Raw genomic sequence first — 114,444 nt, 5'->3', positions numbered from 1 at the left:
GGGCGACAACTGGCTGGTGCCATCGATGGCGGGAAAGTCGCGGCGCTCCTGGTACCAGGCCATGCGTTCCTCGGCGAAGTCGGCCAGGCGCCGCAGGGCCGCGTCCTCGCCCGCGGGCCAGAGCTCGCGCAGGGCCGGCGCGGGCGTGGCGAAGCCGTCCACTGCCAGCGGCAGCGGGTCGCTGGCGACGGGCAGCGCGGCCTGTGGCTGCGGCGTCGGCACCAGCGGCGGGATGGCGGTGTGCAGGTTGCGGTAGCAGGCCTTGCGGAACTGGCTGTAGACCTGAAAGTAGTTGCCGGCCTGGGTCAGCACGCTGCCGGGGGCGAAGAACAGCTGGTCCAGGCAGGACCGCAGATTCACGCCCTGCTGGCGCAGGTGCTGCTGCACGGCGCGGTCGCGCGCCTGCTCGTTGATGCCGTATTCCTCGTTGACCCACACGCAATCGATCGCCTGTTCGCGGCACAGCGCCCCGAGCACCTGCGGCGCGTCGCGCCAGTGCGGCGCCTGGCGCACCAGCAGCGGCACGTTGAGTGCGGCCAGCTGGGTGTGCAGGGCGGCCAGGTTGCGCAGCCAGAAGTCGACCTTGCATGCCGCATCGTCGTGCTCGCGCCACTGTTCGGGGCTGATCAGGTACACCGCCAGGGTCGGACCGGCAGCCATGGCGGCGCTCAGGGCGGTGTTGTCATGCAGGCGCAGGTCGCTGCGCAGCCAGATCAGCTGGCGCATGGGGCATCCTCCAGCAGGTCCAGTTCGCGCAGGCGCTGTTCGGCCTGCAGCGGATCGGCGGCAAGGTTGAGGCCCTGCAGCAGCTGGAGTTCATCGTGATGAATGGTGGCGGCGGGGCCGGCCAGCAGTAGCGGCACGGCGCAGGCTTCGGCCAGGCGCGGCAGCTGGTGGCGCAGCGGCGCGGCCAGGGCCTGCCCGGAGTACAGCAGCAGCGCGCGCGGCGCGATGTGGTCGACGGCCTGCACCAGCTCGCTGGGCGGCACCGTCCAGTCCAGCACCTGCACCGGGCAGCCGGCGCCGTTGAGCAGCCAGGCGCACAGCCAGAGGCCCGGTTCGAAGTGGCTGTCCGACAGGTTGACCAGCAGCAGCGGCGCGGCGCCACGCTGGCGATTGTCGTGATAGAGGCGGGCGCCGAGCTTGCTGCGCAGCCAGGAATGGCAGAACACCTGCTCCAGCTGCGCGCCGAACGGCAGGTCGTGCCAGCGCCGGTCCAGCTCGGCCAGCAGCGGCAGCAGCAGCTGGGCACAGAGCACGCCGGGCGGGTAGAGCGACTGGGCGCGGTTGAAGGCTTCATCCAGGCTGCGCTCGGCCTGGTGCGTGATGCTGTGCAGCATGGCCTGGCGCAGTTCGTCCCAGATACCGCTGACGATCATCTCGGGCGGCTCGTTCTGCTCCAGCAGCTCGCGTACCTGGCCGACGGCCACGCCACGGTTGAGCCAGGTCAGCACCTGGTGGATGCGCTCGATCTGCTCGGGCGCATACAGGCGATGACCCTTGGCCGTGCGGTAGGGCACCACCAGGCCATAGCGCCGCTCCCAGGCGCGCAGGGTGACCGGGTTGACCCCGGTGCCGCGCGCCACTTCACGGATCGGCAGGTAGCCCTGGGCCAGCGCCTGCTGGTAGTCGAGGGCCGCGCTCAAATCGAATTCCTCAGGCTGAGCGCGTCCGGATAGGGGCGCAGGTAGTCCTGGCGTGCGATGTAGGCGTCGGGGTGGCGGTTGAAGTGATGGCGCAGCAGGGTCAGCGGCACCACCAGTGGGATCACGCCGCCGCGGTACTGGGTGATCAGGTGCTGCAGTTCGGCGCGCTCGGCACTGCCCAGGTGCTGTTTCAGGTAGCCGCTCAGGTGCTGCAGCACATTGCTGTGGGTGCCGCGGGTGGCCGGGCGGCTCAGGGCGCTCATCAGCTCACGGAAATAGCGGGTGGCCAGCTCGTGCAGGTCCTGCTGGCCGAGGTGGCTCAGCAGACGACCAAGGGCCTTCTGCTGCTGCGGGTGGGTGGCCATCAGCAGGTATTTGTGGCGGGCGTGGAAGTCGATCAGCCCCTGACGGCTGATGCCATCGGCCAGCAGGCGCTGCCAGCGGGCGTGGACGAACACGCGGTTGAGGAAGTTTTCACGCAGCACCGGGTCGTGCAGGCGGCCTTCCTCTTCCAGCGGCAGCTCCGGGTAGCGGGCATGCAGGGCGGCGGCGAAGATGCCGCGGCTGCCTTTTTCGGCCAGATGACCGTTATCTCTGTACAGTTTTACCCGGTGCAGGCCGCAGGACGGTGATTTCTGCATCAGCACGAAGCCGCTGAGACCGGCCGGTACGCGATCGACCTGGGCACGCAGCGCCTCGCTGACGTCGCGATCCTGCTCCTGGGGCATCAGTGCGCGCGGCGCTTCCGGCTCGCCGACCAGGCGGATGGTCGGGCGCGGCGTGCCAAGACCCATGCCCATCTCCGGGCAGAGCGGAACCAGCTCGAAATGTTCGGCGAGCACCTCGGTGCACAGAGTCGAGCGCTTGTGTCCGCCGTTGTAGCGCACCGGCGCTCCGAGCAGGCAGGCGCTGATGCCGATTCTGATTTTGGCTTCGTTCATGGCAAGTTGTACAAGTGGTGGTTGATGTACAACTTATCTTGAATGATTTCTTGTACAAGTCAAATTTCTTGTACAGATATTTCCGGCGAACAGAATCGACGTACAGATTCGCCGTCAGGGGTAGCCGAGCAGCGCCTTGATCTGGGCCAGATGCGCCGCCACCCAGGCACGGTCGATCGGGCCCCAGTCGCGGATTTCATAGTGCCCGGCGTTGTTGCGCTCGCCATCGTGCTGGATGAAGTCGCAGTGGATATCCAGTTCGGCCAGCGCCGCCAGGGTGTCCTGGGCGGTGCGCCGCGGCATGCCGGTGGCGGCCATCAGCGCCGGCACGCTGCTGGCGCTGCCGCTGTCGATCAGCCAGGCGACGTAGAGGCGGCGGTAGAAGCTGGTGCGGGTCTTGCTGACTTCCATGGGCGCTCCTGATGTGTTCCCTGGGGCTTCCAGGCTGCTCCGAGTGGCCTGCGGCAGGGCGGGCGAGGGGGTAAAAGCACGAGGCCCGCGTTTAGCGGGCCTCGGCTTCAACTTACAGATTGGCGATCTTCTCGCGCTGCTCGACCAGCTTGGCCAGTGCCGCTTCGGCTTCGGCCAGCTTGGCGCGCTCCTTGTCGAGCACTTCGGCCGGGGCCTTGGCGACGAAGCCTTCGTTGCTCAGCTTGCCGCCGACGCGCTGGACTTCGCCTTGCAGGCGCTGGATTTCCTTGTCCAGGCGCGCCAGTTCGGCGTCCTTGTCGATCAGCCCGGCCATCGGCACCAGTACCTGCATCTCGCCGACCAGGGCGGTGGCGGACATCGGCGCTTCCTCGCCAGCGGCCAGCACGCGTACCGACTCCAGCTTGGCCAGCTTGTTCAGCAGCGGCTCGAAGTCGGCCAGGCGGCGCAGGTCTTCGGCATTGGCGTTCTGCACGATGATGTCGATGCGCTTGGCCATGGAGATCTTCATCTCGCCACGGATCTGCCGCACGCCGAGCATCAGTTGCTTGACCCACTCGATGTCGCCTTCGGCAGCGGCGTCGATACGCTCCTCGGCTGCTACCGGCCAGGGTTGCAGCATAAGGGTGGCGCCGTCCTTGCCGGCCTGGGCCTTGATGCGCTGCCAGATTTCTTCGGTGATGAAGGGCATGAACGGGTGGGCCAGGCGCAGGATCACTTCCAGCACGCGCACCAGGGTGCGGCGGGTGCCGCGCTGGCGCTCGATCGGGGCGTTTTCGTCCCACAGCACCGGCTTGACCAGTTCGAGGTACCAGGCGCAGTACTCGTCCCAGATGAACTCGTAGAGGGCCTGGGCGGCCATGTCGAAGCGGAAGGCATCGAGGTGGCGGGTCACGTCCTGTTCGCAGCGCTGCAGCGCGGAGATGATCCAGCGGTCGACCGGTGACAGGTCGACGGCCTCACCATTGATGCCGGTGTCCTGGTTATCGGTGTTCTCGATGACGAAGTTGGCAGCGTTCCACAGCTTGTTGCAGAAGTTGCGGTAGCCCTCGACGCGGCCCATGTCGAACTTGATATCACGACCGGTGGAAGCCAGCGCCAGGTTGGTGAAGCGCAGGGCGTCGGTGCCGTAGGCGGCGATGCCTTCGGGGAACTCGGCGCGGGTCTGTTTGGCGATCTTCTCGGCCAGCTTGGGCTGCATCATGCCGCTGGTGCGCTTGGCCACCAGGGCTTCCAGATCGATGCCGTCGACGATGTCCAGCGGGTCGAGCACGTTGCCCTTGGACTTGGACATCTTCTGGCCCTGGCCGTCGCGCACCAGACCGTGCACGTACACGGTCTTGAACGGGATCTGCCCGGTCAGGTGGGTGGACAGCATGATCATCCGGGCGACCCAGAAGAAGATGATGTCGAAGCCGGTGACCAGCACGTCGGTGGGATGGAAGGTCTTGAGGAAGTCGGTCTGCTGCGGCCAGCCGAGGGTGGAGAAGGTCCACAGGCCGGAGCTGAACCAGGTGTCCAGCACGTCTTCGTCCTGACGCAGGGCGATGTCACCCAGGTTGTGCTTGGCGCGGACTTCCGCCTCGTCGCGGCCGACATAGACGTTGCCGGCCTCGTCGTACCAGGCCGGGATGCGGTGGCCCCACCACAGCTGACGGCTGATGCACCAGTCCTGGATGTCGCGCATCCAGCTGAAGTACATGTTCTCGTACTGCTTGGGCACGAACTGAATCTCGCCGCTCTCGACCACGGCGATGGCTTTTTCTGCCAGCGGCTTGGTGGAGACGTACCACTGGTCGGTCAGCCACGGCTCGATGACGGTGCCGGAGCGGTCACCCTTCGGCACTTTCAGGGCGTGGTCTTCGATCTTCTCCAGCAGGCCGGCGGCCTCGAAGGCGGCGACGATCTGCTTGCGCGCGACGAAGCGGTCGAGGCCGGCGTATTCGGCCGGCAGGCTGCCGTCGATCTCGGCGTTGACGCTGCCGTCGATGTTGAACACCTGGGCCTTGGCGAGCACCTGGGCGTCCTTGTCGAAGATGTTGATCAGCGGCAGGTTGTGGCGCTTGCCGACTTCATAGTCGTTGAAGTCGTGGGCCGGGGTGATCTTCACGCAGCCGGTGCCGAACTCGGGGTCGCAGTAGTCGTCGGCGATGATCGGGATGCGGCGGCCCACCAGCGGCAGCTCGATGTAGCTGCCGATCAGGGTCTTGTAGCGCTCGTCTTCCGGGTGCACGGCCACGGCGGAGTCGCCGAGCATGGTTTCCGGGCGGGTGGTGGCGACGATCAGGTAGTCCAGGCCCTCGGCGGTCTTCTTGCCGTCGGCCAGCGGGTAGCGCAGGTTCCACAGGTGGCCCTTCTCGTCGTGGTTTTCCACTTCGAGGTCGGAAATCGCGGTGTGGAACTTGGTGTCCCAGTTGACCAGGCGCTTGCCGCGGTAGATCAGGCCGTCCTGGTGCAGGCGCACGAAGGCTTCCTTCACGGCTTCGGACAGTCCCTCGTCCATGGTGAAGCGTTCGCGCGACCAGTCCACCGAGGAGCCCAGGCGACGGATCTGCCGGGTGATGGTGCCGCCGGACTGTTCCTTCCACTCCCAGACCTTCTCCAGGAACTTCTCGCGGCCCAGGTCGTGGCGGCCGATGCCCTCGGCGGCCAGCTGGCGCTCGACCACCATCTGCGTGGCGATGCCCGCGTGGTCGGTGCCCGGCTGCCACAGGGTGTTGCGGCCCTGCATGCGGCGGAAGCGCACCAGGCAGTCCATGATCGAGTTGTTGAAACCGTGGCCCATGTGCAGGCTGCCGGTGACGTTCGGCGGCGGGATCATGATGGTATAGGGCTCGCCGGAACCTTGCGGGGCGAAGTAGTTGTTCGCCTCCCAGTTCTGGTACAGGGCGGTTTCGATGGCGTGGGGCTGGTAGGTCTTGTCCATGAGTCGGCGGGACCGTATTGGCAACTGAGCGGGAAGCCGCCGAGTATAACGGCTGGCGCCACCCGTGGGCCACTGGCCGCCGTATGGCTAGGCTTTGGGCTGCTTGAGCAGGCGGTCCAGGCGGGCGTCCAGGCGACGCTTGAGCTCGGCCTCGATCTGCGGCACGAAGTCGTCGATCACATCCTGCAGGATCAGCTGGGCGGCGGCGCGCAGCTCGGCGTCCAGTTTGCCCTGGGCCGCCAGGCTCTGCTGCACGGTGCTGCCGATGCTCGCGGCGCTGGGGGTTGCCGGCACAGGGCGCGTGGGCTGCGGCTGGGGCGGTGCGACGGCGGGTTGCACCGGATAGGACAGGGTGACCGCGGCCAGCGGCGCGGTGGCCGGTGCGTCCGGGCCCGGTTCGATGATTTCCGACAGCACGGGAATCTGCAGGTCATCGTCCAGTGTTTCGGTCAGCAGCGGCGGTTCCAGTTGCTCTTTCTCCAGCAGCTGGCGGATGGCTTCCAGGTCATCCAGCAGGAGATCGGGCTTTGGTGGTTTGGAGCTGTCCATAGGCATTGCAGGCTGGGAAGGTGGCCGAGGCGGCCGATTCTACGCTCTGTGGCGGGCTATTTCGAGAATGCGCTGCATTTCACAGCTCGACGCGCTGCGGGTCGTGACCCAGCTGGCGATACTGGCGGAAATTCTCGCGACACTGGGCCAGCAGCGCCGGCTCCTGGTTGACGATCTCGATCACCCGATTGAACCGGGCCAGGTGCGGCGACAACTGCGGGTGCAGGTTGAGCAGCACGCCGCCGGCCTGCGCCGGCTCCTGGTCCAGGCCGATCACCACCGGTGCCTGCGCATCGTCCTCGTGCAGGCCGTGGGGGATGAAGGATTCCGGGCGGAAGCTCCACAGCAGCCGGTCCAGCTCCTCGCACTGCGCCTGGTCGGCGCCGCGCAGGAACACCGGCAGGCCGGCCTTCCAGGCCTTGGCGGCGAGCTGGCAGGCCGCGCGCAGGCGGCCTTCCGGCGTGGCGCTGGAGAGCACGTAGAATTCGACGCGCATGGGCCGGGTCAGGCCTGGGCGCGGTCGAGCAGGTACTGGGTCAGTAGGGGTACCGGGCGGCCGGTGGCACCCTTGTCCTTGCCGCCGCTGACCCAGGCGGTACCGGCGATGTCCAGGTGCGCCCAGTGGTAGTTCTTGGCGAAGCGCGACAGGAAGCAGCCAGCGGTGATGCTGCCGGCCTTCGGTCCGCCGATGTTGGCGATGTCGGCGAAGGGGCTGTCGAGCTGTTCCTGGTACTCGTCGTGCAGTGGCAGCTGCCAGGCGCGGTCGTCGGCGTGCTCGCCGGCCTTGAGGATCTGTTTCACCAGGGCGTCGTTGTTACCCATCAGACCCGACACCACCGAGCCCAGGGCCACCACGCAGGCGCCGGTGAGGGTGGCGACGTCGATCACTGCCTGCGGCTTGAAGCGCTCGGCATAGGTCAGGGTGTCGCACAGCACCAGGCGGCCTTCGGCGTCGGTGTTGAGGATTTCCACGGTCTGCCCGCTCATGGTGGTGACGATGTCACCGGGGCGGGTGGCGCGGCCGCTGGGCATGTTCTCGGCGCAGGCCAGCAGGCATACCAGGTTGATCGGCAGTTGCAGCTCCAGCACGGCGCGCAGGGTGCCGAGCACGCTGGCGGCGCCGCACATGTCGTATTTCATCTCGTCCATGCCGGCGGCCGGCTTGATGCTGATGCCGCCGGTGTCGAAGGTGATGCCCTTGCCGACCAGGGCGAAGGGTTTTTCGTCCTTCTTGCCGCCCTGGTAGTGGAGCACGATCATCCGCGGCGGCTGCTCGCTGCCCTGGGCCACGGCGAGGAAGGCGCCGGCGCCCAGCTCCTTGAGCTTCTTCTCGTCGAGGATGTCGACCTTGAGGTTCTTGTGCGCCTTGGCCAGGGCCTTGGCCTCTTCGGCCAGGTGGCTGGGGTGGCAGAGGTTCGGCGGCAGGTTGCCGAGGTCCTTGGTAAAGGCCATGCCGGTGGCGATGGCGCGGGCGTGCAGGCTGCCGCGCTCGACATCGGCCAGTTCGGCCTTGTCGACGACCAGGGTGATCTTCTTCAGCGTCTTCGGCTCGGCCTTCTTGCTCTTGAACTGGTCGAACAGATAGCCGCCATCGGCCAGGGTTTCCACCAGCAGGCGGGCCTTGCCGTAGGCATCGCGGCCCTTGACCTTGAGTTCGCCGAGGGCTAGCACCGCGTCGCCACCGCCGAGGTTCTTCAGTACGCCATGGGCGGCTGCAACCAATTTGCGGAACTGGCGGTCGGAGAGTTCGCCCTTGCCGCTGCCGAGCAGCAGCACACGCTCGGCCTTGAGGCCCGGCAGGCTGTGCAGCAGCAGGGTCTGGCCCTGCTTGCCGGCGATGTCGCCGCGCTTGAGCACGGCCGAGATGGCGCCGCCGCTGGCATCATCCAGCGCCTTGGCGGCGGTGCCGAGCTTGCGGCCCTCGCCGAGGGCGACGACCAGGGTGGCGGTCTTCAGGGTTTCCGGGCGGGTGCTTTTGACGAGGAATTCCATGGTGAGCTGTCCCCAAGACAAAGAGTCGGGTTTGCAGGATAATGCCGGCTATTTTTTCGAGGTCCGCCGTGGCGGGCCGTGCAACCGAGTGCGGCTAGTGTGAGCGTTGCCGCCTGAGCCTGACAACCCTGGAGCGTCCGGTTTGATCGTCTTCCGTTATCTGTCCCGCGAAGTGCTGGTGACCCTCAGTGCAGTGAGCGCCGTGCTGCTGGTGATCATCATGAGTGGGCGTTTCATCAAGTATCTGGCCCAGGCCGCACAGGGAGTGCTGGACCCGAGCGTGCTGTTCCTGATCATGGGCTACCGCATGCCCGGCTTCCTCCAGCTGATCCTGCCGCTGGGCCTGTTCCTCGGCATCCTGCTGGCCTACGGGCGCCTGTACCTGGACAGCGAGATGACCGTGCTGTCCGCTACCGGCATGAGCAACCGCCGCCTGCTCGGCTACAGCATGGCGCCGGCCGCCATCGTCGCCGTGATAGTCGCCTGGCTGAGCCTGGGCCTGGCGCCGCAGGGCGTGGCCGAAGTGGCGAAGATCTTCAACCAGCAGGACGCCATGACCGAGTTCGACACCCTGGTGCCGGGGCGTTTCCAGGCGATGAAGGATGGCTCGCGGGTGACCTATACCGAGGGCCTGTCCGACGACCGCGGCCAGCTGGCCGGCGTGTTCATCAGCGAGAAGCGCATGCAGCGCCAGGTCGAGGGTGAGAAGCCGAAGCAGAGCGGCATCACCGTGCTGGTGGCCGAGAAGGGGCGGCAGGTGATCCAGGCGGACGGCAGCCGCTACCTGATCCTGGAGAACGGTTACCGCTACGACGGCAATCCTGGCCAGGCCGACTATCGTGCCACCCAGTACGAGACCCACGGCGTGCTGCTGCCCAAGCCCAGCGTCAGCGCCGAGATCGGCGAGCGCGAAGCGGTGCCCACCCGCGAGCTGATCGGCAGCGACGAACCGCGCTACCAGGCCGAGCTGCAGTGGCGCCTGTCCATTCCGCTGCTGGTGTTCATCGTCACCCTGCTGGCGGTGCCGCTGGCACGGGTCAATCCGCGCCAGGGCCGCTTCCTCAAGCTGTTGCCGGCAATCCTCCTGTATATGGCCTACCTGGCGCTGCTGATCGGCGCGCGCGGCCAGCTGGACAAGGGCAAGATTCCCATGGAGCTGGGCCTGTGGTGGGTGCACGCATTGTTCCTGCTGATTGGCGCCGCACTGTTCCTCTGGCAACCGATGAAACTCAAGCTGGCCAGTCGCCGTGCAGTCAAGGAGATGGCCCATGCATAAGCTCGACCGCTATATCGGTACCAGTGTCTTCCTGGCCATCCTCTCGGTGCTCGGCATCATCGTCGGCCTGGCCCTGTTGTTTGCCTTCATCGACGAGCTGGGCGACCTCAGCGACAGCTACGGCACTCTGGAGGCACTGATCTACGTGGTGCTGACCCTGCCGCGGCGCGCCTACGAGATGCTGCCGATGGCCGCGCTGATCGGCTGCCTGATCGGCCTCGGCAGCCTGGCCAGCAACAGCGAGCTGACCATCATGCGCGCTGCCGGCGTGTCGGTCGGGCGCATCGTCTGGGCGGTGATGAAGCCCATGCTGGTGCTGATGCTGGTCGGCGTGCTGATCGGCGAGTACCTGGCGCCCTGGAGCGAGAACCAGGCCCAGGCCCATCGTTCGCTGGCCCAGGGCGGCGGCGAGGCACAGAGTTCCAAACATGGCCTGTGGCATCGCCAGGGCCAGGAGTACGTGCACATCAACGCCGTGCAGCCGGGCGGCAAGCTGATCGGCGTGACCCGCTACCAGTTCGACGAACAGCGCAAGCTGCAAGCCGCCAGCTTTGCCCGTCGCGCCCAGTACCAGGGCGACCACTGGCAGCTGGAAGAGGTGAAGACCACGCTGTTCCATGACAGGCGCACCGAGGTGCAGCAGGCCGACCGCCAGCGCTGGGACATCGAGCTCACGCCGCAGTTGCTCGGCACCGTGGTGCTGGCGCCGGATGCCCTGTCGATCAGCGGCCTGTGGCGCTATATCCATTACCTGGGCGAGCAGGGGCTGAGCAATGGCAGCTACTGGCTGGCGTTCTGGACCAAGGTGCTGCAGCCGCTGGTGACCGCCGCGCTGGTGCTGATGGCGATCTCCTTCATCTTCGGCCCGCTGCGCTCGGTAACGCTCGGCCAGCGCGTGTTCACCGGCGTGCTGGTGGGTTTCGTGTTCCGCATCGCCCAGGACCTGCTGGGGCCGTCCAGCCTGGTGTTCGGCTTCTCGCCGCTGCTGGCCGTGGTGGTGCCGGCGGGGATCTGTGCCCTGGCCGGCTTCTTCCTGTTGCGCCGCGCCGCCTGATTAGGCTGTGCCAATAAAAAGGCCGGGCATTTGCCCGGCCTTTTTTGTTGCACGAACCCTGTCGTAGCCCGGATGCAATCCGGGACGCAGGCAGTACCGCCCCCCGGATTGCCTCCGGGCTACTTCGGGGCGGCTCTGGCGCACGGCTTCACTGCTGGTCCAGCTGCTCCTGCAGGCGTTGCTGGCTCTGGGCATTGACCTGATCGATCTGCTGCTTGAGCTGCTCCATCTGCTGCTGGGCCTGCTGCGCCTTGTCGGCTTGCAGCTTGGCGGTGGTGGCAGTGGCCGCGCCGCCGTCGCAGGCGGCGAGGGCGAGCAGGCTGGCGAGAAGCAGGGCATTGCGCATGGCGATCTCCGTAAGTGGGCGAAGGCTAACCCTAGCGCACCCGGCGCTGGCATTCAGCAGCCGGGCGCGCCAACGGCTCAGCCGTAACGACGCGCGGCTTCGATGGCCAGGCCGCTGCCGATGCTGCCGAAGCTGTTGCCCTCGGTGGCGCGGGCATTGGGCAACAGGGCGGCGACGCTTTGGCGCAGGGCCGGTACGCTGCTGGAGCCGCCGGTGAAGAAGATCGTGTCGACCTCGGCATGGCGCACGCCGGCGCGGTTCAGCAGTTCGTCGACGCCGGCGCGAATGCGCTGCAGCAGGCCGTCGATGGCCTGATCGAACAGCGGCCGGTCGAGCAGCACCTGCAGGTCATCCTCGATGCGTGCCAGGTCAATGCGGTGGCTGTCCTGCTCGGTCAGGGCGATCTTCGCCTCTTCCACCTGCATCGCCAGCCAGTGGCCGGCACGCTGCTCGGTGAGGCGCAGCAGGCGGTCGACGCCGGTCGGATCGACGATGTCGTAGCGCATGTTCTTCAGCGCCAGCTGGGCTTTCTGCGCGTACACCGCGTTGATGGTGTGCCAGGTGGCCAGGTTGAGGTGGTGGCTGGTGGGCATCAGCGCGTCGCTCTTCATCCGGCTGCCGTAGCCGAACAGCGGCATCACCCCGTCCAGGCTCAGCTGCTTGTCGAAGTCGGTACCGCCGATGTGCACGCCGCCGGTGGCGAGGATGTCGTCCTGGCGCTCATTCAGCTCGCGACGCTGCGGTGCCAGGCGCACCAGGGAGAAGTCCGAGGTACCGCCGCCGATGTCGACGATCAGCACCAGCTCCTCGCGCTGGATCGTGCGCTCGTAGTCGAAGGCCGCGGCAATCGGCTCGAACTGGAAGGACACGTCCTTGAAGCCGAGTTTGTGCGCCACCGCCAGCAGGGTGTTGGCGGCCTCGGCATCGGCGAGCGGGTCGTCGTCGACGAAGAACACCGGGCGGCCCAGCACCACTTGGTCGAATTCGCGCTCGGCCTGGCTCTCGGCGCGCTTTTTCAGCTCGCCGATAAAGAAGCCGAGCAGGTCGCGAAAGGGCAGGGCGCTGCCCAGCACGGTGGTTTCGCTTTTCAGCAGCTTGGAGCCGAGCAGGCTTTTCAGCGCACGCATCAGGCGCCCTTCGTAGCCATCGAGGTACTCGCTCAGGGCCTGGCGACCATAGACCGGGCGGCGCTCTTCGGTGTTGAAGAAGATCACCGAAGGCAGGGTGATCTTGCCGTCTTCCAGTTCCAGTAGCGGCTCCATGCCCGGCCGCCACCAGCCGACGGTGGAGTTGGAGGTACCGAAGTCGATACCCAGGGCATTGGCGGGGGAGGCTTGATTCATGGTGCGGTGGTTCCGGAAAAACGGCCGCGCATTCTATGCGAGACTCTTGCCTTGTGCGCGGGCAGATGGTCTGTAGTTCGGGAACCTGTGGTCGCGGCTGCTAAACTCTCAAGGTCGCCGACCGCCAGGAACAGGCTGAGTCAATGAAGTACAAGCTCAAGAACTGCTGGTTGTGCTGCTGGCTGCTGCTCAGTTCGGCGGCGGTCGCCCAGGAACGCTGCATCAGCCTGGTCACCAGCGCTGGCGGGCAGTCGTTCTGGGGTCAGGTGCGCCAGGCTGCGCAAGCCACTGCCGCCGAGATGCAACTGCCCTTGCACGCGCGCGGCCCCGCCCGCGATGGCGATACCCAGACCCAGCTGGAGCTGATCGAGCGGATGCTCAAGTTCAACTGTCGCGTGCTGATCGTCGCGCCCAGCGGCCCCGAGGTCGGTGTACGCATGGCTCAGCTCAGAGCGCAGGGCGTGACGGGCCTGTACATCGACCGTGATCTGGACGATGGCGCCGTGCTTGCCTCCATTGCAACCGACAATTACGGTGCCGGCCGCCAGGCCGGGCGCGAGATGGCGCGGGCGCTCGGCGGGCAGGGCAGTGTGGCGCTGCTGCGGCTGAGCCCCCAAGTGGCCTCGACCAGCAGCCGCGAGCGTGGTTTTCACGATGGCGCGCGCGACGCCGGGCTACGGATTGCCGTCGATCGGTATCTGCCCCTGTCCGACTCCCAGGCAATGTTCGCCCTCGGCGAAGAATTGCGCGCGGTGGATGGCCTGTTCACCCCCAGCGAGGCGACTACCCTGGAGATGCTCGCCACGCTGCGGCGGCTGGGGCTGGCTGGCAAGCGGGCGCACATAGGGTTTGATGCGAGCCCCATCCTGGTCGACGCACTGGAGCGCGGAGAGCTCGTCGGGTTGATGGTGCAGCAGCCCAGTCAAATTGGGGTGGAGAGTGTCATCCGGGCGCATCGGGTGCTCGATGGTGATCTCGAAGGGCCGCGGCAGGTCCGTTTGCCTGCCGTCTATGTGAACAAAGACAATTTCGATGACGAGACGGTGCGGCGATTGCTGATGCCTTGATCGTGTGGGAGGTAGGTATGCCCTCATGGGGTGCCGGCTTGCTGCTACTGCTGCTGTTGCAGCCCATGGTGTGCCTCGCCGAGTTGCGCCTGCTGACCGAGGAAGCGCCGCCGACCAGCTTCCTGCGTGATGGCCAGCCCGAGGGTTATGCGGTGGAGGTGGTGCGCGAGCTGATCCGCCGTACCGGCAACCAGGCCCGTATCGAACTGATGCCCTGGACCCGTGCCTACTTCCTGGCCAAGAGCGAGGCCGACACCGGCCTGTTCTCGGTGGTGCGCACCACCGAGCGCGAGGCGCTGTTCCAGTGGGTCGGGCCGATCCTGCAGGGGGCGACGCGCTTCTATTCGCTGAAGAGCAGCAAGCTGCGCATCGACACCCTGGAGGACGCGGCCCGCGCCGGCACCCTGGCCCTGCCCAAGCAGTGGTACACCTACGAGACGCTACAGCGCATGGGCTTCACCAACCTGTATGGCGTGCCCAGCTCCCGGCAGATGGTGACCATGCTCAAGCATGGCCGGGTCAAGCTGATCGCCACCGAAGACCTGACCCTGCGCGAGGAGCTGGCCAGCGGCGGGCTGACGCCTGTCCAGGTCCAGCCGCACCTGGCATTCATGCGTTCCGACTACTACATCGTCTTCTCGCCGCAGACGGCGCCGGCCCTGGTCGAGCGCTGGCGCGGCGAGCTCGATGGCATGCGCCGCGATGGCAGCCTGGAGGGCATTCTGCAGCGCTGGCTGCCCGCCGCACGGGGGCGCTGAGCCCGCGCCTACTCGTGATGGGCCTGGCCGAGGAAGGTCAGCGAGCTGAACAGGCCCAGTTCTTCGATATCCGGGTTGCCCTTGACCGGCAGGTACAGCTCGGCCGCGATGATGTTCAGGCCTTCGTTGCGCACCACGACTTCGGCGTAGCCCTGGGCGTCGGTGGTGGCGCTGACTTCATGGGGCATGCCGCGGTAGTCGCCGATCAGCTTCACCTCCCTGGCCGGCTTGCCATCCACCAGCACCTGCACGCGCAGCGGCTTGCCGGGGCCGACGGCGAGCGGATCGCTCTGCGGCACGATGGCCAGGCGCAGCTTGCTCAGGTCCGGCAGTTTGGCGCCGGGGGCGAGCAGCGCCAGGCTGTATTTGTAGGTGTGCAGCGAGTGGGTGGAGTTCGGCACCTGGCGGCGGCCCTGGTTGATCCACTGTTTGTCCGGCGTCTGCGACCAGGCGCCGTTATCTAGGGCTACCGCCAGCACGGCCGGTGCGCGCAGCGGCTGCAGGCGGGCATGGTCGTGCAGGCGCTGCACGGTCACCGGAACCATCTTGCCGGTGCCGTCATGGGCCCAGGCGCCACTGATCTTGTCGGCCTTGAAGGCATCGTCCTCGGCACCGTGGCCGTAGATGACTTCATGGTTGCCGCGGCGCTGTTCGGTCCACAGGCCGTGGGCGGCGGCCTGGCCGCAGAGGAGAAGGCCGGCGAGCAGCAGGGGAAGAGTACGCATCGAGAAAGTCCTTAGAGCGCCAGGCTCAGGTTGAAGTTGAGGTTGCGCGGCTCGCCGGGCAGGACCCAGACGCTGTTGTAGCTGCGCTCGTAATACTTGCGGTCGAAGACATTGTTGAGGTTCACGCCCAGGGTGACGTCCGGGCTGACCTTGTAGTGGGCCAGCAGGTCCAGCGTTTCGTAGGCGTCGAGGCGGAAGTCGCTACCGGCCTCGCCAGCGCGGTCGCCGACGTAGGTAATTGCCGCACCAATGTCCGAGCCCTGCAGGGCGCCGCCCTGGAACTCGTACACCGCCATCAGGCTGCCGCTGTGCTGTGCCACGCCCAGCAGGTCGCTGCCGGTGGGGATGGCGGCGTCACCCTGGGTCACTTCCGCATCGATATAGGCGTAGGCGCCGATGACTCGCACGGCGTCGCTCAGCTGGCCGCTGAACTGCATGTCCAGGCCCTGGCTGCGCGCCTCGCCGGCCGCCACGCTCTCACCGAGGGCGTCGGTGGTGATGACGTTTTCCTTGTCGATATGGAATAGGGCGATGGTACCGCCCAGGCGGCCGTCGAGCAGATCGAGCTTGAGGCCACTTTCGTAGCCGATGCCTTGCTCCGGTTGGTACACCTGGCCCTGGCTGCCCAGGGCGTTGGGGCGGAAGGACGTCGAGGCGTTGGCGAATACGCCGACCTGCGGGGTGAGCTGGTACAGCGCGCCGATACGCGGCGTGGCGACGTCTTTGTCCTGGTGGGTCCAGATGCCGCTGGTGCGGTTCAAGGCATGCTGTTCGATCCGCTCCAGGCGCACGCCGAGCAGGCCGCGCAGGCGCTCGCTGAAGGTGATCTGGTCCTGCAGGTTGAGCGCATAGCTCTCGGTCTGCTCGAAGAAGTCGTTGGCGCTGGTGATCGTCGGCTTGGGCGCGCCGTACACCGGGTGGTAGATGTTCTGCCCGTAGCCGAGCGACAGGCCGCTCTGCGGGTACTTCTGGCTGTTGCGGTAGTTCTCGTACTCCACGCCGGCGAGCAGCTGGTGCTTCCAGCCGAGGCCCTCGACCTGGCCGTGCAGTTCGGCCTGGGTGATGCTGTCGTTCCACTCGAAATCGCGCTGGCGCAGGCGGCGGGTGACGCTGTCGCCAACCAGCGCGCCCGGTTCGCTGGAGTCGCCCTGCATATGGCCCTGGGTGTAGTGGTTGGCCAGGCGCAGCTTCCAGTCGTCGTTCAGGTAGCGCTCCAGCGCCAGGTCGAGGGTCTGGTTGTCGTTGCGAATGTGGCCGTCGTTCGGCTCGCCGAGGAAGGTCGAGCGCGACACTGCGCCCATCTCGCCGTTCACCGCCGGGATGCCGCGGTCGAACACCGACTCGGTGCGGGACAACTCGGCGTCCAGCTGCAGCGTGGTGTCCGGGTCGAGCTGCCAGGTCAGCGAGGGGGTGACGATCTGGCGACGGTTATCCACATGGTCGCGGAAGCTGCCGTTGTCCTCGACCGCCAGGTTGATGCGCGACAGCAGGCTGCCGTCGCCGCGCAGCGGCGTGTTGCTGTCCAGGCTGGTGCGGTAGCGGTCCCAGCTGCCGGCGCTGAGATCGAGCCGGGTGAAGGCTTCGTCCTGCGGGCGCTTGCTGACGATATTGACCAGGCCGCCGGGATCGCCGCGCCCATACAGGCTGGCGGAAGGGCCCTTGAGCACCTCGATGCGCTCGATGGCGCCGGTGTCCGGCGCGCTGTAGCTGCCGCGGTTGATGGCGAAGCCGTTGCGGTACAGCTCGCCGGTGGTGAAACCGCGCACGCTGTAGTTGTAGAAGGTCAGGCCACCGAAGTTGTTCTGTCGCGACACGCCACTGGCGAAGTCCAGGGCGCGGTCGATGCGCGTGCTGCCGAGGTCCTGCAGTACCTGGGCGGGAATCACCTCGATGGTCTGCGGGGTGTCGCGGATATCGGTGTCGGTGCGGGTCGCGGTGGCGGAGCGGGTGGCGCGGTAGCCCTCGACCGGGCTGGAGGCGCTTTCCAGGTGGCTGTCACTGATCGACAGGCTCTCCAGCTGCAGGGGCTCTTCGGCCCAGGCGGAGAGCTGAAGCAGCAGTGAATATATTCCAATCACTCCAGTTATTTTTTGGTTATTCATGCAGATTCCTTATATAGATGAAATAACATAACAAAATACGAAAGGATTAATCCAGCACCGCGCCATGGGGCTAGGCTGGAAGATGAAGGCGCGCGCTGCTGAAAGCGGGGCGCAAGGCAGGTCTGCAACGCTGTGCAGCGAATGCCTGGCTGGTTTTGTAGTTTTACTACATAATTGGCTGACCCAACGCGAACATAGCCAGCCGTAGTGCATCCCATGCAAAGAGCCTCCCACCACGATCTACGCGCGCAGTTTCGCGCGCTACTGGCCTCCAGTGCCTGTTACCACACGGCATCGGTATTCGATCCGATGTCCGCCCGGATTGCCGCCGATCTCGGATTTGAGGTCGGCATCCTGGGCGGTTCTGTAGCTTCACTACAAGTTCTGGCAGCGCCCGACTTCGCCCTGATCACCCTCAGCGAGTTCGTCGAGCAGGCCACCCGCATCGGCCGGGTAGCGCGCCTGCCGGTGATTGCCGACGCCGACCACGGCTACGGCAATGCGCTCAACGTGATGCGCACCGTGGTCGAGCTGGAGCGCGCCGGCGTGGCGGCGCTGACGCTCGAAGACACCCTGCTGCCTGCCCAGTTTGGCCGCAAGTCCACCGACCTGATCGGCGTCGACGAGGGTGTCGGCAAGATCCGCGCGGCACTGGAAGCGCGGGTCGACCCGGACTTGGCGATCATCGCCCGCACCCACGCCGGGGTGCTCGAGGTGGACGAGGTGATCCGCCGCACCCAGGCCTACCAGGAGGCGGGCGCCGATGGCATCTGCATGGTGGGCGTGCGCGACTTCGAGCATCTGGAGGTGATCGCGCAGAACCTCAGCGTGCCGCTGATGCTGGTCAGCTACGGCAATCCGTCGCTGCGCGACGACGCGCGCCTGGCCAGCCTCGGCGTGCGCATCGTGGTCGATGGCCATGCCGCATACTTCGCCGCGATCAAGGCCACCTACGACTGCCTGCGCGAGCAACGCGGCATTGCCGCCAGCGACCTCAACGCCACCGAGCTGACGCACAAGTACACCCAGCCCGAGGACTACATCGTCTGGGCTCGCGAGTACATGAACGTCAAGGAGTAGCGATCGCCTGCTCGATCAGGCGCTGCAGCGAACCGTCCTGGCGCATCTCCGCGAGGGTCCGGTCGAAGCGCTGCAGCAGCTCCTGCTGACCTGCCGCCCGGGCGAACACCAGATAGGTCGGATTGATGCTCAGCGGCTGCGGCAGTGGCTCCAGCTGCTCCAGGCCGGCGTGTGTGAGCAGGCGCTGTCCGGCCAGTTCGATGGCAATCACCGCGTCCAGGCGGCCTGAGGCCAGCTTGCGCAGGTTGGCTTCGTCCGAACTGCCCTCCTGGGCATCGATCTGCCCGGTGCGTGCCGCCTGGTCGAACTCTTCCGTGTAGCTCCAGCCGCGAATGACGCCGATGCGTTTGCCGTGCAGATCCTCGATGCCGCGAAACGGCAGGGGCCTCTCGCGGTGCACGTAGAGCAGCAGGCGCTCCTCGAAGATCGGCGCCGAGTAATCGAAGACCTGCAGGCGCTCGGCATTCTGGTAGATGCCCGCAATCCCCACCTCACCTGCGGCGCCTCGTAGTAACGCACGCTTCCAAGGCATGGCCTGGATGCTCAGGGGTTCGCCGAGGCGGGCAAATACCGCCTGCACTATCAGCGGGTAGAGCCCCATGGGCTGGTTGTCCTGCTGGTACATGAACGGCGGGTTGGCGTTGTCGATGGCGACCCAGGTCTCGGCTCGCGCCGGCAGGGCGCTGCAGCACAGCATGAGAATCGCCAGCAGGCGCAAGCGTGACATCGGCAGAATTCCTCCGTGACTCCCTCAAGCATAGCCGCCGCTGCACTTGCATTCGCGGACCGGTGGGCGCATATCTGCGCCAGAGCGCAATCCCCGGAGGTGCACATGGCTGGAGGCTGGACCAACGACAGCGCCGTGCAAGAACAGATCGACAGCAGCATCGAAGATGCCGTCGCCCGCGCCCGCAGCCAGCTGCCGCGGGGTGAGAGCCTGAGCCGCTGTGAGGAGTGCGATGTGCCGATCCCCGAGGCGCGCCGCCAGGCCGTGCCCGGCGTGCGTCTGTGCGTGAACTGCCAGGCCGCCCACGATCGCGAACAGGCTGCCTTCAGCGGCTACAACCGACGTGGCAGCAAGGACAGCCAGCTGCGCTGATCAGGGGCTGAGCGAGTAGCCGCGGGCGCTCATGCAGTTGATATAGGCCTGGCTGGAGCCGCTCTGCGCGGCCTGCTCGTTGCGCCTGTCCGCGCGTCGCTCGCGGCGCTGGCGCGAGCCGCCGACCACCACGCCGGCGGCGGCTGCCTCGCGCGCCTGGTTCTGCCGGTATTGCTGCTTCACATCGTCATCGATGCGGTCATACACCTCGTCGTGGCGCTGGCCACGCACTTCGGCGGCCGCTGCTCCTGCTGCCGCGCCCACGGCGGCGCCACGCAGACGCTCGCCGCCGATACCCGAGGAGGACGTGGCGGAGCTGCCGGCGGTCTTGCTCTGGCAGGCGGCGATGTCGTTCTGAATCTGCTGCTGGCTCTGGCCGTTGAGCGGGATCAGCGTTTCGCCGCTGACTGCGCCGCAGCACAGCAGGGCGCAGGTCAGCAGCATGGGACGAGGGGAGACGGGCATGGTGCTCTCCTGGAGCGGAGTGGTGGATTTACTCTAGCCCCGAAAAATCTGTCTGATCCGCTGGCTGGATAGCCGGTGCTGGTCGCCCGAGCCGCTATTTGGCAAAATTGTTAGCTGGCTCATTATTAGGTTGTTTTGATCTTGTCCGAGCGTTCCCGTCCTGGCCTGGCCATTCTGCTGATTCTTGCGGCCGGCCTGCTGCTGTCCAGTCAGGATGCCCTGGCCAAGACCCTGACCCTTTCCTATCCGCTGTTGCTGGTGGTGTGCCTGCGCTACCTGGCGCAGAGCCTGCTCATGCTGTTGGTGTTCGCCCCGCGCCTGGGGCTGGACCTGCTGCGTACCCGGCGGCCGCTGCTGCAGCTGGCGCGGGGCCTCAGCCTGGTGGGTGTGACCCTGCTGTTCTACGGTGGCCTGCGCTACATCCCACTGGGCGAAGCGACGGCGGTGATCTTCCTGGCGCCGCTGGTGGTGGTGGCGCTCTCGGTGCTGTGGCTGAAGGAGCGGGTCGGGCGCGGCGTGTGGCTGTCCATCGGTGGCAGCATGCTTGGCGTGCTGCTGATCGTCCGGCCCGGCAGCGCGCTGTTCACGCCGGCCATCCTGTTGCCGCTGGGCGCGGCCTGCTGCTTCGGCCTGTACCAGCTGCTCACCCGCCGGCTCAGCGCGAGCGATCACCCGGCCACCAGCAATTTCATCACTGCGCTGGTCGGCACCCTGGGAACCGGCCTGCTGTTGCCCTGGACCTGGCAGCTGCCGCAGTGGCACGACCTGCTGCTGATGGCCGCGCTCGGGGCGCTGGCGATGAGCGGCCACATGCTGCTGACGCATGCCTACCGCTACGGCAGCGCCGCCAGCCTGGCGCCCTTCACCTATGGGCAGATCCTCACTGCCACGCTGATCGGCGCCCTGGCATTCGATCACCTGCCGGACACCTGGGCGGTACTCGGCATGGCGGTGATCATGCTCAGCGGCGCCGCGCTGGCCTGGAGTCAGAACAGGAAGTAGCGCTGCGCCATTGGCAGCACCTCGGCCGGTTCGCACCAGAGCAGTTGGCCGTCGGCCTTGACCTGGTAGTTCTGCGGATCGACCTCGATGCTCGGCAGGTAGCCGTTGTGGATCAGGTCGGTCTTCTGCACCTCGCGGCAGCCCCGGACCACACCGATCTTCTTCTTCAGCCCCAGCTGCTCGGGCACGCCGGCGTCGAAGGCCGCCTGGCTGATGAAGGTGATGCTGGTGGCATGGCGGCTGCCGGCGTAGCTGGCGAACATCGGCCGGTAGTGCACCGGCTGCGGCGTCGGGATGGAGGCGTTGGCGTCGCCCATCAGGCTGGCGGCGATCGCCCCGCCCTTGAGGATCAGCGTCGGCTTCACGCCGAAGAAGGCCGGGCGCCACAGCACCAGATCGGCCCATTTGCCCACTTCCACCGAGCCCACTTCATGGCTGATGCCGTGGGTGATCGCCGGGTTGATGGTGTACTTGGCGATGTAGCGCTTGGCGCGGAAGTTGTCGTTGCCCGGCGCGTCCTCGGGCAGCGGGCCGCGCTGCTGCTTCATCTTGTCGGCGGTCTGCCAGGTGCGGGTGATCACCTCGCCGACGCGGCCCATGGCCTGGCTGTCGGAGCTGATCATGCTGAAAGCGCCGAGGTCATGCAGGATGTCCTCGGCGGCGATGGTCTCGCGGCGGATGCGGCTTTCGGCAAACGCGACGTCCTCGGCGATGCTCGGGTCCAGGTGGTGGCAGACCATCAGCATGTCCAGGTGCTCGTCGATGGTATTGCGGGTGAACGGCCGGGTCGGGTTGGTCGAGCTGGGCAGCACATTCGGGAACCCACACGCCTTGATGATATCCGGCGCATGGCCGCCGCCGGCGCCTTCGGTGTGGTAGGTGTGGATGGTGCGGCCCTTGAACGCGCCCAGCGTCGTCTCGACGAAGCCGGACTCGTTCAGCGTGTCGGTGTGGATGGCCACCTGCACGTCGTACTGGTCGGCGACCGACAGGCAGTTGTCGATCGCCGCCGGGGTGGTGCCCCAGTCCTCGTGCAGCTTGAGGCCGATAGCACCGGCTTTCACCTGCTCGATCAAGGGCTCCGGCAGCGAGGCGTTGCCCTTGCCGGTGAAGCCCAGGTTCATCGGGAAGGCATCGGCGGCCTGCAGCATGCGCGCCATGTGCCAGGGCCCGGAGGTGCAGGTGGTGGCGTTGGTGCCGGTGGCCGGCCCGGTGCCGCCACCGATCATGGTGGTGACGCCACTCATCAGCGCCTCTTCGATCTGCTGCGGGCAGATGAAGTGGATATGGGTATCGATGCCGCCGGCGGTGAGGATCATGCCTTCTCCTGCGATCACTTCGGTGCCGGCGCCGATCGCGATGGTCACGTCGGGCTGGATATCCGGGTTGCCGGCCTTGCCGATGGCGTGGATGCGCCCGTCCTTGAGGCCGACGTCGGCCTTGACGATGCCCCAGTGGTCGATGATCAGTGCATTGGTGATCAGCGTATCGACCACATCTTTGGCGCACAGCTGGCCCTGGCCCATGCCGTCGCGGATCACCTTGCCGCCGCCGAACTTCACTTCCTCGCCGTAGCTGGTGAAGTCCTTCTCCACCTCGATCCACAGGTTGGTGTCGGCCAGGCGCACCTTGTCGCCGACGGTGGGGCCGAACATGTCGGCATAGGCTTGGCGGCTGATCTTCATCACATGTTCCTTGTCGGTTGTCCGCTCTCGTACAGCGCAGGTGCTCGAACAGTTCCCTCTCCCATTGATGGGATAGGGCCAGGGAGAGGAGCTTGATCTGCTCGCCCGCTCCCCCGGCCCCTCTCCCGCAAGCAGGAGAGGGGAGGTATTACAGGTCGCCCATCACCCGGCCGGCGAAGCCGAACACCCGGCGTGCGCCGGCCAGTTCCACCAGCTCGACCTCGCGGCTCTGCCCCGGCTCGAAGCGCACCGCGGTGCCGGCCGGGATATTCAGGCGCATGCCTCGCGTGAGCGCTCGATCAAACGCCAGCGCATCGTTGGTCTCGAAGAAGTGGTAGTGCGAGCCGACCTGGATCGGCCGGTCGCCGCTGTTGGCCACGCTGAGCTTGAGGGTGCGGCGGCCGGCGTTGAGTTCGATCTCGCCGTCCTGGATCTGGTATTCGCCGGGGATCATGGTGCGCTGCGCTCCGGGGTAAGGATCAGTTGCATGAAGGTCAGGTCCAGCCAACGCCCGAACTTGCGACCCACCTGGGGCATCTGCCCGGTGATGGCGAAGCCGAGGCGCTGGTGCAGGCCGATCGAGGCGGCGTTTCCACTCTCGATGGCGGCAACCATCACGTGCTTGTCGCAGGCCTTGGCGCGCTCGATCAACGCGGTCAGCAGTTGCGGGCCGAGGCCTTTGCCGCGCTGGTCGACGCGGATGTATACCGAATGCTCGATCGTGTGGCAGAAGCCGTCGAAGGGGCGCCAGTCGCCGAACGAGGCGTAGCCGACCACCTCGCCGTCGGCGTTCTCGGCCACCAGGATCGGGTAGCCCTGCTGGGCGCGGGCGGCGAACCAGGCCTGGCGGTTGGCCAGGTCAACGACGTTGTCCATCCAGATCGCGGTGGTATTGAGCACTGCGTCATTGAAGATGTCGCGCAGGGCCGGCAGGTCGGTTTCCAGGGCGTCGCGGATCAGCATGCGGGCGGCCTCAGGCGATCGGCTGGTGGACAGTCACCAGTTTGGTGCCATCGGGGAAGGTGGCTTCGATCTGGATCTCCGGAATCATCTCCGGCACACCTTCCATCACCTGCTCGCGGCTCAGCAGGGTGGTGCCGTAGTGCATCAGCTCGGCCACCGTGCGGCCGTCGCGGGCGCCTTCCAGCAGGGCGGCGGAGATCAGCGCCATGGCTTCCGGGTAGTTGAGCTTGAGGCCGCGGGCCAGGCGCCGCTCGGCCACCAGGCCGGCGGTGAAGATCAGCAGCTTGTCCTTCTCGCGGGGCGAAAGATCCATCAGGTACTCCAGATTCTTGGGGGCACGGCCGCGCGGCCGAGCAGGGCAGGGCGCAACAGGCGCCAGAGTTCGATCAGCCAGGCGCGCGCATGCAGCGCCTCGCCGGCCAGGCAGCGGGCCACCAGCAGGTCCGGCAATTGGGTCAGGTCGCCGCGTACCGGACCGCCCAGTTCGCGGCAGCGCTGCAGCAGCTCGGCATCGATCTCGCCGCTGGCCAGCAGGGTGGCGAATACCGGCTGGCCGTCCAGGCCGATGGGCGAGTCGAGCAGGCCGTCGCCACCGACCACACGCTGGCGCTCGTGCCACAGCAGCAGGCCGTCGCGGCGGATATCCAGAGCGCTCTGGAAATGTCCGCAGTCGAAGCGCTCGCCGGCGGCCGGGCGGCCGAGGGCGACCATGTCCCAGTAAAACAGGCGGGCGTCGCCTTCCAGCTCGATGCGGGTGCTCAGCTCGGCCTGGGCGCCTGAGTAGACGATGGTTTCCTGCGGCAGCCATTCCAGGGTGGCTCCGGATCGCACGCGCAGCGTCACGCACTGACGCGCGCTGCCAGCGGCGCGGTACCACTTGGCCGCGCCCGGGCTGGTGAGCTGGGTCCAGGCCCGCTCGCCGACGTCCACGGCGATATCCAGGCTGTCGCCGCCGGCAATGCCGCCGGGCGGGTGCACGATGATGTGCTGGCACACCTCGGGGCCTTCGGCGTGCAGGTGTTTCTGCACCCGCAGCGGGCCCAGATGGCGGCGCAGCACCGGGCGCGTCCAGTCCTGCTGGCGGGCGTAGGCCAATTCCAGCTCGGCGTGCCAGGCGGGGGTGAAGAGTGCGGGTTGGGCAACCGTCATTCAGGGGCATCCAGCCGAATTGGGTGAGGCGGCAGTGTAGCGTGGCGGCATGGGCTCAGGCCGTGCTCATCTGCAGCCATTGCCGCGGGCTGGCGTCGAACCAGCGGCGGAAGGCGCGGGAGAAGGCGCTGGTCTCGGAGTAGCCGAGCAGCGGCGCCAGCTCGCTGACCGGCAGGCGCCGGCGCAGGTAGTGCAGGGCCAGCTCGCGGCGCACCTGGTCGATCAGCGTGGAAAAACTCAGGTTCTGTTCGCGCAGGCGCCGTTGCAGGGCGGCCGGGGTCAGGCCGAGGCCGGCGGCGACTCGTTCCAGCGAGGGCTCGCCCAGCGGCAGGGCGTCGCGCACCAGGCCGCGGGCCTGGTCGACCAGGCACTGTGGCGATTGCTGGCCGCCGAGGCGGACGATGGCGTCCTGCACCAGCATCAGCAGCACCGGGTCGCGCTCGGGCATCAGCTTGCCGGCGATGTCGCGCTTGGGAATCAGCAGGGCATTGCACGGCTGGTCGAACAGCACGGGGGCGTCGAATACCGTCTGGTGCTCGCGCCAGCCCTCCGGTCGCGCGTGCTCGAACAGCACGGCGCGCGGTGCCCAGTCCGGCCCCAGCGCATGGCGCACCAGGTTCAGCGCCATGCCCATGGTCAGCTCGGCGTCCTGGCGGCGGTCGAGGATGGCCGGGTGATGTACCTGGTAGTCGAAGCGGTAGCACTCGCCGATATCCACCAGACGGATCAGAGTGTCGTGCTGGTGGTAGGGAAAGGCGCGGGCGAAATTCTGCAGGGCCTGCTCCAGGCTGTGCGAACAGAGCCCGACATAGCCGAGCAGGCCGAGGGCGCGCGGCAGGAACTGCTGGCCGTAGCGCAGGCCGAAGTTGTCGCAGCCGGACTGGCTGGCCGCCTCCTCCAACACCCTGCAGTAGTTGTTCAGGCTGAGGCTGAGGGTCGGGTGCAGCAGCAGGTCAGGGTCGATGCCGGCGATGCCGAACACCCGGTCTACATCGCCGCCCTGCTGGGCGATGAACGCGTCCAGGCCGCAGGCAGCCGCCGACAGCACGCCGAGGTTGCTCGGCGAGTCGGCGCTGGCCAGTGGGTGGGCGAAGTTCAGGGACATGGGCGACCTGCCACGACAGTGTTGCCAGATATTTAGCAATAGTCGTGCCCCGTCACCGAGGTACGCGGGCATAAGTCTCAGCGTGCTCGCTCAGGCGATGTTTGCATCGCCTTGGGGCGGTGCCGCACCGCTATGCACCGGCATGGCGCAAAGGCCCGTGGCAGAGGGCTTTGCGCCCTCCTGAGCGACTTGACTCTGCAGCTGTGCGCGGACTTTGCAAGGTCAAGTCTCGGCCGGGGTTGGCTGGATATCCTCGCCTGGCGTTCGACGCCCACATCGAGGAACTGGCAATGACAACAACGACACTCAAACCGACGCTCGGCACCCTGCACCTCTGGGGCATCGCCGTGGGTCTGGTGATTTCCGGGGAGTATTTCGGCTGGAGCTATGGCTGGGGCGTGGCAGGCACGCTCGGCTTTCTGGTCACCACGCTGATGGTGGCGGCGATGTACAGCTGCTTCATCTTCAGCTTTACCGAACTGACCACCGCCATCCCGCACGCCGGTGGGCCCTTCGCCTATAGCCGCCGTGCCTTCGGCCCCGCCGGCGGAATGATTGCCGGCATGGCCACCCTGATCGAATTCGTCTTCGCCCCGCCGGCCATCGCCATGGCCATTGGCGCCTACCTCAACGTGCAGTTCCCCGGGCTCGACCCGAAACTGGCGGCGGTCGGTGCCTACCTGATCTTCATGACCCTCAATATCCTCGGTGTCAGCATCGCCGCCACCTTCGAGCTGGTGGTCACCGTGCTGGCGGTGGTCGAGTTGCTGGTGTTCATGGGCGTGGTGGCGCCGGGCTTCAGCTTCAGCAACTTCGTCATCGATGGCTGGGCCGGCAGCAACGTGTTCGGCTTGCCGGCAATTGCCGGGATTTTCGCCGCCATTCCGTTCGCCATCTGGTTCTTCCTCGCCATCGAGGGCGCTGCCATGGCCGCCGAGGAAGCCAAGGACCCGAAACGCACCATCCCGCGTGCCTATGTCGGCGGCATCCTGACCCTGGTGTTCCTGGCCCTGGGTGTGATGGTGATGGCCGGTGGCGTGGGCGACTGGAAAGCCCTGTCCGGCATCAACGATCCGTTGCCGCAGGCGATGAAGGCAGTGGTCGGCGAGAACTCCGGCTGGCTGCACATGCTGGTGTGGATCGGCCTGTTCGGCCTGGTCGCCAGCTTCCACGGCATCATCCTCGGCTACTCGCGGCAGTTCTTCGCCCTGGCTCGCGCCGGCTACCTGCCGCCGGCCCTGGCCAAGCTGTCGCGCTTCCACACCCCGCACCGCGCCATCATCGCCGGTGGCCTGGTGGGCATCGGCGCGATCTTCAGCGACGGCCTGATCAACCTGCAGGGCATGAGCCTGACTGCCGCGATGATCACCATGAGCGTGTTCGGCGCCATCGTCATGTACATCATGAGCATGCTCAGCCTGTTCCGGCTGCGTAAGACCGAGCCGAACCTGGAGCGCACCTTCAAGGCCCCGGGTTATCCGCTGGTGCCGGGCATTGCCCTGGGCCTGGCGCTGGTGTGCCTGGCGGCGATGATCTGGTTCAACGGCACCATCGCGCTGTTGTTCCTCGGTCTGATGAGCATCGGCATGGTCTACTTCCTGCTGACCGGCGCCCAGCGCGACGCCGTGCCGGCCGATGCCCTGCTGCAACCGTAATTGTGATGCGCCCGCCGGCAACGGCGGGCTTTTGTTTCAGGAGAGAACGATGGCCAGTTTCAGCCATACCGTCGGCCACCAGACCTGGCGCTTCGACAGCCTGCGCGAGGTCATGGCCAAGGCCGGGCCGGCGCGCTCCGGCGACTACCTGGCCGGTGTGGCCGCCAGCAGCGATGCCGAGCGCGTCGCCGCGCAGATGGCGTTGGCCAATATCCCGTTGCGGCACTTCCTCGACGAGGCACTGATTCCCTACGAAGACGACGAGATCACCCGGCTGATCATCGACAGCCACGACGCGGCGGCCTTCGCCCCGGTCGCCCATCTCACCGTCGGCGGTTTCCGTGACTGGCTGCTCGGCGAGCACGCCGACGAGGCCAGCCTGCGCGCCCTGGCGCCGGGGCTGACGCCGGAAATGGCGGCGGCGGTGTCGAAGATCATGCGCGTGCAGGACCTGATCCTGGTGGCGCAGAAGATTCGCGTGGTCACCCGTTTTCGCAACACCATGGGCCTGCGCGGACGCATGTCCACGCGCCTGCAGCCCAACCATCCGACCGACGATCCATCCGGCATCGCCGCCAGCATTCTCGACGGCCTGCTCTACGGCAACGGCGACGCCATGTTCGGCATCAACCCGGCCACCGACAGCCTGGGCGCGCTGACCGATCTGCTGAAGATGCTCGACGCGATCATCCAGCGTTACGAGATTCCTACCCAGGCCTGCGTGCTGACCCACGTTACCAGCTCCATCGCCGCCATCGAGCGCGGCGCGCCGGTCGACCTGGTGTTCCAGTCCATTGCCGGCACCGAGGCGGCCAACGCCGGCTTCGGCATCACCCTGCAGGTGCTGCAGGAGGGTTACGAGGCCGGGCTGTCGCAGAAGCGCGGCACGCTGGGCGACAACCTGATGTACTTCGAGACCGGCCAGGGCAGCGCGCTGTCGGCCAACGCCCACCATGGCGTCGACCAGCAGACCTGCGAGGTGCGCGCCTATGCGGTGGCACGCCACTACAAGCCGTTTCTGGTCAATACCGTGGTCGGCTTTATCGGCCCCGAATATCTCTATAACGGCAAGCAAATCATCCGCGCCGGTCTGGAAGACCACTTCTGCGGCAAGCTGCTCGGCGTGCCGATGGGCTGCGACATCTGTTACACCAACCATGCCGAGGCCGACCAGGACGACATGGACACCCTGCTGACCCTGCTCGGCACGGCCGGCATCAACTTCATCATGGGCATCCCCGGCTCCGACGACGTGATGCTCAACTACCAGACCACCTCGTTCCACGACGCGCTGTACGCCCGCCAGGTGCTCGGCTTGCGCCCGGCACCGGAGTTCGAGGCGTGGCTGGAACGCATGGAAATCCTCTCCCAGCGCGACGGCCAGGTACGCCTCGGCGGCGGCTTGCCGCCGGCCTTCCGCCAGGCACTGGCGCAACTGGGCTAGAACAGCTCGCGGGTTGCACCCGCCCTACACGTCGTAGTGCGGGTGCAACCCGCGGGAGCGACACAAGGAAACAAGCGGTGAAAGACGACAAGCCACTGAGTGGTGCCATCGACAACCCCTGGCAGGAACTGCGCCGCCTGACCCCGGCGCGCATCGCTCTGGGCCGTGCCGGCACCAGCCTGCCCACGGCGGCGCAGCTGGATTTCCAGTTCGCCCATGCCCAGGCGCGCGACGCCGTGCACCTGCCGTTGCATGCCGAGGCGCTGGCCGAGGGCCTGGCCAGCCAGGGGCTGCCAGTGCTGCAGCTGCACAGCGCGGCCGGCGACCGGCATACCTACCTGCAGCGCCCGGACCTGGGGCGACGCCTGGACGCTGCTTCGGCGCAACGCCTGCGTGACCACCGCGCCGAGCATCCGCAGGGCTACGACCTGGCCATAGTCATCGCCGACGGCCTGTCGGCCCTGGCCATCGAGCGACATGCCGCGCCTTTCCTCGCCCGCCTGCGCGAGCAGATGGGCGGCGATGGCTGGTCGCTGGCGCCGCTCTGCGTGGTGCGCCAGGGGCGGGTGGCAGTCGCCGACGAGGTGGCCGAGCTGCTCGGCGCGAAGATGGTGGTGATCCTGATCGGCGAGCGTCCGGGGCTGAGTTCGCCGGACAGCCTCGGCCTGTACTTCACCTACGCGCCCAGGGTTGGCCTGACCGACGCCTTCCGCAACTGCATCTCCAACGTACGCCTGGAGGGGATGAGCTACGGTGTGGCCGCGCACAAGCTGCTATACCTGATGCGTGAGGCCTGTCGGCGCCAGCTGTCCGGCGTCAGCCTCAAGGACGAGGCCGAGCTGCCCGGCCTGGAAGGCGAGCAGCCGGCGCGGCTGAATTTTCTGGTGGATTCGTTGCAGTAGCGCGGGAAAGTGTTGCGAGGCAGCTCTACCCGGCGGCCCGTTCGGCGCGCTTGTGCAGCCAGGCGGCGAGGCTGGAGTACAGGCTCAATACCAGCAGGGCGGCGCACACCAGCAGCCACCACTGCAGGTGCAGGCCGTAGTGCGGCGGCGAATGCAGCACGCCGGTTAGCCAGAACAGCGCCAGCGGTATTGCCAGCAGGGTGGCGCACCAGGCACGGCCCCAGGAGCGGCAATACGACCAAGGCCGCAGCACGGCCAGCAGCAAGCTGCATTCGGCCAGCACGATGGCGCAGAACAGCAACACCCACTGCAGTGGATAAGCCGGCTCCATGCCCTCTGGCATGGAGCGACGCAGCCAGTAGTCCGGCAGGCTGCCGCCATAGATGACCATGGCGCAGCCAAGCAGGGCGCACAGGGGGAGCAGCAGGTGGCGCAGCAGGTGGCGCAGTGCGGTCATCGGTGCCGGCATCCAACGGGAAGAGGCACCGATTATGCGCAGAGCACGAGCCGGGCGTCGCCGTTCAGATCGCCACCAGCCCGCGCACGCCATCGGCCTCCATGGTCTCGCCACGGCCCTGCTGAACGATCTCGCCACGGCTCATCACCAGGTACTGGTCGGCCAGTTCGGCGGCGAAGTCGTAGAACTGCTCGACCAGCAGGATGGCCATATCGCCGCGTTCCGCGAGTTTTCTGATGACCACGCCGATCTCCTTGATCACCGAGGGCTGGATGCCTTCGGTGGGTTCGTCGAGGATCAGCAGGCGCGGCTGGCTGGCCAGTGCGCGGCCGATGGCCAGCTGTTGCTGCTGACCGCCAGAGAGGTCACCGCCACGGCGCTGCTTCATCTCGCGCAGCACCGGGAACAGCTCGTAGATGAACTCGGGGACGGTCTTGGCTTCGCTGGCGCTGAAACGGGACAGGCCCATCAGCAGGTTTTCCTCGACCGTGAGCCTGGGGAAAATTTCTCTACCCTGCGGCACATAGGCGATGCCGGCATGCACGCGCTGGTGCGGCTTGTGGCCATTGATGGCCTGGCCTTCCCAGGCGATCGTGCCTTCCTTGGCCGGGATCAGGCCCATCAGGCATTTGAGCAATGTGGTCTTGCCCACGCCGTTGCGGCCGAGCAGGCAGGTGACTTCGCCGATCTTCGCCTCGAAGGACAGGCCGCGCAGGATGTGGCTGCCGCCGTAGTACTGGTGAAGCTGTTGGACTTGCAGCATGTGTTCGCCTCTTGAGTCCTACTTGTCTGCTTCCCTCTCCCCCGCCCCTCTCCCGCCGGCGGGAGAGGGGAGCAAGTGCGCAGTGTCGGACCTTGGCTCCGCGCAAGTTCCCTCTCCCATTTATGGGAGAGGGTTAGGGAGAGGGTGGTTGTTCAGCGGCCGAGATAGACTTCGATCACCCGCTCGTTGGCCTGCACGTCCTCCAGCGAACCTTCGGCCAGCACGCTGCCCTGGTGCAGCACGGTGACGTGGTCGGCGATGGTGCCAACGAAGCCCATATCGTGCTCGACCACCATCAGCGAGTGCTTGCGTGCCAGCGACTTGAACAGCTCGGCGGTGAACTCGGTCTCGGCGTCGGTCATGCCGGCCACCGGCTCGTCGAGCAGCAGCAGTTGCGGGTCCTGCACCAGCAGCATGCCGATCTCGAGGAACTGCTTCTGGCCGTGGGACAGCAGCCCGGCCGGGCGATGCCGCGAGCTCTCCAGGCGGATGGTGGTCAGCACTTCCTCGATGCGATCTTTCTGTGCGCCGGAGAGGCGGGCGCGCAGGCTGGCCCACACCGACTTGTCGGTCTTCAGCGCCAGTTCCAGGTTTTCGAACACGCTGAGCGCCTCGAACACCGTGGGCTTCTGGAACTTGCGGCCGATGCCGGCCTGGGCGATCTCGACCTCGCTCATCTGGGTCAGGTCGAGGGTGTCGCCGAAGTAGGCGACGCCGTTGTTCGGACGGGTCTTGCCGGTGATCACGTCCATCATGGTGGTCTTGCCGGCGCCGTTGGGGCCGATGATGCAACGCAGTTCGCCGACGCCGATGTACAGGTTGAGGTCGGTGATGGCGCGGAAACCGTCGAAGCTGACATTGATGCCTTCCAGGGTGAGGATGGTGCCGTGGCGCACATCCAGGCCCTTGGCCGCAGCGCTGCCGAGACCGACCGCGTCGCGGCCGCTGCCGGCTGGGTCGAAGGCGGGTTCGAGCATGAATTCGGGTACTGGAGCGGCTCTCATTGGTCCTTCTCCTTGCGCAGCAGTCCTATGACCCCTTTGGGCAGGAACAGGGTGATGACGATAAACAGCGCGCCGAGGGCGAACAGCCAGTATTCGGGGAAGGCCACGGTGAACCAGCTCTTCATGCCGTTGACCAGGCCGGCGCCGAGCAGCGGGCCGATCAGCGTGCCGCGCCCGCCGAGGGCGACCCAGATGGCCGCCTCGATGGAGTTGGTCGGCGACATCTCGCTGGGGTTGATGATGCCCACCTGCGGCACGTACAGCGCGCCGGCCAGGCCGCACAGCACGGCGGAGAGCACCCAGATAAACAGCTTGTAGCCGCGCGGGTCGTAGCCGCAGAACATCAGGCGGTTCTCCGCGTCACGCAGGGCGGTGAGCACCCGGCCGAACTTGCTGCGCGCCAGGGCGAAGCCCAGGGCCAGGCTGCCGACCAGCAGCAGCACGGTGCAGAAGAACAGGAAGGCGCGGGTGCCCGGGGCGGTGATGTCGAAGCCCAGGATCGTCCTGAAATTGGTGAAGCCGTTATTTCCGCCGAAGCCGGTCTCGTTGCGGAAGAACAGCAGCATGCCGGCGAAGGTCAGGGCCTGGGTCATGATCGAGAAATACACGCCCTTGATCCGCGAGCGGAAGGCGAAGAAGCCGAACACCAGGGCCAGCAAACCGGGCGCCAGCACCACCAGGCACAGGGCCCAGAGGAAGTTGCTGGTGCCGTACCAGTACCAGGGCAGCTCGCTCCAGGCGAGGAAGCTCATGAAGGCGGGCAAGCCATCCCCCGCGCTTTGACGCATCAGGTACATGCCCATGGCATAGCCGCCGAGGGCGAAGAACAGGCCGTGGCCGAGCGACAGCAGGCCGGCGTAGCCCCAGACCAGGTCCAGCGCCAGGGCGACGATGGCGTAGCAGAGGATCTTGCCGACCAGGGTCAGGCCGTAGGCCGAGACGTGCAGGGCGTTGTCCGCCGGTAGCAGGTGCAGCAGCGGCATGGCCAGCAGTACAGCCAGTATCAGCAGGCCGAGAGCGAGGGACGCCTGCGGCCCCAGTTTCGCCGTGGCTCGCGCCAGCAGCGTTTGATTGAGTGCTTGAGTCATCAGTCGATCACCCGTCCCTTGAGAGCGAAGAGGCCTTGCGGACGTTTCTGGATAAACAGAATGATCAGCGCGAGGATCAGGATCTTGCCGAGCACGGCGCCGATCTGCGGCTCCAGCAGCTTGTTGGCGATGCCCAGGCCGAAGGCGGCCATGACGCTGCCGGCCAGCTGGCCGACGCCGCCGAGCACCACCACCAGGAAGGAGTCGATGATGTAGCTCTGGCCTAGGTCCGGGCCGACGTTGCCGATCTGCGACAGGGCCACACCACCGAGGCCGGCGATGCCGGAACCCAAACCGAAGGCGAGCATGTCCACCCGGCCGGTCGGCACGCCGCAGCAGGCGGCCATATTTCGATTCTGGGTGACGGCGCGGACGTTGAGGCCGAGGCGGGTCTTGTTCAGCAGCAGCCAGGTCAGCAGGACCACGAACAGGGCGAAGCCGATGATCACCAGGCGGCTGTAGGGCAGCACCAGGTTGGGCAGCACCTGCACGCCGCCGGACAGCCACTGCGGGTTGGCCACCTCGACGTTCTGCGCGCCGAAGATCACCCGCACGGCCTGGATCAGGATCAGGCTGATGCCCCAGGTGGCCAGCAGGGTTTCCAGCGGGCGGCCGTAGAGGTGGCGGATCACCGTGCGCTCCAGCGCCATGCCGATGGCGGCGGTGACGAAGAAGGCCACCGGCAGGGCGGCCAGCGGGTAGAGGGCGAGGTATTCCGGTGCCAGGCGCTGGAAGCCCAGCTGCACCATATAGGTGGTGTAGGCGCCGAGCATCAGCATCTCGCCGTGGGCCATGTTGATCACGCCGAGCAGGCCGAAGGTGATGGCCAGACCCAGGGCGGCGAGCAGCAGGATCGAGCCGAGGCTCAGGCCGCTAAAGGCCTGGCCGAGCAGCTCGCCGACCAGCAGGCGGCGCTTGACCTGGGCCAGGCTGGTTTCGGCGGCGGTGCGGACTGCGGCGTCGGTTTCCACGCCCTCGGCCAGCAGGCCTTCCAGGCGGGTGCGGGCCAGCGGATCGCCGCTCTCGCCGAGCAGGCGCACGGCCTTCAGGCGGATCGCCGGATCGGGATCGACCAGCTGCAGGTTGGCCAGGGCCAGGGCCAGGGCGGCGCGCACGCCGTCATCCTGTTCGCTGGCGACGCGGGCGTTGAGTAGTTCCAGCTGCGCTGGCTTGGCGCTCTTCTGCAGCTGTTGGGCGGCGGCCAGGCGCGTGGCCGGCTCTGCGGCGAGCAGTTGCTGGCTGGCCTGCACGTTGGCCAGCAGGCCGCGCAGGCGGTTGTTCAGGCGCAGCTTCTTCGGCGTGCCGTCGGCGGTCGCAGCTGCTTCGGCGGCTTGCCAGGCGCCGTCGACCTCATAGAAGGCGGTCTTGCTGGCATCGACGCCGACGCGGCCCTGCTGCAGGGCATCGAGTAGCGGCTGGCGGGCGGGATCGGGGTGGGCGGCCCAGCTTTCGAGAAGCTTGGCCTGCTTGGCCGGGTTGGCGGCGACAAAATCATTGGCGTCGCCGGCATGGGCGGTCAGTGGCAGCAGCAGCGCCAGTGACAGCAGGATTCGGTAAAGGGCAGTGGGCATACGAAGGATCCTTGGGGTACGCCGGAATATTCCCTCTCCCATTGATGGGAGAGGGTTAGGGAGAGGGGCGTGGTCTGGCTAGCCCTCTCCCCCGGCCCCTCTCCCGCAAGCGGGAGAGGGGAGGCAGGCCGCAGCCCGGAGGGCAATCCAGGAACGGCCTAGCGGACTACTTAGGGCTTAGTTGGACTTCACCGCGTAGTCCGGCTTCTTGTCGTTGCCGGGGATGAAGGGGCTCCACGGCTGGGCGCGCAGCGGGCCTTCGGTCTGCCAGACGATGGAGAACTGACCGTCTTCCTGGACTTCGCCGATCATCACCGGCTTGTGCAGGTGGTGGTTGGTCTTGTCCATGGTCAGGGTGTAGCCACTCGGTGCGGCGAAGGTCTGGCCGGCCAGGGCTTCGCGGACCTTGTCGACATCGGTGGTGCCGGCTTTCTCGACGGCCTGGGCCCACATGTTGATGCCGACGTAGGTGGCTTCCATCGGGTCGTTGGTTACCGCGGTCTGATAGTTCGGCAGGTTCTTGGCCTTGGCGTAGGCCTTCCACTTGTTGACGAACTCGGTGTTGACCGGGTTATCCACGGACTGGAAGTAGTTCCAGGCGGCCAGCTGGCCAACCAGGGGCTTGGTGTCGATGCCGCGCAGTTCTTCCTCGCCGACCGAGAAGGCCACTACCGGGATGTCGGTGGCTTCGATGCCCTGGTTGGCCAGTTCCTTGTAGAACGGCACGTTGGAGTCGCCGTTGACGGTGGAGATCACCGCGGTCTTGCCGCCGGCGGAGAACTTCTTGATGTTGGCGACGATGGTTTGATAGTCGCTATGACCGAAGGGGGTGTAGACCTCTTCGATATCCTTGTCGGCCACGCCCTTGCTGTGCAGGAAGGCGCGCAGGATCTTGTTGGTGGTGCGCGGGTAGACGTAGTCGGTACCCAGCAGGAAGAAGCGCTTGGCCTCGCCGCCGTCCTCGCTCATCAGGTATTCCACTGCCGGGATGGCCTGCTGGTTCGGTGCCGCGCCGGTGTAGAAGACGTTCGGCGACATCTCTTCGCCTTCGTACTGCACCGGATAGAACAGCAGGCCGTTGAGTTCCTCGAACACCGGCAGTACGGACTTGCGCGACACCGAGGTCCAGCAGCCGAAGACCACGTCGACCTTGTCCTGGGTCAGCAGCTGGCGTGCCTTCTCGGCGAACAGCGGCCAGTTGGAGGCCGGGTCGACCACCACCGGTTCGAGTTGCTTGCCATTCACCCCGCCCTTGGCGTTGATCTCATCGATGGTCATCAGCGCCATGTCTTTCAGCGAGGTTTCGGAGATCGCCATGGTGCCGGACAGCGAGTGGAGGATGCCGACCTTGATGGTTTCGGCGGCCTGCACGGTCCAGGTCATGCCCATGGCGGCGATGGATGCGGAAAGGGTGAAGGCCTTGATCAGGCTGCGACGTTGCATGGTGCGATCTCCATTCACGAACTTGAGTGTTGAACTGCTGGTTTGTTGTTATCTGTTGTGGCAGTGGAACCAAGGTCATCGCGCTCACTCCGCGTCGCCGGCGCCTTCTGTCGGGCACTGTGCAACATGTGCAGGGTGATCGTGCGCACTTCCGCCTTGCTCTCCTCGATATGGGTCCTGAGCAATAGCTGTGCCTCTTCACAATGGCGCGCGAGGATCGCGCCAAGAATTCGTCCATGTTCGTCGTAGGTGGCGGTAATCCGTGGCCGCTGGGTGAAGTCCAGGCGCCTCAGAATGCGGATCTGCTCGGTCACCTGCTGGTGCACGCGGGCCATCTCGCGATTGCGGCCGGCCTCGACCAGCAGGCAGTGAAACTGCTCATCAAGCAGGGAAACCGCCTTGCCGTCGTGCAGGCGCTGCTCGGGTTGCACCAGCCAGGTGCGACCGAGCTGCAGCAGGGTCGGGTGCTGCTCGAACTCGGGGCGCAGGCACAGGCGCCGCACCGCCTCCAGCTCCAGCACGGTGCGCAGGTCGTAGAGTTCCTCGAAACGTTCGAAGTCCAGCGGGCTGACCTGCCAGCCGCTGCGAAAGTGCACCTGCACCTGACCCTCGCGCTGCAGGCGATACAGCGCCTGGCGCACCGGCGTGCGGCTGGCCGCCATGCGCTCGGCGACGTCGCCCTCGCTGAAGCGATCGCCCGGCAGCAGGCGGAATTCGAAGATGTCCTCCTTGAGCTGCCGGTAGATGGCATCGGCCAGGCTCGGCGGCGCGACACGACGGGGCATGGGATTCAGCCCTGCTGACTGGCAATGAAGGCGCGCCAGCCACCGAAGCCGGTGATGTCGCGTGCCCCTTCAAGCGCGTACGGCTCGCAGATGAAGCCCTTGACCCAGCGGCCGTCGGCCAGCTGCAGATTGCCGATGCCGAGCGGTGGCGGGATCTCGGCGACGAACTCGCCGAAGCGCGCCTGCGGCACGTCCCACAGCTCGACGATGATCTCGGCGCCATCCTCGGCCACCCGCGCCAGGCCCGGCTTGGGCGGCACGGTACCGGGCAGGGCGTAGAGGCGGTAATGGGCAGAACTGGTGGTCTGCTCGACCAGTACGGCGTCGCGGCGGGTGAGCTGGAAGTTCAGCGGCATGCCGGTGAGGTGCGCGCCGACTACGGCCACCCGCACGCTGCCTGGTGCCTGGGCCGGCGCTCCCTGCGGCGGCAGTGCGCGGCCGGTGGCGCCCAGCGGCAGGGCGAGGAAGTCCTGCCAGCGCCGGCCGAGGGCGGCCAGTGCCTGGTCGTGCCAGGCCGGGGCGAGCAGAGTGATGCCGGCCGGCAGGCCATCGGCGCGCAAGCCGGCAGGCACGGCCAGGGCGCAGAGGTCGGCGAGGTTGGTGAAGTTGGTGTAGGTACCGAACTGGCTGTTGAACAGCACCGGTTCGGCGGCCATTTCGGCCAGGGTGCGAATGGTCGGCGAGGTCGGTACTACCAGGGCGTCGAAGCCGACCAGGGCGTCGTTGATCCTGCGGCTCAGCTCGGCGCGGATGTACTCGGCCTTGTAGGCGTCGCAGGCGCTGTATTGCTCACCGCCCGCCACGATGCCGCGTACCACCGGGTTGATATGCGCGGGATCGACGTGCTCCAGGGCCACCGTGCGTTCGGCGACCCAGGAACCGTAATAAAGCTGTTCGGCCAGTTCGCGGAAGGGCGCGAAGTCGATCTCCACCAGCTCGGCGCCCAGCTCACGCAGCTGGCCCAGGGCCTGTTCGAACACGGCCTGGTTCTGCGCGTCGCCGAAGAACTCGGGGGCAGCCGGTACCGCCAGGCGTGGTTTGGCCGGCATGCCGACCTTGGCGCTGTTGGGGTTTTCCCTACTGTAGGGATCGGCGGCATCGAAGCCGCCGGCGATAGTGGCCACGGCCTGGGCGTCGGCCACGGTCAGGGCGAACACCGAGATGCAGTCGAGGGTACGGCAGGCGGGCAGCAGGCCGCGGGTGGACAGCCAGCCCTTGGTCGGCTTGAGCCCGACGATGTTGTTGAAGCCGGCCGGCACACGGCCGGAGCCGGCGGTATCGGTGCCCAGCGCAAAGGGCAGCAGGCCGCGCGCGACCACGCTGGCCGAGCCGGAACTGGAGCCGCCGCTGACGTAGGTGGGATCGAAGCTGTTGGGCACCGCACCATAGGGCGAGCGGGTGCCGACCAGACCGGTGGCGAACTGGTCGAGGTTGGTCTTGCCGATGACGATGGCGCCGGCGGCGCGCAGGCGGGCGACCACGCAGGCGTCGGCTGCGGCGGTGTAGGCGAATTCGGGGCAGGCTGCGGTGGTGGGCCAGCCAGCGACATCGATGTTGTCCTTGATGGCGAAGGGCACGCCATACAGCGGCAGTTTGGCCAGGTCGCCAGCGACGTCGGCCAGGCGCTCGGCCAGTTCGTCGAGCTGGACCTGCAGCTGCTGCGCAGAGGCGAGGCTGATCCAGGCGGGATCGCTGTCGTTCAGTTCGGCCAGCAGCTCGGCCAGCACAGCCGGTTGCAGGTGCTGGTTGCGATAGGCCTGTTGCCAGTCGTTCAGGGTCCAGCCGCGGGTGCTCTGCGACATTGCTGCGGATTCCTTCTTGTATCCAAGTTGGTATCCGCAAAGCAGAAGCTATGCCAGTCTGTTAACTGGCTGATTTATATGGTTTTTATCGTGATTGATGGCGCGCATGGGCGCAGCGGTTGCCCTCTTTGGGGGCCGCGCGCCCGGCGCTGGTGCGTGCGGGCGATCAGGGGGCTAGGTAGCCCTTGACCCCGGTGAAGATGATCTGCGCGGCCAGGGCGCAGACGAACAGGCCCATCAGCCGGCTGAGGATCTGCAGGCCCTGCTGGCCGAGCAGGCGCTCGACCTTGTCGGACAGATAGAGCACCAGGCCTACCGTGACGCTGGCAATGGCGATGGCGGCGATGGCGATCAGCTTGTCGTCCCATTCCGGCTGGCTGATGCCCATCACCAGCAGCGCACCGATGGTGCCGGGGCCGACGGTAAGCGGGATGGTCAGCGGCACGATGGTGACGTCCTGATTGACGTTGTCGGCCTGCACCGCCGATTTGCCCTGGGCCATGCCCAGCGCCGAGATAAACAGTACCGAGCCAGCGCCGATGCGGAAGGCATCGGCGGTGATGCCGAAGATCTCGAAGATGGTCTGGCCAAACAGGTACAGCAGCACGCTGGCGATCAGGGTGCCCAGCGCGACCTTCCAGGCCAGCCGCTTGCGCTCTCTGGTGCTGTAGCCCGGCGTCAGGCCGATGAAGCAGGACAGCACGAAGAACGGGCTGTAGAGAACCAGCATCTTCAGGTAAATGGTGAACAGCAAGGACAGCATGGGAACGGCTCGCCAGTGGAAGTGCAGCACAGCATAGAGGGCGACGGCCGGAGGCCGCTACCCGGGTTCAGGAGGGCAGGGCGTCGCGCTGGCGGCGTTCGCGTTCGCCGACCCAGTGGGCGATCAGCTCGCGCAGCTGCGACATTTCCACCGGCTTGGACATGTGCCCGTCCATGCCGACCTGGCGCGCGCGTTCCTTGTGCTCGGACAGGATATGCGCGGTCAGGGCCACCACCGGAGTGCGCTCGCGGCGCTCGCGGTGCTCCCACTCGCGCAGGCGCTCGGTGGCGGAGAAACCGTCGAGGACCGGCATCTCGCAATCCATCAGCACCAGATCGTACTGGCGTTCCTGCATGGCGCGCAGGGCTTCCTCGCCGTTGCTGGCGGTATCCGGGTTGAGGTTGAGCTTGCTCAGCATGCCGCGGATGACCTTGGTGGAGATGCTGTTGTCCTCGGCTACCAGGATGCGGAAGTCCTGCGGTACCTGCAGCGTGCCGGTTTCGGCTGGCAGCGGTTGCGCAGCGCCCGCCTGGCGCTGGGCGAGTTCGTCGGCCAGCACGGTCTTGAGGGTATAGCCGGCCACCGGCTTGGCCAGGATGCGTTTGATCCCGGCATTGCGCGCGATGATCTTGCTCGGCGCATTGCTGATGCCGGTCAGCATGATCAGCAGGATGTCGTGGTTGAGGTTGGGGTCTTCCTTGATCTTGGCGGCCAGCTGCATGCCGGTCATGCCGGGCATCTCCTGGTCCAGCAGCACGGCATCGAAGTATTCGCGCAGATGCGCCTTGGTGCGCAGCAGGGCCAGGGCTTCCTTGCCGGACGCCACGGCACTGACCTGCAGGCCCCAGGCGCTGCATTGCTGCTGCAGCACCTTGCGGCAGGTCTCGTTGTCGTCGACCACCAGCAGGCGTGCACCCTGCAGCGGACCGTCGAGGTCGGCGGTGGGTTGTTCCAGGCGCTGCGGGTCGAGGGGCAGGGTCAGCCACAGGGTGCTGCCGGTACCGGTACCGCTCTGTACGCCGAACTGGCCGTCCATCAGGCGCGCCAGCTGGCGGGCGATGATCAGGCCGAGGCGACCGCCGAGTTTGCTGGCGCTGAGGAAGTCGCTGCTGTGCAGCTGGGTATTGAGCAGGGCATCACGCTCGCCGGCTTCCAGCGGGCGACCGCTGTCCTGTACGGCGATGCGCAGGCTGGGCGTCTTGCCTTCGGTATCCAGGGCCACCACCAGCAGAATCTCGCCCTCGTCGGTCTGGCGGAAGGCGTTGTCCAGCAGGCTCAGCAGAATCTGGCGCAGGCGAGTGGGGTCGCCACTGATGACCCGCGGCACCTGCGGCTGGGTGAAGTTGATCAGTTCGACCTTCTGTTGTTCGGCCTTGGCGCGGAAGATGTCCAGGCAGTCGTCGATCAGCGCATTGAGGTCGAACTGCACGTCGTCCAGTTCGATCTGCCCCGACTCCAGCTTGGAAATGTCGAGAATTTCGTTGATCAGGGTGAGCAGCTCGTTGCCCGAGCTGTGGATGGTCTGTACGTAGTCGCGCTGCTTGGCTGACAGCGGGGTGCCGAGCAGCAGTTCGGTCATGCCCAGCACGCCGTTCATCGGGGTGCGGATCTCGTGGCTGATCTTGGCCAGGAACTCGGCCTTGGCCTTCAGCTCGGCGCTGGTGGCGGCCTCGCTGGTGCGCTGGAACAGGGTCTCGCTCTGGATCTGCCGCTGTCGCTCGGAGAGAGCGATGCTCAGCACCAGGCCGGCGATCATGGCCACGCTGAACAGGCTGAGCACCAGCCAGCCGGGGTTGAGCTGGTCGAAGCCGAACAGCACGGGGCCGAGCGTGGCGAAGCCCAGGTCGAAGATCAGCATGCCGGCGAGAATCAGGCGAGCCGGGCGGTAGCCATTGCGCCAATGGACGAAGGCGATGGCCGGTACGGTCAGTGCCACCAGCACCACCAGGCCATAGACCAGCCAGCTGTGCCAGAACAGCCCGGTGAAGCCGATCATGGCGGCTGCCGCGGCGATCAGGGCGAATTCCAGGTGCAGCAGGTGGCGCAGCGGGCTGTGTTCCGCCGGGCTGCCGCTGAAGAAGAAACGGGTATAGCCGAGGATGCACAGGGCGGCGGTCAGGGCTGACAGGTCGGCGATCAGCGACTGGTTGTAGCTCTGTTCCGGCAGCAGCACGGCCAGCAGGCCGATGTTGGCGGTGGCGCACAGGGCCAGGGCAACGTGCATGCCGGCCAGCCACAGGTTGCTGGCGGTGGGCGAGTAGGCCATGCGCAGCAGGTTGAACAGGGCCAGCAGCATCAGGCCGCCGAGCAGTGCACCGAACAGGTAGGCGGGCTTCTCCTGGGCTACCAGCTGCGGCTCGTCGATGACCTTGAACCACATCATCAGGGCGTGGTTGGAGGTCATGCGCAGGTAGGCGGTGCGCGGCTGGTCATCGTTGGGCAGGCTGAACAGGTAGGCCCGCGACGGCAACGGGCGCGAGCTCAGGGTCAGGGCTTCGCCGGTACGCAGCTGCTGTTCCAGCACGCCGTCCCGGACCAGATAGAAGTCCAGATGCTGCACGCGCGGCGCGAACAGCCAGAGCCAGTGCGGGGTGCTGAGGGCGCGGGTTTCGACTTTCAGCCAGATGGCCTGGGGGGAAGCGGGTAGGGTGAAGGCGAGGCGGTCCAGCGGCTGAAAGCGCGAGCTCTGCGCCTGCACCTCGGCGAAACTCAGCTGCGCGGACTTGTCCAGCAGGATCGACCAGTTCTCCTCGGCGATCTGCTGCGGCGCAGCCGACACCTGCAGACCCAGGAGCAGGCTGACGATGAATCCGGTGGCGATCCAGAGCCGGCGCACAGTGGAGTCCCTTCTATGAGTGATGCCCCGATTATAGCTACGGCTTATGCGCAAAAGGCAGCCATGCCGGCTGCCTTTCTGGGGAGTTTACCGCATCTTTACTATGCGGCCGGTCGCGAATCGGCGTGACCGGCCTGCCGGATCAGCTTTCTCCCTGCTCGCGGGCGATGGCGCGGTAGCCGATGTCGGTGCGGTAGAAGCTGCCGTTCCAGCGGATCTGCTCGGCCAGGCGGTAGGCCTGCTGCTGGGCGGACGACACGCTCGGGCCAATGGCGGTGGCGCACAGCACGCGGCCGCCGGCGGTGACGACCTTGCCGTCCTTCAGCGCGGTACCGGCGTGGAACACCTTGCCGTCGATCTTGGCGGCGGCGTCCAGGCCCTCGATCACGTCACCCTTGGCGTAGTCGCCCGGATAGCCACCGGCGGCGATCACCACACCCACGGTCGGGCGCGGGTCCCAGGTCGCCTCGACCTTGTCCAGCGCCTTGGCCAGCGCGGCCTCGACCAGCAGCACCAGGGAGGATTCCAGGCGCAGCATGACCGGCTGGGTCTCCGGGTCGCCGAAGCGGCAGTTGAACTCGATGACCTTGGGCTTGCCGGCCTTGTCGATCATCAGACCGGCATAGAGGAAGCCGGTGTAGACGTTGCCTTCGGCGGCCATGCCGCGCACGGTAGGGTAGATCACTTCGTCCATCACGCGCTGGTGCACGTCCGGAGTGACCACCGGAGCCGGCGAGTAGGCGCCCATACCACCGGTGTTCGGGCCGCTGTCGCCGTCGCCGACGCGCTTGTGGTCCTGACTGGTGGCCATCGGCAGCACGTTCTCGCCGTCGACCATGACGATGAACGACGCTTCCTCGCCGTCGAGGAACTCCTCGATCACCACGCGCGCGCCGGCGTCACCGAAGGCGTTGCCCGACAGCATGTCACGCACGGCTTCTTCGGCTTCGGCCAGGGTCATGGCGACGATCACGCCCTTGCCGGCGGCCAGGCCGTCGGCCTTGACCACGATGGGGGCGCCTTTCTCGCGCAGGTAGGCCAGGGCCGGCTCGACTTCGGTGAAGTTCTGGTAGTCGGCAGTCGGAATCTTGTGGCGGGCCAGGAAGTCTTTGGTAAAGGCCTTGGAGCCTTCCAGCTGGGCGGCGGCGGCGGTGGGGCCGAAGATGTCCAGGCCGCGCGAACGGAACAGGTCGACCACGCCCTTCACCAGCGGCGCCTCAGGGCCGACGATGGTCAGCTGCACGTTCTTCTCGGCGAAGTCGGCCAGCTGCTCGATGGCCAGCACGTCGATGGCCACGTTCTCGCACTTGGCCTCGGTGGCGGTGCCGGCGTTGCCTGGGGCGACGAAGACCTTCTCGACGCGCTTGTCCTGCGCCACTTTCCAGGCCAGGGCGTGCTCGCGGCCGCCGCTGCCGATGATCAGTACGTTCATGTCTCTCTCCTTGTGGAGGCGGGCCGGTGGCCCGTTCGGTGGACAGCTTCGGCTGTCCACCCTACGAAAATCTTGCTTCTAGCGCTCTATCGGGCCGTGATGGAGCGTCTGGCTGCTAGGCGGAGGTCGGTTCGACGAGCGCAGTTGCCTAGTGGCAATGAGCATCGGCGAATCGGCCTCCAACAACGCAGACGGGCGCTTCAGCGCGGCCGTGCCACGGTTAGTGGCGGAAGTGGCGCATGCCGGTGAACACCATCGCGATTCCCGCTTCATCAGCGGCCGCGATGACTTCGGCATCTCGCATCGAACCACCCGGCTGGATCACTGCAGTGATGCCGACCTTGGCGGCATTGTCGATGCCGTCGCGGAACGGGAAGAAGGCGTCCGAGGCCATTACCGCGCCGGCAACCTGCAGGCCGGCGTGTTCGGCCTTGATGGCGGCGATGCGCGCGGAGTTGACGCGCGACATCTGGCCGGCACCGACGCCGATGGTCTGGCGGCCCTTGGCGTAGACGATGGCGTTGGATTTGACGAATTTGGCCACTTTCCAGGCGAACACCAGATCGTGGATTTCCTGTTCGGTCGGGGCGCGCTTGGTCACCACTTTCAGGTCGGCGGCGGTGATCATGCCGATATCACGGCTCTGTACCAGCAGGCCGCCGTTGACGCGTTTGAAGTCCCAGCCGGCGGCACGTTCGGCCGGCCACTCGCCGCACTCCAGCAGACGCACGTTGGCTTTGGCAGCGACCACGTCGCGGGCAGCCTGGGAGACTTTCGGCGCGATGATCACTTCGACGAACTGACGCTCGACGATGGCCTTGGCGGTTTCACCGTCCAGCTCACGGTTGAAGGCGATGATGCCGCCAAACGCGGATTCCGTATCGGTGGCATAGGCCAGGTCGTAGGCCTTGCGGATGCCGCCTTCTTCATCGGTGGCCACGGCCACGCCGCACGGGTTGGCGTGCTTGACGATGACGCAGGCCGGCTTGACGAAGCTCTTCACGCATTCCAGCGCGGCGTCGGTGTCGGCCACGTTGTTGAACGACAGTTCCTTGCCCTGCAGCTGGATGGCGGTAGCGACGCTGGCCTCGCCTTTCTGCGCTTCCACATAGAACGCCGCGCTCTGGTGCGGGTTCTCGCCGTAGCGCATTTCCTGGGCCTTGATGAACTGGCTGTTGAAGGTGCGCGGGAAGGCGCCGCGTTCTTCGGTGGACAGGGTGTCGCGGCTCTGGTCGATGGTGCCCAGGTAGTTGGCGATCATGCCGTCGTAGGCGGCGGTGTGCTCGAAGGCCTTCAGCGCCAGATCGAAGCGCTGGGCGTAGCTCAGGCCGCCGGCTTTCAGGCTGTCGACGATGCCGGCGTAGTCGCTGGCGTTGACCACGATGGCCACGTCTTTGTGGTTCTTGGCGGCGGAGCGGACCATGGTCGGACCGCCGATGTCGATGTTCTCGATGGCGTCGGCCAGGTCACAGCCGGGCTTGGCCACGGTGGCGGCGAAGGGGTAGAGGTTGACCGCGACCAGGTCGATCGGCTTGATGCCGTGCTGCTCCATCACGTCGCCGTCGAGGGCGCGACGGCCGAGGATGCCACCGTGGATCTTCGGGTGCAGGGTCTTCACGCGACCGTCCATCATCTCCGGGAAGCCGGTGTAGTCGGCGACTTCCACCGCGGCCACGCCGTTGTCCTTGAGCAGCTTGTAGGTGCCGCCGGTGGAGAGGATTTCCACGCCGAGGGCCTCGAGTTCGCGGGCGAATTCGAGGATGCCGGTCTTGTCGGAAACGCTGATCAGGGCGCAGCGAACGGGGAGGCGGGTGGTCTGGTCGGTCATTGCAAAGTCCATCGGAGCTGAGGAATTCAGTAAAAAAGGGCGGCTTGTGCGGGCCGCCCTTTTCCAGGCATTCGGGTGATTACAGCAGATCGTATTGCTTGAGCTTCTTGCGCAGGGTGCCGCGGTTCAGACCGAGCAGTTCGGAGGCCTTGGTCTGGTTACCCTTGACGTGGTTCATCACGGTTTCCAGCAGCGGCGCTTCGACCTCGGTCAGTACCAGGTTGTAGACGTCGGTGACGTCCGCTCCCTCGAGATGGGCAAAGTAGTTGTGCAGGGCCTTCTCCACACTGTCGCGCAGGGTCTGGCCCTGTTCGAACGGCGTGTTCAGGTGCTGCTTCAGGTTGGCGTTGTCGCTCACGGGTACTGCCCCATCAAAAACTGATTGCTCAAAAAAAGGCTCGGTCATCCTCGTCATGCGGCCACCTCATTTCCCTTATTGTTCTGCTCGGCGAAGAACTGCCGAACTGCGGTGTACTGCGCGTCCGTACTTTCCAGACGATTGAACTCGGCGCGAAACTCGCGGGCGCCGGGTAGAGTTGCCAGGTACCAGCCGACATGCTTGCGGGCGATGCGTACGCCCATCAGCTCGCCATAGAAGGCGTGCAAGGCGGCCAGGTGTTCCAGCAGGATCCGTTCTACTTCGTATAGTGTCGGCGCCGGCAGCTCCTTGCCGGTTGCCAGGAAATGGGCGATCTCGCGGAAGATCCACGGCCGCCCTTGCGCCGCACGACCGATCAGCAGGGCGTCGGCACCGGTGGCGTCGAGTACCTGCTGGGCCTTGTGCGGCGAATCGATGTCGCCATTGGCAAACACCGGAATGGAGATCGCCTGCTTGATCGCGGCGATGGTGTCGTACTCGGCGGAGCCGGTGTACAGGTCGGCGCGGGTCCGGCCGTGCACGGCCAGGGCGCTGATGCCGGCCTGTTCGGCGATCTTCGCCACGGTGATGCCGTTCTTGTTCGCGCGATCCCAGCCGGTGCGGATCTTCAGGGTCACCGGCACATCGACCGCTTTGACCACCGCATTGAGGATGGCCGTCACCAGCTCTTCATCTTTCATCAAGGCCGAGCCGGCGGCCTTGTTGCAGACCTTCTTGGCTGGGCAGCCCATGTTGATGTCGATGATCTGCGCGCCCAGCTCGACATTGCGACGGGCGGCCTCGGCCAGCATCTCGGGATCGCCGCCGGCGATCTGTACCGAGCGCGGCTCGGGATCGCCCTCGTGCACCAGACGCAGGCGCGACTTGCGGCTGTTCCACAGGCGTACGTCGCTGGTGACCATCTCGGAGACCACCATGCCGGCGCCAAGGCGCCGGCACAGCTGCCGGAACGGCTGATCGGTGACGCCCGCCATGGGGGCGAGGATCAGCTGGTTGGGCAGTGTGTAAGGGCCGATGCGTACCACCGACATGGTCATCCCTGTTGTCTCGAAGGTCGTTTCGGGCAATGGCGTAGCCTGCCAGAGAGCGAAACGGCGATCGGGGGAGTGCGAAAAAGGGAGGGCATGATACCCGCTCTCGATGACCGGATAAAGGCTGTTTTGAACAAATTATGAGCAGCCATCGGGTTATCGCCGTTGGCTGGGTGACAAGGCTGGAGCGCCGGAAATCCGGCGTCTGCGGCCTATTCGGGGGAGTGGAAGCTGAGGCTGTAGTTGACCGCTTTGGCGCCCGGGTCCTTGATCTCCAGGGAGATGTGGATGGGCGTCTGCGGCGGCATCTCGTCCTGGCCGGCCAGCTCGCCGCTGAGGTACTCGCTGGGGCGGAAACGGCTGCTGGCGATCAGCTGGCCGTTGAGGTCGGCGAAGCGCAGTTCCAGCAGCGGGAAAGGCTGGGCGAACTGGGCGCGGTTGTAGAGGATGGCGTCGACCATCAGCGCGTCCATGTATTGCGGGTGGCTGCGCACCACCAGGTTGGTGCTGCGGATCTGCGCGATATCGACCTTGGACGGCAGGGTGCAGCCGATTTCCGGGCAGATCGCCTCGAACCAGGGGCGATACTGGTCCTGACGCGCCAGTTCCTCGAAGTGATACACCGTGTACTGGGTGGCCAGCGCGCCGGCGGCAATGAGGTTCAGCAGGCCCCAGCCGATCCAGCGGCCCCAGGGCTTCTTCGGCTGCTGCCAGTCGAGGTGGAGCGGGTCTTCGCTGAGTTCCAGCAGGCTGTCGTCGCGCAATGCCGGTTCGCTGCGCACCGATTTGGCGGGCTGTGCCGGAGTCGACGTCGGCTCGGCGGCGATGCGGTAGTCGCCATCGGCGATCTCCTCGGCATCCTCCTCGTCGGCGGCGGACAGGTTGCCCAGCGGCGGCTCATCGCGCTCTGCCGGTGGTTCCTCGACGGGCTTGGCGCGAACCTGGGGTTCGGCGCGCAGCGGCTCGGGCGCGGGTTCCGGGCGCGGCCGCACCGGGGCCATGGTCGCGGTCTTGCGCGGCGGCTCGTCCTTGATCAGGGATTCGGCCCAGCTCTCGTCGTGGCGACTGTCTTCCTCGTCGGCATGCAGCAGCTGTGTGCCCGGCTTGGGCGCGCTGTCGATCGCCAGGAACTCGCGGGACAGCTGCATTTCCTGTTCTTCCAGCTTGGCCAGCTCCTCGTCGAGGTCGAGGCTGTCCAGGTCCAGATCGTCGTGAATCCACAGGGTATCGACGGATTTCTTCTCGGCCGCTGCCGGTTGGGCCGGTTTGGCCGGTACCGGAGCCGTCGCCGGTTGCGCAGCGACCGGTTGGGCCGGAGCGCTGGGCGCGGGCACTGCTGCTGCGGCTGGAGCAGGGCGGGGCGCAGGCGCAGGTGCTGCCGGGGCCGCGGGGCGCGCGGCTGTCGGTGCTGTGGCCGGTTTGCTGACCCGGTTCTGATCCACCAGCAGTTGCTGGGCGGCATTGAACACGCGCATGCAGGCCCCGCAGCGCACGGCGCCATGGGCTGCGCCCAGCTGCGCGCGACTGATGCGGAAGCTGGTACGGCAGTGGGGGCATTGGGTGACGAAGCTGTCGGTCATGCGGCGGTCCGTGCGAAACAGGGCGTTAGTTTACCCAAGCCGGGGCCTGGGTCGACAAGCTCTAGGCGCGTTTGACGCCGCTGATGCGTACCCAGCCGTCCTTGATCGCGGTCGGATCGAGGTCGAAGGCGTCTGCATAAGCCGCGCGAACTTCCTCGGCCTGCTCGGCGAGGATGCCGGACAGCGCCAGGCGGCCGCCGGCCTTGACCAGGGCGGTGATCTGCGGGGCCAGCGAGACCAGCGGGCCGGCCAGGATATTGGCCACCACCACTTCGGCCGGCTGTTGTGGCATGTCGGCGGGCAGGTAGACCGGGAAGCGCGCCGGGTCGATGCCGTTGCGCCCGGCATTGTCGCGCGAGGCCTCCAGCGCCTGCGGGTCGATGTCGGTACCGATGGCCTGCGGTGCGCCGAGCAGTAGGGCGGCAATCGCGAGGATGCCGGAGCCGCAGCCGAAGTCGATCACCGTGCAGTCATTCAGGTCCTGGCCGTCCAGCCATTCCAGGCACAGCGCGGTGGTCGGGTGGGTGCCGGTACCGAAAGCCAGGCCCGGGTCGAGCAGCAGGTTGACTGCCTCCGGCTCAGGCGCGGCGTGCCAGCTCGGCACGATCCACAGGCGCTGGCCGAAGCGCATGGGCTGGAAGTTGTCCATCCAGCTGCGTTCCCAGTCCTGGTCTTCGATGTGCTCGATCTCGTGGGCCGGCAGCTCGCCGCCGGTGAGCAGCTGCAGGTGCGCGACCAGGTTGGTCGGGTCGGTATCGGCCTCGAACAGCGCCAGCAGATGGGTGTTGGACCACAGCGGAGTGGTGCCCAGGTCCGGCTCGAAGATCGGCTGGTCTTCGGCGTCCATGAAGGTTACCGACACGGCGCCGACGCCGAGCAGGGCGTCCTCGTAGGTCTCCGCCTGTTCCGGGGTGATGGCGAGACGGACTTGTAACCAGGGCATGGGAAACCTCGTGAACGATGCGACGCTAGGTGCAATTGGCCGCGCAGCTTACTTGAGGGAGGGCTCGGCTGCCACCGCAGGCGCTGGCCGGAAACGACAAGGGCCGCCCGTGGGCGACCCTTGTGCGTGTAGGGCAGGTGAAACCCGCGCGGGTTGCTCCCGTCCTACGAACTCGCGTCAGTGCTTATCCATGCCCAGCTTCTTCTCAAGGTAGTGGATATTCACACCACCTTTATTGAAGCCCTTGTCGACCACCAGGTCGCGGTGCAGCGGGATATTGGTCTTGATGCCGTCGACCACGATCTCGTCCAGGGCGTTGCGCATGCGCGCCATGGCTTCGTCGCGGGTGCGACCGTAGCTGATCAGCTTGCCGATCAGCGAGTCGTAGTTCGGCGGTACCGAGTAGCCGCTGTACAGGTGCGAGTCGACGCGGATGCCGTTGCCGCCCGGGGCGTGGAAGTGCTTGACCTTGCCGGGGCAGGGCATGAAGTTGTCCGGGTCTTCGGCGTTGATCCGGCATTCCAGGGCGTGGCCGAGGATCTTCACGTCTTCCTGCTTGATCGACAGCTTGTTGCCGGCGGCGATGCTGAGCATCTCCTTGACGATGTCGATGCCGGTGACCATTTCGGTGACCGGATGCTCAACCTGCACGCGGGTGTTCATCTCGATGAAGTAGAAGCGACCGTCTTCATAGAGGAACTCGAAGGTGCCGGCGCCACGGTAGCCGATCTCCACGCAGGCATCGACGCAGCGCTTGAGCACTTCGGCGCGGGCCTTCTCGTCGATCAGCGGAGCGGGGGCTTCTTCCAGCACCTTCTGGTGACGGCGTTGCAGCGAGCAGTCGCGGTCATACAGGTGGATGGCGTTGCCCTGGCCGTCGGACAGCACCTGGACTTCCACGTGGCGCGGATTGCCGAGGAACTTCTCCAGGTAGACCATCGGGTTGCCGAACGCGGCACCGGCTTCGGTGCGGGTCAGCTTGGCCGACTTGATCAGGTCTTCTTCCTTGTGCACCACGCGCATGCCGCGACCACCGCCGCCGCCGGCGGCCTTAATGATCACCGGGTAGCCCACTTCACGGGCGATGCGCAGGGCTTCTTCCTCGTCTTCCGGCAGCGGGCCTTCGGAGCCCGGGACCACCGGCACGCCGGACTTGATCATGGCTTCCTTGGCCGAGACCTTGTCGCCCATCAGGCGGATCACGTCGCCGGTCGGGCCGATGAAGGCGAAGCCGGACTTCTCGACGCGCTCGGCGAAGTCGGCGTTCTCGGCCAGGAAGCCGTAGCCCGGGTGGATGGCGGTGGCGCCAGTGACTTCGGCGGCGCTGATGATGGCCGGAATGCTCAGATAGGACTGCGCGCCCGGCGCCGGGCCGATGCACACGGTCTCGTCGGCCAGACCCAGGTGCATCAGGTCACGGTCGGCGGTGGAGTAGACGGCCACCGTCTTGATGCCCATTTCCTTGCAGGCGCGCAGGATGCGCAGGGCGATTTCGCCACGGTTGGCGATCAGGACTTTCTCCAGCTTCTGCATCGCAGGTTCCCCGCGCATCAAACGATGGTGAACAGGGGCTGGTCGTACTCAACCGGCTGGCCGTTCTCGACGAGGATCGACTCGATCACGCCGCTGGCCTCGGCCTCGATGTGGTTCATCATCTTCATGGCTTCGACGATGCACAGGATGTCGCCTTTCTTCACGGTCTGGCCGATTTCGGCGAAGTTGCCGGAGGTCGGCGAGGCGGCGCGGTAGAAGGTGCCGACCATCGGCGAGCGCACCACATGGCCGTTCAGCTTGGCGGCGGCCGGTGCGGCGTCGGCCGCCGGGGCTGCAGCGGCGACCGGGGCAACCGGCGCGGCGACCGGGGCCGGGGCGGCGGCGTAGATCGGCTGGGCGGCCATGGCCTTGTTGCTATGGCGGCTGATGCGCACGGACTCTTCGCCCTCGCGGATTTCCAGCTCGTCGATACCGGACTCTTCCAGCAGCTCGATCAGTTTTTTGACTTTACGGATATCCATAGTTTTGCAACTCCCAAGGGTGAGGTCAGGGGCGTTCTAATTGTTCCAGGGCAGCCTCCAAAGCCAGGCGGTAGCCGCTGGCGCCGAGGCCGCAGATCACTCCCACCGCTACGTCGGAGAAGTAGGAGTGATGGCGGAATGGTTCGCGCTTGTGCACGTTGGACAGGTGCACTTCGATGAATGGGATGCTCACCGCCAGCAACGCGTCACGTAATGCGACGCTGGTGTGAGTGAAAGCGGCCGGATTGATGACGATGAAGTCGACTCCTTCACCTTTCGCCGCATGAATGCGCTCGATCAGCTCGTACTCGGCATTGCTCTGCAGGTACAGCAGATGATGGCCGGCGGCGCGGGCGCGCTGCTCCAGATCCTGATTGATCTCGGCTAGGGTAGTGGCGCCGTATTTGTCGGGTTCGCGGGTACCCAGCAGGTTGAGGTTGGGGCCGTGCAGCACCAGTAGGGTGGCCATGGGCGCTTCCTTGTTGTTCTGACCGTGGATTGGCCGGGACTATGCCGAAAGCGCTGCGGGCTGTCCAGTTGCCGGGAGTAGTCGGCAAGATGGGCGAAATTTGCGGCAGAAATATGACGTCGTCAGTTCTGGCGTGCGGCGGCGCGGGTCAGGCGTTCGGCGAAGTCGGCGGCGCTGATTTCACCTACGACACGCAGATCGGCCCATTCGTCACCCTTCGGCCCGAAGAACAGGATCGCCGGCGGGCCGAACAGCTGATAGCGGTCGAGCAGGGCGCGCTGGTCTTCGCGGCTTTCGGTGATGTCGAAGCGGATCAGCCGGTAGCCGCCCAGCTGCGCGGTCACGGTCGGCGCCGTGAGTACCTCGCGCTCGATCACCTTGCAGCTGATGCACCAGTCGGCGTACCAGTCCAGCAGCAGCGGCTGGCCGGCGCTTTTTGCCTCGGCCAGCGCGGCATCCAGTTCGGCCGGGGTGGTCACGGTCTGCCATTCGCTCTGCTGCGCGCTGGGTGCTGCGACGGCTGCGCCGACCTGGGCATGCCCCAGCGGACGCAGCGGGTCGCTCTCGCCCTGCAGGGCGCCAACCCAGGCGACCAGCGCGTAGACCAGCAGCGGCAGGCCGAGCAGCTGCGCCAGTTTCTGGTGGTGGGTCTTGGGCGTCAGCTCCAGCACGCCCAGCCACAGGGCGATACCGGCGGCCAGCAGGCCCCACAGCGCCAGTGCGAGCGGACCGGGCACCACGCGTTCGAGCAGCCACACTGCCACCGCCATCAGCAGGGCACCGAAGGCGTTGCGCACGGTGACCATCCAGGGGCCGGACTTCGGTAGCAGGGCGCCACCGCCGACGGCGAACAGCACCAGCGGCGCACCCATGCCCAGGCCCAGGGCGAGCAGCTTGAGGCCGCCGCCGAGGGCGTCGCCGCTGCTGCTGATATACAGCAGGGCACCGGCCAGCGGCGCCGACACGCAGGGCGATACCAGCAGGCTGGACAGTACGCCGAGAGCGGCGGCGCTGAAGATGGTGCCGCCGTGCAGACGCTGACTCAGACGCTGCAGGCGCCCGTCGATGGCGGCCGGCAGGCGCAGTTCGAGGAAGCCCAGGCTGGCGGCGCCGAACAGGGCGAAGAAGATGGCGAAGGGTACCAGCACCCAGGGCGACTGCAGGCGTGCCTGCAGGTTGAGTTCGGCGCCGAACAGGCCCATCAGCGCGCCGAGGATGGCGAAACTGAGTGCCATCGGCAGTACGTAGGCCAGCGACAGCACCAGGCCGCGAGTGCCGCCGGGCTGGCCGCGCAGCACCACGCCGGTGAGGATCGGCAGCATCGGCAGCACGCAGGGGGTGAAGGTCAGGGCCAGGCCGCCGAGGAAGAACAGCGCCAGTTCCTTCCAGGTCCAGCCGGCCTGCGCCGGTGCGCTGGGCGCCGTGCCGGCTGCGGGCGCGGTCGGGGCCGCGCCCTGGCCGTCGACTTCGACGCGTTCGTTTTCCGGTGGGTAGCACAGGCCCTTGTCGGCACAGCCCTGGTAGGACACGTGCACGGTGAAGGGCAGGTCGATGGGGTTGTCCAGCGGCAGCTCGACGTCGGTGATGCCGTAGTACACCTCGACATCGCCGAAGTACTGGTCGTGCTTGGGCTTGCCCGCCGGCAGCCGCGCCTCGCCCTTGGCCAGGTCGCTGGGCTCGATGCGGAACTTGAACTGGTGGCGATAAAGGTAATAGCCCTCGGCCGCCACGAAGCGCAGCTTCACCGACTGGGCATCGCTGCTAACCAGGCTGAGGCGAAAAGCCTCGCGCACCGGCAGGAAGTCGCTGCTGTTGTTCAGCGGGGCATCATCGATCACGCCGCGCGGGGCCGGGTCGTCGAACAGACCGGCGAGGGCGGGCAGGGTGAACAGCAGCAGGAACAGAGGGAGCAGACGGCGCATGACGGGCTCGCACGACGGACTTGGCGGGCATCATACCCAAGTCCGGCGGCGGACCCCAGGCGACCGGGTGGCGCAGAGCGTAAGCGGATGTTGGCGGCCGACGCGTGGTGCCGCTAGGCCACGCGAAACGCCTGCACCGCCGTGTGCAGCTGGCTGCCCAGCTGCAGCAGTTGTTCACCCTGGACGCGACCTTCACCGATGCGGGTCAGGTTGTCGCCGCCCAGGTGGTGGATGCGTTCGCTGCGGTCGCGGATTTCGCTGGCGGCGCCACCCTGCTGGGCGGTGGCCTCGGCGGTGCGCTCGGCCATGCTGGCGATGGTACGGATGGCGCCGACCACCTGGTCCAGCGCGCCATCGGCCTGTTCGGCCTGCTCGGCGGTGGCTTCGGCATGTTCTACCTGGGCGCGCATCGCCGCTACCGATTGCTGGGCGGCCTGCTGCAGGCGGGCGATCAATTGCTGGATCTCCTCGGTGGCGCCGCTGGTGCGCTGGGCCAGCGAGCGCACTTCCTCGGCCACCACGGCGAAGCCGCGGCCCATCTCGCCGGCGCGTGCCGCCTCGATGGCGGCGTTGAGGGCGAGCAGGTTGGTCTGTTCGGCCACGCCGCGGATCACCGTGAGCACCTGGCCGATGGTGGCGGTCTCGGTGGCCAATTGTTCGATCGACTGGGCATTGCCCTGCACCTCGCCGACCAGATCATGCAGGCCCTTGAGGCTCTGCTCGATTACCCGCTGGCCCTGTTCCACCGCGCGGCTGGCGGCGCGGCTGGCGTCGGCGGCCTGGCTGGCGTCGCCGGCCACGCTGGCAATGGTGTGTTCGAGTTCGCCGAGGGCGTCGCGGATCTGCGCGGTATCGGCCAGCTGGCGCTCGGCGCCGCCGTGCAGGCCCTGGCTCAGCTCGGCCAGGGTGCGGCTGCTGCCGGCCACTTCGCCGGCGTGCTGGTGGATGGTGCCGACCAGCTCGACCAGATAGCGGCGCAGGCGGTTGAGCGAGTCCTCGATGTCGCGCATCTCGCGGGTGCGCGCCTGCAGCTGGATGTCGGCGGCGAAGTCGCCGGCCGCCCAGGTCGACAGGGCCGGGGCCAGACGCGTGAGGACATGGCTCATGCGCCGCTGGATCTGGTCGAGGAACAGCGCGATCAGCAGGATCAGGCCGATCGCCAGGCCCTGCACCAGGCGCACTTCAGCCTGGATGCGCGCATGCTCGGCGCGCACCTCCGGCTCCAGCGCGGCCAGGGCCTGCTGCAGGTCGTCGACCCGCCTGGCGCTGGCACTGGCCAGTTCGGCGCGCTGGCGGACCAGCGCCTGGGTGCGCTGCAGTTCGGCCGGATAGCGCTTGAGCAGGCTGCTCAGCTCGCGCTTGAGGGCGATGCCCTGATCCTCGGCCTGCTCGTCTTCGGCGCCACTGTCCAGGCCGAGCATGGCGGCAAAGCTGTCACCCGCGTCGCTGCTCTCGGTGACACCGAGCAGCGGCAGGTTCTGCAATTCGCTGGCGCGCAGGCTGAGTGCCGCCAGTTCGCGTTCGACATCGCCAGCCAGTTCGCTGCGGCCACTGCTGACCAGCTTGCCGCGGGCATGGGCCAGGCGTGCCAGGTGCTGAGCGGCCTGGAACAGGGGGAGTTGGTAGGTGCCGGCCTGACTGTTACCGCTGGCCGAAGCGTATTGCTGCAGCTGCTCCAGGGTGCCGCCGATCTCGCGCTCGGCCTGCAGCAGCAGGCCCTGCGGGTCGCCGGCCAGCTTGCCGGCAGCGAGCAGGTCGCCGGCGACGAACTGGCTGAGCTCTTCCAGGCTCGGGCGTAGGCTGTCGGCCAGCTGCGGCGGCAGTTCGCCGAGTTGCGTGGCCAGTGTCTCGATGGCCTGCTGGGCCTGCTTGTGGCGCAGGGCGTCGCCGCTGCCCAGGTAGGCCTGCACGTTGTCCGCGACCTGCTGCTGGAACTGTTGTGACAGGGCCAGGTAGCGCTGCATCAGCAGGTAAGGGCGCTCCAGCGCGGTCTCGGACCACCAGAGGGTGCCGCCGAGGGCGACGCAGGCGGTGACCAGCAGGGCGGTGGAGAGGTTGGTGAGCTGCTTGAGACGCATGATCGGGCACCGGAGAAGCTACGGAGGTGATGCCCGGGAGGTTATTGCGGTTTGGTTACGGCTTTATGACGGCGTGACCTGGGTCACGCTTCGTCGAGGTAGATCTCGACCCGGTTACGGCCGCCGCGCTTGGCCACGTAGAGCGCTTCGTCGGCCTGTTTCGACAGGGCGTTGCCGTCCATGTCGTCACGCAGTTCGGCGATGCCGCAACTGAAGGTGCAGGACAGGTCATGCGGCTGCGCCGGGTAGTGGATCTCGGCGAAGCGCCGGCGGATCTCGTCGAGCACCTTGGCCGCGGTCACCGCGTCGGTGTCCGGCAGCACCACGGCGAATTCCTCGCCACCGTAGCGGCCGATATGGTCGGTCTTGCGCAGACGCTGCTTGAGGAACAGCGCCAGGCTCTTGATCACCCGGTCGCCCATGGGGTGGCCGTAGGTGTCGTTGACCTTCTTGAAGTGGTCGATGTCGATCATCGCGAAGGTCAGCGGCTGGCCGTCGCGACGGGCGCGGAAGCGCGCGTCTTCCAGCAGCTGCAGGGTGTGGGTGTGGTTGAACAGCCCGGTGAGGCTGTCGCGCACCATGCGTGCCTTGAGGTTGCGCGCCCGGGCCGCGCGGTTGCGCACGGTGGCGATCAGGTGGCGCGGCTTGATCGGCTTGGTCAGGAAGTCGTCGCCGCCCTCGCTCATGGCGTCGAGCTGCTTGTCCAGGTCGTCCTCGGCGGACAGGTAGATGATCGGCACGCTGACGTAGCGGTCGTTGTGGCGAATCACCTTGGCCAGCTCGGTGCCGTTGCACTCGGGCATGTACATGTCGAGGATGATCAGGTCGGGCTGGAATTCGGCCAGCTCGGCCATCGCCTGGATCGGCTCGGTAAGGGTGCGGGTGACGATGCCGGCGCTGTTCAGCACGCGCTCGGTGTGGGTGGCCTGGGCCCGCGAGTCGTCGACGATCAGCACCTTGTAGGGGTCGTAGTGGACCACGTTGGTGAGGATCTCGATGCGCTCGATCAGGCCGGAGGCGTCCAGGCTGCCGGTGAAGAACTCCTGGCCACCGGCGCGCACGGCGGCCAGGCGGGTCGGGGTATCGACGTCGTCATGACTGAAGAACAGCAGCGGCAGCTTCTGCTCCAGGCCTTGCTGCGCCTCGGCGGCCAGCTGCAGGCCGAGGCCCGGGCCGGCGAAATCCACTTCCATCAGAATGGCGGCCGGATGGCGCTCGGCCATGGCGGCGCGGAAGGCCGCGGCGCTGCCGAAGTGCTGGGCACTCAGGCCGAAGAACTCCAGCTGCTGGGCCAGGCGCTGGGCGCGCTCCTGATCCTGCAGGGCCAGGTACACCGGTTTGCGCAGCGGCGGCAGGAAGGTCTGCTCGTACTGGTCGCCATGGCGCAGGCCGGTGCGCGACAGGCGCTGCATGAGCTGGTTGAGTTCGGTGATCAGCTGGCTGTTGAGACGGCCGCGATTGCCTTCCACGGTCTCCAGGCACTGACCGATGCCGCGGGCCAGCTGGATATGCAGATCCTGCTCGAAGCGTTCGGCATAGCGCAGCAAACCGAGGTTGGTCTCCGCCAGCTCGGCCATGACGCTCGCGCCCCATTCCTCCTGCTGCAGGCGCTGCCACACTTCCAGCACCTGGCGGGCCTGGTGGATCACGCGCTTGGCGAAGTGTTGCTTGAGGCGGTCGCGACTGGGATCTTCGTGCTCGTTCATGACTAACATCTGATGGTAATCCAGCCAGTGGCCGGGTGATGGCATGATGCTACCACTGGTAACATGCCCTAGGGCGGCCGTCGGTCATTTGGCGTCAACCCGCCAGCATTTGGCCGATTTGCCACCTTACCAGGCATTCCGACACTGCTTGTGCGCTGCGCTTCACTTATAGTGCGGGACAATGGTCCGCCGCGGAAAGGGGCGGATCGGGCGAGACGAGCAATCAAGGACCAAGATCATGCTGGACTGGAAGAAAGGTACGGATGAGTTGCGCGGCAACGTCAGCGACTCGGTGGACAACGCACGCAGCTACTTCGGCGGCCTGTGGCTGAGCCGCACCCTGGGCACCCTGCTCGGGCTCTACCTGCTGGCCGCCCTGCTGGTGGGCTGGTACTGGAGCCAGGAGCCCGAGCTGTTTCCTGTGCAGCAGCAGGCCCAGGCCGCGGCCGAGCAGGCGCAGCGCAAGCTGGTCAACGGCTACACCACGGTGGAGACCCTCAAGCGGGTCTCCGGCACCCTGCTGAGCAAGCCCGGCGGCTACCTGTCCAACGACATCGCTCCGCCCGGCCTGTGGCTGGACAACATGCCGGCCTGGGAGTACGGCGTGCTGGTGCAGGTGCGCGATATGTCGCGTGCGCTGCGCAAGGACTTCGCCCGCTCGCAGTCGCAGTCCACCGAAGACACCCGCCTGATCAAGGCCGAGCAGCGCTTCAACTTCGACAACAAGAGCTGGGCCCTGCCGGCGTCCGAGGATGAGTACGCCGCCGGTCTCAAGTCGCTGGACAGCTACCTGGCGGCCCTGGCCGATCCGAGCCAGCCCTCGGCGCAGTTCTATGCCCGCGCCGACAACCTCAACAGCTGGCTGGGCGATGTCGCCACCCGTCTCGGTTCGCTGTCCCAGCGCCTGTCCGCCAGCGTCGGCCGGGTGCGCCTGAACACCGACCTGGCCGACGGCAAGAGCACCGCCGAGGGCGAAAGCGTCCCGGTGCGCGAGGAGGAGGTGAAGACCCCCTGGCTGCAGATCGACAACGTGTTCTACGAAGCCCGCGGCCAGGCCTGGGCGCTGTCGCATCTGCTGCGCGCCATCGAGGTGGACTTCGCCGACGTGCTGGCGAAGAAGAACGCCACCGTCAGCGTGCGCCAGATCATCCGCGAGCTGGAGGCGGCCCAGGAGCCGCTGTGGAGCCCCATGGTGCTCAATGGCAGCGGTTACGGCGTGCTGGCCAACCACTCGCTGGTGATGGCCAACTACATCTCGCGCGCCAACGCCGCGATCATCGACCTGCGCACCCTGCTGAGCCAGGGCTGATGGACATCTCGGCACGCGAGGCGGCGCACCGCGCCGCCTCCGACCTGGAGCGGGTTGCCTGGGTCGACGAGCAGGATCGCCTGCTCGGCGGCCTGCAGCGGGCCGAGCTGCGCCAGCGCGGATTGATTGGCCGCGGCACCTTCATCCTGCTGTTCAACACGCGCGGCGAGCTGTGCGTGCACCGGCGCACCCTGAGCAAGGCGATCTATCCCGGCTACTGGGACGTGGCCGCCGGCGGCATGGTCGGCGAGGGCGAGAGCTACGCCGAGTCCGCCGCCCGCGAGCTGCATGAGGAGCTGGGCATCGCCGGTGTGCCGCTGCGCGAGCACGGCCGCTTTCATTTCGCCGAGCCGGGCAACCGCCTGTGGGGCGCAGTGTTCTCCGCCGTTTCTGACGCACCGCTGCTGCTGCAGCCGGAGGAGGTGCTGGAGGCGCGCTTCATCGCTCCGCAGCAGGCACTGGCAGAAGCGCAGGCCAAACCCTACTGCCCGGACTCGCTGCAGGCACTGCGCCTGTACCTGGCGAGCTGATCGGCAACCCGCGCCAGGCGCGGCTTTGTGCAGTATTTCCGGGCATGCCGTGCGTGATGCCGCACAAGGTCGCCAATCCGTCGATCAATGGCGCAATTTCGCACTTAGCATCGCGGTCTTTTGCCCTTACACTGCGCCACCTTCAATGCCAGGCGCCATGCCTGGTTGCGCTGCCCCTGCCTGAGTGGGGCCTCGCGGTCGGCCTCCCCGCCGGCCAGTCGCTATCCTGACCCCTACGAGGAAAAGCCGGTGGTCAAGAAAGCTGCTTCGTTCTCCGCCCTCGGCGGTCTCGTCTATTCCACCGATGCCGGTCGGCACTGCCCCGACTGTGGCCAGCCCGTGGCCGCCTGCATCTGCAAGCAGAGCCAGATCCCCGAAGGCGACGGCATCGCCCGCGTGCGTCGCGAGACCAAGGGCCGTGGCGGCAAGACCGTCACCACCGTGACCGGCGTGCCGCTGGCCGAGGCCGAGCTGAAGGAGCTGGCCAGCACACTGAAGAAGCGCTGCGGTTGCGGCGGCGGGCTCAAGGACGGCGTGATCGAAATCCAGGGCGACATGGTCGAGCTGCTCCTCGAAGAGCTGACCAAACGTGGTTTCAAGGCCAAGAAGTCCGGCGGCTGAACCGCCACTTCCTAAACTTCTCTGCGGCAGGGGCGGTCCACACTCCTGCAACCTTCATCTGATGCATTACCCGTGCTGCCCGGCGGCAGCCCTTTCTCGCCTACAGGAGACCTCGATGGCCGCAAGACGCACCCGCAAAGACGATGGCAGCCAATGGACAGTCGCGGACAGCCGCAGCGTATATGGCATTCGCCACTGGGGCGCCGGCTTCTTCTCGATCAATGATGCCGGTCGGGTGGAAGTGCGCCCGAACGGCCCGGACAGCGCGCCCATCGACCTCTACGCGCAGCTCGACGACCTGCGCGGCAGCGGCCTGTCGCTGCCGCTGCTGGTGCGCTTCCCGGAGATCCTGCAGTACCGCGTGCGCCAGCTGACCAGCGCCTTCGACGCGGCCATCGAGCGCCTCGAATACGGCAGCCGCTACACCGCCCTGTACCCGATCAAGGTCAACCAGCAGGAGGCGGTGGTGGAGAACATCATCGCCACCCAGGACGTTTCCATCGGCCTGGAAGCCGGCTCCAAGCCCGAGCTGATGGCCGTGCTGGCGCTGGCGCCGAAGGGCGGCACCATCGTCTGCAACGGCTACAAGGATCGCGAGTTCATCCGCCTGGCGCTGATGGGGCAGAAGCTCGGTCACAACGTGTTCATCGTGATCGAGAAGGAATCCGAGGTGCAGTTCGTCATCGAGGAGGCGGCCAAGCTCAAGGTCACCCCGCAGGTGGGCCTGCGCGTGCGCCTGTCCTCGCTGGCGTCCTCCAAGTGGGCCGACACCGGCGGCGAAAAGTCCAAGTTCGGTCTGTCCGCCGCGCAGATCCTCGCCGTGGTCGAGCGCTTCAAGGCGGCCAAGCTGGACCAGGGCATCCGCCTGCTGCACTTCCACATGGGCTCACAGATCGCCAACATCGCCGACTACCGCAAGGGCTTCCGCGAAGCCATTCGCTACTACGGTGAGCTGCGCGGCCTGGGCCTGCCGGTCGACCACATCGACGTCGGCGGCGGCCTCGGCGTGGACTACGACGGCACGCACTCGCGCAATGCTAGCTCGATCAACTACGACATGGAGGACTACGCCTCCACCGTGGTCGACATGCTCAAGGAATTCTGCGACCGCCAGGACATCCCGCATCCGCACATCTTCTCCGAGAGCGGCCGGGCGATGACCGCGCACCACGCCGTGCTGGTGGTGCAGGTGACCGACGTCGAGCGGCACAACGACGATATGCCGCAGATCGACCCGAGCGTCGAGCAGCCGGAAGTGCTGCAGAACCTCATCGACCTGCTTGCCGACAGCGACCCGGAAATGGTCGCCGAGAGCTACTGGCGCGCCACTCACTACATCGAGGAAGTGGCCGCGCAGTACTCCGCCGGCAAGCTCAACCTGACCGAGAAGGCGATGGCCGAGCAATGCTACTTCGCCATCTGCCGGCGCCTGCACAATCAGCTCAAGGCGCGTCAGCGTTCGCACCGCGCGGTGCTCGACGAGCTCAACGACAAGCTGGCGGACAAGTACATCTGCAACTTCTCGGTGTTCCAGAGCCTGCCGGACACCTGGGCCATCGGCCAGATCCTGCCGATCCTGCCGCTGAACCGCCTGGACGAGGAGCCGCTGCGCCGTGCCGTGCTGCAGGACCTGACCTGCGACTCCGACGGCAAGATCCGTCAGTACGTCGACGAGCAGTCGATCGAGACCAGCCTGCCGGTGCACGAGGTGCGCGAAGGCGAGGACTACGTGCTCGGCGTGTTCCTGGTCGGCGCCTATCAGGAGATCCTCGGCGACATGCACAACCTGTTCGGCGACACCGACTCGGTGAACATCTACCAGCGCCCGGATGGCAGCGTGGTGCACACCGGCATCGAGACCCACGACACCATCGAGGACATGCTGCGCTACGTGCACCTGTCGCCCGAGGAACTGATGACCTACTACCGCGACAAGGTGGCCGGCGCCAAGCTCTCGGCCGCCGAGCGCGCCCAGTACCTGGATGCGCTGCGCCTTGGCCTGACCCGCTCGTCCTACCTGGCGACCTGAGACGCTGGGAGAGGGGCTCGCAGGCAGTGCGCGGCCGCTCCTCCACCGGGTCCAGGCAACAAAAAAGCCCGGCAATCGCCGGGCTTTTTCATGTGAGCTCGTAGCCTGGATGCAATCCGGGGAGGCCGTTTCCGGATTGCATCCGGGCTACCTGCTACTCAGCTGGAGTAACCCACCCCGCGCGCCATCAGGCTGGCCAGGAACGGCAGGCAGACCAGCAGGAGCAGCTCGAGGCGGATCACCCAGATGGTGCGCCGGGCCGTGGCCGGGCTGATGTCCGGTGCCTGGCCGGCCAGCAGCGCGTTGCGCCAGTTGAAGAAGGTCAGGGTCGGCACGATCGACAGCAGGCCGATCAGCAGGAACAGGCCGACCTTGGCGTGGAACAGCCCGTTGTGCAGGTAGTAGTCCAGGCCCTTGCCATACCAGATCACCCGCACCGCGCCGGTCACCAGCACCAGCCCTGCGGTGATGCCGTAGGCGATGTCGATGCGCAGCAGACGTTTTGCCGTGGCGTGGTCGAGGTCGGCACGGAACAGGATGTGCTCGCAGGTGAGCAGGGCGAACAGCACGAAGATGGACAGGTAATGCAGGCTGGCGGCGATGGCGTCGGCCATGGTGGCTCCCGGGCTCAGAGGTTGTCGGTGGCGTGCAGGGTGCGGTTGCGGCCCTGGCTCTTGGCCTGGTAGAGCGCCGCGTCGGCGCGCTCCAGCAGGTCCGCCTGGCTTTCGCCGGGCAGGGCCAGGGCGGTGCCCAGGCTGGTGGTCATGGGGTGCAGCTGGTTGCCGATGTTCATCGGCTCGTCGCAGATGGCATGGCGGATGCGCTCGGCGACCTGGCGCAGCTCCGCGGCATCGTGCACGGCCAGCAGGGCGACGAACTCCTCGCCACCCAGGCGTATCAGCAGGTCATCCGGGCGTAGTGCCGTGCCCATGCGCCGGGCACTTTGCCAGAGAACCTGGTCGCCGCCGCCATGGCCGAACTGGTCATTGACCTGCTTGAAGTGGTCGAGGTCGATGTAGATGGCGCCCAGGCGCAGGCCGGCATCCTGCGCGCGGGCCATCTCGCGCTCGAAGAACTGGTTGAGGGCGGCGCGGTTCCACAGCTGGGTCAGCGGGTCGATCAGCGCCTTGCGCTGCTCGCGATCCACCGCCTGGCGCAGCGTGTGGGCCTGCTGGCCCATGCTGCGCATGTGCAGATAGCCTTCCACCAGGATGCCAAGGTCGTGCAGGCGCGAGTGTTCGCTCGGGCTGAAGGCGCGGGCTTCGGGGTGGATCAGGCATAGCGTGCCGATCGGCTGGTGGTCGCGGCTGTAGATCGGCTGGCCGGCGTAGAAGCGCACATAGGGTGGCCCGGTGACCACCGGGTTGTCGGCGAAGCGCGGATCGCTCAGGGCGTTCTCCACCACCAGGGGCTGGCGGGCCGCCACGGCGTGGCCGCAGAACGAGGTATCGCGGGGCGCCGAGTCGCCGTCCAGGCCGATGCGGGCCTTGAACCACTGGCGATCACGGTCGACCAGGCTGATCAGTACGCTCTCCACTTCGAACAGCTCGCGGGTCAGGTGCACCAGGGTATCCAGGTACAGCTCGGCCGGCGTGTCGAGCAGTTCCATGTCGTCCAGGGCGCGTTGGCGCAGGGCTTCATCGGCGGGAATGGGGGCAGGCAGCATATCCGTCTCCACTCAGTGGCTCGTCGCGAGCCAGGCATCTTGGCGTTGCAGGCGCCAGCCGAGGATGGCCAGGCTGAGGCCTCGCGTCAGCATAAAGCATAGGAGAGCCAGCCACAGGCCGTGATTGCCCAGATCCTGCAGCAGTGCACCGAAAACCAGCCCCAGGGCGACGCTGACCAGCATGGCGTCGCGCATCTCCCGGGCTCGCGTGGCGCCGATGAACAGGCCGTCGAGCAGGTAGCTCCATACCGCGATCAGTGGCAGCAACGCTAGATAGGGCAGGTAGGGGTAGGCGGCGTTGCGCACCTCCAGGATGTCGCTCTGCAGTTCGATGAACAGCCGCCCGCCGAGCAGGAACAGCAGGGCGAACAGCAGGCTGCCGAGCAACGACCAGCCCCCGGCGACCAGCAGGGCGCGGCGCAGTGCCAGGCGGTCGCGGGCGCCGATGGCATGGCCGCACAGGGCCTCCACCGCATGGGCCAGGCCGTCCAGGGCGAAAGCGGCGACCAGCAGGCCATTGAGCAGCAGGGCATTGGCCGCCACCGTGGCATCGCCCAGGCGGGTGCCCTGCACGGTGATCAGGAAGAACACCAGGTGCAGGGCCAGGGTGCGGATCAGGATGTCGCGGTTGACTGCCAGCAGCGCGCGCCAGCTGTGCCACTGGCGCAGCGCCGCGCGGTCGACCTGCCCGGGGTGGCGGCCGAGGGTGCGCCAGGCGAGTAACAGGCCGAGCAGGGCGCCGCTCCATTCGGCGAGCACCGAGGCGCGGGCCGAGCCGAGCACGCCCCAGTCGAGGCCGAGGACGAACCACAGGTTGAGGGCGATGTTCAGCAGGTTGGTGGTCAACATCACCGCCAGTGCGCCACGGGCATTCTGCGTGCCGAGCAGCCAGCCGATCAGCGCGGCCACCGCCAGGGTCGCCGGCAGGCCGAACAGGCGCGCCTGGAAGAACTCGCGGGTCAGCGCCTCGAGTTGCGCCGAGGGCTGCATCAGCTGCAGGGCCACGCCGCTCAGCGGAATCGCCAGCAGGCCGACCAGCAGGGCGATCAGCGCTGCCAGCACCAGGCTTTGCAGCAGCACCTGGCGCAGCGCGCCGCCATCGCCACGGCCCACGGCCTGGGCGGCGAAGCCGGTGGCACTCATGCGCAGGATACCGAAGACGCCCACCAGCATGGCGTACAGGCTGCCGCCGACCACCACGGCACCGAGCTGCTGGGTGTGCGGCAGATGGCCGATGACGGCGGTATCCACCAGCGTCACCAGGGGTACCGAGAGGTTGGACAGGATCATCGGGGCGGCCAGGGCCCAGACCTTGCGATGGGTCGGGGTGTGGCGCCAGGCGTCGAGCAATACGGACATGGGCCGCAGTATAACGCCCCCTCAGTGCCTGCTCAGGTGGGTGGCGGCTGCCCGCCAACGCGGCGGTGAACTGCGTGGTCGTTCCTCGAAGAGCACAAGGGCCTCGGCTATAGTGCCGAGTCTCTGCCGTCACGCTTCCGAGAGTTCGCCATGTCGTACAAAGGATTGTTTCTGGCCGCCGCGCTCGTTCTGCTGAGTGCCTGCGATTCCTCCACTCCCGAGACGCCCGCCGCCCCCTCCGGCAAGCCGGCCGCGCAGCAGGATGCGGCCCGCCCGGCGCTGGACAAGGCCGAGCTGGCCAAGCGCTATGCCGGCCGTGAACTGACCGTGGCGGATGCCTCGGAAGTGCAGCTGGATGGCGCCAGCACCCTGTCGGTGAGCTTCAGCGTGCCGCTGGACCCGGAGCAGGATTTCGCCGCCAGGTTGCACCTGGTGGACAAGAAGACTGGCAAGGTCGACGGCGCCTGGGAACTCTCCGACAACCTGATGGAGCTGCGTCTGCGCCATCTGGAGCCGCGGCGCAGTCTGGTGCTGTCCATCGACCCTGGCCTGCGGGCGATCAACGGCAGCGAACTGGCCGCCGAGTACAACACCAGCCTCGATACCCGCGACCTGCAGCCCAGCGTCGGTTTCGCCAGCCGCGGCTCGCTGTTGCCGACCCGCCTGGCCGAGGGCCTGCCGGTGATCGCGCTGAACGTCGACAAGGTCAACGTCGAGTTCTTCCGCATCAAGCAGGAGTCGCTACCCAATTTCCTCGCCCAGTGGGGCCGCAGTTCCAACCTCGATACCTGGCAGTCGCGTGAGCTGCTGCCGATGGCTGAACTGGCCTACAGCGGCCGCTTCGACCTCAACCCGGCGCGCAACACCCGCGAGACCCTGCTGCTGCCGATCGCCGGCCTGGCGCCGTTCAAGCAGCCCGGCGTGTACCTGGCGGTGATGCGCCAGGCCGGCACCTACAACTATTCGCAGCCGGCGACCCTGTTCACCTTGAGCGACATCGGCCTGTCGGTGCACCGCTACCACGGTCGCCTGGACGCCTTCGCCCAGGCCCTGGAAGGCGGCAAGGCGCTGGAGGGCGTGGAGATCGAACTGCTCGGCGGCAACGGCCAGGTGCTGGCCAGCGCCAAGACCGACGGCGCCGGCCACGCCGAGCTGCCGCTGCCGGACAAGGCCGCCGTGGTGCTGGCCCGCCAGGGCGAGCAGACCAGCCTGCTCAACCTCGGCAGCCCGGCCCTGGACCTGGCCGAGTTCGACATCGCCGGCCCGGTGGCCAACCCGCTGCAGTTATTCGTGTTCGGCCCGCGCGACCTCTATCGCCCGGGCGAGCGAGTGCTGCTCAACGCCCTGCTGCGCGATTCCGATGGTCGCGCGGTGCAGCCGCAGCCGGTCAACGTCGAAGTGCGCCGGCCGGACGAGCAGGTCAGCCGCAAGTTCGTCTGGCAGCCCGGTGACAACGGTCTGTACCAGTACCAGCTGCAACTGGCCGGCGAGGCGCCGACCGGGCGCTGGCAACTGCTGTTCGACTTCGGCGGCGGTCGCCAGCAGGTCCATGAATTCCTCGTCGAGGATTTCCTCCCCGAGCGCCTGGCCCTGGAGCTGAAAGGCAGCGACAACCCGATCAAGCCGAGCGACGCCGCGCGCTTCCAGGTCGAAGGCCGCTACCTCTATGGCGCGCCGGCTTCCGGCAATCGCCTCACCGGCCAGGTCTACGTCCGTCCGCTGCGCGAAGCGGTCAAGGCGCTGCCCGGCTACCAGTTCGGCTCGGTCACCGAGGAGGAACTGAGCCAGGACCTGGAACTGGAAGAAACCACCCTGGACGCCCAGGGCAAGGCTACGGTCGGCGTGGAAAACCGCTGGGCTGAGGCCAAGTCGCCGCTGCAACTGATCCTCCAGGCCAGCCTGCAGGAATCCGGCGGGCGTCCGATCACCCGGCGCCTGGTGCAGCCGGTGTGGCCGGCCGAGCGCCTGCCGGGCCTGCGCGGCCTGTTCGACGGCGACAATGTGGATGGCGACGGCCTGGCCGAATTCGAAGTGCTGCTGGCCGACCCGGCCGGCAACAAACTGGCCAGCGACAACCTGCAGGTACGCCTGATCCGCGAGCGCCGCGACTACTACTGGAGCTTCTCGGAGAGCGAGGGCTGGAACTACCACTACAACGAGAAGTTCCTCAACCTGGGCGAGGAGGGCATCAAGGTCGCCGCCGGCGGTACCGCCAAGGTCAGCTTCCCGGTGGAGTGGGGCCCCTATCGCGTCGAAGTGACCGATCCCGATACCGGCCTCACCAGCAGCCTGCGCTTCTGGGCCGGCTACTCCTGGCAGGACAACACCGAAGGCGGCGCGGTGCGCCCGGACCAGGTCAAGCTGGCGCTGGACAGGCCCGCCTATGCTGCCGGCGACACAGCCCAGGTCACCGTCACCCCGCCGTCCGGTGGCAGCGGCTACCTGATGGTCGAGTCCAGCGACGGCCCGCTGTGGTGGCAGGAGATCGAGGTGCCTGCCGAGGGCAAGAGCTTCGATATCCCCCTGGCCAAGGAGTGGGCGCGGCATGACCTGTACGTCAGCGCCCTGGTCATCCGTCCCGGCGAGCGCAAGGCGGGTGCCACACCCAAGCGCGCCGTGGGCCTGCTGCACCTGCCGTTCGACCGCGCGCCACGCCAGCTGCAGGTCAGCCTGACCGCGCCGGAGAAGATGCGCCCGCAGCAGCCGCTGAAGGTCAAGGTGCAGGCGAAGAACGCCGATGGCAGCGCGGCGCAGAAGGTCAATGTGCTGGTGGCGGCGGTGGATGTCGGCATCCTCAACATCACCGAATACCAGACGCCTGACCCGTTCGCCGAGCTGTTCGGCCGCAAGGCCTACGGCGTCGATCAGCTCGATGTTTACGGCCAACTGATCGAGGCCAGCCAGGGGCGCCTGGCCAAGCTGGCCTTCGGAGGCGACGCGGCGCTGGCCAAGGGCGGCAAGCGCCCGGACACCAGCGTCACCATCGTCGCGTTGCAGAGCGTGCCGATTGAGCTTAACGCCCAGGGCGAAGGCGACGTCAGCCTGGACATCCCCGACTTCAACGGCGAACTGCGCCTGATGGCCCAGGCCTGGACCGACGAGCGCTATGGCATGGGCGAGGGCAAGACGGTGGTGGCCGCGCCGCTGGTGGCCGAGCTGTCGGCGCCGCGCTTCCTCGCCGGTGGCGACGAGACCAGCGTGGCCCTGGACCTGACCAACCTGTCCGGCGCCGCGCAGCAGCTTGAGGTGCAGATCGAGGCCGAAGGCCAGCTGAGCCTGGCGGACCCTTCTGGCCACAGCGCGCCATTGACCCTCGACCAGGCCCAGCGCCAGACCCTGCGCATTCCGGTGCGTGCGGTGGGCGGCTATGGCACCGGCGTGCTGCGGGTCAAGGTCAACGGCCTGAGCCTGCCGGGCGAGAACCTGCCGGCCTTCAGCCGCGAGTGGCGCATCGGTGTGCGTTCGGCCTGGCCGGCGCAGCAGAAGCATCTGCGCAGCGTGCTGCAGGGCGACAGCTGGCAACTGCCGGCCGGCACCCTGGCGGCCTTCGAGCCGGCCGGACGCGAGGCGCTGCTCAGCGTCTCCAGCCGCCCGCCGCTGAACCTGGCCGAGCAGATCCAGGCGCTCAAAGCCTACCCCTACGGCTGTCTGGAGCAGACCACCAGCGGCCTGTACCCGTCGCTCTACGCGGACGCGGCGACGCTGCAGAAGCTCGGCCTGGAAGGCGAGCCGGAGGAGCAGCGGCGCAACTCCATCGAGATCGGCATCGAGCGTCTGCTGAGCATGCAGCGCTACAACGGCAGCTTCGGCCTGTGGGGCTCGGACAGCGAGGAAGAATATTGGCTGACCGCCTACGTCACCGACTTCCTCCTGCGCGCCCGCGAGCAGGGCTTCGCCGTGCCGCCGGAGGCGCTGGAGAAGGCCAGTGAACGCCTGCTGCGCTACTTACAGGATCGCCAGCTGGTCGACGTTGGCTACAGCGACAACCTCGACCACACCCGCTTCGCCGTGCAGGCCTACGCCGGCCTGGTGCTGGCGCGCAGTCAGCAGGCGCCGCTGGGCAGCCTGCGCGCACTGTACGACCGCCGTGGCGACGCCAAGTCCGGCCTGCCGCTGGTGCAGCTGGCCGTGGCCCTGCAAAAGATGGGCGACAAGCCGCGCGCCGACGAGGCCCTAGCCCTCGGTCTGGGGCTCGGTCGCCAGCGCCAGGAGTGGCTGGCCGACTACGGCAGCCCGCTGCGCGACCAGGCGCTGATCTACGCCCTGCTGGAGGAGAACGACCTGGCCGCCAGCAGCCGTGACCAACTGCTGTTCAGCCTGGCCGAGGAGCGTGCCCTGCAGACGTACCTGTCGACCCAGGAGCGCAACGCGCTGTTCCTCGCCGGCCGTGGCCTGATCAAGACTCCGGAGAAGAGCTGGAACGCCGTGCTCGAAGCTGGCGGCCAGGTACGCGAGCTGAGTAACGGCCAGCCGGCGCTCAAGCTGGAAGGCGCTAGCCTGAGCGAGCCGCTGAACCTGAGCACCGGCTTCGCCGACAAGCTCTACCAGCAGCTGACCCTCTCCGGTTACCCGACCGCCGCCCCGGCGGCGCGCGGCAATAACCTCAGCATCGAGCGCGGCTTCTACGGCCTGGACGGTCGCCCGCTGGACATCGGCAACCTGGCCAGCGGCCAGCTGGTGCTGGTGCACCTGGCGGTGAGTGCCGAGGAGCGGGTGCCTGATGCTCTGGTGGTGGACATGCTGCCGGCCGGCCTGGAGCTGGAGAACCAGAACCTGGCGCAGAGCGCCGCCAGCCTGGACGACGCCAGCAGCGCGGTGAAGGAATGGCAGAAGTCGATGCAGAACGCGGCGATCAAGCACCAGGAGTTCCGCGACGACCGTCTCGTCGCGGCCCTGGACGTGAACGGCTACGACACCACCCACCTGCTGTACCTGGCCCGCGCCGTCACACCCGGCACCTACCGGGTGCCGCCGCCGCAGGTGGAGTCGATGTATCGCCCGGCGTGGAATGCGGTGGGAGCGGCGCCGGCGCAACTGGTGGTGAGGGAGCGCTGAGTGGGTTTGCGTAGCCCGGATGTAATCCGGGGACGGAGCCGCCTGGTTCCCGGATTGTATCCGGGCTACGGCCGGGGCACTCTGAAAAATACCGGACAAGGAGGTCTGGTCGATGGTCAATTACCGGCGTGCTCGGATCGAGGGCGCCTGTTATTTTCTGACGCTGGCTCTGCAGGATCGAACCCAGGACTGGTTGATACGGCATAGCGATGAACTTCGCGATGCAATAAGGCAGACCATTTGCGAGCGGCCGTTTCAGATACCTGCAGCGGTGATATTGCCCGATCACCTGCATCTGCTGATGCAGCTGCCTGAGGGCGATGCCGATTTTTCCTGCAGAGTCCGCCGACTCAAATCGTTATTCGTTCGAGCCCTACGCGACAAGGGTTTTCCGGTGGTGCTTAACGAGAAAGGCGAGGCAAATATCTGGCAGCGCCGTTTCTGGGAGCACTTGATACGCGATGAGGCGGATTTCGTCGCGCACGTCGATTACATCCATGTCAATCCGCTCAAGCATGGCCTGGTCGGTCGAGTATGCGACTGGCCGTTGTCCAGCTTTCACCGCTATGTGGCGCGCGGATTGTTACCCGTTGATTGGTGCGGGAGCGACGGCCTGATAGATCGCACGGGGGAGTGAGTTATCGCGCAGGCTGCCTAGGTCGTAGCCCGGATGAAATCCGGGAGCGGAGTTGCCTGCTTCCCCGGATTGCATCCGGGCTACAGGGCCTTGAGTGCTGCTCAACTCACAATCAAACTCAACAACCACAACCCCAGCAACCCATAGATCACCATGCGCACAAAGGCCTTGCGCATGCCGGCGCGGACGGCGGCGTAGAGCAGCAACAGGCCGCAGACCATGGCGACGATGCTGAGTAGGCCGACGTCGGTGCCTAGCGCCGAGGCCATGCCGTCGAGGAAGCTGCGGCCGATGTCGGCGAAGAGACCGAAGAAGCCGCTGAGGGCTTCGACGATGAAGCGGATCAGGGTGCCGAGGGCATGGCCCAACCATTCGAAGAAGTCTTGGATCAAGGTATGAACACCCGTAGTGCCGCTAAGAGTTGCCGAGCAGCATGCCATAGCCGGTGCCCCGTGCGCAGCGAGGGCCGGCGATGAAGCGTTGGCGGCGCAGGCTGTTGCTGGTTGGTCTGTCGCTGGCCCTGCTGTGGCTGGCCGACCGTCTTTTTCCGCTGCCGCTGCCGGAGGATGGTCTGGCCCGTGTGGTGCTGGCCGAGGACGGTACGCCGCTGTGGCGCTTCGCCGATGCCGAAGGCGTGTGGCGCTATCCGGTGGCCACGGACGCGGTCTCGCCCTACTACCTCGAGGCACTGCTGACCTACGAGGACCGCTGGTTCTACCAGCACCCCGGGGTCAACCCGCTGGCCCTGGGCCGCGCCGCCTGGCAGAACCTGTCCGGCGGGCGCGTGCTGTCTGGTGGTAGCACCCTGTCGATGCAGGTGGCGCGCCTGCTCGACCCACACGAGCGCAGCCTCGCCGGCAAGTTCAAGCAGCTGTGGCGCACCCTGCAGCTGGAGTGGCACCTGTCCAAGGACGAGATCCTCGCCCTCTACCTCAACCGCGCGCCCTTCGGCGGCACCCTGCAGGGCGTGGCGGCGGCCAGCTGGGCCTACCTGGGCAAGCCGCCAAGCCAGCTGACCCGCGCCGAGGCTGCGCTGCTTGCGGTGCTGCCGCAGGCGCCCAGTCGGCTACGTCCGGACCGCCACCCTGAGCGTGCCCAGGCCGCCCGCGACAAGGTGCTGCGGCGCCTGGCGCAGTTCCAGCAATGGCCACGGTCGGCGGTGGACGAGGCGCTGCAGGAGCCGGTGCTGCTGGCGCCGCGCCAGGAGCCCAACCTAGCGCCGCTGCTGGCACGACGGCTGAACGTGGCGGGCAGCCCGCCGCTGATCCGCACCACGCTCGATGCCAATCTACAGCGGCGCCTGGAAGACCTGCTGCTGGGCTGGCGCGCGCGCCTGCCGGAGCGCACTTCGGCGGCCATCCTTGTGGTCGACAGCGAGAGCATGGCGGTGCGCGCCTACCTCGGTTCGCTGGATGTCGGCGACGACAAGCGCTACGGCCATGTCGACATGATCCGCGCCCAGCGCTCGCCCGGCTCCACCCTCAAGCCGTTCCTCTACGGCCTGGCCATGGACGCCGGGTTGATCCATTCCGAGTCGCTGCTGCAGGACGTGCCGCGGCGCTACGGCGACTACCGGCCGGGCAACTTTGCCGCCGGCTTTATCGGCCCAGTGTCGGCCAGTGAGGCCCTGGCCACCTCGCTCAACCTACCCGCCGTGCAGTTGCTGGAAGCCTACGGACCCAAGCGCTTCGCCGGCGAGCTGCGCGGTGCCGGCGTGCCGCTGGCGCTGCCGGCTGGCGCAGAGCCGAACCTGGCGCTGATCCTCGGCGGCGCCGGCAGCCGCCTGGAGGAACTGGTGGCCGGCTACAGCGCCTTCGCCCGTGGCGGTGTGGCCGCGCGGCCACGGCTGCAACCGCAGGACGCCCTGCACGAGCGGCGCCTGCTCTCGCCGGGCGCGGCCTGGGTGGTGCGGCGCATTCTCGCCGGGCAGGCGCGACCGGATCGCGACCCGCGCGCCGAGCTGGTGCAGCGTCCCGTATTGGCCTGGAAGACCGGCACCAGCTACGGCTTCCGCGATGCCTGGGCGATCGGCGTCGGTCCGCGCCACCTGATCGGGGTGTGGATCGGCCGCCCGGACGGCACCCCGGTGCCCGGCCAGTTCGGCCTGGCCTCGGCCGCACCATTGCTGCTGCAGGTGCACGACCTATTGGTCAACCGCGACCGCCAGCGCGGCCTGGTGCCGCCGCCACAGGAGGTGCCGGCGAGCATCGGCGTGGCGGCGATCTGCTGGCCGCTGGGCCAGGCGCTGGCCCGCGACGACCCCAACTGCCGGCGCCAGCGTTTTGCCTGGACCCTCGATGGCACGGTTCCGCCGACCCTGCAGGCGGCCGACCAGCCGCTGGGCCTGGGCTTGAGTCAGCGCGTCTGGCTGGATGCGTATGGCCGGCAGGTGGCGGCCAGTTGCGAAGGCGCGCGGGAAGCCCAGATCGCCCTGTGGCCGGCGCCGCTGGAGCCTTGGCTGCCACGCCGCGAGCGGCGTGCCGCGCGGTTGCCGGCGGCCTCGGCCGAGTGCCCGCCGGCACTGCCGCTACCGGCGGCGCCGCTGTCCATCGTCGGGGTGCGCGAGGGCGATCGCCTACGGCGTCCGGCCAGCAGCGCCGGGCCCCTGCAACTCAAGCTTTCGGCCCTGGGGGGCAGCGGCACGCGCTGGTGGTTCCTCAATGGCATGCCGGTGGCCGAGAGCCAGCCCGGCGAGAGCATCGAGCAGAAGCTCACGGCGAGCGGGCTGTATCAGCTCAGTCTGCTGGACCAGAGTGGGGCAACGGCGCGGGTCGAGTTCCAGCTCGGCGACTAGCGCCGGCTCAGGCCTCGGCCAGGGCCAGGCGGTCGCGCCCCTCGGCCTTGGCGCGGTACAGGGCATCGTCGACGCGCTTGAAGAAGGCTTCGGCGCTCTCGTCCTGGGCCGGGTCGAAGCCGCCGACCCCCAGGCTGGTGGTCAGCGGCAGGCGCTGGCCGTGCAACACGAAGCCCTGCTCGGCCAGCTCGGCGCGGAAGCGCTCGGCCACCTCGCAGGCTTCCTTGAGCGGCGTGCCGGGCATCAGCACACCGAATTCCTCGCCGCCCAGGCGCAGCAGGGCGTCGCTGTCACGGCGGAACACTCGGCGCATGCGCTCGGCGAAGTCGCTGAGGCAGGCGTCGCCGCTGCTATGGCCGTATTCGTCGTTGATCCGCTTGAAGAAGTCGATATCCAGCAGCACCAGGCTCAGCGGGTTGTCCTGGCGCCGGGCGCTGGCCACCATGGCTGGAAACAGGCCGTTGAACTGCAGGCGGTTGCCCAGCTGGGTCAGGCTATCGGTGCGGCTGAGCTGCTCGTAGCGCTCGCGCTGCTCGACCAGTTGCTGCTCCATGGCCAGGGTGCCGTGGTACTCGCGATGGCTGCGGTTCAGCGCCAGCAGCAGGTAGCTGAGGTAGAACGCCAGGGTTACCGCCAGGGCTTCCTGATGCGGCCATTGCCAGGCCAGCACGGCCAGGCCCGGCAGGTACAGCAGCAGGATGGCCAGCACGCAGCGCTGTTTGCGCATGGGGAAGTTGAAGGCCATGGCGGTGCTGAAGGCGACGGTGCTGAGGGTGGCGATCAGCCGCGAGGGCTCGAACTCCGGGCGCAGCAGCGCCCAGGCATGGGCCAGGCCCCAGCCCAGGCTGTTGATCAGAATCAGCAGCCAGTGGCGGTCGATCCATTGCTGCAGGCAAGCCTGGTTCTGCTGGCTGGGCAGCTGGTGCAGCCAGCGCAGCGCTAGGGTCAGGGTGAAGAACAGGGTGCCGATACCAGCGAGCAGCGGCATGGCGGTTGGCGCGGCGGAGAAGCCCCAGGTCAGCAGCCAGGCGAGCAGGTAGTAGATGCCACCCAGGCGGGTGCGCACGCGAGCATCCTGCGCTTCCCTGAGGAGGGGGAACGCGGCGCTGTGGGGGAACTGCGGATTGGAGGCCATGTGTTGTGATCACAAATGCGGCATATCAGCAGCATAGCGTCGCAACGGAGCCAAGGAAAGCAAAGTGCCAGCATTCCGTCGTCAGCCGCGACGAATGAGCCAGACTCCGCCGATGATCAGGGCCAGACCGGCGGCCTTGCCCAGGGTGATCGGCGCCTCGCGAAAGCCCGCCCAGCCGTTGTGGTCGAGCAGCAAAGCCATGCCCAGCTGACCGGCCAGCACCAGCACCATGAACAGCAGGGCGCCGATGCGCGGCCCGGCGAAGGCGGCCGTGGCGATGAAGAAGGCGCCCAGCAGGCCGCCACTCCAGTGCCACCAGGTCAGGCCCTTGAAGGCGGATAGCCCGGCAACCTCGCGCTGGGACAGCACGATGATCAGCAGCGCCAGGGTGCCGACCAGGAAGGACACCAGGGCGGCGGCCATCACGCTGGACAGGTGCTTGGCCAGCTGGCCGTTGATGCCGGCCTGCAGCGGCATCACGGCACCGGCGAGCAGGGGCAGGACGAGTAGCCACCAGTTGGGCATGGCGGTCTCCGGGTAACAGGGGGCAACTATTATGCGCTTTGCTGTCCTGGTGGTCAGCTTACGAGCTCTTTGGCGAACTGCACCAGGGCCACGCGGTGCTGGCCGCGCTGGCGCTCGACCAGGCCGCTCAGGCGATAGCCCAGGCGCGCATAGAGCAGCAGGCCGGCGCTGTTGTCGTTGAAGCAGGAGACGCGCAACTCGCGGGCGGCGAAATCGCGCCGGGCCAGTTGTTCCATCACTCCGACCAGGTATTGCGCCACGCCCTGGCCGCGTGCCCAGGGCGCGATCATCAGGTTGCCCAGGGCGCAGTACTCCCCGGCCACGCTCTGGTAGAAATTGGCGAAGCCGGCGGGGCGGCGGTCGAGCAATGCCAGGGTGCTGCCCTGGCGTTCGGCGCAGGCGGCGGCCAGCTGCTCGCGGCTCAGCGGCCAGTGCGCACGTGGAAAGGCATAGAAGAGTTCATCGGCGTTGCGCACGAAGTGCGTCACGGCGTCGAGGTCGTCGTCCGTGGCAGGACGATGGGTCAGCAGCTGGTCGCTCATCGGGGGCTCAGTGTGGAGGGTAGTGGGCCAGGACCTGGGCGACGGTGTCGCGGATCGCCGCTTCGCGTTGCGCCGGGCTCTGCGCCGAGGCGCGCATCACCTGTTCGGCACTGCCCCGCCAGACCAGCTTGCCGTCGCGGCCGTCGAGCAGGTCGATCTGCACCGTCGCCACCTGGTAGTCGACGGTGCGGGTCTCGCTGTAGGCCGGGCCGCCCCAGCCGCCATCCCAGTATCCGCCCCAGTAGCCGCCGTAGTGGCTGCTGACCTGTTCCTGGCGCTGGTCGACGATCAGCCAGGCCTGTACCCGCAGGTCGCTCGGTTTGCCGGGCTGGGCCGGGCGCAGGCCGCGCTGCTCAAGTTGCTGCTCGATGGCGCTGCGGATGCGCTGCTCGGTCAGGTCACTGCGCAGCCGCGGATCGTCCGGGCGATATTGCAGGGCCGGCTCCTGCCAACTCCAGCTGCTGTAGGCGGCGAAATCGCGGCTGGTGTCGAAGTCGCGCTCGATGCGCGGGCTCTGGCAGGCGCCGAGGAGCAGCAGGATCGAGACCAGTAACAGGCGCGGGAACATGGCGGTAACCTCCGTGCTAGGGCCTCTATCCAACTGCAAGCGGGACTCTTCGGCAAGCGCCATTTCACTCCGGCGGATAGGCGCCCAGGGTGTCGGCGACGGCTCGGCGCAGGGCGTCTGCGCGTTCGCTCTGGCTGCCTTCGCTGCGCGCCTCGCCAATGCCGCTCCACACCGGCTGGCCGTCGCGTCCGTCGTAGAGCTCGATGCGCACCACTGCCACTTCCACCTCGTAGGTGCGCACCAGCGGCACGCTGCCATACATGCCGTAGTGGTCGCCGTAGGGACCGTGACCGTAGTAGCTGCCGTAGTCGTCGCGCACCTGATACTGGCGCCGCTCCAGGCTGACCGCGGCGCTTACCTGCAGGTCGGCCGCCTTGTTGCCCTGGGCCGGGCGCAGGCCGCGCTGGTCCAGGCCGCCCGCGACCGCCTCGGCGACCAGCGCGCCTTCGGCCCAGGCGCTGCCGGTCGGCAGCTCGCGCCAGGCCCAGTCGCGGTAGCGGCCATAGTCGCGCGGTGTGGCCGGGTAGGCGCTGCGGTCGAAATGGCTGGCGGCGCCGGGCGGCGCGGGCGGTAGTGGCTTGCCGTCGGCCTGGTAGGGGTTGGAGCTCTGGCAGGCAGTGAGCAGCAGGAGCAGCGGCAGAGTGAAGGCTTTCATGATGGCTCCGGGATCATGCGGAGGTTGGCTCAGCGTAGCCCGGATGTAATCCGGGGGCAGGCGAATCCTTCCCGGATTTCATCCGGGCTACAAGGGCCGGCAGACCCAGTGCAGGTAGCGGCCGAGACCGGCGAAACTCGGATGGCGGCGGTAGGCCAGCTCCATTTCCAGCAGGTCGGCCAGTTCGGCCTTGGCCTGGAACTCGGCCGGCATGTAGTCATGGAATACCCGCACCCCGCTGCGGCTTTCGACCCGCCAGAGGGCGTCGAGTTGCGTGGCCAGTTCACGCGGGTCGAGCGGCTGCTGCGGGGTCAGGCTCTGCCCCTCGCCGGCGAAGCGCTCCTTGCGCAGCTTGCGGAAATGCCCCTTGAGCAGGTTGCGGTAGACCAGCGCATCCTTGTTGTAGAAGGCCAGCGACAGCCAGCCCTCGGCGGCGGTCAGCTGGTGCAGCACGGGCAGGATGGCGTGCGGCTCGGCCAGCCATTCCAGCACTGCGTGGCACAGCACCAGGTCATAGGGTTGGGTGAGTTGTCCGAGCAGGTCCTGCCAGGGCGCCTGGATGAAGGTGGCCGCGACGCCGGCTTCGGCGAAGCGCTGGCGTGCCCCCTCCAGCATTGGCGCGGCGGGTTCGGCCAGGGTCACCTGGTGGCCGCGCTGGGCCAGCCACAGGCTCATGTGGCCGAGGCCGGCGCCGACGTCGAGCACCCGTAGCGGGCGTTCCGGCAGGGCTTCCTTGAGGTCGGCCTGCAGCACGGCCAGGCGGATGGCGCCCTTGGCGCCGCCGTAGATCTTCTCGGCGAAGCGGGTGGCCAGTTCGTCGAAATGGCGGTCGCTCATGCGAAGCGCCTCTCGCTGTCGGCCAGCTTGGCGCGCACCGCCTGCTCCAGATCGATGCCCAGCTCGCTGCACAGCAGCAACAGATAGAGCACGATATCGCCGACTTCCTGGCCGGCATGCTCCAGCTGCTCGGCCGGCAGCTGGCGCGATTCGTCTTCGGACAGCCACTGGAAGATTTCCACCAGCTCGGCCATCTCTACGCTGGCGGCCATGGCCAGGTTCTTCGGGCTGTGGAAACGGCGCCAGGCGTTGTGGTCGCGAATGGCATGCAGGCGGCGGGTGAGTTCGGCGGTGTCCATGGGCTCTCCTTCGGGCCGCATAGCTTCGGCCCGGCAGAGGATTGTCGCAAGTATGGAGCTGACTCCCTCTCCCAGGGGGAGAGGGGATCATCAGTCACCCAGGGTGGCGCCTTCCTGGTCCAGCAGCGCCTGTTTGCGCGGCACGCCCCAGCGGTAGCCGGTGAGCGCGCCCTTGGCGCCGACCACCCGGTGGCAGGGCACCAGCAGGCCCAGCGGATTGCTGGCACAGGCTCGGGCCACTGCGCGGGCGTGGCTGCCGAGCTGCTCGGCCAGTTCGCCGTAGCGCCGCGTCTGCCCCGGCGGAATCTCGCGCAGAGCCTGCCAGACCCGCTGCTGGAAGGCGCTGCCGCGCAGGTCCAGCGGCAGCCTGGCGGCGCGCTGCGGTTCCTGCACCTGCTGGAGCACTTCGCGCAGCCAGTCGCGCAGGCCGCGCTGGTCACGTTGGAGTTCGGCGGCGGCGAAGCGCTGCTGCAGTTCGGCCTCCAGTTCGCTCTCGTCGTCGCCAAACAGCAGGGCGCAGACGCCCTTGTCGCTGGTGGCGAGCAGCAGCAGGCCCAGCGGGCAGTCGCTGATGGCGTAGCGCAGCACCTCGCCGGCGCCCTGCTGGCGCCGCTGCGCCGGGCTCAGTGCGGCAGGCTCTTCATAGAGTGCACGGGTGCCGGAGTAGCCGGCCTCCAGCGCCGCCTGCAGCACCGAACCGGCCTGCGGCAGGCTGGCTTCCAGGCGCTGGCGTCGTTGCGCGGCCAGCCAGGCGCGCGGGGTCATCCCGGTGCGCGCCTTGAAGGCCCGCGCCAGGTGCGAGGCGGACAGGCCGATGCGCGCCGCTAGCTGATCCAGAGTCGGCGCCTGCTCGCTGCTTTCCAGCAGGCGGCAGGCAGCCACCACCAGCGCGTCGAGCTGTTCGGCCGGGCTCTTGCCGTGCGGCGAGCAGCGCTTGCACGGACGGTAGCCGGCGGCCTCGGCGCTGGCCGCATCGGCATGAAAGCTGACGTTGTCGCGCCGTGGCCGCCGTGCCGGGCAGCTGGGTCGGCAGTAGATGCCGGTACTGCGCACGGCGAAGACGAACTGCCCATCAAAGTGCGCATCGCGCTCGCACAGGGCTTGCCAGCAGTGGTCGTGATCGAGCATGGCGGACGTTCCCCCGAGTCCTGATGGGCTGATTGTCGGCCCGACCGTCAGCGCTGCCAATCCGCATCTGACTTTCAAAGTGCTGACTAAGCTGAGCGAATCCAGCGTCGACCCGGAAACGCCCATGCCGCGCCTCTGTTGCCTGCTTCTGCTCTGCCTGCTGCCGCTGCTGGCCCGGGCCGACCTGCGCCTGACCGAGGAGGAGCGCGCCTGGCTGGCCGAGCACCCGGTGCTGCGGGTCGGCGTCGAGCGTGATGGCTGGCCGCCGTTCGATGTGATCGACCCGCAGGGGCGCCACCGCGGCCTCAGCGGCGACTACCTGGCGCTGCTGGCCGAGCGCCTCGGCCTGCGCCTGCAACCGGTGCTGCTGGACGACTGGGACGCCGCCCTGCAGGCCCTGCGCGAGGGCCGGGTCGACCTGCTGCCCTCGGTGGCGATGACGCCCGAGCGCCAGGCCTACATGGCCTTCAGTGCGCCCTATCTGGTCAGCAGCCTGATCTTCACCCGCGCCGACGTCGCGGTGCAGCGCCCCCGCGACCTGGCCGGCAAGCGGGTGGCCATCGAGCGTGGCTATGTGCTGCAGCAGGCACTGCGCGACAAGGTGGCGGGCGTGCAGCTGCTGGAGGTGCGCGATACCGAGTCGGCCCTGCGCGCCGTCTCGTCCGGCCGCGCCGAGGCCTACGTCGGCGACATGATCGTCGCCAGCTACCTGATCCGCGAGCTGAACCTGACCAACCTGGAACTGCGCGGCGAGACCGGGCTGTCCACCAGCGAATTCCGCTTCGCCACGCGAATCGACCAGACCCAGCTGGTCGCCCTGCTGGACAAGGCCCTGGCCAGCCTGGACGAGGCGGAGCAGGCCGCTATCAAGGAACGCTGGCTGCCGCCGCTGACCGCCTTCAACTGGCGGCGCCTGCTGCAGGTCGGCTGGCCCTACCTGCTCGGCCTGCTGGCCCTGGTGGCCTTCGTGCTGTTGTGGAACCGCCGCCTGGCGGTGCAGATCGCCGAGCGCCAGCGCGCCGAGGCCGAGGCGCAGCGCCAGCGCAGCACCCTGGTGGCGCTGATCAACGCGATTCCCGATCCGATCTGGTTCAAGGACGCGCAGGGCCGCTACCTCGGCATCAACCAGGCGTGCGCCGAGCTGTTCGGCAAGACCGCCGAGGAGGTCATCGGCCGCCGCGACGGCGAGCTGCTGCCGGCAGCCTGGGCCGCGGCGCGTGCCGAGCATGACCGCACGGCGATGAACTGGCCTCATCCGTACGAGAGCGAAGGGCGGGTGACCTACCCGGACGGCCGCCAGGTGGTGCTCGACACCCTGCGCACGACCTTTCGCGATGACCGGGGGCACCTGCTCGGCCTGGTCGGCGTGAGCCGCGACATCACCGTGCGCAAGCAGACCGAGGCCGAGCTGGCCAAGGCCAAGGATCTGGCCGAGGAGGCGGCGCGGCTGAAGTCGGACTTCCTGGCCAACATGAGTCACGAGATCCGCACGCCGATGAACGCCATCATCGGCATGTCGCACCTGGCGCTGAAAACCGACCTCAGCCCGCGCCAGCGCGACTACCTGAACAAGATCCAGCAGGCCGGCCAGCACCTGCTGGGGATCATCAACGACATCCTCGACTTCTCCAAGATCGAGGCCGGCAAGCTGACCATCGAGCACATCGAGTTCGACCTGCAGCAGGTGCTGGAGAACCTCGCCAGCCTGATCGGCGACAAGGTCGGCGCCAAGGGCCTGGAGCTGGTGTTCAACCTCGACCCCGAGCTGCCCCAGCACCTGGTGGGCGACCCGCTGCGCCTGGGGCAGATCCTGATCAACTACGCCAACAACGCGGTCAAGTTCACCGAGCAGGGCGAGGTGGAGGTGATCCTGCGCGGCGAGGGGCACACGGCCGATGGCGTGCTGCTGTACCTGGGCGTGCGCGACACCGGCATCGGCCTGACGACGGAGCAGCAGAGCCGCCTGTTCGAGTCATTCCAGCAGGCCGACAGCTCAACCACCCGCAAGTACGGCGGCACCGGCCTCGGCCTGGCCATCTGCAAGAGCCTGGCCGAAGCCATGGGCGGTAGCGTCGGCGTGGACAGTGCCGCGGGGCGCGGCAGCCTGTTCTGGTGCCGGGTGCCGCTCGGCATCGCCCGCCAGCAGGGCCAGCGCCTGCTGGCGCAGAGCGACCTGCGCAGCCGCCGCGTGCTGGTGGTGGATGACAACGACAGCGCGCGCCAGGTGCTGCGCGACATGCTGGAAAGCATGAGCTTTCGCGTCACGGCGGTGGCGTCCGGCAAGGCTGCCCTGCAGCAGGTGCAGGAGGCGGCGCTAAGCCACGAGCCGTTCGAGCTGCTCGTGCTGGACTGGCAGATGCCCGGCATGGACGGCCTGGAGACCGCCCGGCGGGTGCGCGAGCTGGGCCTGCAGCCACCGCCGCATCTGTTGATGGTCACCGCCTATGGCCGCGAGGAGGTGATGCTGGGGGCCGAGCGGGTCGGCATCGAGGACGTACTGCTCAAGCCGCTCAACCCCTCGCTGCTGTTCGACGCGGTGATCCGCAGCCTGGGCGGCGAAGGTGAAGCCCAGGGCTTCGCCCGCCTGCCGGTGGGCGAGGCGGTACCCGACTTCAGCGGCCAGCGCGTGCTGCTGGTGGAGGACAATGAACTTAACCGCGAGGTGGCCTGCGGCCTGCTGCAGGAGAGCGGCCTGCAGATCGACCAGGCCGAGCATGGCCAGGTGGCCCTCGACCTGCTGCGCGCTCATCCGGATGGCCACTACGCGCTGGTGCTGATGGACATGCAGATGCCGGTGCTCGATGGCATCGCCACCACCGAAGTGTTGCGCCGCGAGCCGCGCTTCGCCGCCCTGCCGATCGTGGCCATGACTGCCAACGCCATGCCCGCCGATCGCGAGCGCTGCCTGGCGGCGGGGATGAACGATCACCTGGGCAAGCCGATCGAGCCGGCCGAGTTGTGGAATACCCTGCGGCGCTGGCTGCAGGCGCGTGCCGAGGCACCCGGTAGCGCGCCGCCGCAGGGCCTGCCGGACTGGCAGCTGCCGGGCGTCGACCTGGCCAGCGGCCTGCGCCGGGTGCTGGGCAAGCCCGAGCTGTATCGCCGCCTGCTGGACAAGTTCGCCGCCAGCCAGGCCGAGTTCGCGCCGCGCCTGCGCCAGCTGCTGGCCGCCGGCGAGCAGGAGGGTGCCGAACGCGAGGCGCACAGCCTCAAGGGCCTGGCCGGCAACCTCGGTGCCGGCGACCTGGCGGCGCAGGCGGCGGCCCTGGAAAGCGCGATCAAGGATGCCCGCCACGACGAGCTGGGCGTGCTGCTCGGCGAGCTGGAGCGCAGCCTGGCCGAGCTGCTCGCGGCGATCCGCGCGCTGCCCGTGGCGCAGGCCTTGGCCGAGGTCGACCCACAGCAGCTGCTGCCGGTGTGCCAGCAGCTGCTGCGCCTGTTCGGCGACGACGACCCGCGTGCCGGAAAAGTCTTCGACGAGCAGGCCGAACTGCTGCGCAGCGCCTTTAATGATGCATATGCCCCGCTGGCGGCGGCGGTCCACGGTTTCGACTTCGAGCGGGCCCGGGCCCTGCTGCGCCAGGCCGCGCAGCAACAGGGGCTGGGGCTCTGAACAGGGGGTATGGATGATGGTGGAAATGCTCGACCGGCCCGACCAGCCGCTGATCCTGCTGGTCGACGACACCCCGGAAAACCTCACGCTGATGAGCGAGCTGCTGGCCGACCACTACCGGGTCAAGGTCGCCAACCACGGTGCCAAGGGCCTGCGCATCGCTGCCGAGAGCCAGCCCGACCTGATCCTGCTGGACATCATGATGCCGGAGATCGACGGCTACGAGGTGTGCCAGCGGCTCAAGGCCGACCCGGCCACCGCCGAGATCCCGGTGATCTTCCTCACCGCCAAGAGCGAGCAGGCCGACGAGCAGCAGGGCTTTGACCTGGGCGCGGTGGACTACATCACCAAGCCGATCAGCCCGCCCATCGTCCTCGCCCGCGTGCGTGCGCAACTGCAGCTCAAGGCCAGTGCGGACTTCCTGCGCGACAGGAGCGAGTACCTGGAGTGGGAGGTGCGCCGCCGCACCCGTGATATCCAGCGCCTGCAGGAGGTGACCATCGAGGCCATGGCCGGCCTCGCGGCGATGCGCGACAACCCCTGCGGCAAGCACCTGGCGCGTATCGAACCGTACATGGTCGAGCTGGCCGCCACCCTGGCCCGTCAGCAACCGCTGCTGGCCGAGGAGCTGCATGAGGCGCGCATCGCCCAGCTGGGCAAGTCGGCGCTGCTGCACGGCATCGGCAAACTGGTGCTGCCCGACCGCATCCTGCTCAGCCCGGTGCCGCTGCAGGGCGACGATCTCAAGCTGCTGCACAGCCATGCCCAGGCCGGGCGCGACGCCCTGCTGGCCGCCGAGGCCAAGCTGGGCAGCGTCACCGACTTCCTGCGCGATGCCCGCGACATCGTCTACAGCCAGCACGAGCACTGGGACGGCAGCGGCTATCCGCAGGGCCTGCACGGCGAGCAGATTCCGCTGGCGGCACGGCTGATGGCGGTGGTCGGCGCCTACGAGGAGCTGACCAGTCACCACCCCTACCGCCAGGCGCTGCCCTGCGCCGAGGCGGTGGCGCAGATCAGCGCGGCCAGCGGTACGCGCTTCGATCCCTCGGTGGTGCTGGCGCTGATCGAGACGGCCGAGCCTTTCGCCGAGATCGCCCGCGCGCACGCCGACGATGCCGCCTCGCTGCGCTGCGAGCTGCAGCGCCTGGAGGAGTCGCTGGGCGAGAGCATCGAGCTGACTCTGCCGCCGGGTTGAAGCATGCCGTTCGCGAGGCGATTCCGCTTCGCGCTGGCGGGCCGGCGGCGGATTGCCGTATAACGCCTGCTGATTTCCCCACCGGAGCCCCTTGGCACGCGATGAAGACCCCGAAACGCCTGGAACCCCTGCTCGAAGATGGCCTGATCGACGAGGTCGTGCGCCCGCTGATGAGCGGCAAGGAAGCTTCGGTCTATGTAGTGCGCTGCGGCAAGGAACTGCGCTGCGCCAAGGTCTACAAGGAGGCCAACAAGCGTGGCTTCCGCCAGGCCGCCGAGTACCAGGAGGGCCGCAAGACCCGCAACAGCCGGGATGCCCGCGCCATGGCCAAGGGCAGCAAGTACGGGCGCAAGGAGCAGGAGGAGGCCTGGCAGAACGCCGAGGTGTCGGCGCTGTTTCGCCTGGCCGCCGCCGGCGTGCGGGTGCCCAAGCCCTACGACTACCAGGATGGCGTGCTGCTGATGGAGATGGTCGACGACGGCTATGGCGACGCCGCGCCGCGCCTCAACGATGTCGACCTGCTGCCCGAGGATGCCCGCGAGTTCCACGCCTTCATGATCGGCGAGATCGTCAAGATGCTCTGCGCCGGCCTGGTGCATGGCGACCTGTCGGAATTCAACGTGCTGCTCGACCCGCACGGCCCGGTGATCATCGACCTGCCGCAGGCGGTGGACGCGGCGGCCAACAACCATGCCTTCAGCATGCTCGAGCGCGACGTGCGCAACATGGCCGAGTACTTCGGCCAGTTCGCCCCGGAGCTGCTGGAGACCCGCTACGCCAAGGAGATGTGGGCGCTCTACGAGGACGGCAAGCTGACCCCCGAGACTCAGCTGAGCGGCCGTTTCGCCGAGCCGGAGGCGGAGGCCGATGTCGGCGCGGTGCTGCGCGAGATCAAGGCGGCGCTGGCCGAGCAGGCGCGCCGCGAGGCCGCGCGCAACGCCGAGGATGCCCCGCACGACGAGCCGCCACCGCCGCCTTGGGCGCAGTGAGGCCCGCTGTCCGGTCGCGATAGGCGGCAACTGTACCGGGCAGGGGAGGCGGGGCGCTGCTAGTGTGCGAGCACTGACTCCGGAGTCCGTCCATGCCGCTGCCGCATATTCTCCTGGCCCTGCTGGTCACCCTGATCTGGGGTGTCAACTTCGTGGTGATCAAGGTCGGCCTGGAAGACTTCCCGCCGCTGCTGTTCTGCGCCCTGCGCTTCGCCCTGGCGGCGCTGCCCCTGTTGTTCCTGCGCGGGCCGTTGCCGGCGCCGCTGTGGCGCATCGTGCAGATCGGCGTGCTGCTCGGGGTGATCAAGTTCGGCCTGCTGTTCGTCGGCATGCACCTGGGCATGCCGGCCGGGCTGTCCTCGCTGGTGCTGCAGAGCCAGGTGTTCTTCACCGTGCTGATCGCCGCGCTGCTGCTCGGCGAGCGCCCCAGCGTGCGTGCGCTGGCCGGCTTGCTGCTGGCGGCCGGCGGGTTGCTGCTGATCGGCCTGCAGCGGCCGCTGGGTGACAGCCTGCTGGGCTTCGTTCTGGTGATTGCCGCGGCGCTGGCCTGGGCCTTCGCCAATATCGCCACCAAGCGCTCCGGGGCCAGCGACATGCTGCGCCTGATCTGCTGGGTCAGCCTGGTGCCGGTGCTGCCGCTGCTGGGGCTGTCGTACGTCTTCGAGGGGCCGCAGGCGATGGGCGCGGCCATCGACAATCTGAGCTGGCGCGGCTTGGGCGCGCTGCTGTACATCGCCTTCCTGGCCACCACGGTTGGCTTCGCCATCTGGAGCTTCCTGCTGCGTCGCTACCCGGCCAGCGTGGTCACGCCCTTCGCCCTGGCGGTGCCGGTGTCCGGCCTGCTTGCCGGTTGGCTGCTGCTCGGCGAAGCGCTCAGCGTAATGGGATGGCTGGCCTGTGCACTGGTGTTCGGCGGCCTGGCGATCAGCCTGTTGCCGGCCGGTTTTTACCGCGGCGTGATGCGCCCGCGCGCGGGCTGACGGCGCCATTAGATGACAGGGCGTTACCCCTGCGAACCGCTTGCGACTGCTAGCGGGTTTTGTTCCTGCAGCCCAGCTGCCATGCAGCTTTGCGTCAATGAGAATCGCTCCGTGAAGGATGTCGTTCTGCGGCTTGACCAATCCCGCCGGAGGGTCGAAGCTGCCTCTCTGAACAGGGTTTTAGCAGGACATGAGTCATGAAAGGCGCGACCGAAGTCGTCGAATATCTCAAGGAGCTGCTGCGCGGCGAGCTGGCGGCTCGCGACCAGTATTTCCTGCATTCGCGGATGTACCAGGACTGGGGCTTTGAGAAGCTCTACGAGCGGATCAACCACGAGATGGAGGAGGAGACCGAGCACGCCGATGCGCTGCTCAAGCGCATCCTGTTCCTCGAGGGGACGCCGGACATGCGGCCGAAGAAGATGCACCCGGGCGCCACCGTGCCGGACATGCTCAAGAGCGACCTCAAGCTCGAATACGAAGTGCGCGCGGCCCTGGCCAAGGGCATCGAGCTGTGCGAGCAGCATGGTGACTACATCAGCCGCGAGATCCTCGAGGTGCAGCTGCACGATACCGAGGAAGACCATGCCTACTGGCTGGAGAAGCAGCTCGGGCTGATCGAACGGATCGGTCTGCAGAACTACCTGCAATCCCAGGCCTGATTTGGCGATGGCATGAAAAAAGGGAGCCTCGGCTCCCTTTTTTCATAGGCGGCTGGCTTACAGGGTCCACTTCACGCTGAACATGGCGTTGCGTGGCGCGCCGTAGTTCAGGTTGCCGAAGCTGATGCCGCTGTAATAGTGCTTGTCGAACAGGTTGTTGATGTTCACCCGGGTGTCGATGTGCTCGTTCACCTTGTAGCCGACCATCAGGCCGACCAGCGCGTAGCCTTCCTGCTCGAAGTCATACTCGGTGTTCTGCGTGGCGTTCTGGCCGATCACGTCACCGCCGACGCGCCATTGGTGCAGCTCGCCCGGCAGGTTGTAGACGGTGGCCAGCTTGTACAGGTGGCGCGGCTTGGTCTGGTCGAAGTATTCGCCTTCCAAGTCCTCGTTGGCATCCTGCTTGTACTTGGCCTCGACGTAGGTGTAGGACGCGCTGGCGTTCCAGTTCTCGCTCAGCGCACCGCTGACCTCGAAGTCGATACCCTGACTGCGCACCTTGCCGGCAGCACGCTGGCAATAGGCGGCGGTCGGGTTGGCAGGGCACGGGCTGGGGCCCGAGGTGTCGTCCACGGCACGGTTCAGCTGGTCGACCTGGAACAGCGCCACGTTGGCGTTCAGCGCGCCGTCGAAGTACTCGCCCTTCAGGCCGATCTCGTAGTTCTGGCCTTCGATCGGATCGAGCAGGCTGTTGGACGAGTCGAACACGGTCTGCGGTTTGAAGATGTCGGTGTAGCTGGTGTAGACCGAGTAGGTCTCGTTGAGGTCATAGATCACCCCGGCGTAGCGGGTGAGGTTGCGGGTGACCTTGTAGCTGTCGGTGTCGGCTTCCATCTCGTACCAGTCGAGGCGCGCGCCGAGAATCACTTTCAGCGGGTCGGCGATGTTGAAACGGCTGGTGACGTAGGTGCCGGTCTGCTGCTCGTCGGTCTTCATGCCCCACAGACGCAGGTTCAGGTCGGGCCGGAGGGTGGAAGTCGGGTCCCATTCGGTCGGGTTTAGACCGCTGGCCAGGCCGCCGTTCTTCATCTCGATATCGCCCCAGCCGCCATGGCCGTCGAAGGCTTCCTCGCGGTAGCTGGTGCCGAAGACCAGCTCGTGCTCGCGGCCGAACAGCTGGAACGGGCCGGAGGCGACGGCATCGTAGCTGCTGTGGTCGTCGGTGTAGATGTAGTTGCCGGCGGACTGGGTGATCTCGTCACCGAGGTAGTAGTTGTACATGCCCAGCATGTGGATGCGGCCCCACATCTTGTTCATCGCCAGCTTGAGCTTCCAGCCGTTGTCGAAGCGGTGCTCGATGTCGCTGAACAGGTGGGTGGTGGTGGTATCCCAGTAGGACCAGTCGGCGCCGTAGTAGCTGTCGCGATCCAGGCCCAGGTCGCCGCCGCCCGGGGCGAAGGGCAGGCCCACCCAGTTGTCGTTCTTGTTGTCGTTCTGGTATGAGGCGCCGAGCGTCAGGGTGGTGGCCTCAGTCAGGTCCGCCTCGGTGATGGCGTAGAGCAGGCCGCGCTCGCTGCTGACGTAATCCTGGAAGCTGCCCTGGTCCTGGTAGGCGGTGACCACGCGTCCGCGCAGGGTGCCTTCGGCATTCAGCGGGCCGGAGACGTCCGCCTCGGTGCGGTAATGATCCCAGCTGCCGAGGCTGGCGCCGATGCTGGCCTGCGGCGTGGCGGTGGGGCGCTTGCGCACCAGGTTGATGGCGGCTGCCGGGTTGCCGGCGCCCTGCATCAGGCCGGTGGCACCGCGGACGATCTCGACGCGGTCGTACATGGCCAGGTCGGCGGCGGAGATCACGTCCTGGGTGTACATGGAGACGCTGGTCGGCAGGCCGTCGTACATGATGTTGTCGACGTCGAAGCCGCGCGCGCTGTAGTTCTGGCGCGCCGGACCGTACTGGTTGACGGTCAGGCCGGGGGTGTACTTGACCACGTCATTGAGGTTGTTCATGCCCTGGTCGTCCATGCGCTGGCGCGTGATCACGCTGACCGACTGCGGGGTCTCGCGGATCGACAGCGGCAGCTTGGTGCCGGTGGCCATGGCGCCGGTGGTGTAGGAGCGGGTGCCTTCGGTGGTGGCCTGATCCTGCAGACCCTGGCCCTCGATCTGGGTCGCCTCCAGCTGGACGGTTTCGTCCTTCTGCTCGGCGGCGTGTGCGGCATTGGCAAAGCACAGGCTGACCGCGATGGCGGCCGCCAGCGGCGAAAGGTGGTGGCGATGCATGTGATGTCCCCTAGACGAGTTCTGGCAGATGGTCTTGTGCTGCTCTGCGGGGCAGGCAGGCCGCTTTTTGGCTCGTCCGTGAGGGCTATCGATCTGTTGCGTACTGTCGATGCGGCGGCGCGATTCTAAGGGGATGTAAAAGATTCGTAAATGATAATTTATATCGGTTGGTTTTATTTGCTATCTGATATAAATAGTCATTAGCGCTCTGGCTGGGTGTGACAGCAACCCGACTCCAGGTCACGCAGAATCGGGCAATCCGGGCGGTGGTCGCCCTGGCAGTGCTGTACCAGGTCGCTCAGGGTGTCGCGCAATGCGCTCAGCTCGGCGATCTTGCGGTTCAGCTCGTCGACGTGCGCCAGGGCCAGCGCCTTGACGTCGGCGCTGGCGCGCTCGCGGTCCTGCCACAGGGCCAGCAGCTTGCCGACTTCCTCCAGCGAGAAGCCCAGGTCGCGCGAGCGCTTGATGAAGGCCAGCACATGCAGGTCCTGCTCGCCGTAGCGGCGGTAGCCGCTGTCGCTGCGCCCGGCAGGGCGCAGCAGGCCGATGGATTCGTAGTAGCGGATCATCTTGGCGCTGAGTCCGCTGTGCTGGGCGGCCTGGCCGATGTTCATGAGCGTTGCTCCATGCCGGGTTTCCAGGTGTTGAGCAGCAGCGCGTTACTTAGCACGCTGACGCTGGACAGGGCCATGGCGGCGCCGGCCACCATCGGGTTGAGCAGGCCGGCGGCCGCCAGCGGGATGCCCACCAGGTTGTAGATGAAGGCCCAGAACAGGTTCTGCTGGATCTTGCGCCAGGTGCGCCGGCTGATCTCCAGCGCGGCCGGCACCAGGCGCGGGTCGCCGCGCATCAGGGTGATGCCGGCAGCGTGCATGGCCACATCGGTGCCGCCGCCCATGGCGATGCCGACATCGGCGGCCGCCAGGGCCGGGGCGTCGTTGATGCCGTCACCGACCATCGCCACGCTGATGCCCGCGCGCTTCAGCGCGGCGACATGGGCCGCCTTGTCTGCCGGCAGGACATGGGCATGCACCTGATCGATGCCCAGGGCGCGGCCCACGGCATTGGCGCTGCCGGCGTTGTCGCCGCTGATCAGGTGGCTCTCGATGCCCTGGTCGCGCAGCGCGGCGACGGCCGCCGCCGCGCCTGCCTTGAGGCTGTCGCCGAAGGCCAGCAGGCCCAGCACCCGTGCCGGCTGCCCCTGTTCGATCAGCCAGGACAGGGTGCGCCCCTCGGCCTCCCAGGCCGTGGCCTGCTGGCGCAGCGGACTGCCGAGCTGCAGTTCGTCGAACAGGCGCTGGTTGCCCAGGGCCAGCGCGCGGCCTGCCACTTCACCGCGGATGCCGCGGCCGGCCAGGGCCTGGCTGGCGGCCAGCGGCGGCAGGGTCAGGCCTCGCTCGCCTGCGGCGTCGAGCACGGCACGCGCCAGCGGGTGTTCGCTGCCCTGCTGCAGGGCGCCGGCCAGGCGCAGCAGTTCGTTTTCCTCGATGTTGTCGCAGGCCAGGTGGACGATGCGCGGCTGGCCGGAGGTGAGGGTACCGGTCTTGTCGAAGGCCACCACCGCAACCTTGTGCGCCAGCTCCAGGGCTTCGGCGTCCTTGATCAGGATGCCGTGGCGCGCCGCCACGCCGGTGCCGGCCATGATCGCCGCCGGGGTGGCCAGGCCGAGGGCACAGGGACAGGCGATCACCAGCACCGCCACCGCGTTGATCAACGCCTGTTCCAGGCTGGCGCCGGCGAGCAGCCAGCCGCCAAGGGTGAGCAGGGCGATCAGCAGTACGGCCGGGACGAACACCGCGCTGACCCGGTCCACCAGCTTCTGGATCGGCGCCTTGGCGGCCTGGGCGTCCTCGACCAGGCGGATGATCCGCGCCAGCACCGTCTCGCCGCCCAACGCTGTGGTACGCACGATCAGCCGGCCTTCGCCATTGATGGCGCCACCGGTAACCCGGTCACCCGGGCCCTTGGCCACCGGCAGGCTTTCGCCGCTGATCAGCGCCTCGTCGGCCTGGCTGTGGCCGTCGAGCACTTCGCCGTCCACCGGGAAGCGTTCGCCGGGGCGCACCACCACGCGGTCATCCAGGCGCAGGGCGGCAATCGCCACCTCTTCCTCGCGACCGTCCACCAGGCGCGTGGCGCGTTCCGGGCGCAACGCCTCGAGTGCGCGGATGGCCGCGCTGGTCTGGCGCTTGGCGCGGCTCTCCAGGTACTTGCCGAGCAGCACCAGGGCGATGACTACCGCCGAGGCCTCGAAATACAGGTGCGGCACATGGTGTTCGGCCGTGGCCCAGAGGTACAGGCTCAGGCCGTAGCCCGCGCTGGTGCCCAGGGCCACCAGCAGGTCCATGTTGCCGCTGCCGGCCTTCAGCGCCTTCCAGGCCGCCCGGTAGAAGCGCGCGCCGAGGACGAACTGCACCGGCGTGGCCAGCAGGAACTGCACCCAGGCCGGCAGCATCCAGTGCAGACCGGCCCATTCGGCCAGCATCGGCACCACCAGGGGCGCGGCCAGCAGCAGGGCGAGGATCACCGCCAGGCGTTCGCGGCGCAGGGCGGCCTGCGGGTCCCGAGCCGGCGCCGCGTCGAGCAGGCTGGCGGTGTAGCCGGCGTCTGTGACGGCGGCGATCAGCGCGGCACTGGCGGTGCCTTCGAGCATCTCGACATGGGCGCGCTCGCTGGCCAGGTTGACGCTGACCCGGCGCACCCCGGTGACCTTCAGCAGCGCCCGCTCGATGCGCCCGGCGCAGCTGGCGCAGGTCATGCCACCGAGGTTCAGCTCCAGGCTCTGCAGCGGTACCGAATAGCCGGCCTGCTCGACGGCCGTCAGCAGCTCGTCCAGGCGTTCGCGCGGGGCGGTGATGCGGGCCTGTTCGGTGGCCAGGTTGACGCTGCTCTGTTGTACCTCGGGCACCCGGCTGAGGGCGCGCTCGACGCGGCCGGCGCAGCTGGCGCAAGTCATGCCGCGAATGGGCAGGTCGAAGGTCTGCAGGTTGGACATGGGCGATTCCTCCTCGATTCGCCCACAGGATCAACCTTGACACTGGGTCAAGGTCAAGCCCCGCCTGCGCCTTCAATAATTCTGCGGTGCCGGGATCAGCTGCAGGCCCAGCGAGTCCATGGCGATGCGGTACTTGAGCACCTCGCCGGTGTGGATCTGCAGGGTCTGGCTACGCAACTGCTCGAAGCGTGGCTGGCACTGGTGGCCGCCAAGCTGACCGAGACGCACCTGCACCTGACCCGGGGGCAGGTTGAGGGTGATCGACTGTCCCTGGTACAGACGCGCCGTCAGGTTGCCCTGCAGGTACAGGCCGATATCGCAGGGCGTGGAGACCTCCAGGCGCTCGCGCGAGACGATCAGTACGCCATAGTCGATGGGCGTTGGCAGGGTCATCGGCGCCAGCGGCACGCTGGCCGGTTGCGCGGCGGGGGCGGGCATCATGGCGGCCGGCTCCGGTACCGACTCGTCGGCCAGGGCGGGCAGGCAGAACAGGGCGAGCAGGGCGATTGGCAGGCGCATGCGGGTCTCTCCTGAAGCGTGTTGCCAGCTTGGGCCAGGTCGCTCGCGACTACAAGTCGCAGGGCTTGACCTTGCCATCGTGGCAGGCTTGAGACTGTTCGCAGAGCCAGCGACAAGGCTCATGGTCACCACAGTCAGAGGTATAGGTTATGCAGATCCTGAAAGTTTCCGGTATGTCCTGCGGTCACTGCGTACGCGCCATCACCCAGGCGGTGCAGGCCGGCGATCCGGCCGCGGAGGTGCAGGTCGATCTTGGCGCCGGCGAGGTGCGGGTTTCCAGCCGGCTGAGCCTGGAGCAGCTGCTGCAGGCGATTCGCGCCGAGGGCTACGAGGTCGAGGCCGCCTGAGCGATGCGCCGGCCCGGCTAGCGGGCCGGCGGATTCCAGTCGCGCAGCAGGCCCTGCATCAGCGCGTCGATCAGCGCGCGGGTGTCGCTGAGCGGGTCGAAGAGCTGCGGGTCGCGGGTCCAGTCGGTGAACAGGCCGAGGATCTGCGCATGCAGCGCGCGCGCCGCCAGGCGCGGCGTCAGGCCGGGACGCAGACGCGCCTGGCTGTCTGGCAGGGCGAACAGCGCCTCGACCAGGGCGATGAACTGGTCGATGAAGGCATTGTGGCGGCGTTCGGCCTCGCGCAGTTCGTCGGTGAACTCGCAGCGGTGCAGCAGGATGGTGAAGATGCGCCGGCGCTGCTGGTCGCGCGCCAGATTTTCGATGGCCTCGATGCACAGGTCGCGCAGCGACAGCAGCGGGTCGCCAGCGGCGGGGTCGCACAGGCGCTCGGTCAGCTGTTCGGGCGGCAGGCGCACCTGGCTGAGCAGTTCGTGGAACAGATGGGCCTTGTTCTCGAAATGCCAGTACACCGCGCCGCGGGTCACGCCGGCGGCCTTGGCGATCTGCTCCAGGGTGCTGTGCGCCACCCCCTTTTCCAGGAACAGCAGCTCGGCCGCGGCGAGGATCGCGGTGCGGGTTTGCTCGGCTTGTTCTTTGGTTCTGCGCATGGCGACGTCAGCTAATCGGTCTAGGCTTTCGTTTTGGGGAACGCAGTTTAACGATATTTGCGCCGTGCCTTGGTTTACATGCCTGAAAGTATGTCACTAGCATGGCCCTTTCTTTCCGGGCCCTGCCCGATTCTGATGTCACGGAGAAGACCCGATGCTCGCTCGCTCCCATGCTCTCGCGCTCACCACGCTGACCCTGGGGGTGTTGCTGACCCCGGCGCTGCAGGCCGCCGAGACCACCCAGCAGATGCCGCCGCCCGAGGTGGTGGTGGAAACGGTGAAGGTCGAGTCGCTGCCACTGCAGTTCGAATACCCGGCGCGCACCGCCGGCTATCGCGAGGTGCAGGTGCGTGCCCAGGTCAGCGGCATCCTGCAGGAGCGTACCTACCAGGAGGGTAGCCAGGTCAAGCAGGGCCAGGTGCTGTTCCGCATCGACCCGCGTCCCTACCAGGCCGCGCTGGCCCGCGCCAAGGGCGCCCTGGCGCAGGAGCAGGCGCGCTACCGGCAGACCGAGCGCGACCTCAAGCGTATCCGCGAGCTGCAGGGCAAAGGCTTCGCCAGCGAGAGCGAGCTGGACAACGCCATCTCCAACTTCGAGCAGAGCAAGGCCAACATTGAGGCCGCCAAGGCCGAGGTCCAGTCCAAGCAGATCGACCTCGACTACACCACGGTGGAAGCGCCGATCTCCGGCATCACCAGCAAGGAAACCGTGTCCGAGGGTAGCCTGATGGTGGCCGGCGATCCCAATGCCAGCCTGCTGACCCAGATCACCCAGCTCGACCCCATCTACGTCAACTTTGCCGCCCCGGATCGCGAAGTCTCCAGCGTGCGCAGCCGTCTGCAGAGCGGCAACCTGGTGCGCGAGGGCGGCTCGCAGATGAGCGTGGAGATCAGGTTCGGCGATGGTTCCAGCTACCCGCTGGAAGGCAAGGTCGATTTCACCGACAGCACCATCGACCGCAGCACCGGTACCGTCAGCGTGCGTGCCGTGGTGCCCAACCCGGACCAGGCGCTGATGCCCGGCCAGTTCGTGCGCGTGCTGGTCAAGGGCATCACCAAGCCGAATGCCATGACGGTCCCCGAACGTGCGGTCTCCCAGGGGCCGAGTGGCACCTTTGTCTACGTGGTGGATGAGCAGGGCATGGCACGCATGCGCCCGGTGACCACCGCACATACCGCCGCCGGGCGCTGGGTGGTGGACAGCGGTATCGCCGCTGGCGACCGGGTGATCGTCGAGGGCCTGCCCAAGGTGCGGCCCAACACGCCGGTCAAGGTGGTCGCCGCTGCACAACCCCAGCAGTAAGGAGCGCGGCCCGTGATCTCGAAATTCTTCATCGACCGGCCGGTGTTCGCCGCGGTCATCTCGATCGTGATCATCCTCGCCGGCCTGGCGGCGATGAAGTCCCTGCCCATCGCCCAGTATCCGCAGATCCTGCCGCCGCAGGTGTCGGTGTCGGCCAGCTACCCGGGCGCCAGCGCCCAGGTCATCGCCGAGACGGTGGCCGCGCCGCTGGAGCAGCAGATCAACGGCGTCGAGGGCATGATCTACCAGCTGTCCAACTCGGCCAGCAGCGGCAGCATGAGTCTCTCCGTGTACTTCGATGTGGGCCGCGACCCCGACCAGGCCACCATCGACGTCAACAACCGCGTGCAGGCCGCCCTGGCCAAGCTGCCGGAGGAAGTGCGCCGGCAGGGCGTGAAGGTGGAGAAGAAGTCCTCGGACATCCTCCAGGTGGTCACCCTGTATTCACCGGACAATTCCAAGGACCCGGTGTTCATCTCCAACTACGCGCTGATCAACGTCATCGACGAGCTCAAGCGCCTGCCCGGTGTCGGCGATGTCAGCCAGTTCGGCTCGAAGAACTACTCGATGCGCATCTGGCTGCGCCCGGACAAGCTGGCGCAGTACGACCTGACGCCGACCGACGTGGTCAACGCCATCCGCGAGCAGAACTCGCAGTTCGCCGCCGGCAGCTTCGGCCAGCAGCCGCTGCAGACGCCGCAGGACTTCACCTACACGGTGACCACCCAGGGCCGCTTCAAGGACCCCAAGGAGTTCGAGAGCGTGATCCTGCGCTCCGACGCCACCGGCGCCAGCCTGCGGCTCGGCGATGTGGCGCGCATCGAACTGGGCGCCCAGGACTACTCCCTGGTGACCAGCCTCAACGGCCAGCAGAACGCCGCCTTCGGTGTATACCTGCAGCCTGGCGCCAACGCCCTGGATACCGCCGAGTCGGTGCGGGCGGCGATGGAGCGCCTGGCGCAGCGCTTCCCGGAAGGCATCACCTACAAGATCCCCTACGACACCACCAAGTTCGTGCAGATCTCCATCGACGAAGTGGTCAAGACCTTCTTCGAAGCCCTGCTGCTGGTGGTGCTGGTGGTCTTCGTGTTTCTGCAGAACTGGCGCGCCACGTTGATCCCGGTGCTGGCGATTCCGGTGTCGCTGGTCGGCACCTTCGCCGGCATGTACGCGCTGGGCTTCTCGATCAACCTGCTGACCCTGTTCGGCCTGGTGCTGGCCATCGGCATCGTGGTGGACGACGCCATCGTGGTGATCGAGAACGTCGAGCGGGTGATGCGCACCAAGAAACTCAATGCCCGCGAGGCGGCGATCGAGGCGATGGAGGAGGTCACCGGGCCGATCATCGCCATCGTCCTGGTGCTGTGCGCGGTGTTCGTCCCGGTGGGCTTCCTCGGTGGCCTGGCAGGCGAGATGTACAAGCAGTTCGCGATCACCATCGCCGTGTCGGTGGTGATTTCCGGCATCGTCGCCCTGACCCTGTCGCCGGCGCTCTGCGCGCTGATGCTCAAGCCCGACCACAGTGAACCGGCAGCGCCGTTCCGCGCCTTCAACCGCTTCTTCGACAAGCTGACCGACGCCTACGGCGCCGGCGTGGCCTTCTTCCTCAAGCGCTCGGTGATCGGCCTGCTGCTGTTCGGCGGCATGATCGCGATCATGGCCGTGCTGTTCACCCGGGTGCCCGGCTCGCTGGTGCCGGACGAGGACCAGGGCTACGTGATCAACGCCTACTTCCTGCCGCCGGCCGCTTCGGTCAACCGTACCGATGCGCTGACCCATGACTTCACCGAACAGCTGATGCAGCACCCGGCGGTGGAGGACGTGGTGACCTTTGCCGGCTTCGACGTGCTGACCTTCGGTCAGCGCACCAATGCCGGGGTGAGCTTCGTGCCGCTCAAGGACTGGTCCGAGCGCACCACGGCGGAACTGGATGCGCGCAACCTGACCCATACCTTCATGGGCATGGGCCTGTCCGAGAAGGATGGTGTGGTGATGAGCTTCAACCCGCCGCCGATCACCGGCATGAGTACCACCGGCGGCTTCGAGGGCTATATCCAGGACCGCAGCGGCGGCAGCGTCGCGCAGCTCGGCGCCAAGGTGCAGGCCTTCATCACGGCGGCGCAGAAGCGTCCCGAGCTGGCCGGGGTGCAGAGCACCTTCAGCGCCAACGTGCCGCAGTACTACATCGACCTCGACCGCACCAAGGCGCGCGCCCTCGGTGTGTCGATCAGCGATGTGTTCACCGCCATGCAGTCGACCTTCGGCAGCTACTACGTCAACGACTTCACCCTGTACGGCCGCACCTGGCAGGTCAGCCTGCAGTCGGAGTCGGAGTTCCGTCGCAAGCCCGAGGACCTGTCGCAGGTCTATGTGCGTGCCAGTGGTGGCGACCTGGTGCCGCTGACCAGCCTGATCAAGGTCAACCGCATTCTCGGCCCGGACACCTACGCGCGCTTCAACGTCTACCCCTCGGCCAAGTTCCTCGGTGGCCCGGCCCCGGGCTACAGCTCCGGCCAGGCGCTGGCGGCGATCCAGGAAGTGGCCGACGAGGTGCTCGGCAGCGACTACACCGTCGGCTGGGTCGGTTCGGCCTATCAGGAGCTGGCTACCCAGGGCTCCGGCAGCACGGCGTTCGTCTTCGGCCTGATCATGGTGTTCCTGATCCTCGCCGCCCAGTACGAGCGCTGGACCCTGCCACTGGCGGTGGTCACCGCGGTGCCGTTTGCCGTGTTCGGCGCCATCCTCGCGGTGTGGTTGCGCGGCATCCAGAACGACGTGTACTTCCAGGTCGGCCTGGTGACGCTGATCGGCCTGGCGGCGAAGAACGCCATCCTCATCGTCGAGTTCGCCGTGCTGCTGCGCGCCGAGGGCAAGGGTATCTTCGACTCGGCCTACGAGGCGGCCAAGCTGCGCTTCCGCCCGATCGTGATGACCTCGCTGGCCTTCATCCTCGGTTGCGTGCCGCTGGCCATCAGCACCGGCGCCGGCTCCGCCAGCCGCCACTCGATCGGCACCGGGGTGATCGGCGGCATGCTGGCGGCCACCTTGCTGGCGACCTTCCTGATCCCGATGTTCTACCTGCTGGTGGAGTCGCTGGCGGAGAAGCTGGGGCGCAAGAAGAAGGCGGTGGCGCAGCCGCACTGAGCCGCCGCACGATCTGTCGAACGAACACGCGGGCGCCCCTCGGGGCGCCCTTGGTTTTCCGGGGTACGCCCCGCAGTGGATAACGCATGAACCTTCGCATCCTGCTGATCCTCGGTAGCCTGAGCGCCTTCGGGCCCATGGCCATTGACTTCTACCTGCCGAGCTTCCCGACCCTGGCGCGGGTGTTCGCCACCGACGTGGAGCACGTGCAGCTGTCGCTGGCGTCCTACTTCGCCGGCATCGCCATCGGTCAGCTGCTCTACGGCCCGCTGGCCGATCGTTTCGGCCGGCGCCGGCCGCTCTTGGTCGGCCTGGTGCTGTTCACCCTGGCCTCGCTGGCCTGCGCCCTGGCGCAGAGCCTGGAGTGGCTGATCGCCGCACGCTTCGTGCAGGCCCTGGGGGGCTGCGCCGGCATGGTCATCTCGCGTGCGGTGGTGCGCGACCTGTGTGACCCGCTGGCGTCGGCCAAGATCTTTTCCAAGCTGATGCTGGTGATGGGCGTGGCGCCGATCCTCGCGCCGCTGGGTGGCGGCCTGCTGCTGGACCTGTTCGGCTGGAGTTCGATCTTCCACGGCCTGATGCTGTTCAGCGCGCTGTGCCTGGGCGCCGTGCTGCTATGGCTGCCGGAAACGCGCTCGGCGGAGCTGCCGGCGGCGCCGCTGAGCGGGGCGCTGGGGCGCTACCGGCGCCTGCTCGGTGACCGGCTGCTGATCGGCCATGGCCTGACCGGCGGGGTGGCGATGGCCGGCATGTTCGCCTACATCTCCGGCTCGCCCTATGTGTTCATCGAGCTGTACGGCGTGCCGGCGGAGCACTACGGCTGGCTGTTCGGTGCCAACGCCGCCGGGTTCATTCTCACCGCCCAGTTCAACGGCTGGCTGCTGCGCTACCACGGTCCCGACTACTGGATCCGGCGCACCGTGTGGGTCTACTGCGTGGCGACTCTGGCGCTGCTGGCGGTGGCCATGGCCAAGCCCGCGGAACTCTGGCCGCTGCTGATTCCGCTGTTCATCAGTACCGCCAGCCTGTCCTGCGTGCTGCCCAATGCCACCGCCTGCGCCATGGCCGGGCAGGGCGCGCATGCCGGCAGCGCCTCGGCGCTGATCGGTTCGTTGCAGTTCACGGTGGCGGCTGGCGCGTCTGCGCTGGTCGGCGCACTGCACGATGGCAGCGCGCTGCCCATGGCCCTAGTCATCGCCCTGTGCGGGCTGACCACGCTGACCCTGGGATTGCTCACCGCGCGTCACGCGCGACATATGAAGCTAGAGCTCTAGACGCTAGCTGGCGCTTTTCAGCGGTCCGCCCCGCCAGGGCAGCGGGTGGGGGGCGCGCAGGCGGGCTTCCAGCTTGGCGACGAAGGCGGTGGCTTCGGCTTCACTGCGGAAGCTGACGCCGTGCTGGTCCAGGCAGACCTGCCAGCGGGGGCCCGCGGCAGTGCTCAGGGTACGGATGCGGATGTCCATGGCAGACCTCCAGAAGAAACCAGAGCCTGCAGTTTAGATGGGCTCCGCGTGGCTTCCATGATCTGGGTCAACCCACCGACTGATGGTCGCTGCGCAACCAGTGCGCCAGTTGCACGGCGCTCAGCGGACGGCTGAACAGGTAACCCTGGCACTGGTCGCAACCGAGCTGGCGCAGGGCCTGCAGCTGCTCGCCGGTTTCCACCCCTTCGGCCAGCACGCAGAGCTTCAGGTTGCGCGCCAGCCCGACGATGGTGGCGACTATCTCCAGGTTGGCCTGGTCCTCCGGTACGCCACGCATGAAGCTCTGGTCGACCTTCAGCTTGTCCAGCGGGAAGCGCCGCAGGTAGGCGAGCGACGAGTAGCCGGTGCCGAAGTCGTCGATCGCCAGCTTCAGCCCCAGGCCCTTGAGTGCGCCCAGCGTGGCCTGGGTCTGCTCCAGGTTTTCGATCAGCGCGCCCTCGGTGATCTCCAGCTCCAGGTGCTCGGCTGGCAGGCCGCTGTCGTGCAGGGCCTCGCGCACCTGCTGCAGCAGGTCGGCCTGGCGGAACTGGCGGGGCGACAGGTTGACCGCCAGGGTCTGCAGCGGCAGGCCCTGCTGGCGCCAGAACTGCATCTGCCGGCAGGCCTCGCGCAGCACCCAGTTGCCGATCGGCACGATCAGCCCGGTCTCCTCGGCCAGCGGAATGAATTGCGCCGGCGAGACCATGCCCTCGCTGCTGTTCCAGCGCAGCAGCGCCTCGACGCCGACCGGCTCGCCATTGCTGGCGTTGACCAGCGGCTGGTAGTGCAGGATGAACTCGCCGCGCTTGAGCGCCTGGCGCAGATGGACCTCCAGGCTCAGGCGGGTGTGCGCCTGGTGGGTCAGCCCCTCGGTATAGAAACGGTAGGTGTTGCGCCCCTCCTGCTTGGCCTGGTGCAGGGCGCTGTCGGCATTGCGCAGCAGGTCGTCGCTGGACAGGCCGTCGTCCGGGTACAGGCTGATGCCGATGCTGGCACTCAGGTAGGCCTCGCGGCCACCGCTGCCCAGTGGTAACGGGCGTTCCAGCAGCTCGATCAGAGTGCGGGCGATATTGGCCGCCTCTTCCGGGCGCTGCAGGTTTTCCAGCACCACCAGGAACTCGTCGCTGCTCAGCCGGGCCAGGGTGTCCTCGTTGCGCAGGCGCTGCTGCAGGCGCCTGGCCACGGCGATCAGCAGGTCGTCGCCGACCTTGTGGCCAAGGCTTTCATTGACCGTCTTGAAGTTATCCAGGTCGAAGTACAGCACCGCCACCCGTTCGTTGTGGCGTTGCGCATGGTCCAGGGCATGGCCCAGGCGTTCCATGGCATAGAGGCGATTGGGCAGGTCGGTGAGCGGGTCGAAGTGTGCCAGGTGGGCCAGGCGCTCCTGGCTGTCGCGGTACTGGCTGAGGTCGGTGAAGGTCAGCACGTACTGCGGCTGCTGCGGGTCGCAGTCGCGCACCCGGCTGATGGTGAGCCAGAAGGGGAAGCGCGAACCATCGCGGCGCCGGCTGTTCAGCTCGCCCTGCCAGTGTCCGCTGTCCTGCACCTTGCGCCACAGGGTGCGGTAGCGGGCGCGGTCCAGGTCGTTGCCGGGCAGCAGCGGCAGGCGGCGGCCCAGCACCTGCTGCGCGCTCAGCCCGGTGATCTGGGTGAAGGCCGGGTTGCTGGTCAGCACACGGCGCCGCGCGTCGACCACCAGCACGCCTTCCTGGGTGCTCTCGAACACCGTGGCGGCCTGGCGCAGGGCCTGTTCCTGCTGCTTGCGCAGGCCGATATCCTCGACCACCGAGATGAAGTAGTGCGGCTCGCCGTTGGTATGGCGCACCAGGGTGGCGCTGAGATTGGCCCAGAGGGTGCTGCCGTCGCGGCGCAGGTAGCGCTTCTCCATGACCAGGCGGCTGAGCTCGCCGTCCAGCAGCTGACGGGTCATGATCAGGTCTTCGCCGAGGTCGTCGGGGTGGGTGACTTCCTGGAAGGTCAGGCGCACCAGCTCCTCGCGGCTGTAGCCGAGCATCTGGCACAGACGCTGGTTGACCCGCAGCCACTGGCCGTCCGGCGCCAGGTGGGCGATGCCGACGGCGGCCTGCTCGAAGGTGGCGCGAAAACGCAGCTCGCTCTGCAGGCGTTCGGCGTCGCGCTGTTGCTGGCGCACGGCGAGGCCGGCCAGACGGGTGAACTCGGTGACCAGGCCGATATCCGCGGCGAGTGGATGCATCGGGTGCCGGTGGTAGATGCCGAACACGCCGAGCACCTCGCCCTGGTCGTTCTTGAACGGCACTGACCAGCAGGCCCGCAGCCCGGCCTGCTGGGCGACTTCGCGAAAGCCGGACCAGTTGGGATGCTGGCGGATGTCCTCGACCACGGTCAGCTCGCAGGTAGCGGCGGCATGCCCGCAGCTGCCCACGCCGGGGGCGATGGCAATGCCGTCGATCGCCTCGCTGTAGCTGGCCGGCAGGCTGGGTGCGGCATGCACCCGCAGGCAACCCTGTTCGAGCAGCATGATGGTGACCAGCATCTCCGGGTTGATCTGCTCCAGGCGGCGGGCCATGTCGCCGAGGGTTTCCTGCAGTGGCCGCTGCGCCAGCATGCGGTCCAGCACTGCGTTGCGGGCTTCCTGCACGGCCTGGCTGCGGCGCCGCTCCTGAATGTCGCCGATGCTGCCGCGCAGGCCGAGGTCGTGCTGCTCGCCGGCGGCCAGGCTGATGGACACCCAGTGCGAGTGGCCATCGGCATCGCGCAGGCGCAGCTCGCCGAGCCAGGAGCTGGCCTGGCGCGAGAGGATGGCGGAGATTTCGCCCGCCGCCTGTTCCCGCTGGTCCTCGTCGATGAAGTCGAGCAGCGGCCTGCCCAGGCTCTCGTGGATGCTGTAGCCGGTGATGATCTGCCAGGCCGGGTTGACGAACGTCAGGCGCCCGTTGCTGTCGGCGAGGAAGATCGCCTCGTGCAACTGCTCGACCAGCTCGCGGTAACGCGACTCGCTGCTTTCCAGCTGCTGGTGGGCCAGGTGTTGCTGGCCGAGGTCGATGTCGACGCAGTACATCTCCAGCTGGTTGCGCGTGTTGCGCAGCAGCAGGTGGCTGGAATACACGTGTACCGGGCTGCCGTCGCGGTGCTGCAGGGTCAGCTCGGCGGCGGGAATCGGCGGGCCGCCGATCATCCAGGCGGAAATCCCGGACACCACCTGAGCGCGCATGGCCGGCGGGATGATCAGCTCCTCCAGCTGGCGGCCCATGGCCTCGCTCACGCTGTAGCCATAGAGCTGGGTGCTGGCCTGGTTCCAGAAGATCACCCGGCGCTCGCGATCGTAGCCCTGCACGGCGATGCGCGGGGTCTGTTCGAACAGCTGGCGGAAGCGCTGCTCGCTCTCGCGCAGGGCCTGTTCGTCGCGCTTCTGGCCGCTGATGTTCTGCACGCTGCCATCGGCGCCACCGTCGCTGCTCGGCGTGCCGCGCAGCATCAGCCAGACCACTTCCTGGTCGACCGGGCGGTTCAGGCGGGCGTTGACCAGCAGGGGCGAGCCGCCATGCAGCAGGTTGTGCATGGCCCGCTGCACGGCGCTGCGGTCGGCCGGGTAGAGCCAGCCGAGCAGGTCATCGAGGTTGCCGGTGTTGTCGCTATCGGGGCGGCCGAGCAGGCGCAGCGCCTCGGCCGACCAGTGCAGGTGGCCGTCGTAGTTCCAGGTGCCGAGGCCGGCGTCGCGCAGGGCCTGTTGCAGCTTCAGCAGCTGGTCGCGCAGGTCCAGCTCCAGGCGTTGCTGGTTGCGCTCGTCCTGGCGGCACAGGAGGAGGATGAGCAGGCCGCTGAGGGCGACGAACAGCAAGCCCTTGAGGGTCTGCAGCTGGGCCAGCGTCGCGGGGTCGGCGATCAGTGCCTGCAGCAGCAGGTCGCTGCCGAGGATCCAGACGATGCTGAACAGCAGGTAGATGCCGGCGAGGCGCAGCGGCCGGGAAGGCTTGGGTGTCATCCTGAACCCTCGGCAGTGGCAGGCTAGGTTCGCCCGGACCACTGCTAAGGACCGGGTCTACTCCAGTCTAGCCGCTGCCGCTCAACCTGCTGGCGGACTGGCGGGCGTCAGCTGGCGCAGTGCCTTCTCGGCGCCCTCGTGCAGCGGCACGCCGAGTCCGCGCTGGGCGTTGCCCGGCACCAGCTGGCTGCCCTGCACGCTGCCGTACTGCAGCCATTGGCGGTTGCGCGCGAACAGCTGGCTGACCAGTTGTTCGACCTCCTGGCTGGTCAGCTGGCGCGTGCCCAGCAGCAGGCTGCTCACCGCCAGGGTGGGCAGCGCTTCGTTCTGCCCGACATAGCTGGCACGCGGCAGCCGGTAGGCGAAGCTGCCGGGGCGCTCGCGCTCCAGCTGGGCAATGGCCGCCTCGTCGAGTGGCAGCAAGCGCATGGCGAAGTCCTCGGCGGCCGCGCGAATGCTGTCGGCCGGGTAGCCGATGACCTGGATCAGTGCATCCAGACGGTCGTCGCGCAATTCGCCGAGGGCCTGCTGCAGGTCCAGTTCGCCCTGTCGCTGCAGATCGTCCACGCTCAGGCCGTGGGCAGTGAGCACCGCCAGCGCGGTGTCGCGCGAGGCCGAGCCGGGCAGGCCCAGGTTGACCCGCTTGCCGCGCAGCTCGGCGACGCTGCGCAGCGGGCTGTCGGCGCGCACCAGTACATGCACCGGCTCCGGATAGAGGCTGGCCAGGGCACGCAGGCCGAGGTCCGCACCGTCCTGCGCGAAGGGCCCGCTGCCGGCGACCGCCAGGTGCGCGGTATCGCTCTGCGACAGGGCCAGCACGGCATCGCCGGCACGCAGCAGGCGCAGGTTTTCGATACCGCCTGCGGTGGTCAGCGGCAGGATGTTCAGGCCCTGCTCGCGCAACGCCTGGCTCATGGCCCGGGCGAAGCTGGCGTACTGCCCGGATTCCGGGCCGCCGGCCAGCGGGTAGCCATTCTGCAGGCGTCCCAGGCGCCCCTGGATATTGGTCAGCGAACGTTCCACCTCTTCATTGATCACCTTGCGCGCGGCGCTGCCGGTGCCGCCGGGCGAGAGGTTGAGCGCCGTGCCGATGGCCGCGACCAGCGCCTCGCGCGGGCTGCTGGCGTTGCTCGCCTGCGGCGCCCGCGGCAGGCTGAAGCCTTGGGGCGCGACGGCCTGCCAGGCGCCGTCGCGGCGCTGGTAGATCAGGCTGCCGTGGGCGAGCAGCACATCGCCCTGGCGATTGCCGCCGCTCTCGATGCCGCCGATGCCGCGCGGTCCGGCGCCGAGGGCGCTGACCAGGCTGGCCACGCCGGGCGAATCCCAGGAGCCGAAGTCGAGGTCGCGCTCGACCCGCAGTTGGGCATCGAAGTACACCAGCAGGCGCTCCTCGTCGGGGCCGGCGCTGGCATCGCTGGCCGAGCCGCGCCGCGTCAGCGTCACCAGGCTCAGGCTGTCGGCGGGGAAGGCCTGTTCCAGGCGCTGGCGCAGTTCGGTTTCCAGGGCCTGCTGCTCGGGGCCGCGCGAGCAGGCGGTGAGCAGGGCGAACAGGACGAGCAGCAGCACACGTGACATGGCTCAGCCCCCCAGGCCCGGTAGCGACAGGAATCCGGTCAGCACCAGGGCGTTGATCAGGTCGATGAGGAAGGCGCCGACCAGCGGCACCACCAGGAAGGCCTGCGGCGCCGGGCCGTACTTCTGCACGATGGCCTGCATGTTGGCGATGGCCGTGGCCGTGGCGCCCAGGGCGAAGCCGCAGAAGGCCGCGGACATCACCGCGCTCTCGTAGTCACGGCCCACGGCGCGGTAAACCAGCGCGCCGCCATAGACCAGCACCACCACGACCTGGCCGAGCAGGATCAGCAGCAGCGGCCCGGCCAGGCTGGCGACGCTGGCCAGGTTCAGCGCCATCATGGTCATGGCCAGGAATAGCGCCAGGGCCAGGCCGGAAATCAGCTCGATGGCGGCATCGTTCAGGCGCAGACCGATCAGGTGGCCGCCGTTGCGGATCAACACGCCGAGCAGCAGGCACCAGAGGAAGCTCGGCAGGGTCACCGGCGCATCGCTGACCAGTTCGGCCAGCCATTGCCCGGCCAGCACCGCGATCAGCACGGCGGCCAGCACCGGCACCAGGCTGGAGGCGCTGATCGGTGCGGCATCGCCATCGCCACTGGGCTGCACCTCGGTGGCGTGGCCGTCGGCGCCGGCCAGGCGGTGGCGGCGGATCAGCCACTGCGCCAGCGGCCCACCACACAGCCCGCCAAGCACCAGGCCGAGGGTGGCCCCGGTCATCGCCAGTTCCATGATGGCCTGGATGTTGTGCACTTCGGCGAAGCGCTCCGCGTAGGCTGCCCCGGTGCCATGCCCGCCGACCAGGGTGATGGTGCCGCCGATCAGCCCCATCAGCGGGTGCAGGTCCAGCGACCAGGCCAGCAGCAGGCCGGTGAGGTTCTGCAGGACCAGGAAAGGCGCGAGAACCAGCACGAACAGCAGCAGACGCTTGCCGCCCTGGCGCAGCAGGGCAAGGTTGGCCGACAGGCCCACGGCGGCGAAGAAGCTCAGCAGCAGCACCGGGCGCAGGGTGACGTCGAACTCCAGGCTGAAACCGGTCGAACTGCCGGCCAGCAGCAGGCCGAGGGCGAACAGCAGGCCGCCGGTGATGGGCGCGGGGATGTTGTACTGCGCAAGCGGGGGAATCAGACGGTTGAGCAGGTGACCCAGCAGCAGCACCAGCACGGCGGCGAGCAGGGTTTCCACGGATTGCAGCGTCATTGCCACTCCTTATCCGCAACGGCTCTGGCAAGCCCCTTTGCGGGGCGCTGCTCAGAGCCTAGACGAGGCGGGCAAGGCTGTCTCAGAAACCTTCCAGGACGATCTTGCCGCGTGCCTTGCCGCTCTCCAGCAGGGCATGGGCACGGCGCAGGTTGGCCGCGTCGATACGACCGAAGTGCTCGCCCACAGTGGTCTTCAGCACGCCGTCGTCGATCAGCTGGCTGACCCGGTTGAGCAGGCGGTGCTGCTCGACCATGTCCTCGGTCTGGAACAGCGAGCGGGTGTACATGAACTCCCAGTGCAGCGACAGGCTCTTGCGCTTGAGCTTGACCACGTCGAGCTGCGCCGGGTCGTCGATCAGTGCCAGCTTGCCCTGCGGTTCCAGGGCTTCGATCAACTGGTCCAGGTGCTGGTCGGTGTGGGTCAGGCTGGCGACCATGCTCACCTGGTCGTGGCCCAGCGCCTTGAGCTGCGGCAGCAGCGGCTGGCTGTGGTCGATCACGTGGTGGGCGCCCAGCTCGCGCACCCACTGCTGGGTTTCGGCACGCGAGGCGGTGCCGATCACGGTGAGGCCGGTGAGCTGGCGCGCCAGCTGCACCAGAATCGAACCGACGCCGCCGGCGGCGCCGATCACCAGTAGGCTCTGGCGCTCGTCACCCTTGCCCTCGCGCACGCCGAGCCGCTCGAACAGCAGCTCCCAGGCGGTGATGGCGGTCAGCGGCAGGGCGGCGGCGCGGGCGAAATCCAGCGAGCCGGGCATGCGCCCGACGATGCGTTCGTCCACCACGTGCAGTTCGCTGTTGGCGCCGGCACGGTCGATGGCGCCGGCATAGAACACCTTGTCGCCGGGACGGAACTGGCGGACCTCGGCGCCCACCTCGAGCACCTCGCCGGCCACATCCCAGCCCAGCACCTTGGCCTCGCCGGCGCCGGGCGAGACATTGCGGCGGATCTTGGTGTCCACCGGGTTGACCGAGATGGCCATGACCCGCACCAGCAGGTCGCGTGGGCCGGGCTGTGGCGCCGGCAGCTCGACGTCGAGCAGGGCCTCGGCATGGTCGATGGGCAGGGACTGGTAGTAGGCGATGGCTTTCATGCGGCAGATCCTCGAAGGGGCGCAATGGCAAAGTCGAATGCTCCAGCTTAGTCGGCGGGCCGGGCTGGCGTTGGACGCATGTTCGTTTAAGCGGCTGGCGAGAAAAAGACGCCTGCCATAGAGTCTCTTTCAATTATTTTTTGAAAGTGGAAGCGACCATGCTGCGCCTCGACGACATCGCCCTGTTCGTCCGCACTGCCGAGCTGGGCAGCCTGTCCGCCGCCGCCCGTGAGCTGGACTGCTCGCCCGCGGTGGCCAGCGCGGCGCTCAAGCGCCTGGAGGGGAAGCTGCAGGTACGCCTGTTGCTGCGCTCCACCCGCAGCCTGCGCCTAACCGCCGAGGGCGAACAATACCTGGCCCACGCCCGCGCGGCCCTGGCCAGCCTGGAAAGCGGGCGGCGCCAGCTGGCGGGGGGGCGCGACGAGATCAGCGGCGTGCTGCAGATCGCCGCGCCCTCGGACTTCGGGCGCAACGCGCTGTTGCCCTGGCTCGACCAGTTCCAGGCCGAACGTCCCCAACTGGCCTTGCGCCTGCTGCTCAGCGACCGGGTCACCGACCTGTTCCGCCAGCCGGTGGACATCGCCCTGCGCTACGGTGAGCCGGAGGACTCCAGCCTGGTGGCGCTGCCGCTGGCCGCGGATAACCGCCGTGTGCTGTGCGCGGCCCCGGCCTATCTGGCGCGCCATGGTCGCCCGCAGCAACCGGAGGAGCTGCGCCGGCACAACTGCCTGCTGTATATGCTTGGCGGCCGTGTGCATGAGCGCTGGAGCTTCAACGACGGCAGACGCAGTACGGCGCTGACGGTGAGCGGTAACCGCGTCAGCGACGATGCCGACGTGGTGCGGCGCTGGGCCGTGGCGGGGCAGGGGCTGGTGTACAAGTCGTGGCTGGACGTGGCCGGCGACGTGCAGGCAGGGCGCCTGGAAGTGGTGCTGGAAGGCTGGTTGGGCGAGCCGACGCCGCTCAATCTGATCTGCGCCCACCGCGACCAGCTCAGTGGCCCGGTGCGCCTGCTGCGTGAATTCCTCCAGCAGCGCTGCGCCGAGTTGCTGGTCGCGGCGCCCTGGCGGGCGCCAAGCGGCACGCGGCCGGTCAGCCGCGGGGCGGCGGGGTCAGGCCGCAGCCCTTGAGGATGATGCGTTCGAGGTTGTCCGCGGCTTCCTCGAAGTCGGCCTTCTTCAGGCTGCTCTTGCCGGTGAACAGGCAGATCTGGCTGGCGAAGTCAGCGTAGTGCTGGGTGCTGCCCCAGAGCAGGAAGATCAGGTGCACCGGGTCGATCGGGTCCATCTTGCCGGCGTCGATCCAGGCCTGGAACACCCCGGCGCGCTGGCGGAACCACTCGCGGTAGTCCTGGTTGTAGTGCGCGGTCAGGTACTGGCCGCCGCTGATCACTTCCATGGCGAAGATGCGCGAGGCCAGCGGCTGGGTGCGCGAGTATTCGATCTTGGCGCGGATGTAGCGCGACAGCGCCAGGGCCGGATCATCGTCCACGGTCAGGCCGCTGAAGGTGGCGTCCCACTGGTCGAGGATGTTGTTCAGTACCGCGATGTACAGGCCTTCCTTGCTGCTGAAGTAGTAGTGCAGGTTGGCCTTGGGCAGCCCCACCGCCTGGGCGATGCTGTTCATGCTGGTGCCTTTGAAGCCGTGGCGGGCGAACTCCACTTCGGCGGCGGCGATGATGGCTTTTTCGTTCTTCTGGCGGATACGGCCGGCGGGTTTGGCGGTGCTGGTAGCAGGGGCGGGGGCTGCGGGCATCGAAGGGGTCCGTACTGATGATCGGTGTTGTGTGCGAACTGATACCCCAGCGCGGGTCATGAAACAACCCTCGTGCGTCAAAAACGTGTATTTCGCAGACGAAGCCTCCCCGTTGCCGGATAAATAGCCACTAAAGCGCCAAAAAATCGTCTTTGACGCTGCGGTCATCGCTGCTGGGAAAATGGCGCAGTGCTTAGTGGTACGGGCGTTCCAGCGACCGGCCCGGTTCGCCGGCCGCGCCTTAGCCGGTCTTCGCCAGCGCTTCCAGGAAAGTCTCCAGCACCAGCTGCGGGCGCCGGCCCTTGCGCGTGACCGAGGCCAGGGTCAGATCGTAGAAGCGGCTGGCCGGTTTGAGTACGCGCAGGCGGCCCTGTTGCACCCACTGCTGGGCATAGTGATCGGCCAGGTAGCCGATGTAGCGCCCGGTGAGGATAAGGAAGGCCATGCCCTCGCGGTCCGAGGCGCTGGCCGTGCAGTTGAGCACCTGGTACTGGCTCTGGATCTCCGGCGGCAGGCGAAAGGTCGGGGCGATGGCGTCCTGGGCATTCAGGCGTTGGTCGGTGAGCTGCTGGTCGTCCACATAGAACAGCGGATGGCCGACCGCGCAGTACAGCTGCGAGCGCTCGCCATACAGCGGCTGGTACTCCAGGCCGGACAGGGCGTGGCTCTGCGGCACCACGCCGACGTGCAGGCTGCCGTCCAGCACGCCCTGTTCCACCTCGCTCGGCGGGGTCATGCGGATCTGGATGCGCACGTCCGGGCCCAGCTCCTTGAGCCGCGCCAGCGCATGGGTGATGCGCATATGCGGCACGGTGACCAGGTTGTCGGTCAGGCCGATATGCAGCTCGCCGCGCAGCTCGCGGTGCAGGCCGTTGACGCCGTTGCGGAAGCTTTCCAGCGCGCCGAACAGCTGCAGCGACGACTGGTACACCTCGCGGCCTTCCTCAGTCAGGGCGAAGCCGGCGCGGCCGCGCTGGCACAGGCGCAGGCCGAGGCGCTGTTCGAGGTCGCTCATCTGCTGGCTGATCGCCGAGCGGCCGATGCCCAGCACGCTCTCGGCGGCGGAGAAGCCGCCGCACTCGACCACGCTGCGGAACAGGCGCAGCAGGCGGATATCGAAGTCGCTGACCTGGGCCAGGGGATCGGAACGGCGGCTGCTCATATGTTTAGTCCGGGCTGAACTTAAAGTGCGAAGATTTGCATTTTCGTGACTTTATGCCCGTGGCACCTTCGCTGGCAACAAAACCACAGTGCCGCTCTGGAGAGCCACGATGAACATGCCGCAGACTGCCACCCCGTCCCTGGCCAGCCAGCTCAAGCTGGATGCCCACTGGATGCCGTTCTCCGCCAACCGCAACTTCAAGCGCGACCCGCGCCTGATCGTCGGTGCCGACGGCAACCACTTCATCGACGACAAGGGCCGCCGCGTGTTCGACAGCCTGTCCGGCCTGTGGACCTGTGGTGCCGGGCACAACCGCAAGGAAATCCAGGAGGCCGTGGCCAAGCAGCTCGGCACCCTCGACTACGCGCCGGGCTTCCAGTACGGCCACCCGCTGTCCTTCCAGCTGGCCGAGAAGATCGCCGAGCTGACCCCGGCCGGCCTCGACCACGTGTTCTACACCGACTCCGGCTCCGAGTGCGCCGACACTTCGGTGAAGATGGCCCGTGCCTACTGGCGCCTGAAAGGCCAGCCGAGCAAGACCAAGTTCATCGGCCGCGCCCGTGGCTACCACGGCGTCAACATCGCCGGCACCAGCCTCGGCGGCATCGGCGGCAACCGCAAGATGTTCGGCCAGATGATGGACGCCGACCACCTGCCGCACACCCTGCAGCCGCACCTGGCCTACACCAAGGGCATGGCCGAGACCGGCGGCGTGGAGCTGGCCAACGAGCTGCTCAAGCTGATCGAGCTGCACGACGCTTCCAACATCGCCGCCGTGATCGTCGAGCCGATGTCCGGCTCGGCCGGTGTCATCGTGCCGCCGCAGGGCTACCTGCAGCGCCTGCGCGAAATCTGCACCCAGCACAACATCCTGCTGATCTTCGACGAAGTGATCACCGCCTACGGCCGTATGGGCAAATGGACCGGTGCCGAGTACTTCGGCGTCACTCCGGACATCATGAACACCGCCAAGCAGGTCACCAACGGCGCGATCCCGCTGGGCGCGGTGATCGCCAGCAAGGAGATCTACGACACCTTCATGCAGCAGGCCACCCCGGAGCACATGGTCGAGTTCGGCCACGGCTACACCTACTCCGGCCACCCGGTCGCCTGCGCCGCCGGCCTGGCCACCCTGGAACTGCTCAAGCGTGACCACCTGATCGAACAGTCCGCTGCCCTGGCGCCGGTGTTCGAGGACAAGCTGCACAGCCTCAAGGGCAGCAAGCACGTGATCGACATCCGCAACTGCGGCCTGGCCGGCGCCATCCAGCTGGCCCCGCGCGACGGCGACGCGGTGATCCGCCCGTTCGAGGCCGGCATCAAGCTGTGGAACGCCGGCTTCTACGTGCGCTTCGGTGGCGACACCCTGCAGTTCGGCCCGACCTTCAACACCCAGCCCGAGCAGCTGGACGCCCTGTTCAACGCTGTCGGCGATGTGCTGAACAAGCTCGACTGACGCGCTGCTTCCCACCCCTCTCCCCCTGGGAGAGGGGCCGGGGGTGAGGGTCTTCCAGGCAACCCCGAGTCGCCTGCAGCGCCCTCACCCTAACCCTCTCCCAAGGGGAGAGGGGACTTGATCGAGTAGGGTGGCAGTCCGCACAGCGACTTCCACCGCCCAGAATTCACAGTGAGAGATAACCCCATGAGCACCATCGCCCACCTGATCAACGGCGACATCGTTCTGAGCGGCCAGCGCACCGCGCCGGTCTTCAACCCGTCCATCGGCGAGCCCGTGCGCCAGGTCGAACTGGCCGACCGCGGCACCATCCAGGCCGCCATCGATTCCGCCAAGGCCGCCTTCCCGGCCTGGCGCAACACCCCGCCGGCCAAGCGCGCCCAGGTCATGTTCCGCTTCAAGCAGCTGCTGGAAGCCAACAAGGACAAGATTGCCGCGCTGATCAGCGAGGAGCACGGCAAGACCCTCGAAGACGCCGTCGGCGAACTGCAGCGCGGTATCGAGAACGTCGAGTACGCCTGCGGCGCCCCTGAACTGCTCAAGGGCGAGTACAACCGCAATGTCGGCCCGAACATCGACAGCTGGAGCGACTTCCAGCCGCTGGGCGTGGTCGCCGGCATCACCCCGTTCAACTTCCCGGCCATGGTGCCGCTGTGGATGTACCCGCTGGCCATCGTCTGCGGCAACTGCTTCATCCTCAAGCCGTCCGAGCGCGACCCCAGCTCCACCCTGTTCATCGCTCAGCTGCTGCACGACGCCGGCCTGCCGCGCGGCGTGCTCAACGTGATCAACGGTGACAAGGAAGCGGTCGACGCGCTGATCGAGGCCCCCGAGGTCAAGGCCATCAGCTTCGTCGGCTCGACGCCGATCGCCGAATACATCTACACCGAGGCCAACCGTCGCGGTAAGCGCGTACAGGCCCTGGGCGGCGCCAAGAACCACGCCGTGGTTCTGCCGGACGCCGACCTCGACAACACCGTCAACGCCCTGATGGGCGCCGCCTACGGCTCCTGCGGCGAGCGCTGCATGGCTATCTCCGTGGTGGTGGCGGTGGGCGACCACGTGGCCGACGCCCTGGTGGAAAAACTGGTGCCGAAGATCCAGGCGCTGAAGATCGGTGCCGGCACCTCCTGCGGCCTCGACATGGGCCCGCTGGTCACCGGCGCCGCGCGCGACAAGGTCAAGGGCTACATCGACGCCGGCGTGGCCCAGGGCGCCAAGCTGGTGGTCGACGGCCGTGGCCTGAGCGTGCCGGGCAACGAAGCCGGCTTCTTCATCGGCGGCACCCTGTTCGATCACGTCACCAGCGAGATGAGCATCTACCAGGAAGAAATCTTCGGCCCGGTGCTGTGCATCGTCCGCGTCGGCAGCCTGGAACAGGCCATGCAGCTGATCAACGACCACGAGTACGGCAACGGCACCTGCCTGTTCACCCGCGACGGTGAGGCTGCGCGCCTGTTCTGCGACGAGATCGAAGTGGGCATGGTCGGCGTCAACGTGCCGCTGCCGGTGCCGGTCAGCTACCACAGCTTCGGTGGCTGGAAGCGCTCGCTGTTCGGCGACCTGCATGCCTACGGCCCGGACGGTGTGCGCTTCTACACCAAGCGCAAGACCATCACCCAGCGCTGGCCGCAGCGCGCCTCCCACGAGGCCGCGCAGTTCGCCTTCCCGAGCAACGGTTAAGCACCATCCAGGGCTGGTCTGCGGACCGGCCCTTTTTTGTGCCGCCCGGCTGGCGACAGTAGCCGGGCCGCATGTTTTGCTCCCTCTTCCGTTCACGGGAGAGGGTTGGGGAGAGGGGCCGTCGAACAACGCCCTCTCCCCCAGTCCCTCTTCCACCAGTGGGAGAGGGGATAACCCTGCCGCGCGGGCGCGGCACTGGTGCAGTGAACCGGCAAAGATCGGGGCGCGGCACCCCTTGGGTGAGCGGACTCACGTTTCAGGTGAACCGCAAGCCCGCTCTCCCAAGGGCAGCCCACTTCAATTAACAGAAGAGGACTCCCTTGAAATGAGCAAACCCATGATCGGTCTCCCCCTGTGCCGCTGGCAGCTGACTGACCGCGACATCGGCTGGTTCCACCTGGTGGGCGAGAAATACATCCAGTCCGTCACCGGCTTCGGCGCCTTCCCGCTGATGATCCCGGCCTTCGCCGACGACCTGGACATGGACACCGTGCTCGACAGCGTCTCCGGCATCATGTTCGGCGGCTCGCTGTCCAACGTGCACCCCAGCTTCTACGGCGACGACCATCCCGGCCTCGGCCTGGCCGACAAACCCCGCGACGCCACCGTGCTGCGCCTGATGCGCGCCTGCATCGAGCGCGGCATCCCCTTCCTCGGCATCTGCCGTGGCGTGCAGGAACTCAACGTGCTGTACGGCGGCACCCTGCACCGCGAAGTGCATGAGGTGGAAGGCCGCCTCGACCACCGCGAGCGCAAGGGCGTGCCGGACGACGTGGCCTACGGCCCGATGCACAAGGTCGCGCTGACCGAAGGCGGCGTGCTGCACCAGCTGCTCGGCGAGCGCGAGATCAGCGTCAACTCGCTGCACGGCCAGGGCATCGACCGCCTGGGCGAGGGGCTGCAGGTGGAAGCGGTATGCGAGGACGGGCAGATCGAGGCCGTCAGCGTGAAAGGCGCCAAGGCGTTTGCCGTGGGGGTGCAGTGGCACCCGGAGTATCGCTATTGGGAGAAGGCCGATTACAACGCGCTGATTGGGGCGTTTCATGAGGCGGCGAGGGAGTATCAGGCAAAAAAGTCTGAACGGAAGAAAGAGGCTGTTGCGATGGCCTGAGACACCGTGTGCACCTGAGCGATACACCAAGAGGCCCGTCGAGAGACGGGCCTTTTACTCAAATACCACTGGATA

General features: G+C 67.4%; 96 protein-coding genes (1 of these 96 only partly in view). 30 read left to right on the top strand and 66 right to left on the bottom strand.

The genetic code is table 11. The features are described from left to right. The 8 genes from phrB to PA6_RS13460 form a co-directional block, all read right to left on the bottom strand. Positions 1-726 carry the 5' portion of a deoxyribodipyrimidine photo-lyase gene (gene phrB / locus PA6_RS13495; protein ID WP_021701487.1) on the bottom strand. Its footprint begins 714 nt before the window's first position, so only the first 726 of its 1,440 coding nucleotides appear in the window; its start codon is at positions 724-726; its stop codon lies beyond the left edge, outside the window. Next, entirely contained in the window at positions 714-1,646 is a 933-nt protein-coding gene (locus PA6_RS13490; RefSeq protein ID WP_021701486.1) for a MerR family transcriptional regulator, read from the bottom strand. Before PA6_RS13490 ends, phrB begins: the two co-directional genes overlap by 13 nt. Beyond that, a complete protein-coding gene (locus tag PA6_RS13485; protein WP_021701485.1) occupies positions 1,643-2,587 on the bottom strand; it encodes a YbgA family protein in 945 nt (314 codons plus the stop codon). Before PA6_RS13485 ends, PA6_RS13490 begins: the two co-directional genes overlap by 4 nt. Positions 2,588-2,701: 114 nt before the next feature. Then, a complete protein-coding gene (locus tag PA6_RS13480; protein WP_021701484.1) occupies positions 2,702-2,998 on the bottom strand; it encodes a winged helix-turn-helix domain-containing protein in 297 nt (98 codons plus the stop codon). 112 nt (positions 2,999-3,110) lie between these two features. Continuing rightward, the gene (locus PA6_RS13475; RefSeq protein WP_021701483.1) at positions 3,111-5,942 is read right to left on the bottom strand and encodes a valine--tRNA ligase; all 2,832 of its coding nucleotides are present in this window, start codon (positions 5,940-5,942) and stop codon (positions 3,111-3,113) included. An 87-nt stretch (positions 5,943-6,029) separates the two neighbouring features. After that, positions 6,030-6,491, bottom strand: a complete 462-nt coding sequence (locus PA6_RS13470; protein ID WP_021701482.1) for a hypothetical protein — start codon at positions 6,489-6,491, stop codon at positions 6,030-6,032. 79 nt (positions 6,492-6,570) lie between these two features. After that, positions 6,571-6,987 carry a DNA polymerase III subunit chi gene (locus tag PA6_RS13465; protein ID WP_021701481.1) on the bottom strand — a complete coding sequence of 139 codons (417 nt, stop codon included), beginning with the start codon at positions 6,985-6,987 and terminating at the stop codon, positions 6,571-6,573. A gap of 8 nt (positions 6,988-6,995) precedes the next feature. Then, positions 6,996-8,483 (bottom strand): leucyl aminopeptidase, encoded by a 1,488-nt coding sequence (locus PA6_RS13460; RefSeq protein WP_021701480.1) that lies wholly within the window; start codon positions 8,481-8,483, stop codon positions 6,996-6,998. A gap of 142 nt (positions 8,484-8,625) precedes the next feature. Here PA6_RS13460 and lptF point away from each other — a divergent pair, with 142 nt between their 5' ends. Together lptF and lptG are read left to right on the top strand one after the other, a co-directional pair. Continuing rightward, positions 8,626-9,759 (top strand): LPS export ABC transporter permease LptF, encoded by a 1,134-nt coding sequence (gene lptF, locus PA6_RS13455; RefSeq protein ID WP_021701479.1) that lies wholly within the window; start codon positions 8,626-8,628, stop codon positions 9,757-9,759. Then, on the top strand, positions 9,752-10,813 hold the full coding sequence (gene lptG, locus PA6_RS13450) for an LPS export ABC transporter permease LptG (RefSeq protein WP_021701478.1): 1,062 nt from the start codon (positions 9,752-9,754) through the stop codon (positions 10,811-10,813). The genes lptF and lptG overlap by 8 nt, the downstream gene beginning before the upstream one ends. Before the next feature lie 148 nt (positions 10,814-10,961). Here lptG and PA6_RS13445 read toward each other — a convergent pair whose 3' ends face one another. Beyond that, positions 10,962-11,159 (bottom strand): hypothetical protein, encoded by a 198-nt coding sequence (locus tag PA6_RS13445; protein WP_021701477.1) that lies wholly within the window; start codon positions 11,157-11,159, stop codon positions 10,962-10,964. Positions 11,160-11,236: 77 nt separating this feature from the next. Further along, positions 11,237-12,502 carry an Hsp70 family protein gene (locus PA6_RS13440; protein ID WP_021701476.1) on the bottom strand — a complete coding sequence of 422 codons (1,266 nt, stop codon included), beginning with the start codon at positions 12,500-12,502 and terminating at the stop codon, positions 11,237-11,239. A gap of 143 nt (positions 12,503-12,645) precedes the next feature. On the opposite strand from PA6_RS13440, the gene PA6_RS13435 reads away from it, so the two are divergent. Further along, positions 12,646-13,569 carry a substrate-binding domain-containing protein gene (locus PA6_RS13435; RefSeq protein WP_021701475.1) on the top strand — a complete coding sequence of 308 codons (924 nt, stop codon included), beginning with the start codon at positions 12,646-12,648 and terminating at the stop codon, positions 13,567-13,569. A 17-nt stretch (positions 13,570-13,586) separates the two neighbouring features. Continuing rightward, positions 13,587-14,327 carry a substrate-binding periplasmic protein gene (locus PA6_RS13430; RefSeq protein ID WP_021701474.1) on the top strand — a complete coding sequence of 247 codons (741 nt, stop codon included), beginning with the start codon at positions 13,587-13,589 and terminating at the stop codon, positions 14,325-14,327. 8 nt (positions 14,328-14,335) lie between these two features. On the opposite strand, the gene PA6_RS13425 is transcribed toward PA6_RS13430, so the two are convergent. After that, positions 14,336-15,052 (bottom strand): DUF4198 domain-containing protein, encoded by a 717-nt coding sequence (locus PA6_RS13425; RefSeq protein ID WP_021701473.1) that lies wholly within the window; start codon positions 15,050-15,052, stop codon positions 14,336-14,338. 11 nt (positions 15,053-15,063) lie between these two features. After that, positions 15,064-17,154: a TonB-dependent siderophore receptor gene (locus tag PA6_RS13420; protein ID WP_021701472.1), complete on the bottom strand. Its 2,091-nt coding sequence runs from the start codon at positions 17,152-17,154 to the stop codon at positions 15,064-15,066. 216 nt (positions 17,155-17,370) lie between these two features. Here PA6_RS13420 and PA6_RS13415 point away from each other — a divergent pair, with 216 nt between their 5' ends. Further along, positions 17,371-18,234 carry an isocitrate lyase/PEP mutase family protein gene (locus PA6_RS13415; RefSeq protein WP_021701471.1) on the top strand — a complete coding sequence of 288 codons (864 nt, stop codon included), beginning with the start codon at positions 17,371-17,373 and terminating at the stop codon, positions 18,232-18,234. Here PA6_RS13415 and PA6_RS22520 read toward each other — a convergent pair. Next, on the bottom strand, positions 18,224-18,961 hold the full coding sequence (locus PA6_RS22520) for a substrate-binding periplasmic protein (protein WP_021701470.1): 738 nt from the start codon (positions 18,959-18,961) through the stop codon (positions 18,224-18,226). The genes PA6_RS13415 and PA6_RS22520 overlap by 11 nt on opposite strands. 105 nt (positions 18,962-19,066) lie before the next feature. Between PA6_RS22520 and PA6_RS13405 the strand changes: the two genes are divergently transcribed. Next, positions 19,067-19,333: a DksA/TraR family C4-type zinc finger protein gene (locus PA6_RS13405; RefSeq protein WP_021701469.1), complete on the top strand. Its 267-nt coding sequence runs from the start codon at positions 19,067-19,069 to the stop codon at positions 19,331-19,333. Here the strand turns inward: PA6_RS13405 and PA6_RS13400 are convergent, their stop codons facing one another. Further along, positions 19,334-19,798 (bottom strand): YMGG-like glycine zipper-containing protein, encoded by a 465-nt coding sequence (locus PA6_RS13400; protein ID WP_021701468.1) that lies wholly within the window; start codon positions 19,796-19,798, stop codon positions 19,334-19,336. 141 nt (positions 19,799-19,939) lie between these two features. Between PA6_RS13400 and PA6_RS13395 the strand changes: the two genes are divergently transcribed. Beyond that, a complete protein-coding gene (locus PA6_RS13395; protein ID WP_021701467.1) occupies positions 19,940-20,800 on the top strand; it encodes a DMT family transporter in 861 nt (286 codons plus the stop codon). Here the strand turns inward: PA6_RS13395 and ureC are convergent. The 6 genes from ureC to qhpR all read right to left on the bottom strand — a co-directional run bounded on the left by ureC (position 20,785) and on the right by qhpR (position 25,702). Continuing rightward, a complete protein-coding gene (gene ureC, locus PA6_RS13390) occupies positions 20,785-22,485 on the bottom strand; it encodes an urease subunit alpha (RefSeq protein WP_021701466.1) in 1,701 nt (566 codons plus the stop codon). The genes PA6_RS13395 and ureC overlap by 16 nt on opposite strands. A gap of 148 nt (positions 22,486-22,633) precedes the next feature. Then, entirely contained in the window at positions 22,634-22,939 is a 306-nt protein-coding gene (locus PA6_RS13385; RefSeq protein WP_021701465.1) for an urease subunit beta, read from the bottom strand. Then, positions 22,936-23,448 carry a GNAT family N-acetyltransferase gene (locus PA6_RS13380; RefSeq protein ID WP_021701464.1) on the bottom strand — a complete coding sequence of 171 codons (513 nt, stop codon included), beginning with the start codon at positions 23,446-23,448 and terminating at the stop codon, positions 22,936-22,938. The genes PA6_RS13385 and PA6_RS13380 overlap by 4 nt, the downstream gene beginning before the upstream one ends. A 10-nt stretch (positions 23,449-23,458) precedes the next feature. Continuing rightward, positions 23,459-23,761 (bottom strand): urease subunit gamma, encoded by a 303-nt coding sequence (gene ureA / locus PA6_RS13375; protein ID WP_021701463.1) that lies wholly within the window; start codon positions 23,759-23,761, stop codon positions 23,459-23,461. Then, positions 23,761-24,597, bottom strand: coding sequence for an urease accessory protein UreD (locus PA6_RS13370; protein WP_021701462.1), 837 nt, complete (start codon positions 24,595-24,597; stop codon positions 23,761-23,763). The genes ureA and PA6_RS13370 overlap by 1 nt, the downstream gene beginning before the upstream one ends. Positions 24,598-24,652: 55 nt before the next feature. Continuing rightward, positions 24,653-25,702 carry an AraC-like transcriptional regulator QhpR gene (gene qhpR / locus PA6_RS13365; RefSeq protein ID WP_021701461.1) on the bottom strand — a complete coding sequence of 350 codons (1,050 nt, stop codon included), beginning with the start codon at positions 25,700-25,702 and terminating at the stop codon, positions 24,653-24,655. Positions 25,703-25,992: 290 nt separating this feature from the next. Between qhpR and eat the strand changes: the two genes are divergently transcribed. From eat to eutC, 3 genes are all read left to right on the top strand, one after another. Then, entirely contained in the window at positions 25,993-27,357 is a 1,365-nt protein-coding gene (gene eat / locus PA6_RS13360) for an ethanolamine permease (protein WP_021701460.1), read from the top strand. 49 nt (positions 27,358-27,406) lie between these two features. Further along, entirely contained in the window at positions 27,407-28,801 is a 1,395-nt protein-coding gene (locus PA6_RS13355) for an ethanolamine ammonia-lyase subunit EutB (protein WP_021701459.1), read from the top strand. 77 nt (positions 28,802-28,878) lie between these two features. Beyond that, complete coding sequence (gene eutC / locus PA6_RS13350) at positions 28,879-29,703, top strand: ethanolamine ammonia-lyase subunit EutC (RefSeq protein ID WP_021701458.1); 825 nt, start codon at positions 28,879-28,881, stop codon at positions 29,701-29,703. A gap of 25 nt (positions 29,704-29,728) precedes the next feature. Here the strand turns inward: eutC and PA6_RS13345 are convergent, their stop codons facing one another. From PA6_RS13345 to PA6_RS13240, 22 genes are all read right to left on the bottom strand, one after another. Continuing rightward, positions 29,729-30,160 carry a hypothetical protein gene (locus PA6_RS13345; protein WP_021701457.1) on the bottom strand — a complete coding sequence of 144 codons (432 nt, stop codon included), beginning with the start codon at positions 30,158-30,160 and terminating at the stop codon, positions 29,729-29,731. A 64-nt stretch (positions 30,161-30,224) separates the two neighbouring features. Further along, entirely contained in the window at positions 30,225-30,923 is a 699-nt protein-coding gene (gene urtE / locus PA6_RS13340; protein WP_021701456.1) for an urea ABC transporter ATP-binding subunit UrtE, read from the bottom strand. A 152-nt stretch (positions 30,924-31,075) separates the two neighbouring features. Next, complete coding sequence (gene urtD / locus PA6_RS13335; RefSeq protein WP_021701455.1) at positions 31,076-31,927, bottom strand: urea ABC transporter ATP-binding protein UrtD; 852 nt, start codon at positions 31,925-31,927, stop codon at positions 31,076-31,078. Then, positions 31,924-33,015: an urea ABC transporter permease subunit UrtC gene (gene urtC / locus PA6_RS13330; protein ID WP_021701454.1), complete on the bottom strand. Its 1,092-nt coding sequence runs from the start codon at positions 33,013-33,015 to the stop codon at positions 31,924-31,926. Before urtC ends, urtD begins: the two co-directional genes overlap by 4 nt. Then, entirely contained in the window at positions 33,015-34,586 is a 1,572-nt protein-coding gene (urtB, locus tag PA6_RS13325; protein ID WP_021701453.1) for an urea ABC transporter permease subunit UrtB, read from the bottom strand. Before urtB ends, urtC begins: the two co-directional genes overlap by 1 nt. A 177-nt stretch (positions 34,587-34,763) precedes the next feature. Then, positions 34,764-36,029 carry an urea ABC transporter substrate-binding protein gene (urtA, locus tag PA6_RS13320; protein WP_021701452.1) on the bottom strand — a complete coding sequence of 422 codons (1,266 nt, stop codon included), beginning with the start codon at positions 36,027-36,029 and terminating at the stop codon, positions 34,764-34,766. A 14-nt stretch (positions 36,030-36,043) separates the two neighbouring features. Further along, on the bottom strand, positions 36,044-36,814 hold the full coding sequence (locus tag PA6_RS13315) for a GntR family transcriptional regulator (RefSeq protein WP_021701451.1): 771 nt from the start codon (positions 36,812-36,814) through the stop codon (positions 36,044-36,046). Between the two features lie 5 nt (positions 36,815-36,819). Then, positions 36,820-38,616, bottom strand: a complete 1,797-nt coding sequence (gene atzF, locus PA6_RS13310) for an allophanate hydrolase (protein ID WP_021701450.1) — start codon at positions 38,614-38,616, stop codon at positions 36,820-36,822. 166 nt (positions 38,617-38,782) lie between these two features. Beyond that, positions 38,783-39,379: a MarC family protein gene (locus PA6_RS13305; RefSeq protein ID WP_021701449.1), complete on the bottom strand. Its 597-nt coding sequence runs from the start codon at positions 39,377-39,379 to the stop codon at positions 38,783-38,785. Between the two features lie 67 nt (positions 39,380-39,446). Then, complete coding sequence (locus PA6_RS13300; protein WP_021701448.1) at positions 39,447-42,215, bottom strand: hybrid sensor histidine kinase/response regulator; 2,769 nt, start codon at positions 42,213-42,215, stop codon at positions 39,447-39,449. Positions 42,216-42,357: 142 nt separating this feature from the next. Beyond that, positions 42,358-43,647 carry a phosphoribosylamine--glycine ligase gene (gene purD / locus PA6_RS13295; protein WP_021701447.1) on the bottom strand — a complete coding sequence of 430 codons (1,290 nt, stop codon included), beginning with the start codon at positions 43,645-43,647 and terminating at the stop codon, positions 42,358-42,360. A 220-nt stretch (positions 43,648-43,867) separates the two neighbouring features. Continuing rightward, positions 43,868-45,475 carry a bifunctional phosphoribosylaminoimidazolecarboxamide formyltransferase/IMP cyclohydrolase gene (gene purH, locus PA6_RS13290; protein ID WP_021701446.1) on the bottom strand — a complete coding sequence of 536 codons (1,608 nt, stop codon included), beginning with the start codon at positions 45,473-45,475 and terminating at the stop codon, positions 43,868-43,870. A 79-nt stretch (positions 45,476-45,554) separates the two neighbouring features. Further along, on the bottom strand, positions 45,555-45,890 hold the full coding sequence (fis, locus tag PA6_RS13285; RefSeq protein ID WP_021701445.1) for a DNA-binding transcriptional regulator Fis: 336 nt from the start codon (positions 45,888-45,890) through the stop codon (positions 45,555-45,557). Continuing rightward, positions 45,887-46,885: a tRNA dihydrouridine synthase DusB gene (gene dusB / locus PA6_RS13280; protein WP_021701444.1), complete on the bottom strand. Its 999-nt coding sequence runs from the start codon at positions 46,883-46,885 to the stop codon at positions 45,887-45,889. Before dusB ends, fis begins: the two co-directional genes overlap by 4 nt. 212 nt (positions 46,886-47,097) lie before the next feature. Further along, positions 47,098-48,465 carry a DUF3426 domain-containing protein gene (locus tag PA6_RS13275; protein WP_021701443.1) on the bottom strand — a complete coding sequence of 456 codons (1,368 nt, stop codon included), beginning with the start codon at positions 48,463-48,465 and terminating at the stop codon, positions 47,098-47,100. A gap of 61 nt (positions 48,466-48,526) precedes the next feature. Then, positions 48,527-49,408, bottom strand: coding sequence for a 50S ribosomal protein L11 methyltransferase (gene prmA / locus PA6_RS13270; RefSeq protein WP_021701442.1), 882 nt, complete (start codon positions 49,406-49,408; stop codon positions 48,527-48,529). Between the two features lie 177 nt (positions 49,409-49,585). Continuing rightward, the gene (gene accC, locus PA6_RS13265; RefSeq protein WP_021701441.1) at positions 49,586-50,941 is read right to left on the bottom strand and encodes an acetyl-CoA carboxylase biotin carboxylase subunit; all 1,356 of its coding nucleotides are present in this window, start codon (positions 50,939-50,941) and stop codon (positions 49,586-49,588) included. A 17-nt stretch (positions 50,942-50,958) separates the two neighbouring features. Then, on the bottom strand, positions 50,959-51,423 hold the full coding sequence (accB, locus tag PA6_RS13260) for an acetyl-CoA carboxylase biotin carboxyl carrier protein (RefSeq protein WP_021701440.1): 465 nt from the start codon (positions 51,421-51,423) through the stop codon (positions 50,959-50,961). Between the two features lie 25 nt (positions 51,424-51,448). Further along, the gene (gene aroQ, locus PA6_RS13255; protein WP_021701439.1) at positions 51,449-51,892 is read right to left on the bottom strand and encodes a type II 3-dehydroquinate dehydratase; all 444 of its coding nucleotides are present in this window, start codon (positions 51,890-51,892) and stop codon (positions 51,449-51,451) included. A 122-nt stretch (positions 51,893-52,014) separates the two neighbouring features. Continuing rightward, a complete protein-coding gene (dsbD, locus tag PA6_RS13250; RefSeq protein ID WP_021701438.1) occupies positions 52,015-53,814 on the bottom strand; it encodes a protein-disulfide reductase DsbD in 1,800 nt (599 codons plus the stop codon). Between the two features lie 113 nt (positions 53,815-53,927). Then, positions 53,928-55,892, bottom strand: coding sequence for a methyl-accepting chemotaxis protein (locus tag PA6_RS24800; RefSeq protein WP_021701437.1), 1,965 nt, complete (start codon positions 55,890-55,892; stop codon positions 53,928-53,930). A gap of 83 nt (positions 55,893-55,975) precedes the next feature. Continuing rightward, positions 55,976-57,598 carry a diguanylate cyclase gene (locus PA6_RS13240; RefSeq protein ID WP_021701436.1) on the bottom strand — a complete coding sequence of 541 codons (1,623 nt, stop codon included), beginning with the start codon at positions 57,596-57,598 and terminating at the stop codon, positions 55,976-55,978. Between the two features lie 238 nt (positions 57,599-57,836). Here PA6_RS13240 and PA6_RS13235 point away from each other — a divergent pair, with 238 nt between their 5' ends. The 4 genes from PA6_RS13235 (at position 57,837) to speA (ending at position 62,087) form a co-directional block, all read left to right on the top strand. Continuing rightward, positions 57,837-58,907 (top strand): DUF2333 family protein, encoded by a 1,071-nt coding sequence (locus PA6_RS13235; protein ID WP_021701435.1) that lies wholly within the window; start codon positions 57,837-57,839, stop codon positions 58,905-58,907. Further along, on the top strand, positions 58,907-59,437 hold the full coding sequence (locus tag PA6_RS13230; protein WP_021701434.1) for an NUDIX hydrolase: 531 nt from the start codon (positions 58,907-58,909) through the stop codon (positions 59,435-59,437). Before PA6_RS13235 ends, PA6_RS13230 begins: the two co-directional genes overlap by 1 nt. 249 nt (positions 59,438-59,686) lie before the next feature. After that, positions 59,687-60,058: a translation initiation factor Sui1 gene (locus PA6_RS13225; RefSeq protein ID WP_021701433.1), complete on the top strand. Its 372-nt coding sequence runs from the start codon at positions 59,687-59,689 to the stop codon at positions 60,056-60,058. Positions 60,059-60,173: 115 nt separating this feature from the next. Beyond that, positions 60,174-62,087 (top strand): arginine decarboxylase, encoded by a 1,914-nt coding sequence (gene speA / locus PA6_RS13220; RefSeq protein WP_021701432.1) that lies wholly within the window; start codon positions 60,174-60,176, stop codon positions 62,085-62,087. A gap of 158 nt (positions 62,088-62,245) precedes the next feature. Here speA and PA6_RS13215 read toward each other — a convergent pair whose 3' ends face one another. From PA6_RS13215 to PA6_RS13205, 3 genes are read right to left on the bottom strand one after another with little or no spacing between them, the layout of a single operon-like run. Then, positions 62,246-62,701, bottom strand: coding sequence for a DUF2214 family protein (locus tag PA6_RS13215; protein WP_021701431.1), 456 nt, complete (start codon positions 62,699-62,701; stop codon positions 62,246-62,248). Positions 62,702-62,715: 14 nt separating this feature from the next. Beyond that, entirely contained in the window at positions 62,716-63,753 is a 1,038-nt protein-coding gene (locus PA6_RS13210; protein WP_021701430.1) for a GGDEF domain-containing protein, read from the bottom strand. A gap of 12 nt (positions 63,754-63,765) precedes the next feature. Then, positions 63,766-65,112: an MATE family efflux transporter gene (locus PA6_RS13205; RefSeq protein WP_021701429.1), complete on the bottom strand. Its 1,347-nt coding sequence runs from the start codon at positions 65,110-65,112 to the stop codon at positions 63,766-63,768. 150 nt (positions 65,113-65,262) lie between these two features. Here PA6_RS13205 and PA6_RS13200 point away from each other — a divergent pair, with 150 nt between their 5' ends. Then, positions 65,263-70,167, top strand: a complete 4,905-nt coding sequence (locus PA6_RS13200) for an alpha-2-macroglobulin family protein (RefSeq protein ID WP_021701428.1) — start codon at positions 65,263-65,265, stop codon at positions 70,165-70,167. 112 nt (positions 70,168-70,279) lie between these two features. Then, positions 70,280-70,804, top strand: coding sequence for an REP-associated tyrosine transposase (locus PA6_RS13195; RefSeq protein WP_021701427.1), 525 nt, complete (start codon positions 70,280-70,282; stop codon positions 70,802-70,804). A 101-nt stretch (positions 70,805-70,905) separates the two neighbouring features. On the opposite strand, the gene PA6_RS13190 is transcribed toward PA6_RS13195, so the two are convergent. Continuing rightward, on the bottom strand, positions 70,906-71,196 hold the full coding sequence (locus tag PA6_RS13190; protein WP_021701426.1) for a hypothetical protein: 291 nt from the start codon (positions 71,194-71,196) through the stop codon (positions 70,906-70,908). Between the two features lie 80 nt (positions 71,197-71,276). Between PA6_RS13190 and pbpC the strand changes: the two genes are divergently transcribed. Continuing rightward, on the top strand, positions 71,277-73,598 hold the full coding sequence (gene pbpC, locus PA6_RS13185; RefSeq protein ID WP_043216677.1) for a peptidoglycan glycosyltransferase PbpC: 2,322 nt from the start codon (positions 71,277-71,279) through the stop codon (positions 73,596-73,598). Positions 73,599-73,605: 7 nt separating this feature from the next. Here the strand turns inward: pbpC and PA6_RS13180 are convergent, their stop codons facing one another. The 8 genes from PA6_RS13180 to ada form a co-directional block, all read right to left on the bottom strand. Continuing rightward, positions 73,606-74,664 carry a GGDEF domain-containing protein gene (locus PA6_RS13180; RefSeq protein WP_255209927.1) on the bottom strand — a complete coding sequence of 353 codons (1,059 nt, stop codon included), beginning with the start codon at positions 74,662-74,664 and terminating at the stop codon, positions 73,606-73,608. A 150-nt stretch (positions 74,665-74,814) separates the two neighbouring features. Continuing rightward, positions 74,815-75,258: a DMT family transporter gene (locus PA6_RS13175; RefSeq protein WP_021701423.1), complete on the bottom strand. Its 444-nt coding sequence runs from the start codon at positions 75,256-75,258 to the stop codon at positions 74,815-74,817. A 53-nt stretch (positions 75,259-75,311) separates the two neighbouring features. Further along, positions 75,312-75,800 (bottom strand): GNAT family N-acetyltransferase, encoded by a 489-nt coding sequence (locus PA6_RS13170; RefSeq protein WP_021701422.1) that lies wholly within the window; start codon positions 75,798-75,800, stop codon positions 75,312-75,314. Between the two features lie 7 nt (positions 75,801-75,807). After that, the gene (locus PA6_RS13165) at positions 75,808-76,368 is read right to left on the bottom strand and encodes a DUF4136 domain-containing protein (RefSeq protein WP_021701421.1); all 561 of its coding nucleotides are present in this window, start codon (positions 76,366-76,368) and stop codon (positions 75,808-75,810) included. Between the two features lie 64 nt (positions 76,369-76,432). Next, a complete protein-coding gene (locus PA6_RS13160; protein ID WP_021701420.1) occupies positions 76,433-77,023 on the bottom strand; it encodes a DUF4136 domain-containing protein in 591 nt (196 codons plus the stop codon). Positions 77,024-77,110: 87 nt separating this feature from the next. After that, complete coding sequence (locus PA6_RS13155; protein WP_021701419.1) at positions 77,111-77,860, bottom strand: methyltransferase domain-containing protein; 750 nt, start codon at positions 77,858-77,860, stop codon at positions 77,111-77,113. After that, complete coding sequence (locus tag PA6_RS13150; RefSeq protein ID WP_021701418.1) at positions 77,857-78,159, bottom strand: nucleotide pyrophosphohydrolase; 303 nt, start codon at positions 78,157-78,159, stop codon at positions 77,857-77,859. Before PA6_RS13150 ends, PA6_RS13155 begins: the two co-directional genes overlap by 4 nt. Positions 78,160-78,249: 90 nt before the next feature. Continuing rightward, positions 78,250-79,287 carry a bifunctional DNA-binding transcriptional regulator/O6-methylguanine-DNA methyltransferase Ada gene (gene ada, locus PA6_RS13145; RefSeq protein WP_021701417.1) on the bottom strand — a complete coding sequence of 346 codons (1,038 nt, stop codon included), beginning with the start codon at positions 79,285-79,287 and terminating at the stop codon, positions 78,250-78,252. Between the two features lie 124 nt (positions 79,288-79,411). Here ada and PA6_RS13140 point away from each other — a divergent pair, with 124 nt between their 5' ends. The 5 genes from PA6_RS13140 to bfr all read left to right on the top strand — a co-directional run bounded on the left by PA6_RS13140 (position 79,412) and on the right by bfr (position 86,729). Next, on the top strand, positions 79,412-82,900 hold the full coding sequence (locus PA6_RS13140) for a response regulator (RefSeq protein ID WP_043216687.1): 3,489 nt from the start codon (positions 79,412-79,414) through the stop codon (positions 82,898-82,900). Between the two features lie 16 nt (positions 82,901-82,916). Then, positions 82,917-84,098, top strand: a complete 1,182-nt coding sequence (locus PA6_RS13135) for a response regulator (RefSeq protein WP_043216686.1) — start codon at positions 82,917-82,919, stop codon at positions 84,096-84,098. 101 nt (positions 84,099-84,199) lie between these two features. Next, on the top strand, positions 84,200-85,087 hold the full coding sequence (locus PA6_RS13130; RefSeq protein ID WP_021701414.1) for a PA4780 family RIO1-like protein kinase: 888 nt from the start codon (positions 84,200-84,202) through the stop codon (positions 85,085-85,087). A 92-nt stretch (positions 85,088-85,179) separates the two neighbouring features. Next, positions 85,180-86,067: an EamA family transporter gene (locus PA6_RS13125; protein WP_021701413.1), complete on the top strand. Its 888-nt coding sequence runs from the start codon at positions 85,180-85,182 to the stop codon at positions 86,065-86,067. Between the two features lie 197 nt (positions 86,068-86,264). After that, the gene (bfr, locus tag PA6_RS13120) at positions 86,265-86,729 is read left to right on the top strand and encodes a bacterioferritin (protein ID WP_021701412.1); all 465 of its coding nucleotides are present in this window, start codon (positions 86,265-86,267) and stop codon (positions 86,727-86,729) included. A 57-nt stretch (positions 86,730-86,786) separates the two neighbouring features. Here bfr and PA6_RS13115 read toward each other — a convergent pair whose 3' ends face one another. From PA6_RS13115 to PA6_RS13100, 4 genes are all read right to left on the bottom strand, one after another. Continuing rightward, entirely contained in the window at positions 86,787-88,949 is a 2,163-nt protein-coding gene (locus PA6_RS13115) for a TonB-dependent siderophore receptor (protein WP_021701411.1), read from the bottom strand. A gap of 200 nt (positions 88,950-89,149) precedes the next feature. Then, a complete protein-coding gene (gene cueR / locus PA6_RS13110) occupies positions 89,150-89,563 on the bottom strand; it encodes a Cu(I)-responsive transcriptional regulator (RefSeq protein ID WP_021701410.1) in 414 nt (137 codons plus the stop codon). Beyond that, positions 89,560-91,944, bottom strand: a complete 2,385-nt coding sequence (locus PA6_RS13105) for a heavy metal translocating P-type ATPase (RefSeq protein WP_021701409.1) — start codon at positions 91,942-91,944, stop codon at positions 89,560-89,562. Before PA6_RS13105 ends, cueR begins: the two co-directional genes overlap by 4 nt. A 72-nt stretch (positions 91,945-92,016) precedes the next feature. Continuing rightward, positions 92,017-92,385, bottom strand: a complete 369-nt coding sequence (locus PA6_RS13100; protein WP_043216684.1) for a hypothetical protein — start codon at positions 92,383-92,385, stop codon at positions 92,017-92,019. 227 nt (positions 92,386-92,612) lie between these two features. On the opposite strand from PA6_RS13100, the gene PA6_RS13095 reads away from it, so the two are divergent. Further along, entirely contained in the window at positions 92,613-92,810 is a 198-nt protein-coding gene (locus PA6_RS13095; protein ID WP_021701407.1) for a heavy-metal-associated domain-containing protein, read from the top strand. A gap of 17 nt (positions 92,811-92,827) precedes the next feature. Here the strand turns inward: PA6_RS13095 and PA6_RS13090 are convergent, their stop codons facing one another. Then, positions 92,828-93,460, bottom strand: a complete 633-nt coding sequence (locus PA6_RS13090) for a TetR family transcriptional regulator (protein ID WP_021701406.1) — start codon at positions 93,458-93,460, stop codon at positions 92,828-92,830. A gap of 154 nt (positions 93,461-93,614) precedes the next feature. On the opposite strand from PA6_RS13090, the gene PA6_RS13085 reads away from it, so the two are divergent. The 3 genes from PA6_RS13085 to PA6_RS13075 all read left to right on the top strand — a co-directional run bounded on the left by PA6_RS13085 (position 93,615) and on the right by PA6_RS13075 (position 99,181). Next, the gene (locus tag PA6_RS13085; protein ID WP_021701405.1) at positions 93,615-94,763 is read left to right on the top strand and encodes an efflux RND transporter periplasmic adaptor subunit; all 1,149 of its coding nucleotides are present in this window, start codon (positions 93,615-93,617) and stop codon (positions 94,761-94,763) included. A 12-nt stretch (positions 94,764-94,775) separates the two neighbouring features. Further along, entirely contained in the window at positions 94,776-97,907 is a 3,132-nt protein-coding gene (locus PA6_RS13080) for an efflux RND transporter permease subunit (RefSeq protein WP_021701404.1), read from the top strand. 86 nt (positions 97,908-97,993) lie between these two features. Continuing rightward, the gene (locus PA6_RS13075; RefSeq protein WP_021701403.1) at positions 97,994-99,181 is read left to right on the top strand and encodes a multidrug effflux MFS transporter; all 1,188 of its coding nucleotides are present in this window, start codon (positions 97,994-97,996) and stop codon (positions 99,179-99,181) included. Between the two features lie 3 nt (positions 99,182-99,184). Here PA6_RS13075 and PA6_RS13070 read toward each other — a convergent pair whose 3' ends face one another. From PA6_RS13070 to PA6_RS13050, 5 genes are all read right to left on the bottom strand, one after another. Further along, positions 99,185-99,370: a hypothetical protein gene (locus PA6_RS13070; RefSeq protein WP_021701402.1), complete on the bottom strand. Its 186-nt coding sequence runs from the start codon at positions 99,368-99,370 to the stop codon at positions 99,185-99,187. A 67-nt stretch (positions 99,371-99,437) separates the two neighbouring features. After that, on the bottom strand, positions 99,438-103,334 hold the full coding sequence (locus PA6_RS22515) for a PAS domain S-box protein (protein WP_021701401.1): 3,897 nt from the start codon (positions 103,332-103,334) through the stop codon (positions 99,438-99,440). A gap of 81 nt (positions 103,335-103,415) precedes the next feature. Next, a complete protein-coding gene (locus PA6_RS13060; RefSeq protein ID WP_021701400.1) occupies positions 103,416-104,909 on the bottom strand; it encodes a TAXI family TRAP transporter solute-binding subunit in 1,494 nt (497 codons plus the stop codon). 3 nt (positions 104,910-104,912) lie between these two features. Then, entirely contained in the window at positions 104,913-106,106 is a 1,194-nt protein-coding gene (gene gltS / locus PA6_RS13055) for a sodium/glutamate symporter (RefSeq protein WP_021701399.1), read from the bottom strand. An 82-nt stretch (positions 106,107-106,188) separates the two neighbouring features. Beyond that, positions 106,189-107,202 (bottom strand): zinc-binding alcohol dehydrogenase family protein, encoded by a 1,014-nt coding sequence (locus PA6_RS13050; protein WP_021701398.1) that lies wholly within the window; start codon positions 107,200-107,202, stop codon positions 106,189-106,191. A gap of 158 nt (positions 107,203-107,360) precedes the next feature. Between PA6_RS13050 and PA6_RS13045 the strand changes: the two genes are divergently transcribed. Then, the gene (locus PA6_RS13045) at positions 107,361-108,332 is read left to right on the top strand and encodes a LysR family transcriptional regulator (protein ID WP_021701397.1); all 972 of its coding nucleotides are present in this window, start codon (positions 107,361-107,363) and stop codon (positions 108,330-108,332) included. Here the strand turns inward: PA6_RS13045 and PA6_RS13040 are convergent. Further along, a complete protein-coding gene (locus tag PA6_RS13040; protein ID WP_021701396.1) occupies positions 108,295-108,957 on the bottom strand; it encodes a TetR/AcrR family transcriptional regulator in 663 nt (220 codons plus the stop codon). The genes PA6_RS13045 and PA6_RS13040 overlap by 38 nt on opposite strands. A gap of 241 nt (positions 108,958-109,198) precedes the next feature. Continuing rightward, positions 109,199-110,119 carry a LysR family transcriptional regulator gene (locus tag PA6_RS13035; RefSeq protein WP_021701395.1) on the bottom strand — a complete coding sequence of 307 codons (921 nt, stop codon included), beginning with the start codon at positions 110,117-110,119 and terminating at the stop codon, positions 109,199-109,201. Positions 110,120-110,228: 109 nt separating this feature from the next. On the opposite strand from PA6_RS13035, the gene PA6_RS13030 reads away from it, so the two are divergent. From PA6_RS13030 to PA6_RS23740, 3 genes are all read left to right on the top strand, one after another. Beyond that, on the top strand, positions 110,229-111,575 hold the full coding sequence (locus PA6_RS13030; RefSeq protein ID WP_021701394.1) for an aspartate aminotransferase family protein: 1,347 nt from the start codon (positions 110,229-110,231) through the stop codon (positions 111,573-111,575). Between the two features lie 186 nt (positions 111,576-111,761). Further along, positions 111,762-113,258: a CoA-acylating methylmalonate-semialdehyde dehydrogenase gene (locus PA6_RS13025; RefSeq protein WP_021701393.1), complete on the top strand. Its 1,497-nt coding sequence runs from the start codon at positions 111,762-111,764 to the stop codon at positions 113,256-113,258. A 337-nt stretch (positions 113,259-113,595) separates the two neighbouring features. After that, entirely contained in the window at positions 113,596-114,369 is a 774-nt protein-coding gene (locus PA6_RS23740) for a gamma-glutamyl-gamma-aminobutyrate hydrolase family protein (protein ID WP_162149681.1), read from the top strand. Positions 114,370-114,444: the final 75 nt, after the last annotated feature.

This window comes from Aquipseudomonas alcaligenes NBRC 14159, assembly GCF_000467105.1.
Lineage (GTDB): Bacteria > Pseudomonadota > Gammaproteobacteria > Pseudomonadales > Pseudomonadaceae > Aquipseudomonas > Aquipseudomonas alcaligenes.
The sequence above is the reverse complement of the archived record's forward strand: the minus strand, read 5'-3'. Positions and strand labels throughout refer to the sequence as shown.

Bases quoted from the DNA above. Each gene is read 5' to 3' on its own strand.
- lptG (WP_021701478.1), top strand. From the start codon at position 9,752: ATGCATAAGCTCGACCGCTATATCGGTACCAGTGTCTTCCTGGCCATC.
- PA6_RS13100 (WP_043216684.1), bottom strand. From the start codon at position 92,385: ATGATGCCCGCCCCCGCCGCGCAACCGGCCAGCGTGCCGCTGGCGCCG.
- PA6_RS13205 (WP_021701429.1), bottom strand. From the start codon at position 65,112: ATGTCCGTATTGCTCGACGCCTGGCGCCACACCCCGACCCATCGCAAG.
- urtB (WP_021701453.1), bottom strand. From the start codon at position 34,586: ATGCCCACTGCCCTTTACCGAATCCTGCTGTCACTGGCGCTGCTGCTG.
- PA6_RS13400 (WP_021701468.1), bottom strand. From the start codon at position 19,798: ATGCCCGTCTCCCCTCGTCCCATGCTGCTGACCTGCGCCCTGCTGTGC.
- PA6_RS13060 (WP_021701400.1), bottom strand. From the start codon at position 104,909: ATGTCACGTGTGCTGCTGCTCGTCCTGTTCGCCCTGCTCACCGCCTGC.
- PA6_RS13440 (WP_021701476.1), bottom strand. From the start codon at position 12,502: ATGAATCAAGCCTCCCCCGCCAATGCCCTGGGTATCGACTTCGGTACC.
- PA6_RS13480 (WP_021701484.1), bottom strand. From the start codon at position 2,998: ATGGAAGTCAGCAAGACCCGCACCAGCTTCTACCGCCGCCTCTACGTC.
- urtD (WP_021701455.1), bottom strand. From the start codon at position 31,927: ATGAGAGCCGCTCCAGTACCCGAATTCATGCTCGAACCCGCCTTCGAC.
- PA6_RS13215 (WP_021701431.1), bottom strand. From the start codon at position 62,701: ATGGCCGACGCCATCGCCGCCAGCCTGCATTACCTGTCCATCTTCGTG.
- PA6_RS13370 (WP_021701462.1), bottom strand. From the start codon at position 24,597: ATGACGGTTGCCCAACCCGCACTCTTCACCCCCGCCTGGCACGCCGAG.
- PA6_RS13130 (WP_021701414.1), top strand. From the start codon at position 84,200: ATGAAGACCCCGAAACGCCTGGAACCCCTGCTCGAAGATGGCCTGATC.
- PA6_RS13465 (WP_021701481.1), bottom strand. From the start codon at position 6,987: ATGCGCGTCGAATTCTACGTGCTCTCCAGCGCCACGCCGGAAGGCCGC.
- urtC (WP_021701454.1), bottom strand. From the start codon at position 33,015: ATGACTCAAGCACTCAATCAAACGCTGCTGGCGCGAGCCACGGCGAAA.
- PA6_RS22515 (WP_021701401.1), bottom strand. From the start codon at position 103,334: ATGACACCCAAGCCTTCCCGGCCGCTGCGCCTCGCCGGCATCTACCTG.
- PA6_RS13200 (WP_021701428.1), top strand. From the start codon at position 65,263: ATGTCGTACAAAGGATTGTTTCTGGCCGCCGCGCTCGTTCTGCTGAGT.
- accB (WP_021701440.1), bottom strand. From the start codon at position 51,423: ATGGATATCCGTAAAGTCAAAAAACTGATCGAGCTGCTGGAAGAGTCC.
- ureC (WP_021701466.1), bottom strand. From the start codon at position 22,485: ATGAAGATCAGCCGCCAAGCCTATGCCGACATGTTCGGCCCCACCGTC.
- ureA (WP_021701463.1), bottom strand. From the start codon at position 23,761: ATGGATCTTTCGCCCCGCGAGAAGGACAAGCTGCTGATCTTCACCGCC.
- PA6_RS24800 (WP_021701437.1), bottom strand. From the start codon at position 55,892: ATGCGTCTCAAGCAGCTCACCAACCTCTCCACCGCCCTGCTGGTCACC.
- PA6_RS13355 (WP_021701459.1), top strand. From the start codon at position 27,407: ATGGCCAGTTTCAGCCATACCGTCGGCCACCAGACCTGGCGCTTCGAC.
- PA6_RS13105 (WP_021701409.1), bottom strand. From the start codon at position 91,944: ATGTCCAACCTGCAGACCTTCGACCTGCCCATTCGCGGCATGACTTGC.
- PA6_RS13140 (WP_043216687.1), top strand. From the start codon at position 79,412: ATGCCGCGCCTCTGTTGCCTGCTTCTGCTCTGCCTGCTGCCGCTGCTG.
- PA6_RS13075 (WP_021701403.1), top strand. From the start codon at position 97,994: ATGAACCTTCGCATCCTGCTGATCCTCGGTAGCCTGAGCGCCTTCGGG.
- PA6_RS13385 (WP_021701465.1), bottom strand. From the start codon at position 22,939: ATGATCCCCGGCGAATACCAGATCCAGGACGGCGAGATCGAACTCAAC.
- PA6_RS13135 (WP_043216686.1), top strand. From the start codon at position 82,917: ATGGTGGAAATGCTCGACCGGCCCGACCAGCCGCTGATCCTGCTGGTC.
- PA6_RS13415 (WP_021701471.1), top strand. From the start codon at position 17,371: ATGCAAAGAGCCTCCCACCACGATCTACGCGCGCAGTTTCGCGCGCTA.
- PA6_RS13155 (WP_021701419.1), bottom strand. From the start codon at position 77,860: ATGAGCGACCGCCATTTCGACGAACTGGCCACCCGCTTCGCCGAGAAG.
- PA6_RS13050 (WP_021701398.1), bottom strand. From the start codon at position 107,202: ATGAAAGCCATCGCCTACTACCAGTCCCTGCCCATCGACCATGCCGAG.
- ada (WP_021701417.1), bottom strand. From the start codon at position 79,287: ATGCTCGATCACGACCACTGCTGGCAAGCCCTGTGCGAGCGCGATGCG.
- PA6_RS13315 (WP_021701451.1), bottom strand. From the start codon at position 36,814: ATGCCCCGTCGTGTCGCGCCGCCGAGCCTGGCCGATGCCATCTACCGG.
- dsbD (WP_021701438.1), bottom strand. From the start codon at position 53,814: ATGCGCCGTCTGCTCCCTCTGTTCCTGCTGCTGTTCACCCTGCCCGCC.
- qhpR (WP_021701461.1), bottom strand. From the start codon at position 25,702: ATGTCCCTGAACTTCGCCCACCCACTGGCCAGCGCCGACTCGCCGAGC.
- cueR (WP_021701410.1), bottom strand. From the start codon at position 89,563: ATGAACATCGGCCAGGCCGCCCAGCACAGCGGACTCAGCGCCAAGATG.
- bfr (WP_021701412.1), top strand. From the start codon at position 86,265: ATGAAAGGCGCGACCGAAGTCGTCGAATATCTCAAGGAGCTGCTGCGC.
- PA6_RS13035 (WP_021701395.1), bottom strand. From the start codon at position 110,119: ATGAGCAGCCGCCGTTCCGATCCCCTGGCCCAGGTCAGCGACTTCGAT.
- PA6_RS13045 (WP_021701397.1), top strand. From the start codon at position 107,361: ATGCTGCGCCTCGACGACATCGCCCTGTTCGTCCGCACTGCCGAGCTG.
- speA (WP_021701432.1), top strand. From the start codon at position 60,174: ATGGCCGCAAGACGCACCCGCAAAGACGATGGCAGCCAATGGACAGTC.
- PA6_RS13475 (WP_021701483.1), bottom strand. From the start codon at position 5,942: ATGGACAAGACCTACCAGCCCCACGCCATCGAAACCGCCCTGTACCAG.
- PA6_RS13025 (WP_021701393.1), top strand. From the start codon at position 111,762: ATGAGCACCATCGCCCACCTGATCAACGGCGACATCGTTCTGAGCGGC.
- purD (WP_021701447.1), bottom strand. From the start codon at position 43,647: ATGAACGTACTGATCATCGGCAGCGGCGGCCGCGAGCACGCCCTGGCC.
- PA6_RS13460 (WP_021701480.1), bottom strand. From the start codon at position 8,483: ATGGAATTCCTCGTCAAAAGCACCCGCCCGGAAACCCTGAAGACCGCC.
- PA6_RS13160 (WP_021701420.1), bottom strand. From the start codon at position 77,023: ATGAAAGCCTTCACTCTGCCGCTGCTCCTGCTGCTCACTGCCTGCCAG.
- PA6_RS13240 (WP_021701436.1), bottom strand. From the start codon at position 57,598: ATGAACGAGCACGAAGATCCCAGTCGCGACCGCCTCAAGCAACACTTC.
- urtE (WP_021701456.1), bottom strand. From the start codon at position 30,923: ATGCTGCAAGTCCAACAGCTTCACCAGTACTACGGCGGCAGCCACATC.
- aroQ (WP_021701439.1), bottom strand. From the start codon at position 51,892: ATGGCCACCCTACTGGTGCTGCACGGCCCCAACCTCAACCTGCTGGGT.
- PA6_RS13125 (WP_021701413.1), top strand. From the start codon at position 85,180: ATGCCGCTGCCGCATATTCTCCTGGCCCTGCTGGTCACCCTGATCTGG.
- PA6_RS13150 (WP_021701418.1), bottom strand. From the start codon at position 78,159: ATGGACACCGCCGAACTCACCCGCCGCCTGCATGCCATTCGCGACCAC.
- pbpC (WP_043216677.1), top strand. From the start codon at position 71,277: ATGAAGCGTTGGCGGCGCAGGCTGTTGCTGGTTGGTCTGTCGCTGGCC.
- PA6_RS13070 (WP_021701402.1), bottom strand. From the start codon at position 99,370: ATGGACATCCGCATCCGTACCCTGAGCACTGCCGCGGGCCCCCGCTGG.
- PA6_RS13090 (WP_021701406.1), bottom strand. From the start codon at position 93,460: ATGCGCAGAACCAAAGAACAAGCCGAGCAAACCCGCACCGCGATCCTC.
- PA6_RS13345 (WP_021701457.1), bottom strand. From the start codon at position 30,160: ATGACCGCACTGCGCCACCTGCTGCGCCACCTGCTGCTCCCCCTGTGC.
- PA6_RS13405 (WP_021701469.1), top strand. From the start codon at position 19,067: ATGGCTGGAGGCTGGACCAACGACAGCGCCGTGCAAGAACAGATCGAC.
- PA6_RS13380 (WP_021701464.1), bottom strand. From the start codon at position 23,448: ATGCTGATCCGCGACGCCCTGGAAACCGACCTGCCGGCCCTGCGCGAC.
- PA6_RS13435 (WP_021701475.1), top strand. From the start codon at position 12,646: ATGAAGTACAAGCTCAAGAACTGCTGGTTGTGCTGCTGGCTGCTGCTC.
- prmA (WP_021701442.1), bottom strand. From the start codon at position 49,408: ATGCCCTGGTTACAAGTCCGTCTCGCCATCACCCCGGAACAGGCGGAG.
- eat (WP_021701460.1), top strand. From the start codon at position 25,993: ATGACAACAACGACACTCAAACCGACGCTCGGCACCCTGCACCTCTGG.
- accC (WP_021701441.1), bottom strand. From the start codon at position 50,941: ATGCAGAAGCTGGAGAAAGTCCTGATCGCCAACCGTGGCGAAATCGCC.
- PA6_RS13230 (WP_021701434.1), top strand. From the start codon at position 58,907: ATGGACATCTCGGCACGCGAGGCGGCGCACCGCGCCGCCTCCGACCTG.
- PA6_RS13485 (WP_021701485.1), bottom strand. From the start codon at position 2,587: ATGAACGAAGCCAAAATCAGAATCGGCATCAGCGCCTGCCTGCTCGGA.
- PA6_RS13195 (WP_021701427.1), top strand. From the start codon at position 70,280: ATGGTCAATTACCGGCGTGCTCGGATCGAGGGCGCCTGTTATTTTCTG.
- atzF (WP_021701450.1), bottom strand. From the start codon at position 38,616: ATGTCGCAGAGCACCCGCGGCTGGACCCTGAACGACTGGCAACAGGCC.
- PA6_RS13430 (WP_021701474.1), top strand. From the start codon at position 13,587: ATGCCCTCATGGGGTGCCGGCTTGCTGCTACTGCTGCTGTTGCAGCCC.
- PA6_RS13165 (WP_021701421.1), bottom strand. From the start codon at position 76,368: ATGTTCCCGCGCCTGTTACTGGTCTCGATCCTGCTGCTCCTCGGCGCC.
- PA6_RS13115 (WP_021701411.1), bottom strand. From the start codon at position 88,949: ATGCATCGCCACCACCTTTCGCCGCTGGCGGCCGCCATCGCGGTCAGC.
- PA6_RS13235 (WP_021701435.1), top strand. From the start codon at position 57,837: ATGCTGGACTGGAAGAAAGGTACGGATGAGTTGCGCGGCAACGTCAGC.
- PA6_RS13085 (WP_021701405.1), top strand. From the start codon at position 93,615: ATGCTCGCTCGCTCCCATGCTCTCGCGCTCACCACGCTGACCCTGGGG.
- PA6_RS13170 (WP_021701422.1), bottom strand. From the start codon at position 75,800: ATGAGCGACCAGCTGCTGACCCATCGTCCTGCCACGGACGACGACCTC.
- PA6_RS13470 (WP_021701482.1), bottom strand. From the start codon at position 6,491: ATGGACAGCTCCAAACCACCAAAGCCCGATCTCCTGCTGGATGACCTG.
- PA6_RS13175 (WP_021701423.1), bottom strand. From the start codon at position 75,258: ATGCCCAACTGGTGGCTACTCGTCCTGCCCCTGCTCGCCGGTGCCGTG.
- PA6_RS13420 (WP_021701472.1), bottom strand. From the start codon at position 17,154: ATGAATAACCAAAAAATAACTGGAGTGATTGGAATATATTCACTGCTG.
- urtA (WP_021701452.1), bottom strand. From the start codon at position 36,029: ATGCAACGTCGCAGCCTGATCAAGGCCTTCACCCTTTCCGCATCCATC.
- PA6_RS13030 (WP_021701394.1), top strand. From the start codon at position 110,229: ATGAACATGCCGCAGACTGCCACCCCGTCCCTGGCCAGCCAGCTCAAG.
- PA6_RS13445 (WP_021701477.1), bottom strand. From the start codon at position 11,159: ATGCGCAATGCCCTGCTTCTCGCCAGCCTGCTCGCCCTCGCCGCCTGC.
- fis (WP_021701445.1), bottom strand. From the start codon at position 45,890: ATGACGAGGATGACCGAGCCTTTTTTTGAGCAATCAGTTTTTGATGGG.
- PA6_RS13425 (WP_021701473.1), bottom strand. From the start codon at position 15,052: ATGCGTACTCTTCCCCTGCTGCTCGCCGGCCTTCTCCTCTGCGGCCAG.
- PA6_RS23740 (WP_162149681.1), top strand. From the start codon at position 113,596: ATGATCGGTCTCCCCCTGTGCCGCTGGCAGCTGACTGACCGCGACATC.
- purH (WP_021701446.1), bottom strand. From the start codon at position 45,475: ATGACCGACCAGACCACCCGCCTCCCCGTTCGCTGCGCCCTGATCAGC.
- PA6_RS13305 (WP_021701449.1), bottom strand. From the start codon at position 39,379: ATGCTGTCCTTGCTGTTCACCATTTACCTGAAGATGCTGGTTCTCTAC.
- PA6_RS13210 (WP_021701430.1), bottom strand. From the start codon at position 63,753: ATGCTGCCTGCCCCCATTCCCGCCGATGAAGCCCTGCGCCAACGCGCC.
- PA6_RS13095 (WP_021701407.1), top strand. From the start codon at position 92,613: ATGCAGATCCTGAAAGTTTCCGGTATGTCCTGCGGTCACTGCGTACGC.
- PA6_RS13275 (WP_021701443.1), bottom strand. From the start codon at position 48,465: ATGACCGACAGCTTCGTCACCCAATGCCCCCACTGCCGTACCAGCTTC.
- dusB (WP_021701444.1), bottom strand. From the start codon at position 46,885: ATGTCGGTGGTACGCATCGGCCCTTACACACTGCCCAACCAGCTGATC.
- PA6_RS22520 (WP_021701470.1), bottom strand. From the start codon at position 18,961: ATGTCACGCTTGCGCCTGCTGGCGATTCTCATGCTGTGCTGCAGCGCC.
- PA6_RS13040 (WP_021701396.1), bottom strand. From the start codon at position 108,957: ATGCCCGCAGCCCCCGCCCCTGCTACCAGCACCGCCAAACCCGCCGGC.
- gltS (WP_021701399.1), bottom strand. From the start codon at position 106,106: ATGACGCTGCAATCCGTGGAAACCCTGCTCGCCGCCGTGCTGGTGCTG.